General features: G+C 45.7%; 107 protein-coding genes, 4 pseudogenes and 1 riboswitch (2 of these 112 running past the window's edge). Of the genes and pseudogenes, 24 read left to right on the forward strand and 87 right to left on the reverse strand.

Going from position 1 to position 115,343, the window contains the following annotated elements; all coding sequences use genetic code 11:
* From OOK74_RS12665 to OOK74_RS12855, 28 genes and pseudogenes are all read right to left on the reverse strand, one after another.
* A protein-coding gene (locus tag OOK74_RS12665) for an HNH endonuclease (RefSeq protein WP_278183520.1) crosses the window boundary here: on the reverse strand, positions 1–628 show its 5' portion. 284 nt of this gene lie to the left of the window's left edge; 628 of the gene's 912 nt are visible here — the first part of the coding sequence; its start codon is at positions 626–628; its stop codon lies beyond the left edge, outside the window.
* A 149-nt stretch (positions 629–777) separates the two neighbouring features.
* Positions 778–1,218 carry a DUF2513 domain-containing protein gene (locus tag OOK74_RS12675; protein WP_278183521.1) on the reverse strand — a complete coding sequence of 147 codons (441 nt, stop codon included), beginning with the start codon at positions 1,216–1,218 and terminating at the stop codon, positions 778–780.
* A 144-nt stretch (positions 1,219–1,362) separates the two neighbouring features.
* Positions 1,363–1,779 carry a hypothetical protein gene (locus tag OOK74_RS12680; protein ID WP_278183522.1) on the reverse strand — a complete coding sequence of 139 codons (417 nt, stop codon included), beginning with the start codon at positions 1,777–1,779 and terminating at the stop codon, positions 1,363–1,365.
* Positions 1,766–2,653, reverse strand: coding sequence for a hypothetical protein (locus tag OOK74_RS12685; protein ID WP_278183523.1), 888 nt, complete (start codon positions 2,651–2,653; stop codon positions 1,766–1,768). The genes OOK74_RS12680 and OOK74_RS12685 overlap by 14 nt, the downstream gene beginning before the upstream one ends.
* Before the next feature lie 267 nt (positions 2,654–2,920).
* Positions 2,921–3,102, reverse strand: a pseudogene (locus tag OOK74_RS12695) (DUF645 family protein).
* Positions 3,103–3,414: 312 nt separating this feature from the next.
* Entirely contained in the window at positions 3,415–3,915 is a 501-nt protein-coding gene (locus OOK74_RS12700) for an opioid growth factor receptor-related protein (protein WP_274723668.1), read from the reverse strand.
* A 212-nt stretch (positions 3,916–4,127) separates the two neighbouring features.
* On the reverse strand, positions 4,128–4,322 hold the full coding sequence (locus OOK74_RS12710) for a DUF645 family protein (protein ID WP_278183593.1): 195 nt from the start codon (positions 4,320–4,322) through the stop codon (positions 4,128–4,130).
* Between the two features lie 275 nt (positions 4,323–4,597).
* Positions 4,598–5,023 carry a GNAT family N-acetyltransferase gene (locus OOK74_RS12715; RefSeq protein ID WP_278183525.1) on the reverse strand — a complete coding sequence of 142 codons (426 nt, stop codon included), beginning with the start codon at positions 5,021–5,023 and terminating at the stop codon, positions 4,598–4,600.
* Between the two features lie 190 nt (positions 5,024–5,213).
* Positions 5,214–5,402, reverse strand: a complete 189-nt coding sequence (locus tag OOK74_RS12725) for a DUF645 family protein (RefSeq protein ID WP_430741989.1) — start codon at positions 5,400–5,402, stop codon at positions 5,214–5,216.
* A 289-nt stretch (positions 5,403–5,691) separates the two neighbouring features.
* Positions 5,692–6,048 (reverse strand): DUF6404 family protein, encoded by a 357-nt coding sequence (locus OOK74_RS12735; RefSeq protein WP_274723709.1) that lies wholly within the window; start codon positions 6,046–6,048, stop codon positions 5,692–5,694.
* A gap of 613 nt (positions 6,049–6,661) precedes the next feature.
* Positions 6,662–6,814, reverse strand: a complete 153-nt coding sequence (locus OOK74_RS12740; RefSeq protein ID WP_278183595.1) for a DUF645 family protein — start codon at positions 6,812–6,814, stop codon at positions 6,662–6,664.
* 316 nt (positions 6,815–7,130) lie between these two features.
* Positions 7,131–7,565: an ATP-binding protein gene (locus tag OOK74_RS12750; RefSeq protein ID WP_278183527.1), complete on the reverse strand. Its 435-nt coding sequence runs from the start codon at positions 7,563–7,565 to the stop codon at positions 7,131–7,133.
* A gap of 198 nt (positions 7,566–7,763) precedes the next feature.
* Entirely contained in the window at positions 7,764–8,996 is a 1,233-nt protein-coding gene (locus tag OOK74_RS12760) for a hypothetical protein (RefSeq protein WP_278183528.1), read from the reverse strand.
* Between the two features lie 165 nt (positions 8,997–9,161).
* Positions 9,162–9,557 (reverse strand): DUF3465 domain-containing protein, encoded by a 396-nt coding sequence (locus tag OOK74_RS12770; RefSeq protein WP_278183505.1) that lies wholly within the window; start codon positions 9,555–9,557, stop codon positions 9,162–9,164.
* 162 nt (positions 9,558–9,719) lie between these two features.
* The gene (locus OOK74_RS12780) at positions 9,720–10,115 is read right to left on the reverse strand and encodes a DUF3465 domain-containing protein (RefSeq protein ID WP_278183507.1); all 396 of its coding nucleotides are present in this window, start codon (positions 10,113–10,115) and stop codon (positions 9,720–9,722) included.
* A 180-nt stretch (positions 10,116–10,295) separates the two neighbouring features.
* Entirely contained in the window at positions 10,296–10,952 is a 657-nt protein-coding gene (locus OOK74_RS12785) for a QnrVC family quinolone resistance pentapeptide repeat protein (protein ID WP_072606284.1), read from the reverse strand.
* A 335-nt stretch (positions 10,953–11,287) separates the two neighbouring features.
* Positions 11,288–12,058 (reverse strand): alpha/beta fold hydrolase, encoded by a 771-nt coding sequence (locus OOK74_RS12790; protein ID WP_043990196.1) that lies wholly within the window; start codon positions 12,056–12,058, stop codon positions 11,288–11,290.
* Between the two features lie 176 nt (positions 12,059–12,234).
* Complete coding sequence (locus OOK74_RS12795) at positions 12,235–12,750, reverse strand: ClbS/DfsB family four-helix bundle protein (protein ID WP_000100089.1); 516 nt, start codon at positions 12,748–12,750, stop codon at positions 12,235–12,237.
* A 149-nt stretch (positions 12,751–12,899) separates the two neighbouring features.
* On the reverse strand, positions 12,900–13,262 hold the full coding sequence (locus OOK74_RS12800; protein WP_000391481.1) for a DUF6232 family protein: 363 nt from the start codon (positions 13,260–13,262) through the stop codon (positions 12,900–12,902).
* A gap of 186 nt (positions 13,263–13,448) precedes the next feature.
* Positions 13,449–13,796, reverse strand: coding sequence for a DUF3024 domain-containing protein (locus tag OOK74_RS12810; RefSeq protein ID WP_278183529.1), 348 nt, complete (start codon positions 13,794–13,796; stop codon positions 13,449–13,451).
* Positions 13,797–14,050: 254 nt separating this feature from the next.
* Positions 14,051–14,239, reverse strand: a complete 189-nt coding sequence (locus OOK74_RS12815; RefSeq protein ID WP_430741990.1) for a DUF645 family protein — start codon at positions 14,237–14,239, stop codon at positions 14,051–14,053.
* Positions 14,172–14,459, reverse strand: a complete 288-nt coding sequence (locus OOK74_RS12820) for a hypothetical protein (RefSeq protein WP_278183623.1) — start codon at positions 14,457–14,459, stop codon at positions 14,172–14,174. Before OOK74_RS12820 ends, OOK74_RS12815 begins: the two co-directional genes overlap by 68 nt.
* A gap of 68 nt (positions 14,460–14,527) precedes the next feature.
* Entirely contained in the window at positions 14,528–15,958 is a 1,431-nt protein-coding gene (locus tag OOK74_RS12825) for a hypothetical protein (RefSeq protein ID WP_278183530.1), read from the reverse strand.
* 270 nt (positions 15,959–16,228) lie between these two features.
* Positions 16,229–16,440: pseudogene (locus OOK74_RS15125) on the reverse strand (DUF3709 domain-containing protein).
* Between the two features lie 182 nt (positions 16,441–16,622).
* Positions 16,623–16,775, reverse strand: a complete 153-nt coding sequence (locus tag OOK74_RS12835; protein WP_278183599.1) for a DUF645 family protein — start codon at positions 16,773–16,775, stop codon at positions 16,623–16,625.
* Positions 16,776–17,151: 376 nt separating this feature from the next.
* Positions 17,152–17,274 (reverse strand): DUF645 family protein, encoded by a 123-nt coding sequence (locus OOK74_RS12840; RefSeq protein ID WP_278183531.1) that lies wholly within the window; start codon positions 17,272–17,274, stop codon positions 17,152–17,154.
* A gap of 404 nt (positions 17,275–17,678) precedes the next feature.
* Positions 17,679–17,831, reverse strand: coding sequence for a DUF645 family protein (locus tag OOK74_RS12850; RefSeq protein ID WP_278183491.1), 153 nt, complete (start codon positions 17,829–17,831; stop codon positions 17,679–17,681).
* 295 nt (positions 17,832–18,126) lie between these two features.
* Complete coding sequence (locus tag OOK74_RS12855; protein ID WP_278183532.1) at positions 18,127–18,654, reverse strand: hypothetical protein; 528 nt, start codon at positions 18,652–18,654, stop codon at positions 18,127–18,129.
* 578 nt (positions 18,655–19,232) lie between these two features.
* Between OOK74_RS12855 and OOK74_RS12860 the strand changes: the two genes are divergently transcribed.
* Entirely contained in the window at positions 19,233–19,478 is a 246-nt protein-coding gene (locus OOK74_RS12860) for a type II toxin-antitoxin system CcdA family antitoxin (protein ID WP_278183534.1), read from the forward strand.
* Positions 19,478–19,795, forward strand: a complete 318-nt coding sequence (locus tag OOK74_RS12865) for a CcdB family protein (RefSeq protein ID WP_278183536.1) — start codon at positions 19,478–19,480, stop codon at positions 19,793–19,795. Before OOK74_RS12860 ends, OOK74_RS12865 begins: the two co-directional genes overlap by 1 nt.
* Positions 19,796–19,967: 172 nt before the next feature.
* Here the strand turns inward: OOK74_RS12865 and OOK74_RS12870 are convergent, their stop codons facing one another.
* From OOK74_RS12870 to OOK74_RS12895, 5 genes are all read right to left on the reverse strand, one after another.
* Positions 19,968–20,120: a DUF645 family protein gene (locus OOK74_RS12870; protein WP_430741992.1), complete on the reverse strand. Its 153-nt coding sequence runs from the start codon at positions 20,118–20,120 to the stop codon at positions 19,968–19,970.
* Positions 20,121–20,494: 374 nt separating this feature from the next.
* Complete coding sequence (locus OOK74_RS12875) at positions 20,495–20,647, reverse strand: DUF645 family protein (RefSeq protein ID WP_278183600.1); 153 nt, start codon at positions 20,645–20,647, stop codon at positions 20,495–20,497.
* Positions 20,648–20,971: 324 nt separating this feature from the next.
* Positions 20,972–21,217 (reverse strand): type II toxin-antitoxin system BrnA family antitoxin, encoded by a 246-nt coding sequence (brnA, locus tag OOK74_RS12880; RefSeq protein WP_274722969.1) that lies wholly within the window; start codon positions 21,215–21,217, stop codon positions 20,972–20,974.
* Entirely contained in the window at positions 21,204–21,470 is a 267-nt protein-coding gene (locus OOK74_RS12885; RefSeq protein ID WP_277208558.1) for a BrnT family toxin, read from the reverse strand. The genes brnA and OOK74_RS12885 overlap by 14 nt, the downstream gene beginning before the upstream one ends.
* A gap of 231 nt (positions 21,471–21,701) precedes the next feature.
* Positions 21,702–21,854, reverse strand: coding sequence for a DUF645 family protein (locus OOK74_RS12895; protein ID WP_278183491.1), 153 nt, complete (start codon positions 21,852–21,854; stop codon positions 21,702–21,704).
* A gap of 400 nt (positions 21,855–22,254) precedes the next feature.
* On the opposite strand from OOK74_RS12895, the gene parS reads away from it, so the two are divergent.
* Both parS and OOK74_RS12910 read left to right on the forward strand, forming a co-directional pair.
* Positions 22,255–22,707, forward strand: coding sequence for a type II RES/Xre toxin-antitoxin system antitoxin (gene parS, locus OOK74_RS12905; RefSeq protein WP_278183484.1), 453 nt, complete (start codon positions 22,255–22,257; stop codon positions 22,705–22,707).
* On the forward strand, positions 22,707–23,177 hold the full coding sequence (locus OOK74_RS12910; RefSeq protein ID WP_278183485.1) for an RES family NAD+ phosphorylase: 471 nt from the start codon (positions 22,707–22,709) through the stop codon (positions 23,175–23,177). The genes parS and OOK74_RS12910 overlap by 1 nt, the downstream gene beginning before the upstream one ends.
* 189 nt (positions 23,178–23,366) lie before the next feature.
* On the opposite strand, the gene OOK74_RS12920 is transcribed toward OOK74_RS12910, so the two are convergent.
* The 7 genes from OOK74_RS12920 to OOK74_RS12960 form a co-directional block, all read right to left on the reverse strand.
* Positions 23,367–23,504, reverse strand: a complete 138-nt coding sequence (locus OOK74_RS12920) for a DUF645 family protein (protein ID WP_278183579.1) — start codon at positions 23,502–23,504, stop codon at positions 23,367–23,369.
* 335 nt (positions 23,505–23,839) lie between these two features.
* Positions 23,840–24,268 carry a GIY-YIG nuclease family protein gene (locus tag OOK74_RS12930; protein WP_254912775.1) on the reverse strand — a complete coding sequence of 143 codons (429 nt, stop codon included), beginning with the start codon at positions 24,266–24,268 and terminating at the stop codon, positions 23,840–23,842.
* 159 nt (positions 24,269–24,427) lie between these two features.
* Positions 24,428–25,123, reverse strand: coding sequence for an aspartate/glutamate racemase family protein (locus OOK74_RS12935; protein ID WP_278183539.1), 696 nt, complete (start codon positions 25,121–25,123; stop codon positions 24,428–24,430).
* 59 nt (positions 25,124–25,182) lie between these two features.
* A complete protein-coding gene (locus OOK74_RS12940) occupies positions 25,183–26,034 on the reverse strand; it encodes an IS3 family transposase (protein ID WP_274722971.1) in 852 nt (283 codons plus the stop codon).
* A complete protein-coding gene (locus OOK74_RS12945) occupies positions 26,031–26,339 on the reverse strand; it encodes a transposase (protein ID WP_274722970.1) in 309 nt (102 codons plus the stop codon). The genes OOK74_RS12940 and OOK74_RS12945 overlap by 4 nt, the downstream gene beginning before the upstream one ends.
* Positions 26,340–26,585: 246 nt before the next feature.
* On the reverse strand, positions 26,586–26,708 hold the full coding sequence (locus OOK74_RS12955) for a DUF645 family protein (protein ID WP_278183541.1): 123 nt from the start codon (positions 26,706–26,708) through the stop codon (positions 26,586–26,588).
* On the reverse strand, positions 26,659–26,997 hold the full coding sequence (locus tag OOK74_RS12960) for a hypothetical protein (RefSeq protein ID WP_278183624.1): 339 nt from the start codon (positions 26,995–26,997) through the stop codon (positions 26,659–26,661). The genes OOK74_RS12955 and OOK74_RS12960 overlap by 50 nt, the downstream gene beginning before the upstream one ends.
* A 286-nt stretch (positions 26,998–27,283) precedes the next feature.
* Here OOK74_RS12960 and OOK74_RS12965 point away from each other — a divergent pair, with 286 nt between their 5' ends.
* Positions 27,284–27,970 carry an NYN domain-containing protein gene (locus OOK74_RS12965; RefSeq protein ID WP_278183542.1) on the forward strand — a complete coding sequence of 229 codons (687 nt, stop codon included), beginning with the start codon at positions 27,284–27,286 and terminating at the stop codon, positions 27,968–27,970.
* 170 nt (positions 27,971–28,140) lie between these two features.
* On the opposite strand, the gene OOK74_RS12975 is transcribed toward OOK74_RS12965, so the two are convergent.
* The 4 genes and pseudogenes from OOK74_RS12975 to OOK74_RS15130 form a co-directional block, all read right to left on the reverse strand.
* On the reverse strand, positions 28,141–28,584 hold the full coding sequence (locus OOK74_RS12975; protein ID WP_278183544.1) for a hypothetical protein: 444 nt from the start codon (positions 28,582–28,584) through the stop codon (positions 28,141–28,143).
* 551 nt (positions 28,585–29,135) lie between these two features.
* On the reverse strand, positions 29,136–29,522 hold the full coding sequence (locus tag OOK74_RS12985) for a VOC family protein (protein ID WP_278183493.1): 387 nt from the start codon (positions 29,520–29,522) through the stop codon (positions 29,136–29,138).
* 204 nt (positions 29,523–29,726) lie between these two features.
* Positions 29,727–29,879: a DUF645 family protein gene (locus OOK74_RS12990; protein WP_430741993.1), complete on the reverse strand. Its 153-nt coding sequence runs from the start codon at positions 29,877–29,879 to the stop codon at positions 29,727–29,729.
* Positions 29,880–30,601: 722 nt separating this feature from the next.
* A pseudogene (locus OOK74_RS15130) lies at positions 30,602–30,757 on the reverse strand (DUF6404 family protein); the annotation flags it as partial.
* A 68-nt stretch (positions 30,758–30,825) separates the two neighbouring features.
* On the opposite strand from OOK74_RS15130, the gene OOK74_RS13005 reads away from it, so the two are divergent.
* Positions 30,826–32,003, forward strand: a protein-coding gene (locus OOK74_RS13005; protein WP_100068541.1) for an IS3 family transposase whose coding sequence is annotated in 2 segments (ribosomal slippage) — positions 30,826–31,084 and positions 31,084–32,003 — 1,179 coding nt in all. Because the reading frame shifts where the segments join, the coding sequence is not laid out codon by codon here.
* Positions 32,004–32,006: 3 nt separating this feature from the next.
* Here the strand turns inward: OOK74_RS13005 and OOK74_RS13010 are convergent.
* From OOK74_RS13010 to OOK74_RS13030, 4 genes are all read right to left on the reverse strand, one after another.
* Entirely contained in the window at positions 32,007–32,375 is a 369-nt protein-coding gene (locus tag OOK74_RS13010) for a DUF6988 family protein (protein ID WP_278183546.1), read from the reverse strand.
* Between the two features lie 133 nt (positions 32,376–32,508).
* A complete protein-coding gene (locus tag OOK74_RS13015) occupies positions 32,509–33,429 on the reverse strand; it encodes a hypothetical protein (RefSeq protein ID WP_278183547.1) in 921 nt (306 codons plus the stop codon).
* A gap of 208 nt (positions 33,430–33,637) precedes the next feature.
* Positions 33,638–33,925, reverse strand: coding sequence for a TM2 domain-containing protein (locus OOK74_RS13025; protein ID WP_278183549.1), 288 nt, complete (start codon positions 33,923–33,925; stop codon positions 33,638–33,640).
* A 261-nt stretch (positions 33,926–34,186) separates the two neighbouring features.
* On the reverse strand, positions 34,187–34,843 hold the full coding sequence (locus OOK74_RS13030; RefSeq protein WP_000361704.1) for a quinolone resistance pentapeptide repeat protein QnrVC4: 657 nt from the start codon (positions 34,841–34,843) through the stop codon (positions 34,187–34,189).
* Between the two features lie 434 nt (positions 34,844–35,277).
* Between OOK74_RS13030 and OOK74_RS13035 the strand changes: the two genes are divergently transcribed.
* A complete protein-coding gene (locus OOK74_RS13035) occupies positions 35,278–36,240 on the forward strand; it encodes an integron integrase (protein WP_274723409.1) in 963 nt (320 codons plus the stop codon).
* Between the two features lie 81 nt (positions 36,241–36,321).
* Here the strand turns inward: OOK74_RS13035 and rplT are convergent, their stop codons facing one another.
* The 5 genes from rplT to gcvT all read right to left on the reverse strand — a co-directional run bounded on the left by rplT (position 36,322) and on the right by gcvT (position 40,917).
* A complete protein-coding gene (gene rplT / locus OOK74_RS13040; protein ID WP_001138366.1) occupies positions 36,322–36,675 on the reverse strand; it encodes a 50S ribosomal protein L20 in 354 nt (117 codons plus the stop codon).
* 41 nt (positions 36,676–36,716) lie between these two features.
* A complete protein-coding gene (gene rpmI / locus OOK74_RS13045) occupies positions 36,717–36,911 on the reverse strand; it encodes a 50S ribosomal protein L35 (protein WP_001925732.1) in 195 nt (64 codons plus the stop codon).
* Positions 36,912–37,014: 103 nt separating this feature from the next.
* A complete protein-coding gene (infC, locus tag OOK74_RS13050; protein ID WP_166015506.1) occupies positions 37,015–37,566 on the reverse strand; it encodes a translation initiation factor IF-3 in 552 nt (183 codons plus the stop codon).
* Positions 37,567–37,569: 3 nt separating this feature from the next.
* Positions 37,570–39,498, reverse strand: a complete 1,929-nt coding sequence (thrS, locus tag OOK74_RS13055; RefSeq protein WP_274723408.1) for a threonine--tRNA ligase — start codon at positions 39,496–39,498, stop codon at positions 37,570–37,572.
* Positions 39,499–39,789: 291 nt separating this feature from the next.
* Entirely contained in the window at positions 39,790–40,917 is a 1,128-nt protein-coding gene (gene gcvT, locus OOK74_RS13060; protein WP_430741991.1) for a glycine cleavage system aminomethyltransferase GcvT, read from the reverse strand.
* 358 nt (positions 40,918–41,275) lie between these two features.
* Between gcvT and gcvH the strand changes: the two genes are divergently transcribed.
* From gcvH to OOK74_RS13075, 3 genes are all read left to right on the forward strand, one after another.
* Positions 41,276–41,656 (forward strand): glycine cleavage system protein GcvH, encoded by a 381-nt coding sequence (gene gcvH, locus OOK74_RS13065; protein WP_277207154.1) that lies wholly within the window; start codon positions 41,276–41,278, stop codon positions 41,654–41,656.
* Positions 41,657–41,778: 122 nt separating this feature from the next.
* Positions 41,779–44,643 carry an aminomethyl-transferring glycine dehydrogenase gene (gene gcvP, locus OOK74_RS13070; protein ID WP_278183552.1) on the forward strand — a complete coding sequence of 955 codons (2,865 nt, stop codon included), beginning with the start codon at positions 41,779–41,781 and terminating at the stop codon, positions 44,641–44,643.
* Between the two features lie 72 nt (positions 44,644–44,715).
* Positions 44,716–45,150, forward strand: a complete 435-nt coding sequence (locus OOK74_RS13075) for an exoribonuclease R (RefSeq protein WP_274723405.1) — start codon at positions 44,716–44,718, stop codon at positions 45,148–45,150.
* Between the two features lie 130 nt (positions 45,151–45,280).
* Here OOK74_RS13075 and OOK74_RS13080 read toward each other — a convergent pair whose 3' ends face one another.
* The 4 genes from OOK74_RS13080 to speA form a co-directional block, all read right to left on the reverse strand.
* Positions 45,281–45,628 (reverse strand): helix-turn-helix domain-containing protein, encoded by a 348-nt coding sequence (locus OOK74_RS13080; RefSeq protein WP_274723404.1) that lies wholly within the window; start codon positions 45,626–45,628, stop codon positions 45,281–45,283.
* Positions 45,629–45,785: 157 nt separating this feature from the next.
* The gene (locus OOK74_RS13085; RefSeq protein ID WP_488153806.1) at positions 45,786–46,955 is read right to left on the reverse strand and encodes a serine hydrolase; all 1,170 of its coding nucleotides are present in this window, start codon (positions 46,953–46,955) and stop codon (positions 45,786–45,788) included.
* A gap of 211 nt (positions 46,956–47,166) precedes the next feature.
* Positions 47,167–48,093, reverse strand: coding sequence for an agmatinase (speB, locus tag OOK74_RS13090; protein ID WP_274723403.1), 927 nt, complete (start codon positions 48,091–48,093; stop codon positions 47,167–47,169).
* Entirely contained in the window at positions 48,094–50,004 is a 1,911-nt protein-coding gene (gene speA / locus OOK74_RS13095) for an arginine decarboxylase (RefSeq protein ID WP_274723402.1), read from the reverse strand. It lies immediately after the preceding gene.
* A gap of 435 nt (positions 50,005–50,439) precedes the next feature.
* Here speA and OOK74_RS13100 point away from each other — a divergent pair, with 435 nt between their 5' ends.
* Both OOK74_RS13100 and OOK74_RS13105 read left to right on the forward strand, forming a co-directional pair.
* Positions 50,440–51,000, forward strand: a complete 561-nt coding sequence (locus tag OOK74_RS13100; RefSeq protein WP_166015074.1) for a mechanosensitive ion channel domain-containing protein — start codon at positions 50,440–50,442, stop codon at positions 50,998–51,000.
* Between the two features lie 2 nt (positions 51,001–51,002).
* Complete coding sequence (locus OOK74_RS13105; protein ID WP_278183553.1) at positions 51,003–52,349, forward strand: magnesium transporter; 1,347 nt, start codon at positions 51,003–51,005, stop codon at positions 52,347–52,349.
* Between the two features lie 104 nt (positions 52,350–52,453).
* Here the strand turns inward: OOK74_RS13105 and OOK74_RS13110 are convergent, their stop codons facing one another.
* The 4 genes from OOK74_RS13110 to paeA form a co-directional block, all read right to left on the reverse strand.
* Positions 52,454–53,038: a class I SAM-dependent DNA methyltransferase gene (locus tag OOK74_RS13110; RefSeq protein WP_278183554.1), complete on the reverse strand. Its 585-nt coding sequence runs from the start codon at positions 53,036–53,038 to the stop codon at positions 52,454–52,456.
* Positions 53,039–53,189: 151 nt separating this feature from the next.
* The gene (gene yddG, locus OOK74_RS13115) at positions 53,190–54,155 is read right to left on the reverse strand and encodes an aromatic amino acid DMT transporter YddG (protein ID WP_278183555.1); all 966 of its coding nucleotides are present in this window, start codon (positions 54,153–54,155) and stop codon (positions 53,190–53,192) included.
* A 47-nt stretch (positions 54,156–54,202) separates the two neighbouring features.
* Positions 54,203–54,760, reverse strand: coding sequence for a sugar O-acetyltransferase (locus tag OOK74_RS13120; RefSeq protein WP_274723398.1), 558 nt, complete (start codon positions 54,758–54,760; stop codon positions 54,203–54,205).
* An 89-nt stretch (positions 54,761–54,849) separates the two neighbouring features.
* On the reverse strand, positions 54,850–56,163 hold the full coding sequence (paeA, locus tag OOK74_RS13125) for a polyamine export protein PaeA (RefSeq protein ID WP_274723397.1): 1,314 nt from the start codon (positions 56,161–56,163) through the stop codon (positions 54,850–54,852).
* A 933-nt stretch (positions 56,164–57,096) separates the two neighbouring features.
* On the opposite strand from paeA, the gene OOK74_RS13130 reads away from it, so the two are divergent.
* On the forward strand, positions 57,097–57,570 hold the full coding sequence (locus OOK74_RS13130; RefSeq protein WP_274723396.1) for a dCMP deaminase family protein: 474 nt from the start codon (positions 57,097–57,099) through the stop codon (positions 57,568–57,570).
* A gap of 54 nt (positions 57,571–57,624) precedes the next feature.
* On the opposite strand, the gene OOK74_RS13135 is transcribed toward OOK74_RS13130, so the two are convergent.
* The 3 genes from OOK74_RS13135 to OOK74_RS13145 all read right to left on the reverse strand — a co-directional run bounded on the left by OOK74_RS13135 (position 57,625) and on the right by OOK74_RS13145 (position 73,938).
* Positions 57,625–58,239 (reverse strand): LysE family translocator, encoded by a 615-nt coding sequence (locus tag OOK74_RS13135; RefSeq protein ID WP_274723395.1) that lies wholly within the window; start codon positions 58,237–58,239, stop codon positions 57,625–57,627.
* 190 nt (positions 58,240–58,429) lie between these two features.
* Entirely contained in the window at positions 58,430–72,457 is a 14,028-nt protein-coding gene (locus tag OOK74_RS13140; protein WP_278183556.1) for a retention module-containing protein, read from the reverse strand.
* Between the two features lie 557 nt (positions 72,458–73,014).
* Positions 73,015–73,938: an aldo/keto reductase gene (locus OOK74_RS13145; protein WP_278183557.1), complete on the reverse strand. Its 924-nt coding sequence runs from the start codon at positions 73,936–73,938 to the stop codon at positions 73,015–73,017.
* A gap of 404 nt (positions 73,939–74,342) precedes the next feature.
* Here OOK74_RS13145 and OOK74_RS13150 point away from each other — a divergent pair, with 404 nt between their 5' ends.
* On the forward strand, positions 74,343–76,415 hold the full coding sequence (locus OOK74_RS13150; protein ID WP_278183558.1) for an alpha-amylase: 2,073 nt from the start codon (positions 74,343–74,345) through the stop codon (positions 76,413–76,415).
* Positions 76,416–76,618: 203 nt separating this feature from the next.
* Positions 76,619–77,152: a cytochrome b gene (locus OOK74_RS13155; protein ID WP_274723390.1), complete on the forward strand. Its 534-nt coding sequence runs from the start codon at positions 76,619–76,621 to the stop codon at positions 77,150–77,152.
* Positions 77,153–77,272: 120 nt separating this feature from the next.
* Here the strand turns inward: OOK74_RS13155 and OOK74_RS13160 are convergent, their stop codons facing one another.
* Entirely contained in the window at positions 77,273–78,106 is an 834-nt protein-coding gene (locus OOK74_RS13160; protein ID WP_278183559.1) for a shikimate 5-dehydrogenase, read from the reverse strand.
* Between the two features lie 181 nt (positions 78,107–78,287).
* Here OOK74_RS13160 and OOK74_RS13165 point away from each other — a divergent pair, with 181 nt between their 5' ends.
* On the forward strand, positions 78,288–80,078 hold the full coding sequence (locus OOK74_RS13165) for an SgrR family transcriptional regulator (protein ID WP_278183560.1): 1,791 nt from the start codon (positions 78,288–78,290) through the stop codon (positions 80,076–80,078).
* Between the two features lie 73 nt (positions 80,079–80,151).
* Here the strand turns inward: OOK74_RS13165 and OOK74_RS13170 are convergent, their stop codons facing one another.
* The 10 genes from OOK74_RS13170 to OOK74_RS13215 form a co-directional block, all read right to left on the reverse strand.
* The gene (locus tag OOK74_RS13170) at positions 80,152–81,249 is read right to left on the reverse strand and encodes an alkene reductase (protein WP_278183561.1); all 1,098 of its coding nucleotides are present in this window, start codon (positions 81,247–81,249) and stop codon (positions 80,152–80,154) included.
* A 9-nt stretch (positions 81,250–81,258) separates the two neighbouring features.
* Positions 81,259–81,645, reverse strand: a complete 387-nt coding sequence (gloA, locus tag OOK74_RS13175; RefSeq protein ID WP_274723386.1) for a lactoylglutathione lyase — start codon at positions 81,643–81,645, stop codon at positions 81,259–81,261.
* Between the two features lie 245 nt (positions 81,646–81,890).
* Positions 81,891–83,093, reverse strand: coding sequence for an acetate/propionate family kinase (locus OOK74_RS13180; RefSeq protein WP_274723385.1), 1,203 nt, complete (start codon positions 83,091–83,093; stop codon positions 81,891–81,893).
* A 257-nt stretch (positions 83,094–83,350) separates the two neighbouring features.
* Entirely contained in the window at positions 83,351–83,659 is a 309-nt protein-coding gene (locus tag OOK74_RS13185) for a DUF2218 domain-containing protein (RefSeq protein ID WP_278183562.1), read from the reverse strand.
* A 75-nt stretch (positions 83,660–83,734) separates the two neighbouring features.
* A complete protein-coding gene (gene vctC / locus OOK74_RS13190; RefSeq protein ID WP_166015094.1) occupies positions 83,735–84,499 on the reverse strand; it encodes an iron chelate ABC transporter ATP-binding protein VctC in 765 nt (254 codons plus the stop codon).
* Positions 84,500–84,501: 2 nt separating this feature from the next.
* Positions 84,502–85,452, reverse strand: coding sequence for an iron chelate uptake ABC transporter permease subunit VctG (gene vctG, locus OOK74_RS13195; RefSeq protein WP_274723383.1), 951 nt, complete (start codon positions 85,450–85,452; stop codon positions 84,502–84,504).
* Complete coding sequence (vctD, locus tag OOK74_RS13200) at positions 85,442–86,380, reverse strand: iron chelate uptake ABC transporter permease subunit VctD (RefSeq protein ID WP_278183563.1); 939 nt, start codon at positions 86,378–86,380, stop codon at positions 85,442–85,444. The genes vctG and vctD overlap by 11 nt, the downstream gene beginning before the upstream one ends.
* Positions 86,381–86,426: 46 nt before the next feature.
* Entirely contained in the window at positions 86,427–87,338 is a 912-nt protein-coding gene (locus OOK74_RS13205; protein ID WP_274723381.1) for a siderophore ABC transporter substrate-binding protein, read from the reverse strand.
* A 248-nt stretch (positions 87,339–87,586) separates the two neighbouring features.
* Positions 87,587–89,233 carry a methyl-accepting chemotaxis protein gene (locus OOK74_RS13210; protein ID WP_278183564.1) on the reverse strand — a complete coding sequence of 549 codons (1,647 nt, stop codon included), beginning with the start codon at positions 89,231–89,233 and terminating at the stop codon, positions 87,587–87,589.
* Positions 89,234–89,469: 236 nt separating this feature from the next.
* Positions 89,470–89,718 carry a hypothetical protein gene (locus OOK74_RS13215; protein WP_347403817.1) on the reverse strand — a complete coding sequence of 83 codons (249 nt, stop codon included), beginning with the start codon at positions 89,716–89,718 and terminating at the stop codon, positions 89,470–89,472.
* Between the two features lie 262 nt (positions 89,719–89,980).
* Here OOK74_RS13215 and emrD point away from each other — a divergent pair, with 262 nt between their 5' ends.
* Both emrD and OOK74_RS13225 read left to right on the forward strand, forming a co-directional pair.
* Positions 89,981–91,186 (forward strand): multidrug efflux MFS transporter EmrD, encoded by a 1,206-nt coding sequence (gene emrD, locus OOK74_RS13220; RefSeq protein WP_274723378.1) that lies wholly within the window; start codon positions 89,981–89,983, stop codon positions 91,184–91,186.
* Positions 91,187–91,333: 147 nt separating this feature from the next.
* Positions 91,334–91,506, forward strand: a riboswitch (Lysine riboswitch).
* 78 nt (positions 91,507–91,584) lie between these two features.
* Positions 91,585–93,174, forward strand: coding sequence for a Na+/H+ antiporter NhaC family protein (locus OOK74_RS13225; RefSeq protein WP_274723377.1), 1,590 nt, complete (start codon positions 91,585–91,587; stop codon positions 93,172–93,174).
* Between the two features lie 124 nt (positions 93,175–93,298).
* On the opposite strand, the gene OOK74_RS13230 is transcribed toward OOK74_RS13225, so the two are convergent.
* Complete coding sequence (locus tag OOK74_RS13230; RefSeq protein WP_274723376.1) at positions 93,299–93,817, reverse strand: nicotinate-nicotinamide nucleotide adenylyltransferase; 519 nt, start codon at positions 93,815–93,817, stop codon at positions 93,299–93,301.
* A 73-nt stretch (positions 93,818–93,890) separates the two neighbouring features.
* Between OOK74_RS13230 and nadE the strand changes: the two genes are divergently transcribed.
* Complete coding sequence (gene nadE, locus OOK74_RS13235; RefSeq protein ID WP_278183566.1) at positions 93,891–94,721, forward strand: NAD(+) synthase; 831 nt, start codon at positions 93,891–93,893, stop codon at positions 94,719–94,721.
* Between the two features lie 249 nt (positions 94,722–94,970).
* Entirely contained in the window at positions 94,971–96,299 is a 1,329-nt protein-coding gene (locus tag OOK74_RS13240) for an anaerobic C4-dicarboxylate transporter (RefSeq protein WP_166015103.1), read from the forward strand.
* A gap of 102 nt (positions 96,300–96,401) precedes the next feature.
* Here the strand turns inward: OOK74_RS13240 and OOK74_RS13245 are convergent, their stop codons facing one another.
* The 8 genes from OOK74_RS13245 to OOK74_RS13280 form a co-directional block, all read right to left on the reverse strand.
* Positions 96,402–97,673, reverse strand: coding sequence for a sensor histidine kinase (locus tag OOK74_RS13245; RefSeq protein ID WP_278183567.1), 1,272 nt, complete (start codon positions 97,671–97,673; stop codon positions 96,402–96,404).
* Positions 97,673–98,359, reverse strand: coding sequence for a response regulator transcription factor (locus OOK74_RS13250; protein ID WP_278183568.1), 687 nt, complete (start codon positions 98,357–98,359; stop codon positions 97,673–97,675). Before OOK74_RS13250 ends, OOK74_RS13245 begins: the two co-directional genes overlap by 1 nt.
* A 53-nt stretch (positions 98,360–98,412) precedes the next feature.
* Entirely contained in the window at positions 98,413–101,598 is a 3,186-nt protein-coding gene (locus tag OOK74_RS13255; RefSeq protein WP_278183569.1) for an efflux RND transporter permease subunit, read from the reverse strand.
* A 1-nt stretch (position 101,599) separates the two neighbouring features.
* On the reverse strand, positions 101,600–102,760 hold the full coding sequence (locus OOK74_RS13260; RefSeq protein ID WP_278183570.1) for an efflux RND transporter periplasmic adaptor subunit: 1,161 nt from the start codon (positions 102,758–102,760) through the stop codon (positions 101,600–101,602).
* Positions 102,757–104,142: a TolC family protein gene (locus OOK74_RS13265; RefSeq protein WP_278183571.1), complete on the reverse strand. Its 1,386-nt coding sequence runs from the start codon at positions 104,140–104,142 to the stop codon at positions 102,757–102,759. The genes OOK74_RS13260 and OOK74_RS13265 overlap by 4 nt, the downstream gene beginning before the upstream one ends.
* A gap of 192 nt (positions 104,143–104,334) precedes the next feature.
* Positions 104,335–105,459: a M20 family metallopeptidase gene (locus OOK74_RS13270; protein WP_278183572.1), complete on the reverse strand. Its 1,125-nt coding sequence runs from the start codon at positions 105,457–105,459 to the stop codon at positions 104,335–104,337.
* Between the two features lie 340 nt (positions 105,460–105,799).
* Positions 105,800–106,102 (reverse strand): YkgJ family cysteine cluster protein, encoded by a 303-nt coding sequence (locus OOK74_RS13275; protein WP_274723368.1) that lies wholly within the window; start codon positions 106,100–106,102, stop codon positions 105,800–105,802.
* 104 nt (positions 106,103–106,206) lie between these two features.
* Positions 106,207–107,088, reverse strand: coding sequence for a LysR family transcriptional regulator (locus OOK74_RS13280; RefSeq protein ID WP_277207049.1), 882 nt, complete (start codon positions 107,086–107,088; stop codon positions 106,207–106,209).
* 134 nt (positions 107,089–107,222) lie between these two features.
* On the opposite strand from OOK74_RS13280, the gene OOK74_RS13285 reads away from it, so the two are divergent.
* From OOK74_RS13285 to OOK74_RS13295, 3 genes and pseudogenes are all read left to right on the forward strand, one after another.
* Positions 107,223–107,669, forward strand: a complete 447-nt coding sequence (locus OOK74_RS13285; RefSeq protein ID WP_277207050.1) for a PACE efflux transporter — start codon at positions 107,223–107,225, stop codon at positions 107,667–107,669.
* Between the two features lie 104 nt (positions 107,670–107,773).
* Positions 107,774–108,106 carry a PBPRA1643 family SWIM/SEC-C metal-binding motif protein gene (locus OOK74_RS13290; RefSeq protein ID WP_166015107.1) on the forward strand — a complete coding sequence of 111 codons (333 nt, stop codon included), beginning with the start codon at positions 107,774–107,776 and terminating at the stop codon, positions 108,104–108,106.
* A 150-nt stretch (positions 108,107–108,256) separates the two neighbouring features.
* A pseudogene (locus OOK74_RS13295) lies at positions 108,257–108,334 on the forward strand (integrase); the annotation flags it as partial.
* Between the two features lie 253 nt (positions 108,335–108,587).
* Here OOK74_RS13295 and ppl read toward each other — a convergent pair.
* The 3 genes from ppl to OOK74_RS13310 form a co-directional block, all read right to left on the reverse strand.
* A complete protein-coding gene (gene ppl / locus OOK74_RS13300; RefSeq protein ID WP_278183573.1) occupies positions 108,588–111,281 on the reverse strand; it encodes an anti-phage protein Ppl in 2,694 nt (897 codons plus the stop codon).
* A gap of 497 nt (positions 111,282–111,778) precedes the next feature.
* Positions 111,779–112,810 carry an L-threonine 3-dehydrogenase gene (gene tdh / locus OOK74_RS13305; RefSeq protein ID WP_166015110.1) on the reverse strand — a complete coding sequence of 344 codons (1,032 nt, stop codon included), beginning with the start codon at positions 112,808–112,810 and terminating at the stop codon, positions 111,779–111,781.
* Between the two features lie 2 nt (positions 112,811–112,812).
* Entirely contained in the window at positions 112,813–114,006 is a 1,194-nt protein-coding gene (locus tag OOK74_RS13310; protein ID WP_278183574.1) for a glycine C-acetyltransferase, read from the reverse strand.
* 283 nt (positions 114,007–114,289) lie between these two features.
* On the opposite strand from OOK74_RS13310, the gene OOK74_RS13315 reads away from it, so the two are divergent.
* Positions 114,290–115,343, forward strand: the 5' portion of a protein-coding gene (locus tag OOK74_RS13315) for an O-acetylhomoserine aminocarboxypropyltransferase/cysteine synthase family protein (protein ID WP_278183273.1). It continues 215 nt past the right edge of the window; 1,054 of the gene's 1,269 nt are visible here — the first part of the coding sequence; the start codon lies at positions 114,290–114,292; the stop codon falls past the right edge of the window.

Raw genomic sequence — 115,343 nt, forward strand, 5'->3', positions numbered from 1 at the left:
AGGTATCTCCATGTCGTTCGCAATGCTGCAAAAAAGTTTGTGCAGAAAGATTCAAAGCGATTGATAATGTTTCTGCTGCTCGATGTAATTCTTCGTATTCATCAGGCCAAATAGCACGAATAACTTTTTGTCTAAATTCATAAAGTTCATCTGGCATATCTGCTTCCCATTGAGGGCTTGGAGCAAGAGTATAACTAGTCCAGATTTCCCAATGATCCAAACGACACAACTCTACGGCGCTATCAATAATAGATGCGATAGCAACTTGTTTAGAAGCTCGAACTAGATCTGTAGTAGAACTCAAAGTTTCAGAAACCCACAACTCATGCTCTGACTTAACTTGATGTAATTTTTCTACTGGCCAGTCTTGCTCATTACTATCAATTTCAGTGTGATGATTAGGGCATAAGAGAATTAAGTTATGATATGAATTTCTTTGTTTTTCATTTAACAAACTTTGACCACGAGCAGCCTTTTCCTTTTCACCAACAATATGAGCCTGCTCGCCTAAAGTGAATGACGCTTCTGCGGCATTTTTATCCTGACTAAGTTCTATTTTGCAAACGGCACAGCGATTACCTGAACGTCCCCAAAGTAGCTTAATATCTTTTTGTTGAATTACTGCCAAAGCTAAAACTTCCTCTTATTCGCATAACGCCCTGTTAAGGTGTGAGCAATGCAATACCGAAGCCACCGCATACCACCTTAAACACCAAACTCAACGCATAATAAAAATGCCACGCGTTGCGAATCACTCTTAAACAGTTTGTTATGTGTTTAGCCTAACAAAGCATCGAGTTTTTTCTTCATAAGATGCTCTAGTAATTTTTGACTACCATCGAAAATCACCTTGAATGGAGCATCTTTTAGTTCAGCTTTTATCCGTATTAGCACTTCTTTATTAGCCAAAGCAGTAGCGAAGTCATGCCCTTGTTGCGTTAGTCTAATTGGAGTCCCAGTTAGCACAACATGACCGTTTGCTCCCATTTTAATACCTATTGAACCAAGGTCTGAAGATTTTAGATCTTGATTACTAATCAAACTATTCTCTAGTGCTAATTGAAGGTGAAATAGGAATTTTTCATCAAGATGACTAGGAAGATGTTCACTTTCAATACGGAGACCATTAGTTTCAAAATCTGAAATCGTAATATGCGCAGTTTCTGCATCTAAAAATACATTCAAGATGCTAGATAAATAAGGTAAATCAATTTTCATAAAAGCTCGTTTCCATCTCTGACACATAACGCCCGCCTAAGGGGCTGGCAACGCACAACTCAACTTAACGCATACTAAATTAACCACAAAAACCCGCCGCATAACAGAAATGCTGCGCGTTGACAGTCCCTCTTGAGGCGTTTGTTAACCCTCTTCGATCATGGTGTGTGCGGCACTACCAACCAAGAAAAATACGACTGAAGCCAGAGTAAAAAGCACTAGTTGTGTAATTACTAAGAAACTAGAAACACCACCATCTATTAAAACTAAAGCCAACACAACCAAGCTAGGCACCAGCCCTAAAACTAAAATAAACGACAATAAAACAACAACTCGTTGCCATCTTGCTTTTTTATGTATAACAGAGCCAGATACTAGTTTTACTATTACTTGCCCAAATAATATTGATGCAGCAAAACTCCAATCCGCAGCTTGAAAAAAAGTTGAAAAGTCCGACTTATATATCTTTATTATACCTATTACCAAGAAAGGCAAGAAAATGAATAAATACTCAGACAGTAGTATTAACCAAGCATTTTGTGAAGATTTATTCACTGTCATATTTAATCTCATGTTGAATATTTAAGACATCAACTTTCTGATAGACTAAAATAACTTCATACTTAGTGTCAATAAGATTATTATTTTTATCAAAGTATGCAGTAGTTACCAAGTCACACAACAAACCATCACCTGGCGCGACAGTTTCTATTCTTGAATGGAATTTATCTAACCACGCTTGGTGCGTTATTCGTGCTGAAATAGTATTTTTTTTCCGTAGAAAATCCCACATTGATTTACCAATAAAATCAGCTTTCTTTATAACCAATGTTTCTTTTGTAGTGTTCTTTTCTACTTTCTCGATAAGAATTGCATCTACATCATCTTTTGTTAAATGGAAGTTCTTATTGATAATTTTAGCTTCACCTCGAGAATTAAAATATACCTGATCAACATCATTCAATTCTGTTGTGGATTCTGATAACTCTGTATAACCTTTCAACAATCGGTATCGATTTAGAGAAAAAACATTAGGAAACTCTTCAACTTCAAACTCAGTAGCGGCAATTGCAATTTTATCTTCTAATTCAGCCAAAATATCCAGCGACTCAATAGTATTCTTATCAGAAATGAATGATATAACCAAATCGGTACAATAATTTAGAAAACTTGTTAACCGACCTTTTTGTTCATCTGTCACATCACCTTCTATTTCTGGGCATAACCATGATTTAATAGAGCCTTCATTAATATCAGAAAGTAAAAAACTAGACTTTGTTTCCGCAGACACCGAGCTTAGTAAACATGCATGAAATTCTTCTACAGAAGAGATTAAATGGCTCATTGAGTTGAAAACTCGCTGTGGATTGCGTGAATTCTTCTCAAAGTCAATTTTTATACAGAGATCGTTCTGGTTACGCTGTAAACTGGACATGTACATACTCTTTTAAAACATACTGTTATGTATTTTATCTCATTTTATTGATAAGGGATTAGTTGAGTATTTATACAGTGCAGATAGAGGGTTAACGCCCGCCTAAGGGGCTGGCAACGCACCAACCAACTTAACGCATACCAAATTAATCACAAAACCTGCCGCATAACGAAAATGCCGCGCGTTGGCAGTCCCTCTTGAGGCGTTTGTTAGTTTCGTAGCCGATTGTTTCAAAATGATTTTTCACCAAAATACTTGAACCATATTTTATGCAGAATCATCGAGCAAACAAACGTCCAACATCAAACACTGTGAAGTTGGCTGCCAAAACTCAAAGCGATCAAGGTTGAGTTGGCCAATGAGCTGAATTTCCAACAGAAAAAGCGCACATAAAGCGATGTTGCTGTTTTTGTTAAACCAAATTTGCCGTGTGGACGCTTCCACAAAATGGATGCATCAAAGTTTGATTACTTTAGCGATCTTGTGCCAGCGACATTTTCAACGTTTTCTACCCAATAAGTATCAAGCAAAACATCAAAGCCAATTAGTAAATTTTGAGCACCAAAAGCTGGATTTTCGAAACAATTAGCGCAAATATTATGAATTTTCTTGATAGAAACTAACGCCCTGTTAAGGGGTGAGCAACGCAATACAAAAGCCGCCGCATACCACCTTAATCACTTAAACCAACGCATAGTGAAAATGCCACGCGTTGCGAATCCCTCTTGAACAGTTTGTTAGTGCGCTTTTTCAGCGATCCCCTAACCTTTAAGCGCATTACGCCAATACTCGACCGTTTTATCTGAAACCATGCTAGTTTCTCTTGCTGCTGCCACTAGAAAGTCACACAAATTAGTCGCTACCTGCTTATTACCGAGTAAAGACAAACTACGAATTGCACGGGTCAGGCGAAGTTGGTTGTGGTCATGACTTTTAAGCCAGACATGGTTAGCAGGACTTAATACCAGTAATGAAGAAATTTCACACCCATCTCGCTGTAATCCCCAAAACTCAAGTAAAAGGTCGAGAGCTTTTAAGTGAGCAACACGCAATTCTTCTGAATTAGCAAAAGCATCTCGATCTGCTTGAGTTACCAAAGGAGCATGTTGATTGAACTTAGTACCCTCATCTATCGGGAAAAGAACTTGAATATACTTATGATCATGCTCTAGCCAAAAGTGGTTATATGCTAACAACTGCTCAATATTACGACCAAATTTATCTGGAATTTGGCCAGATATGAAGCGAGCAATTTCACTCATTTTAAATCCTACTGATGCTAATTTTATCTTTGCGCACTAACGCTCGCCTAAGGGGCTGGCAATGCACAACCCAACTTAACGCATACCAAATTAATCACAAAACCTGCCGCATAACAAAAATGCCGCGCGTTGACAGTCCCTCTTGAGGCGCTTGTTAGTTTCGTAGCCGATTGTTTCTCAATGATTTTTCACCAAAATATTTGAACCGCATTTTATGCAAAATCATCGAGCAAACACACGTCCAACATCAAACGCTGTGAAGTTGGCTGCCAAAACTCAAAACGCTCAAGGTTGAGTTGGCCAATAACCGAATTTCCAACAAAGAAAACGCACTCACAGCGATGCTGCAGCTTTTGCGAAACTAAACTTGCCGTGTGGACGCTTCCACAAAATGAATGCGTCGAGATTTATTGGCTTCAGCGATCTTGTGCCAACAACCTTTTCAACGCTTTCTACCCAATCAGCATAAAACAAGGCACCAAAGCTAACTCGTAAACTTTGAACACAAAAAACCGAGTTATCGGAACAATTAGCGCAAATATTATGAATTTTCTTGATAGAAACTAACGCCCGCCTAAGGGGCTGGTAACGCTACAACCCAACTTAACGCATACAAAATTCACCACAAAAATCACCGCATAACAAAAATGCCACGCGTTGACAGTCCCGCTTGAGGCGCTTGTTAGGTTTGTGCACCGAAGCTCATGTAGTAGTAACCACCCAATTCATCATCCACTTTCGACACTATTTCAAAACCTTGTGACAAATAAAAGTTGAGTGCTTTTTGATTTTGAATCATGCATTTAAGGCTTAAGTTGCCATATTTCTTTTTTGCGCCATTAAGCAGCATCGAGCCAATACCTTGACCCTGATATTCAGTGGAAACATAGAGATGATGGATAAAATTGTCAGGTTCCCAAATGGAAATGAAGCCGGCAACATTACCGAAAACCTCAGACAACCAAATTCGTTCACCTTGGCTATCGCGATCGAAGTCTTCTAGCCGAAAACTATCCGTCTTGAGCCATGGGAAACTATCTCGCCTAGAGTCCAAGTAGAGATTTCTCAACGATTCAAGATTACAGGCACTAAACTCTTTGATTTCCATGAACAACCTTAAACCTAACGCCCGCCTAAGGGGCTGGCAACGCACAACCCAACTCACCGCATAGCAAATTAATCACAAAAATCACCGCATACAAAAAATGCTGCGCGTTGACAGTCCCGCTTGAGGCGCTTGTTAGTTTCGTAGCCTATTGTTTAACAATGATTTTTCACCAAAATATTTGAACCACATTTTATGGAAAATCATCGAGCAAAAACACATCCAGCATCAAACGCTGTGAAGTTAGCGGCCAAAACTCCAAACGATCAAGGTTGAGTTGGCCAATAACCGAATTTCCAACAAAGAAAGCGCACATAAAGCGATGTTGCAGTTTTTGTGAAACCAACCTTGCTGTGTGGACGCTTCCACAAAATGGAAGCATCGAAGTTTGCTTACTTTAGCGATCTTGTGCCAACGACATTTTCAACGCTTTCTACCTAATCAGCATCAAACAAAGCACCAAAGCCAATTCGTAAACTTTGAACACCAAAAGCTGATTTTCGAAACAATTAGCGCAAATATTATGTATTTTCTTGATAAAAACTAACGCTCGCCTAAGGGGCTGGCAACGCACACCACAAAACTCAAACACAGCAACCGAAACCACCGCGGCTCAATGGGACTGGAAACGCCACGCGTTGACAGTCCCTCTTGAGGCGTTTGTTATGGCGCTATTCCAAACCATTTGCCTTAAGCCAACTATCAAAATCAGTGAGTCCATGCTTCCTACGAACTCTTACAACTTCAACAGCAAGGAATAGACCAGTCAACAGGCCAAAAAGCAAAGAACCATAAACCTGAGAAATCATAAATCCTTGAAACTGCCATACAAATAACCACATAAATCCACCCCAAAAACCTGCGCCGATTACAGATTGGAGAGCAAATAGCTTTAGTGGGTTTTCAAATATCCTCGGCTTCATATCCAAACGAGCCAACTTATGAAATAGATATGGGTATGGTTTAATTAAACGAGCACTAATGCCCTTTTCAATCAATAGTGTTCGAACAAATTCCATTTTATCCATGATCGCTCCTATATGATGCTTTGCGCCATAACGCCCGATTAAGCAGTGAGCAACGCCCAAACCAACTCAACGCATCACAATGTTCATCACTGTCGTTCACGCATCACGCCAATGCCGCGCGTTGTGAATCTGTCTTGAATCGTTTGTTAGGTCACGACCAAATGGGTAAAAAGTCTCTCGTCAATTATGGATAATCAATACGAATTGAAGAAAAAGACAAAAATCGAAGCCGAAGTATTTGGCATCGCTCTACCTTGAGGTCTTGCGGGCGTCACTCTTCAATCGCGCCCCGATTAAGGTGCGCACGAAAGCGCCTCAAGGGTATCATGGAAATGACTAATATTCGTCCTTTTTGCCTTATTTCCTCTATCCACGTTTTGCTCTTCCATACTCAATCGACACTGCTCTGCATTGCTCATGTGATCCCGTCGTGACCTAACGCCCGCCTAAGGGGCTGGCAACGCATAACACAAAACTGAAACACAATAACCGTAACCACCACGGCTCATTGAGACTGGGAACGCCACGCGTTGACAGTCCCTCTTGAGGCGCTTGTTAGTTTCGTAGCTGATTGTTTCACAATGATTTTTCACCAAAATATATGAATAACATTCTATGCAAAGTCATCGAGCAAAAAAACGTCCAACATCAAACGCTGTGAAGTTGGCAGCAAAAACTCAAAGCGATCAAGGTTGAGTTGACCAATAACCAGCTTTTCAACAAAGAAAGCACACATAAAGCGATGTTGCAGTTTTTGTGAAACCAAACTTGCCGTGTGGACGCTTCCACAAAATGGATGCATCTAGGTTTGTTTACTTTAGCGATCTTGTGCCAATGACATTTTCAACGCTTTCTACCCAATCAGTATCAATCAAAACACAAAAGCCAACTCGTGAACTTTGAGCATCAAAATCCGAATTATCGAAACCATTAACGCAAATTTTATGCATTTTCTTGATAGAAACTAACGCCCTGCTAAGGGGTGAGCAACGCAATACTGAAGCCTCCGCATACCACCTTAATCACATAATTAAACGCATAGCAAAAACGCCACGCGTTGCGAATCCCTCTTGAGCAGTTTGTTATGTGCGTAACTCAAGTAGTAATGAATTGAATAGGAATTTAGACATAAATTCATTACACAAGTCTGCTTGCTCTTTGGATTCACCATAAATATACATATTGGCAACCCAGCGTAATTCTTGTTTTTTGAACGTACTTGCCAAAAAGTCAGTAGTTTGACCTCTAGTTCTAGAAGCGCAAAATAGAATATCGTAATTACTTACATTTTCTAAAGACTCTAGACCTTTTTTAATCTCCTGCTCGTTGTCACCAGCTGAGATTATGGCAATTTTTGAACCCTTGAGCTCAAATATAGCGGTAAAATCACCTGAAGAGGGGATTGCATCTATTGTTAAAGCGATAGTTTCTAGCTTTTTCGCTAATAAACGGAGTGTTGTTGTCTTACCTGTGTTACTGGCTCCATAGAGCGCATAAACTAATTGTTTTTCTCTCATCAATTAACACCTAACGCTTTAATAAAAAGTAAATTATACATATTTGTCTTGCCATTCTTGAGTTAATATTTCCCCAAGCACATAACGCCCGCTTAAGGGGCAGCCAACGCTTTACGAACTTCCCGCATAACACCGTAAACACATAAACCAACGCATGATAAAAATGCCGCGCGTTGGCTGTCCCTCTTGAAGCGTTTGTTAGCCGTTCAGTCTACTGACATCACCACCAATTGCTTTTAATATTGGGCGCATAAAAAATGCCTGCCCTTCATTGGGATCATCAATCTCCTTTGAGGAAAGCATTGGCATTGCTTCTTCACTTTCTCTAATGACTTTCCACGAAATACTCTTTTGAACGTTAGCAGAGTCAATACCTATAACTCGAAGTTTTTCCTCTACGATTGGCATTTGGTGAATGGCTTTTGATAAACCTACTTTAGTACTTCTAACCCAAAGCTCTGATATCCAAACAAATCCGTGAGCATTGATAACTTGAGCTCGATCGGCGGCAAATCTCCAAAAAATATACTTGTCAGCTTGATCTTCAAAACTGGTACTAAGCAAGTCAATGACTTTATAGTTGCGGTCAAAGAACATAAGAATAGGTATGTGGTATCCATCAGCTTGGAATGTTAGCTCCGCCATTTGGGAATAGAAATCAACCAACTTATCCATGGAATCAATTGTCTGCGCTGTCTGAACAGATCTGGCTCGTTCCTTCATTACCTCAGGAACGCTCTTTTCATCATATGATACTGAAGTATGTGATAACTTACCTTCAGAGAAGTTCTTGAGTTTCAAGTAACTTACATGTCTCACTTCTTCCCGCATTGAGTCAAATGATGTTGGCTTGGTTATAGCTTGATCTATTGGGCTGCCTACTAGTTCCCCTAAGGACTTACAACAATCGTACATTCGTGCATATATAAGGGACAAAGCATGTAATAGTTCGTAATCCTTCAGGGTATTCGCAACCCAACGCCTTTCAGCTTTGATGACAGCAGCATCTGTAACACCAGAAGGTAATTTCTTTTGCGCTAATCGAACCAACCTTTTAATGCTAACACCAAGTAACTCATCTCTTGTCGTAATTTCAATATCTTGTTCTTCAATATAGGAAAATAGTAGTGTTGCTTTTGCACTACTATACATTTCTAGATCCCCTTGCTTTTCAATGGTATTCCTTGAGTTTTTCGCCCACGTCATTAGGTGGTCATCTTGCCACTTTTCGACAACATTGACTGGATACCAATCGTCGTACCCAACAATCTCTCTCTTATTCTTTTGTATTATGAAAGTGACAGTTCGAGAAGTCTGAAGAAATTGATTCAAGTTTAGCCGAAATAGCTCAGGATCAAAGTAAGTTGTTGCACACGCATTAAGCAAATGGGCAAGATCTTTCAATCTTCTTTCCCACGGTTTCTTATTCATTTTATTTCCTCAAAATTGCGAGTGTTGATTGAACGGCTAACGCCCGCCTAAGGGGCTGGTAACGCTACAAACAAACTTAACGCATAACAAATTAATCACAAAGCGCAAAGTATTACAAAAACGCCGAGCGTTAACAGTCCCTCTTGAGGCGTTTGTTAGGTGAATTTACTCGTACACCTGCCCATTGTGTTTCAACCAACCATGAGCATGACGATTTTGAGGATCTTTATGAGTCCAGTGAAGAACCCCACCCTTTTTGTTCCATTCGTATTCACCATAAAACTCAACACTATCGCCAACTTTCAAGTTCGGAATTCTCGGTGCTAAGTCGATGTTATGAGCAACCAGCAATGTTTGTCCGCTATTGAGCTTTAAGATGAATTTTTGATGCCTCGAACCATTATTGTCGTCGGGCAACACTTTTACTACTTGTCCAAGTCCTTGAACTTGCAAGTCACTTTGCTGCGATTGATAAGCTTGTTGTAAAACGGCGTCATTGGCATACAAGCTAACCGAAAAACAGCTTGTGAGAACGAGCCAAAAAGCTAAAAACCATTTCATAAAACTGTCCTTGTTCAATCCACTGACCATTCACCTAACGCTCGCCTAAGGGGCTGGCAACGCACAAACCAACTTAACGCATACCAAATTAATCACAAAAATTACAGCACACCAAAAATGCCGCGCGTTGACAGTCCCGCTTAAGGCGCTTGTTAGGTGAATTTATTCGTACACCTGTCTATTGTGTTTTAACCAACCATGAGCATGACGATTTTTAGGATCTTTGTGAGTCCAATGAAGAACTCCACCTTTTTTATTCCATTCGTATTCACCGTAAAACTCAACACTATCCCCGACCTTCAAATTCGGAATTCTCGGCGCTAAATCAATATTGTGAGCAACAAGTAATGTTTGTCCGCTATTGAGTTTTAAAATAAATCTTTGGTGCTTTGAACCGTCATTATCATCAGGCAGTACTTTCACAACCTGTCCAATGCCTCGAACCTGAAGGTCGCTTTGTTGCGATTTATAAGCTTTTTGTAAAATGACATCATTTGCATGCAAACTAATCGAAAAGCAGCTTGCGATTGCAATCCAAAAAATTAAAAACCATTTCATAAAACTGTCCCTGTTAAAATCCACTGACCTTCACCTAACGCCCGCCTAAGGGGCTGGCAACGCATGACACTAAACTCAAATACAACAACCGAAACCACCGCAGCCCATTGGGACTGGAAACGCCGCGCGTTGACAGTCCCTCTTGAGGCGTTTGTTATGTGTGTGTTCAAACCATCAAATTTAGTCAGGAACTACTATTAAACCTAATTGCTCTAAAAGTTGTTCTTGTTGCCACGAACAGATTTTTACACCTGTAAGGTCAACTTTCCGAGGGTCTAACCCATACAACTCCGAGTGGCTCAAATCACAACCTTGCAACCTACACTGGCTCCAACACTCTTCAGAAAATACTCCCCGGCTTAAATCAGACTCTTTAAATGACGCTCCACTAAGATTTGCACCAATCCATCTATTCTCAAACAAATCACACTTTTCGATACACTGCCTTTCAAAGTTGGCGTATGAAAGATTACAACCTGTTATATAAGCTGAACAAAAATACATTCTATTCGATACCTGATTCATGAAGCTAGCTTGAGCAAAATTGGCACCCTTTAAATCGCATTCTCTGAACTCGATACCAAAACAATTTGCACCTTTGAAATACGACATTGAAAGACTGCAGTTTTTAAAAGATGCATCTCTAAGATCCGAGTAAGAAAAATCACACCCCTCTAATTCACCTCGTTCAATGAAAGAACAGTCTACAAATTGTGTATCGCGGAGGTTTGCCCGTTTAAAGGAACAGCAGAAAAATTTGCAATTTTTAAAATACTGACCACTCAAGTCTTGATGTGAAAAGTCTGCTTGTACATATAACTGGTTTGCTTTATCCATTTTCTAGCCCTCTTTTTATTTGAGTCGAAGACTAACATTTACCAACCAGTTCTCAAGAAAAATAAACACCTTAAAAACAGCAAGTTACAACCACTTAAAATCGCAAAAATAAGGCACCAAATTGACGCTCTAAGGCACTGCTTTTTGATTCACCCATGCCGCATGGCTAGAAAAAAGTTTTGATCAATCACAACACTTACAAGAAAAGAAACACATAACGCCCGCCTAAGGGGCTGGCAACGCATTACCACTAAACTCAATCACAACAACCGTAACCACCGCGGCTCAATGGGACTGGAAACGCCACGCGTTGACAGTCCCTCTTGAGGCGTTTGTTAGTTTTTGTGCTGCGACATGAACTGTTTTAGCATTTCACCCACTAATTCTGGTGACTCTTGGTGAGATGAATGTGCTGTCAATGGGATATTGGCAAAACTACAACCTGCGATTTTCGACTTTAAAGCCACCGCCTCATCCAACGAAAACAAGAAGTCATTATCACCTCGCATTACTAACGTCGGGCAACAAATTTTTTCAACTAACTCATCTGGATAGCCAGTTTCTGTTATATCCAGCCAAACGGCTTTTACCATGTCTACAAGCTTAGGAAAATCTGGTTTAGGATTTGATGTCTCATAAAATGCAACATCATCTGCAAACCTTGATACCCAAAATTCAGCCGTCAAACCACTTAACAATTCAATTGATGGGTCATCTGCCTCCAATCGCCACTGCGAACCCAGTGTCACCAAACAAGACACTCTTTCTGGCTCTTGTGCTGCTAGCCGATAACCCACGATGCCACCGTCACTGAAACCAAAAATTGAGTATTTCTCAATACCCAAGTAACTAAGAACATTCTGGACATCTTGTTGATACTGCATGTAATTAAGTGGGAGTCCACCTAAGAGTGATTTTCCGTGACCACGAAAATCTATGCTTATCAACTGATAGTCCGCAGCTACATATTTGTGAATAGGACTTAACTCATTCAGCGAACCAAGGCCGCCATGAAGCATCAATAATGGTTCACCCTCAGGATTGCCGGAAAGTTCGTAATAAATCTCCGAGCCATTGACGCCTATATAACCATTTCTATTTTTCATTTTGTCGACCAACTGTATTTTTATTGATTTGACCGGAAAAAACTAACGCCCGCCTAAGGGGCTGACAACGCACTACCACTAAACTCAAACACAACAACAGCAACCACCGCGGCTCAATGGGACTGGAAACGCCACGCGTTGACAGTCCCTCTTGAGGCGTTTGTTATGTGAATAACCTACCGAAGCCTGTTGTTTTTGTTAAAGCGCCTAACTTTGGCTCGCATATTTTTCATTGGTGATGACGTGTTGAACTGGATCATCCTACCAAATGTCCATTTTTCATACCACGTCGTTTCATACAATTCTTCATTGCTTAAACTTGCGACTAACAAGATAAGCTTGTTTATTGTTGAGTCTAACTCCTGAAGTAAGTCCTCGTATTGCCAATCACGGTACTGATCGTGAAAACTGACCGCCAACAATCCAAGCTGATTCCATTTATAACCCGTGTCAGGAAAATCGACTGGCAAACCTTGCGACTTCAAACTGTGCCATTTCAAGACCAAGTTTCCCCAACCAATAAGATAAGCGACAGTGTCACAAACGCTAATTTGTGTTCCTTTTACGTTACCTTCAATTTCACACTTACGTGCCATTGATGCAGGAACACTCAGATAGTCGTCCATAAGTTTCGGGAATATAGAATTTATAGCTGTGAGCAACTCATCTTTTGATTCAGGAACTGAAGACATTATTTTCTCCATTCACATAACGCCCGCCTAAGGGGCTGGCAACGCATTACCACAAAACTCAAACACAACAGCCGAAACCACCGCGGCTCAATGGGACTGGAAACGCCACGCGTTGACAGTCCCTCTTGAGGCGTTTGTTAGGCAAAATTTTAACCACGATGAACAATTGCTTCATTAAGAGCATTAATAACCTGATTTAAATATTCTTGCTCGTTTGTGTGGAGGGCTCTATTTTCGCCTGACGATGTTTTAAGTATCACCGTATATAGCGGTTTTTGATTGTATAGAACAAAAATCGCCAAGCCTATAAGGCCAAAACCAATAAGGTATGACTTTATTAGTATAAAAAACACACCCATAAATAAAGCAAAAATCCAAGGCATTCGATTTGGACTTTGTTTGTGAGGTTTAACAGATGTGACATTACTCATAGCATAGGTTTGATTGCCAGTTATAAATCTTGAGTTCGTTACTTTTACATCATTTGACTCAAAAAATATTTTCTCTTCCATATTATTTCCTTCTATTGAAACCAACCAATTGAACTTAAAAATATTTTGCCTAACGCCCGCCTAAGGGGCTGGCAACGCAACAATCCAACTTAACGCATAACAAATTAATCACAAATGCCAAAGCATTAGAAAAATACCGAGCGTTGACAGTCCCTCTTGAGGCGTTTGTTATGTACGTGGTTGAGATTATCCCCAGAAACAGCCATAAGCATCGTCTTGTAATATATCAAAGAAAACCTCTAGAAATTTCACTTCAGGGATCGGTTCGTATGAATGCCATTTTAAATCTGATTTCATCCAGTAAATTTTCCATTCGTTCCGCGATTTATAGTATTTGACTCTCGCTACTGGATGTTCAAGTTTTTCTGATGGGTCATCCCATCTGGGACGAATTTCGAAAATTTCGATTGCCTGCCCATCTAGACGATAGCCAATATCAAGTTGATCTCGAATTTCTACTGGTGGTCGGCAATTTTCGAGATACTTTTCCACTGCCTTTTCGTAACGCTTTTGTTCAATTTCTGAGAATGCCATATCTATTACCCCAAGAATTCAAATCCGAAGTTTACGACCAGCTCCATCTGCTGACTAGGATATTTTCAGAAAAAGTACATAACGCTCGCCTAAGGGGCTGGCAACGCACAACCTGCTTAACGCATAGCAAATTAACCACAAAAACCTGCCGCATAACGAAAATGCCGCGCGTTGACAGTCCCGCTTGAGGCGCTTGTTAGTTTCGCAGCCGATTGTTTAACAATGATTTTTCACCAAAATATTTGAACCACATTTTATGCAAAATCATAGAGCAAACACACGTCCAACATCAAACGCTGTGAAGTGGGCGGCCAAAACTCAAAACGATCAAGGCTGAGTTGGCCAATAACCGAATTTCCAACAAAGAAAACGCACTCACAGCAATGTTGCCGCTTTTGTGAAACCAAACTTGCCGTGTGGACGCTTCCACAAAATGGATGCATCAAGATTTGTTGGCTTTAGCGATCTTGTGCCAGCGATATTTTCAACGCTTTCTACCCAATCAGCATCAAATAAAGCACTAAAGCCAATTCGTAAATTTTGAGCAGAAAAACTCAATTTTTCGGAATATTTAGCACCAATATTTATGATTTTCTTGATAGAAACTAACGCCCAATTAAGGGGTGAACAACGCCTCCACCCAACCCTAAAGCATTGTGCCATAAACACTAAAACTGAAGTAGAAGCAAAAATGCCAAGCGTTGTGAATCCCTCTTAAATTGCTTGTTAAATTACGTGCTAGCTTTTTGACGAGATAGGTATAATAAAAATTTTTGTTTTTCACTATAGATACTGGAAACTTCAACAAGAAACTTTGTACGTTCATGATATTCCATAAAAGGCTTAAGAAGCATACTCACTTTTTTATAAAGGCTGATATCAAAAGAATAGTCGGGCTGATGCTCAATATAGTCATGCGCATACATATTTCTGTAACTGTATATTTCTTTCAACCCACCATTAAATAGTGATTTTAGGTGTGAATCATCTCTTAGTTGATGACCAAAAAAGGAATTCAAATATTTATACTTCTGTTCCCACTTTAATTCATTTCGATTAAATGTTGCTTTGACCACCTTGCAATCAAACATTCCATTTACCAATGATTCTAGGAAAGACTGTGCAACTATTAAAGATTCATAATACAACCCTTGGTTGTATAAAAATCTAATTCTATTAAATGCAATATCTGTAGGGTTATAATCCCAGTTTAACTGGTCCGGGAAAACACTAATTTGTGAATCTTGTAGTTTTGATATGGGTTGGACTACTCGACTATCGTCCGAGTATTGGACTCTAATGCAAGCCATATCCCCTACTCGGTCTTTTGACATTAATGGCATATCTTTTCGATGTGCTTGCATATTAATCATCCCTATAACTCTGTTACTAAAATGAAGTACCGGTGTCCAGAGGTAGTTTTGTAAATTAACCCAATCAAAATACCAGTTTGTTCTCGGTCCTTTTGATTTAGATCTTTTATGTAAAGCTAAATCTTCTAGTAATGATTGCTCCAACGCTTCAAGTTCGTAACTCAAAAAAACTTTCGACCAACTAAATACTTTTCCTACATTTTTAGTATCAATATCAAACCTGAACACTAACCCTTTCGAATAGTCAAGTTGCTCTTGGATTAACTCACTTCCATCAAAATAATCCGACTCAATCTCTTGTAAAAATCTAGGGTTAATTTCATAACTTAGCCCAAGAGATTCACTTGCAATCTTAGATTCTCTAATCGCTTCATAGGAAGAACCAGAAAGTTGATATTTTCTTGGTAGGAAAACAGAAACTTCTATATTTTTTACCCATGGGAATTTACGAGGTTCCCTTATGTCTATAGAGCCTTCATCTATCAGCATTTTCAACTCATTTGAAACTGAGTTATTATCGGCATCTGTAAAAGCCCCTACGTTAGTTAGGTAATAGAGTACCTCACCTGTTTGATTTTTTATGATTTCAACCCACTCAAATCCACTTTCAATTTTAATAGATTTGTCGTTAACATATTTTTCAATTGCTAAAAAACTCGAACTACCTTTTGGTACAAAAGTACAATGCTCATCATTTTTCAGTACATATTGGTGAATTATACCAAAAGGATCATACCTACAAGACAAACTAGCACCTGCAATTATTAATCTGACATGACGATCTATCATTGTTACCTCTAAAGTAATTTAACGCCCGCCTAAGGGGCTGGCAACGCATGCCACTAAACTCAAACACAACAACCGTAACCACCGCGGCTCATTGGGACTGGAAACGCTACGCGTTGACAGTCCCTCTTGAGGCGTTTGTTATGCTTAAGCTTCAACACTTTACATTTGAGCCAACCCAAGAATAACCAACTGAAATCATTGACCAAACGTCGAATTATCTTGAATTAGAACTGGCTCAACTTTTACCTATGAGCTGACCAATGCAGGCTTTCATTTAGCAACTAGGTCAATGTGGAAACCTTCTCCGACAAACCAACTCACCACGCATGGGAAAAATAATTCAATGAGGCAATCACTCAGAATTTACAACGCCAGATACATTGCCGCTTCATTAGGCAGCGGAAAACAATATTGAATTGCCGACAATACCTGAACGAAATGCCAAAGAAATCGACAACGGCAACCTGCTGATTTTTATGGATTAAGCATAACGCCCGCCTAAGGGGCTGGTAACGCTACAATCAAACTTAACGCATACCAAATTAATCACAAAGCTCAAAGCATTACAAAAATGCTGCGCGTTAACAGTCCCTCTTGAGGCGCTTGTTAGTTTCGTAGCCGATTGTTTAACAATGATTTTTCACCAAAATATTTGAACTACATTTTATGCAAAATCATCGAGCAAACACACGTCCAACATCAAACGCTGTGAAGTTGGCTGCCAAAATTCAAAACGTTTAAGGTTGAGTTGGCTAATCAGCAGATTTCCAACAAAGAAAACGCACTCACAGCAATGTTGCTGCTTTTGTGAAATCAAACTTGCCGTGTGGACGCTTCCACAAAATGGATGCATCGAGGTTTATTGGCTTTAGCGATCTTGTGCCAACGACATTTTCAACACTTTCTACCTAGTCAGCATCAAGTAAAGCACCAAAGCCAATTCGTGAACATTGAGCATCAAAAGCCGAATAATCGGAACAATTATCACCAATATTTACGAATTATCTTGATAGAAACTAACGCTCGCCTAAGGGGCTGGCAACGCACCAACCAACTTAACGCATAGCAAATTAACCACAAAACCCTGCCGCATAACAAAAATGCCGCGCGTTGACAGTCCCTCTTGAGGCGCTTGTTAGTTTTGTAGCTCATTGTTTAATGATGACTTTTTATAAAAATACTCGAATCAAATTTTATGCAAAATCATCGACCAAAAACACGTCCAGCATCAAACGCTGTGACATTAGCGGCCAAAACTCAAAACGCTCAAGGTTGAGTTGGCCAATAACCGAATTTCCAACAAAGAAAACGCACATAAAGCGATGTTGCAGTTTTTATGAAACCAACCTTGCCGTGTGGACGCTTCCACAAAATGGATGCATCAAGATTTGCTTACTTTAGCGATCTTGTGCCAGCGATATTTTCAACGCTTTCTACCTAGTCAGTATCAAGTAAAGTACCAAAGCCAATTCGTAAACTTTGAGCACCAAAATCCAATTTTTCGGAACATTTAGCACTAATATTTATGACTTTTCTTGATAGAAACTAACGCCCGCCTAAGGGGCTGGCAACGCACAAACCAACTTAACGCATACCAAATTAATCACAAAACCTGCAGCATAACGAAAATGCCGCGCGTTGGCAGTCCCTCTTGAGGCGTTTGTTAGTTTCGTAGCCGATTGTTTCAAAATGATTTTTACCAAAATATTTGAACAACATTTTATGCAGAATCATCGAGCAAACAAACGTCCAACATCAAACGCTGTGAAGTTGGCTGCCAAAACTCAAAGCGATCAAGGTTGAGTTGGCCAATGACCGGCTTTCCAACAAAGAAAGCGCACTCGCAGCGATGTTGCAGTTTTTGCGAAACCAAACTTGCCGTGTGGACGCTTCCACAACATGGATGCGTCGAGGTTTGCTTACTTTAGCGATCTTGTGCCAACGACATTTTCAACGCGTTCTACCCAATCAGTATTAAACAAAGCACCAAAATCCAATTTTCGGAACATTTAACACTAATATTTATGACTTTTCTTGATAGAAACTAACGCCCGCCTAAGGGGCTGGCAACGCTCCAACCAACTTAACGCATAACAAATTAACCACAAAAATCACCGCATAACGAAAATGCTACGCGTTGACAGTCCCTCTTGAGGCGTTTGTTATGTTTAATTTCTCGGTCGCCCGCAATAGCCAGAAAACTGACCTAAAGCACCTGCCCCGGTTAGTTCTATCAGGCTTGTACAAAATGGTCGAACACATTCATATAGTTGCCTTACATACTCGACATTTACATCCGCACCCCAAAAGCTTTTCATTTGCTCACTAGCTTTTGTTGTATCACACGCTGAACCATAAACTGGCTTTCCATGTGCCATAGAGTCACGCATGGATTTCAAGCAACTAAGCGCCCGCTCGATGTTACTACCTTGTTCTAATTGAAGTTCTGCAATTGAACAAACTTCTCTCAGTTTTTTATGGTATGGCTTACGTTCGTTCCAATTGTCGATAACTCGATGGCCCACAAAATTAATGGTTGCTTCAACAGCAAAAGCCATAAATAAAACTGAGCTTTGGCAATCCAAAGTAATCCCTGTTCGCTCACCCGCTGACTCCTTTTCAATCGCTGTTGTCAGATGATGAAACGCTATATTCCAAAGGTCATTATGAGGATATATATAGTAAAAAGCTGCCATTTGACTCCTTAAACATAACGCCCGCCTAAGGGGCTGGTAACGCTACAAATAAACTTAACGCATAAACAATTAATCACAAAGACCAAAGTATGACAAAAACGCAGAGCGTTAACAGTCCCTCTTGAGGCGTTTGTTAACTGGCCAGGGCTGAGGATTTCCACCGAACATTTCACCAATGCAAATCATCACTTTACGCTTCGTGTAAAGTTTTCGGATCTCGCACCAATTTTCTGAGTGTGAAAAATCCGCAAGCTTCACGTGTTGCTATCGTTGGTTGATCCCAAGCTCCACACAAATCTTTGAGATTGTTTTTAGCTCGTTCAAAATGTCGGCATTGACCACAACGAAACATTCGTAAATTCCTTTTCTCAAATGTTAATGGATTTTCCGCTTTGCCAGTTAACGCTCTGCTAAGGGGTGAGCAACGCAAAAACCAGCTTACCGCATAACAACATAACCACTAAAGGCATCCGTATAGTAAAAATGCCGCGCGTTGTGAATCCCTCTTAAGCAGCTTGTTATATGCTTTTTTTGCACCTATAATCTACGCGCATAATAAATGCGCATGGAGTAAGTTTATGAGAGCCTCATCCAGCACACAAATACCAAAAAAAGCCACAAACCTTAGCTTAAACAGTAAGTTGCTTGCAGAAGCAAAACGACTCAATATTAATCTATCCGCCACAATGGAAAAGGCACTAGAAAAAGAGGTTTCCTTTAGATTAAAAGCTGAATGGTTAGAGCAAAATGCAAACGCCATTGAAGCTTATAACGAACTAACTGAAAAACATGGCCTTTTTTCTGATTCATTCCGAGTATTCTAATGTCTCAATTTGCTCTTTACAAAAATCTCGATAAGAGTACCACCGCCGTATATCCCTATTTTGTTGATGTACAAAGCGAAATGCTCAGTACTCTAAATACGCGATTAGTAATACCATTGACTCCACTTGATCTACTAGAAAAGAAAGCGCCAAGGCACTTGTGTCCTACAATCCATCTGGAACAAGGAGACTTTGTCATTCTTACCCAGCAAATGGCAAGTGTGCCAGCTAAAATCCTAGCTGAACCAGTTGCAGATTTAGGCACTTTTAGAGATGAAATCATCGCTGCTATCGACTTTCTGATTACTGGCATATAACGCTCGCCTAAGGGGCTGGCAACGCACAAACCAACTTAACGCATACCAAATTAATCACAAAACCTGCCGCATAACGAAAATGCCGCGCGTTGACAGTCCCTCTTGAGGCGCTTGTTAGTTTTGTAGCTCATTGTTTAATGATGACTTTTTATAAAAATACTCGAATCAAATTTTATGCAGAATCATCGAGCAAACAAACGTCCAACATCAAACGCTGTGAAGTTGGCGGCCGAAACTCAAAACGATCAAGGTTGAGTTGGCCAATGCCCGGCTTTCCAACAAAGAAAGCGCGCCTAAAGCGATGTTGTCGCTTTTGTGAAACCAACCTTGCCGTGTGGACGCTTCCACAAAATGGATGCATCGAGATTTGCTGACTTTAGCGATCTTGTGCCAGCGACATTTTTAACGCTTTCTATCAAATCAGCATCCATCAAAAAACAAAATCGAATTCGTGAACTTTGAGCATCAAAAGCCGAATAATCGGAACAATTAGCGCAAATTGTATGAATTTTCTTGATAGAAACTAACGCCCGCCTAAGGGGCTGGCAACGCACAGCCCAACTCAACGCATACCAAATTAACCACAAAAATCACCGTACACCAAAAACGCCGCGCGTTGACAGTCCCTCTTGAGGCGTTTGTTAGTTTCGTAGCCGATTGTTTAACAATGATTTTTCACCAAAATATTTGAACCACATTTTATGCAAAATCATCGAACAAACACACGTCCAGCATCAAACGCTGTGACGTTGGCTGCCAAAATTCAAAGCGATCAAGGTTGAGTTGGCCAATAACCGGCTTTCCAACAAAGAAAACGCACTCACAGCGATGTTGCAGCTTTTGTGAAACCAAATTTGCCGTGTGGACACTTCCACAAAATGGATGCATCAAAGTTTGTTGGCTTTAGCGATCTTGTGCCAACGACATTTTCAACGCTTTCTACCTAATCAGCATCAAGTAAAGCACAAAAGCCTATTCGTAAACTTTGAGCACCAAAATCCGAATTATCGAAACCATTAACGCAAATTTTATGAATTTTCTTGATAGAAACTAACGCCGCATTAAGGGGCGAACAACGCACAAAAATACTTAATGCATAACTCCTTAATCACAAAAAGAAACGCATGACAAAAATGCCACGCGTTGTGAGTCCCTCTTAAATGCTTTGTTAGCCGTTTATCTCACACTTGCATGATGAGAAACACTTTCTAGCCTTTCTGCTAGCCAAATTTTAATGATTGATTGGCGTGTTACACCTACACGATTGGCTTCTCGGTCTAAAGACTCAAGCATCCACGCTGGAAAATCGACATTGACTCGTTTTTGCTTATGCATTGGCCTTTTTACTTGCGACAAATCCAAATCCATTAAGATGTCATCGTCGTCACTTTCAAACTTAGCATCAAATTCATGCGCTTTCATAAAGGTCTATCTCCGCTTTCCGTGAACGCCGAACTGAGATGAGCCTGATATTCATGCCTCGGTAGGTAATGACACCTGACCAATGCTTACCGTTTAGTAAGCCGACAACCAAATATCTTGGTTCATCACTCGTATTAGCAGGGATCTCGATAAGATCTGAATCATTCCACAATCCTTGAGCGGTATGAAAATCGATACCATGTTTTTCGAGATTACTTCTGCTTTTGTTTTCATCAAATTCAAATTTAATCATGAGTAAAAATTACACCCTTTTTACTCGTTAGGCAAATTTTGTTGATTGATGACGGCTAACGCCCGCCTAAGGGGCTGGCAACGCACAAACCAACTTAACGCATACCAAATTAATCACAAAACCTGCCGCATAACGAAAATGCCGCGCGTTGGCAGTCCCTCTTGAGGCGTTTGTTAGTTTCGTAGCCGATTGTTTCAAAATGATTTTTCACCAAAATACTTGAACCATATTTTATGCAGAATCATCGAGCAAACAAACGTCCAACATCAAACGCTGTGAAGTTGGCTGCCAAAACTCAAAGCGATCAAGGTTGAGTTGGCCAATGACCGGCTTTCCAACAAAGAAAGCGCACTCGCAGCGATGTTGCAGTTTTTGCGAAACCAAACTTGCCGTGTGGACGCTTCCACAACATGGATGCGTCGAGGTTTGCTTACTTTAGCGATCTTGTGCCAACGACATTTTCAACGCTTTCTACCCAATCAGTATTAAACAAAGCACCAAAGCCGATTCGTAAATTTTGAGCACCAAAATCCAATTTTCGGAACATTTAACACTAATATTTATGACTTTTCTTGATAGAAACTAACGCCCGCCTAAGGGGCTGGCAACGCATAACCCGACTTAACGCATAGTAAAGTCACCACAAAAATCACCGCATAACGAAAATGCTGCGCGTTGACAGTCCCGCTTGAGGCGCTTGTTAGGGCTAAAATTTTTTAAAGTTGACCAAAAAGACCAAGTGAGCCAAAATACTTGGACCATATGAACCAAAAGGATCACTCTTATGGCTAATACTATACTCAAAAGCTTTAAACCTAAGCCATCTTACCAGCCGAATTTTTGGTATACACTTGGTATTGAAGACGAAGATACATCAAAGAATACCGCTATACACCAAGGCTTTAAACCCATTGTCTATCGCAATATTGTTGAGAAAGCCAAATTATCTCAGAATGAGTTTCATAACGTCACTCTTATTCCAATTAGTACAATAAAGCGTAGACTTAAAAACCAAGAACGATTTAGCACTCAAGAAAGTGATGTCATGTATCGGCTTGCCATGCTGATAAAACTTGCGACCGATCTTTTTGGTAATGAACAGCGTGCATTAGAATGGGTACGTGAAAGTGTTTATGGCCTCAACGGGAAACGTCCACTAGATATGATTGCAACGACTGTCGACTTTGAAACAATTAAAGATCTCATCGGTCGTGTTGAGCATGGAGTCTTCTCTTAATGAAGATGTACAGACTCACACAGAAAAAATTTGCCGATACTCCGTTTAATCCACTAGGAGCAAAGCTATTTGGTGGACGCTGGAATTCAAAAGGAACTGAAGCTCTTTATTTTGCCGAATCAGAATCGTTGTGTGTTCTGGAAGTATTTGTTCACATTAACAACGATCCAGAACTTATCAATAAATATGACCTTTATCGAATTGATGTTCCTGATGAGCTGATTGTTCAACTGGACAATGAGGATCTCCCAAACAACTGGAGATCAATACCAACGAGTGAGCAAACCCAAGAGATTGGAGATCAGTTCCTCAAGGTAGAAAATCCTGAATTTGCAGTACTACAAGTGCCATCAACGATCTCCCCCAGAGATCGAAACTATGTCGTAAATCCAAATCACTCACTTATGCCTGAGATATTTAACAAAGCAGAGAAACTTGATTTCAGCTTTGATCAACGGATCTTCAAGTAGGAGATTTTAGCCCTAACGCTCGCCTAAGGGGCTGGCAACGCACAACCCAACTCACCGCATAGCAAATTCATCACAAAAATCACCGCATACAAAAAATGCCACGCGTTGACAGTCCCACTTGAGGCTCTTGTTAGTTTCGTAGCCGATTGTTTAACAATGATTTTTTCACCAAAATATTTGAACCACATTTTATGCAAAATCATCGAGCAAACACACGTCCAGCATCAAACGCTGTGAAGTTGGTTGCCAAAACTCAAAACGTTCAAGGTTGAGTTGGCCAATAATCGGCTTTCCAACAAAGAAAACGCACTCACAGCGATGTTGCAGCTTTTATGGAATCAAACTTGCCGTGTGGACGCTTCCACAAAATGGATGCATCGAGGTTTGCTTACTTTAGCGATCTTGTGCCAACGACATTTTCAACGCTTTCTACCTAATCAGCATCAAGCAAAACACCAAAGCCAACTCGTAAATTTTGAGCACCAAAATCCAATTTTTCGAAACATTTAGCACTAATATTTATAATTTTTCTTGATAGAAACTAACGCCCGCCTAAGGGGCTGGCAACGCATTAACACTAAACTCAAACACAACAACCGAAACCACCGCGGCTCAATGGGACTGGAAACGCCACGCGTTGACAGTCCCTCTTGAGGCGTTTGTTAGCTGTTTTTTTTCGACAAATGTTCAAATATTGAGAATAATTTTTTTATGTACCATTCAGTCAAATTGATGCTATTTAAATACTTCATGGAAACTGGGTTTTTAAAGTACTCGTTAATTGCAAAAGTGGTTTCACACGCTGCATTGTATTTTAGTCCCATGACTTGTCGATTATTCAAAACTAAGCAATTTTCTTTTATGTATTGTTCAAGTTCATTTGAAAACTGAAACCACTCGCCATGAAGTCTAGAAGCTTTGAAGCGTTGATGTAATTCGGCCTCATGCTTACGCGTACCCAAAGCAATTCCCAAAAGAATCAATTTGTCTGGTGAACCCGTTTGATGCGCTTTCAAACGCTGAATCAACGCAGATTTTGTCGAATATCCAATTTTCACATGCCGAAGAACTTCACCCTGAATAAAATACACTAAATCCAAATAGAGCCTCCAAAACAGCTAACGCCCTGCTAAGGGGTGAGCAACGCAAAAATCAGCTCACCGCATAATACCGTAACCACCAAAACTAACCGCATACCAAAAATGCTGCGCGTTGCGAATCCCTCTTGAGCAGTTTGTTATATTGCCGAACTATTGACCTAACGAAAGTAAAACTGCTTCTTCAGCATGAATTGCCGTCGTGTCATACAGCGGTATATCTGTATGCTCTTGTTGTACAAGTAATGCTATTTCCGTACAACCTAAAATGATAGCTTCCGCACCCTGATGATATAATCCGTTGATTATTTCTAAATATTGATTGCGTGAATTTTGCTTAATAATACCTAAACATAGTTCGTTATAGATAATGTCATGAATAACCGTTTGTTCGTCTGCATTTGGCACAATAACCTCAACACCAAACCTGTCGATAATGCGCTGCTTGTAAAAATCCTGCTCCATAGTGAAACGCGTGCCAAGTAAGCCCACTTTTTTGATACCATCTGAAACTAATTTTTTGGCTGTTGCATCTGCGATGTGAAGAATTGGAATTGAAATTGACGATTCAATTTCAGGTGCAACCTTATGCATTGTATTTGTGCATATAAGCAGGAAATCCGCACCACCGGATTCTATACGACTTGCAGCTTTCGATAAAATCTTGGCAGTTTCAGCCCATTTTCCCTGATGTTGTAATCTTTCAATTTCATTAAAATCAACGCTATACATGCAAATTTTAGCAGAATGAAGACCACCTAATTTATGTCGAACAGATTCATTTATCGCCTTGTAATAACTAGCGGTTGATTCCCAACTCATTCCACCCAACATTCCTATCGTTTTCATTTTATTCTCCATAACTCAACTGCAATTGGTGTGCCCCACAAAAAGTAGACAGTACATAACTACATACTTTCGTACTCAACCGGGCTGACATACCCCAACGCTGAGTGTCTTCTTTTGCGATTGTAAAATACCTCGATGTATTCGAAGATGCCCATTCGGGCTTCTTCGACAGTTTGGTAGTCTTCTGCGTATATCAGTTCGACTTTCAGGCGACTGTAGAACGACTCCATCACCGCATTGTCCCAACAGTTGCCCTGTCGACTCATGCTCGGTACACCTCCATGCTTGCGCATGAAGTCTTGATATTTATAGGCTCTGTATTGTACACCACGATCCGAGTGAATAATGATGCCCTTAGGCGGCTTACGTGACTCAAACGCCATTTTTAGAGCATTGATGATGAGCTCGACGGTCATCGTTGTCCCTAACGACCAACCCACAATACGCCTTGAATGCAAGTCCATCACTGTCGCTAAGAAGAGCCAACGGCTCTTCACCCAGATATACGTGATGTCTGTGACCCATTTCTGATTGGGAATCTCAGACTCAAAGTCTCTACGCAGTAAATTGTCAGCAACATTCGTCATCGCGGCCACATCCTTGCTGTATTTAAACCCCTTGCCATTACGTGCCCTGATACCTTTTTCCTTCATGATATCAGCCACATAATTCACGCAGCAGGCATAGCCTGCTTCGTTTAGCTCTTCTGCTATTCGCACTGAACCGTAACGTGCCCGATATTGGGCAAAGGTACACATGACTAGCTGCTCAAAGCGCTCTCGCCGCTTTGAACGCTCACTCGGCGTATGATGACACCACTTGTAGTAACCGCCTCGACTCACTTCTAAAACGCGACACATTAAGCTAATCGAGTACTCACCGGTATAGCTTTCAATGAACTCGTACTTCACTCTTGCTGCTTCGCGAAGTACGCCGAGACCTTCTTTAGGAATTCCATTTCAGCTTTGAGCTGCTTGTTCTCGCGCCTTAGCGCTCGAAGCTCTTCCGACTCTTTCTTCGAATAATCGACACCGTCTAAGGTATTAAACTGTTTATCAGATAGCCGTGTGAACTGGCGCTTCCAGTTCCGGATTTGCTGGGCGCTGATGCCCAGCTCCTTGGCAACAGAGACCGCTGTTCGGCCAGGAAGACTGGCCAGACGGACGGCTTCCTTGCGGAACTCTTCGGTGTACGCTGGATTACGATGTTTAGCCATAAATCACCTCTCAATTAGACCCTAGATCTAACTTAGTAAAGTGTCTACTAAACGTGGGGTACTCGGCAATATAACGCCCGCCTAAGGGGCTGGCAACGCACAACCCAACTTAACGCATACCAAATTAATCACAAAAATCACCACATACAAAAAATGCTGCGCGTTGACAGTCCCGCTTGAGGCGCTTGTTAGTTTCGTAGCCGATTGTTTAACAATGATTTTTCACAAAAACATTTGAACCACATTTTATGCAAAGTTATCGAGCAAAAACACGTCCAGTATCAAACGCTGTGAAGTTGGCAGCCAAAACTCAAAACGATCAAGGTTGAGTTGGGCAATAACCAAATTTCCAACAAAGAAAGCGCGCATAAAGCGATGATGCCGTTTTTGTGAAACTAAACTTACCGTGTGGACGCTTCCACAAAATGGATGCGTCGATGTTTATTGGTTTTAGCGATCTTGTGCCAACGACATTTTCAACGCTTTCTACCCAATCAGCATCAAACAAAGCACCAAAGCCAATTCGTGAACTTTGAGCACCAAAAGCCGAATTATCGAAACCATTAACGCAAATTTTATGAATTTTCTTGATAGAAACTAACGCCGCATTAAGGTGTGAGCGACGCTTGGCTATACTTGAGCGAAGCGAAACTGCCAAGCGTTGCGAATCACTCTTAAATGCTTTGTTATGTTGCTTTTCTTAGGGTGCCAGATCAATGTTCACACAAAATTTTCTTGAATTTCATTTTGAAATCTATATTATTCCCGTCCGTTGAATCAATGCATACCGCTATTTTTTTGTAAACATACTTGCAACATACCTTAGGGTGGTCTAAGGTGTTTATATAGCGATGTGACAGCAACCCAAACATACAGCCTTTGGCGACTCCTCCCACAATACGGGAAGTGACGACCCAGGGGCTTTTTCATTTATGAGGTCTAGGATGTCCCGTAGAACAGTCGCTATTTTTGTTGATGCTGGTTTTTTCAACCGCATCTTTACTTCTCATGTTGACCCAGACATGAACATGGATCCAGAAAAACTTGCCAAAGAGATGTGGCACTACTGGATAAAACACGTTGATAGAAAAAACGGTGAAGAGCTGTACCGCATATACTTCTATGACTGCCCACCTTTACACCAAAAAGCGCACCACCCTATTACAAACAAGCAAATTGACTTTGCTAAAAGTGACATCACAAAATACAAAAATGCGCTACATGAAGCTTTAACACACCAACCATATGTTGCATGCAGAATGGGACACTTAAGTACCACAGACAAAGAGTGGGGGTTTATTCGTAAGGATAAAGTCCACAACTTCAATAAAATAATTCGTGGTGAAGTAGATCCCAAAGACATTGACCCAAGCAATGTTTCGTTGCGCCCACGCCAAAAAGGCGTTGATATGAAACTTGGTGTTGACATCACGAGTGTTGTATTAAAGAAACTAGCTAATAAAATTGTATTAATTTCAGGTGACAGCGACTTCGTTCCAGCGGCAAAACTGGCTCGCATTGAAGGCGCTCATTTCATACTTGATGCTATGGGAAGAAGAGTAAAAGGCGATTTAGCAGAGCATATTGATGGCTTAAAAACCTTTGTAAGCCATTTAAAAACAAAGAAATAATGATTTTTGAGGCACTACCCGTGCCTCATGATTCACCTGCAACATAACGCCCGGTTAAGGGGTGAGCAACGCAACTACCAACTCACCGCACAACACCGTAACCACAAAAATCAACGCATCACAAAAATGCCGCGCGTTGCGAATCCCTCTTTAACCGTTTGTTATGTGCGTTACTCAAAATCGACTAAGTACTTAAAATGCTCTAAGACAATTAAACCATGTGACAGCAGTAAATTACTTCTCTGAGGGTCAAACCAAGTGCCATTAAATTTAGCACCATGAAACATATTATTCCGCATTCTCGATATATGAGTAAACAATGCTTGTATGTTCCTCTCATTGTTAGGTACAGGCTCCCAAACAATGTTGTTGTTTTCATCTACAACTTGTCTTTTCGGTGGATTTTCCAAAATGTACTCAGCAGAAGCTCTATTCTTAACAAGAAGATCAAGAAAGTTAGCTCCTATCTGCTCATTAACAAATCTATCCCAGTCAACGATTATTGACCTACCATTATGTATTCCTTGAAAGTAACCGTGTTTTTTTAAAGAGAATTCATATTGGGAAAACAGCTTAAAGAACTGAAATGCCAAAACATCTAAATTTTCGTTCATAGATTTACTCATTTTCCGAAAGCACATAACGCCCGATTAAGCAGTGAGCAACGCCTAAACCAACTCAACGCATCACAATGTTCATCACTGTCGTTCTCGCATCACGCCAATGCCGCGCGTTGTGAATCTGTCTTGAATCGCTTGTTAGGTCACGACCAAATGGGTAAAAAGTCTCTCGTCAATTATGGATAATCAATACGAATTGAAGAAAAAGACAAAAATCGAAGCCGAAGTATTTGGCATCGCTCTACCTTGAGGTCTTGCGGGCGTCACTCTTCAATCGCGCCCCGATTAAGGTGCGCACGAAAGCGCCTCAAGGGTATCATGGAAATGACTAATATTCGTCCTTTTTGCCTTATTTTCTCTATCCACGTTTTGCTCTTCCATACTCAATCGACACTGCTCTGCATTGCTCATGTGATCCCGTCGTGACCTAACGCCCGCCTAAGGGGCTGGCAACGCACAACCCAACTAAACGCATAGCAAAGTCACCACAAAAATCACCGCATAACAAAAATGCCGCGCGTTGACAGTCCCTCTTGAGGCGTTTGTTATGTGTTTGAATACCTTGATACTTCTATGAGATTACCATCCGGATCTCTGAAATAGAATGATGTGATCACACCTTGCGCACCTGTACGTTTTACAGGCCCTTCCATGATAACCACACCTTGATTTTCCACATGCTTCATTGCATCAGACACATCTATGTCGGTGATAAAGCATAAATCTGCACTCCCAGATCTGACATTCTGAGCTTTAGGCTCAAATTCGTTACCAAGTTGATGAAGATTGATTTTCTGGTGGCCAAACTCTAAAGCAATCCGACCTGAGCCAAAACTAACGGCTTTCATGCCCAACACTTTTTCATAAAAGCTCACTGTTGTTGGAATATCTGCAACAGTCAAAACTAAATGATCTAGGTGACTAATTTTCATCAGAAGCTCCACTTTCGAAGAAAACACATAACGCCCGCCTAAGGGGCTGGTAACGCTACAACCAAACTTAACGCATAACAAATTAATCACAAAAATCACAGTACACCAAAAATGCTGCGCGTTAACAGTCCCTCTTGAGGCGCTTGTTAGTTTCGTAGCCTATTGTTTAACAATGATTTTTCACCAAAACATTTGAACCACATTTTATGCAAAATCATCGAACAAACACACGTCCAGCATCAAACCCTGTGAAGTTGGCTGCCAAAACTCAAAGCGATCAAGGTTGAGTTGGCCAATGAACGAACTTCCTACAAAGAAAGCGCACATAAAGCGCTGTTGCCGCTTTTGTGAAACCAAACTTGCCGTGTGGAGGCTTCCACAAAATGGATGCATCAATGTTTGCTGACTTTAGCGATCTTGTGCCAGTGACATTTTCAACGATTTCTACCTAATCAGCATCAAGTAAAACACCAAAGCCAATTCGTAAACTTTGAGCGCAAAAAGCCGAATTATCGAAACCATTAACGCAAATTTTATCAATTTTCTTGATAGAAACTAACGCCCGCCTAAGGGGCTGACAACGCACAAACCAACTTAACGCATAACAAATTAACCACAAAAATCACCGCATACAACAAATGCCGCGCGTTGACAGTCCCGCTTGAGGCGTTTGTTAACTGGCCAGGGCTGAAGATTTCTACCGAACATTTCACCAAGAAGTGATTATCAATGTAAATCATCACGTTACGCTTCGTTTGAAATTTTCGGATTTTGTACCGATTCTCTGAGTGTGAAAAATCCACAAGCTTCACGCGTTGCTATCGTTGGTTGATCCCAAGCTCCGCACAAATCTTTGAGATTGTTTTTCGCTCGTCCAAAATGTCGGCATTGACCACAACGAAATATTTGTAAATTCCGTTTCTCAAATGTTAATGGATTTTCCGCTTTGCCAGTTAACGCCCGCCTAAGGGGCTGGTAACGCACAAACCGACTTAACGCATAGCAAAGTCACCACAAAAATCACCGCATAACAAAAATGCCACGCGTTGACAGTCCCTCTTGAGGCGTTTGTTATGGCGCTATTCCAAACCATTTGCTTTAAGCCAACTATCAAAATCAGTGAATCCATGCTTCCTACGAACTCTTACAACTTCAACAGCAAGGAATAGGCCAGTAAGCAGACCAAAAAGCAAAGAACCATAAACCTGAGAAATCGTGAATCCTTGAAATTTGTAGTGGTACGGTGAATTTGGTCACTTAATTAGAGGTGATATTATCATCTCATAAGTTAATAGGTGACATTATGACAAAACGTACAAGACGGCTATTTAGTGCCGAATTCAAACTGGAAGCGGCACAATTAGTGCTCGATCAAAACTACTCAGTGACTGAAGCGGCTCAAGCCATGAATGTAGGTAAATCTACGATGGATAAGTGGGTTCGCCAATTAAAACAAGAGCGCCAAGGCAAAGCACCCAAAGCGTCACCAATGACGCCTGAGCAAATTGAAATTCGTGAATTAAAAAAGAAGCTCGCTCGTCTTGAAGAGCATAATGAAATATTAAAAAAAGCCACGGCTCTCTTGATGTCGGACTCACTGAACAATTCTTGATGATCAAGAAACTCAAGCAGAGCCACAGCATAAAAACATTATGCGAAGTCTTCAATGTTCATCGAAGCAGTTATAACTATTGGCTGAAACGGCCAACAGAAATAAAGGCGGAAACCGTAAAACTTCGCAGTTTGATTAGCGAAGCTTATGCGGCAAGCAATGGTTCTGCGGGAGCAAGAACCATTGCCGATATCGTAACAAACCAAGGCGTGAGTCTGAGTCGTTACCGAGCAGCAAAGCTGATGAAAACGCTGGGATTAGTAAGTTGCCAAGTCCCAAAACATCGTTACCGTAAAGCCTCACAAGAGCATATTGAAGTCCCGAATCACTTAGATCGTCAGTTTGCTGTCACGGCACCAAATGAAGTCTGGGTGGGTGACGTGACCTATATTTGGACGGGAAATCGTTGGATGTATTTAGCGGTAGTCATCGACCTTTTTGCTCGAAAAGTGATTGGTTGGGCAATGTCAGTATCACCTGATACACGATTAACAAGCAAAGCGCTTTCGATGGCTTATGAGTCTCGTGGAAAGCCTAAAGGTATCATGTTCCACAGTGATCAAGGCAGTCACTATACGAGTCGTCAATACCGTCAGTTACTGTGGCGTTTTCAAATAAAACAAAGTTTATCTCGCCGAGGAAATTGCTGGGATAATGCGCCTATGGAGCGCTTCTTTAGAAGCTTGAAAACGGAATGGGTTCCAACGGTAGGTTATCGTAGCTTTGCAGAGGCTCAACAAGAGATCATCCGCTACATTATTGGATATTATAGCCAGCTCAGGCCCCATCAGTATAACGGTGGTTTGACACCCAATGAATCAGAACGATTGTATTGGGAAAACTCTAAAACCGTGGCCAATTTTAGTTGACCACTACAAACCGTTGAGAGTTCTCCAGTTATTTTTCTTAGCGTTAGACAGGTCTTTCACTTTCTTTTCTTCTATTTCTTTGACTAACACACCAAATGGTTTCTCAAACTTGTCCCTTCTTAACAAAGCTATATCGTCTTCGCTGGAGCAATAATAAAACCACAAACCTTTTACATAGCTTTCAAAAAGACACCTTAATAATGCGCTTGCTGAACTATATAACCGGAGTTCAAGTAAATTCAGAATTGAACGATAGTGCTCCATACAAATGGAATAATATGAACTAGCTACCATTACTTTATCGTTACGAGGCAACTGTATACGATCGAGTGCTTTCTCAAGCAGCATTAGATTTTTTTTCGATTGTTCCATAAATCACCCGTACTTATAACGCCCGCTTAAGGGGCAGACAACACTACTACCAACTTTCCGCATAACACTGTAATCACAAAAATCAACGCATAATAAAAATGCCCCGCGTTGGCTGTCCCTCTTGAAGCGTTTGTTAAATGCGCACCATCCGAGCGTACGAAGCCATAGAGCCTACGTTTATGAAGAAAGGTTCCAGTTGCATTTGAGGTTCTTCTGGCAACCATATAGTCCTAACTTCATTTTGATAGCTATATTTAAAATGCTTAGCTAAAAATACATTTACATCATCAGGACTTACATTTAATGGATCAAGGTATTTTACTGGTGCTGCAAAGCCTTTAAAATCAGGCTTAACCTTTTTCACAGCTTTCATCATCTTTTGAAATAGTTCCCGCGGCTTATCGATGATAATACAGCAATCAGCATCAAAATCATCATACTCCCTATACGTATATTTAGACGCAAAGCAATGAACGTAATAGTTTGTGTTGCTTTCTAATTTAAATTTAACTTGACCAAAGGCAGGTATTTTAACGCCTTGTACATCCTCAAAAACTAGCCAATCAGCTCTTGTTTGAACTTCAAAGGATAGTTCATCGTCACGGATTGCATTATTTAATGATGGGTCTTTATAATATGAAGCTGGAGCAATGCGAATATGTCCCTTATTGAACATCCCATCTAAATGTTCATACTTACCAAACTTACAAATAGCCCCTTCACTAAACCCTCCAGCTTGTTCTAAAGCTGTTGCAGCTTTTGGAGGTTCGGGAAAAGATGCTTTGACGATTTCTGCATTTGACATTGACCCATCTGCAAAACCATTTGGATAAGGTCCGTACCTAATAAAAAACTCTTCCAAAACATGAGTCCACACTTGAAGCCAGTATATGCCATGTTCGTTAGTACCATGTAAGCCAATCTTTCCTTCAGCGGAAAGAATTGTCATATTGGAAATAATTTGCTTTGTCCGGTCTTCCAGCTCGCTTTTCGATAAAAACTTCATATATCTGTGAGATCTATATTCATTTCTCCACATTTCATGACGAGCCAACTTTTTACCTCCTAGCATTTAACGCCCTGCTAAGGGGTGAGCAGCGCAATACTGAAGCCTCCGCACACCACCTTAATCACATAATTCAACGCATAGTAAAAATGCCACGCGTTGCGAATCCCTCTTGAGCAGCTTGTTAACAGGGCTAAACCAGAATCCAAATTCTGGTAATTAGTAATGTTATAACAGCCATTAATTGATTAGATTATCATCTATATCTTGTTTCAAACTTTTCATCTGATTCACAAAGGTAAATAATGAACTCAATAAAAGCGATGATTGCCGGTATTAATGTCCAACAAAAAAACAAATACAAAAGACCTTGACCAATTTTGCCTAGATAAAATTTATGAGCACCAAACCCTCCAAGAAAAAAGGCTAAAAGTGCAGCAGCAACTCTGCTTTTTTCACCTTGGATCCCTTTTTGTTGAGCCCCACAACTAGGACAAGCTCTAGCTGTTTCATGAATTTCCTTTCCACAACCACTACAAAACATTTTTATCTCCATTTTAAATGCTTAAACAATGGTTGATAGGATATTCAAACTTGCGCATAAAAAAGTGACTCATATCAATTAATATCAAGTTAGGATAATTAATTGAGCAGCCCTGTTAACGCCCGCCTAAGGGGCTGACAACGCATACCACGAAACTCAAGCACAACAGCCATAACCACCGTGGCTCATTGGGACTGGAAACGCCACGCGTTGACAGTCCCTCTTGAGGCGTTTGTTATGTGTGTGTTCAAACCATCAAATTTAGTCAGGAACTACTATTAAACCTAATTGCTCTAAAAGTTGTTCTTGCTGCCACGAACAGATTTTTACACCTGTAAGGTCGACTTTCCGAGGGTCTAAACCATACAACTCCGAGTGGCTCAAATCACAACCTTGCAACCTACACTGACTCCAACACCCTTCAGAAAATACTCCCCGACTTAAATCAGACTCTTTAAATGATGCACCACTCAGATTTGCGCCAATCCATCTATTCTCAAACAAATCACACTTTTCGATACACTGCCTTTCAAAGTTGGCGTATGAAAGATTACAACCTGTTATATAAGCTGAACAAAAATACATTCTGTTCGATACCTGATTCATGAAGCTAGCTTGAGCAAAATTGGCACCCTTTAAATCGCATTCTCTGAACTCGATACCAAAACAATTTGCACCTTTGAAATACGACATTGAAAGACTGCAGTTTTTAAAAGATGCATCTCTAAGATCCGAGTAAGAAAAATCACACCCCTCTAATTCACCTCGTTCAATGAAAGAACAATCTACAAATTGTGTATCGCGGAGGTTCGCTCGTTTAAAGGAACAGCAGAAAAATTTGCAATTTTTAAAATACTGACCACTCATGTCTTGATGTGAAAAGTCTGCTTGTACATATAACTGGTCTGTTTTATCCATTTTCTAGCCCTCTTTCTATTTGAGTCGAAGACTAACATTTACCAACCAGTTCTCAAGAAAAATAAACACCTTAAAAACAGCAACTTACAACCACTTAAAATCGCAAAAATAAGGTACCAAATTGACGTTCTAAGGCACTGTTTTTTAATTCGCCCATGCCGCATGGCTAGAAAAAAGTTTTGATTAATCATGGCTCTTGCAAGAAAAACACATAACGCTTTCTAGACGACTATTCACACCGTTCATAAACATGTTATCGCCGCTTAACACATAGACCACTTGATGCATAGTAGCATAAAATTCCTTTTAATCAGACTCTTGTGTAACAACTATTCATAAACTTTAGGATCTATACAGCCATTATATTTTTATCTTCTTGACATAAAGACAAGTAATGATACTGTATAAAAAAACAGCTCCAAGTGTGAGGAAAAATGAAATCTCAGTTCTTATTGAGTATTCGTGAATTCATGCAGACTCGACATTATGCCCAGAAAACGATAGAAGCGTATTTGCATTGGATCTCCCGATACATCTATTTCCACAACAAAAAGCATCCTAGCCAAATGGGCGATAAAGACGTGGAGGAATTCTTAACTCATTTGGCAGTAAAGGGAAAAGTTGCCACTAAAACTCAATCACTAGCCTTGAACTCGTTAAGCTTTCTTTATCGTGAAATTCTCAAAACGCCACTTTCTCTTGAAATGCGCTTTCAACGCTCCCAGCTTGAGAGGAAATTACCTGTTGTACTGACACGAGACGAAATTCGCCGTTTACTTGAAATCATTGATCCCAAGTACCTACTTCCCACCAAATTACTGTATGGTTCTGGTCTGCGTCTGATGGAATGTATTCGTTTAAGGGTTCAGGATATCGATTTTGATTATGGAGCAATTCGGGTATGGCAAGGTAAAGGAGGGAAGAATCGTACAGTTACGTTAGCGAAAGAACTCTATCCACATCTCAAAGATCAAATAGCATTAGCAAAACGCTATTATGACCGAGATTTACATCAGAAAAATTATGGTGGTGTTTGGCTACCTCATGCGCTACAAGAAAAATATCCAGCGGCGCCTTATGAATTCCGTTGGCATTATCTTTTTCCATCATTTCAGCTATCGCGTGATCCAGAAGCTGATGTTATGCGCCGCCATCATATTAATGAAACAGCACTACAAAGGATGGTCCGTAGATCAGCACAAGAAGCTGGAATTGAGAAAACGGTAACCTGCCACACACTCAGGCATTCATTTGCTACTCATTTGCTAGAGATAGGGGCAGACATCCGTACCGTACAGGAACAACTGGGCCATACAGATGTAAAAACGACTCAGATTTATACCCATGTGCTTGATCGAGGTGCTAGTGGCGTATTAAGTCCGTTATCTCGCCTCTAAAGCATTAGCTCTGGGTATATATTTAAATTCTGGATAGAAAAAAAGGGAGCATAAATGCTCCCTTTTCTTAATAACACGCTATTACAGAGCGCCTTTCGCCTTTTCAACCAGAACAGCAAATGCTGCTTTGTCGAATACTGCGATATCAGCAAGGATCTTACGATCGATCTCGATAGAAGCTTTCTTCAGACCGTTGATGAAACGGCTGTAAGATAGGCCATTTTGACGAGCCGCTGCGTTGATACGTGCAATCCACAGTTGACGGAATTGACGTTTCTTAGCGCGACGGTCACGGTAAGCGTATTGACCAGCTTTAATAACGGCTTGGAACGCTACACGATAAACACGTGAACGTGCACCGTAGTAACCTTTAGCTTGTTTTAAAACTTTCTTATGACGTGCACGAGCTTGTACACCACGTTTTACGCGAGGCATTATGTCTCTCCTAAACTAAACGAATATTAAACTAAAAAGAATTAAGCGTATGGAAGCATACGTGCTACAGCAGCCAGTTCGCACTTAGGCAAAATAGCATTTGGACGCAGCTGACGCTTGTTCTTAGTAGTACGCTTAGTCAGGATGTGACGTTTAGTAGCGTGCTTAAATTTAATACCACCAGCAGTTTTCTTGAAACGCTTAGCAGCACCTTTGTTGTTTTTCATCTTAGGCATGATGAATAACTCCGCATTGTTGTAGTTAAATAACAGTGTAATTAGGGCGAATAAAACCCAGCCGCCTTTCAACGGCTGGGTTCATTACTTGCAAAGCCGTTAATTACTTCTTTTTAGGGGCTAACACCATGATCATCTGGCGTGCTTCAATTTTGGTCGGGAAAGATTCAACCACTGCAAATTCTTCAGTGTCCTCTTTCAGTCGATGCAAAACGTCCACACCGATGTCTTGGTGAGCCATCTCTCGGCCACGGAAGCGAATAGTAACTTTCACTTTGTTGCCTTCTTCAAGGAAACGGATCAGGTTGCGTAGTTTTACCTGATAGTCTCCGATATCAGTCCCAGGTCGGAATTTAAGTTCCTTAATCTGGATCTGCTTTTGCTTCTTCTTCTGCTCTTTTGTAGCCTTGCTCTTCTCAAAGAGGAACTTGCCATAGTCCATCACACGACAGACTGGTGGCTCGGCGTTAGGGCTGATCTCAACGAGATCCAAACCAGATTCTTCTGCGGTAGCTAGTGCTTCTTGGATCGAAACGATACCTACAGACTCACCGTCTGCGCCAGTTAAACGAACTTCACGAACGCCACGAATTTCACCGTTTAAACGATGCTGGTTTTGCTTGACCGGAACTTGGCCACGTCTTCCGCCTTTAATAGTTTATTCCTCCAGATTAAGCTTACGGCTCGCAATCTCAGCTTGGATATGTTCAATAAAATGATCCAATTTAAACTTGCCAAGATCTTTGCCTTTACGCGTACGTACTGCAATTTCACCGGCTTCCATCTCTTGGTCGCCACAAACTAACATGTACGGTACACGCTTCAAAGTGTGTTCGCGGATTTTAAAGCCTATCTTCTCATTTCTCAAGTCCGCTTTTGCTCGAATGCCACATTTTTGTAGCTTTTGTACTACTTCATGCGCATAGTCAGCTTGTTTGTCGGTGATATTGACCACAACAACCTGCTCTGGGGCTAACCAGGTAGGGAAAAAGCCCGCGTACTCTTCAATCAAAATACCAATAAAACGCTCCAATGAACCTAAAATCGCGCGGTGGATCATCACCGGGACTAGGCGTTCATTGCTTTCGCCTACGTATGTGGCACCTAAACGAGTTGGTAAATTGAAATCGAGCTGCACAGTACCACATTGCCATGCGCGATCCAAACAGTCATACAGTGTAAATTCAATTTTCGGGCCGTAAAACGCGCCTTCACCTTCCTGAATTTCAAATGGGATCGCCATCGCATTCAAAGAATCGATCAGGGCTTGTTCTGATTTATCCCAAATTTCATCGCTACCAACCCGCTGCTCAGGACGAGTAGAGAGCTTCACCACAATATTTTGGAAACCAAACGTGGTGTAAGTGTCATACACCATCTTGATGCAAGAAGTGACTTCTTGCTGGATTTGATCTTCGGTACAGAAAATATGCGCATCATCTTGGGTAAAGCCACGCACACGCATGATACCGTGGAGTGAACCGGATGGCTCATTACGATGGCACGAACCAAACTCGGCCATACGCAGTGGTAGGTCACGATAGGATTTCAAACCTTGGTTGAAAATCTGGATGTGGCCTGGGCAGTTCATCGGTTTGATCGCGTATTCACGGTTTTCTGATGAAGTGGTAAACATCGCATCAGCGTATTTATCCCAGTGACCAGAACGCTCCCAAAGTACACGATCCATCATTAATGGACCTTTTACTTCTTGGTAATCGTATTCGTTCAATTTGTGACGAATAAAAACTTCCAGATCACGGAAAATAGACCAGCCGTTATGGTGCCAGAACACCATCCCCGGCGCTTCTTGCTGCATATGGAACAGGTCAAGCTGCTTACCAATTTTACGGTGATCACGTTTTGCCGCTTCTTCAAGGCGGGTTAAATGCGCTTGCAGAGCTTTCTTATCATGAAATGCGGTACCGTAAATACGTTGCAGCATTTTGTTATCGCTGTTGCCGCGCCAGTACGCACCAGCCACGTTCAGCAATTTAAAGTTTTGACAAAAGCCCATGTGCGGTACGTGTGGACCACGGCACATATCAATGTATTCTTCATGATGGTAAAGACCTGGACGATCGTCGCGTGCAACGTTTTCATCCAAAATTTCCATCTTGTAGCTTTCGCCGCGCGATTCAAACGTATCACGCGCTTCCTGCCAGCTGACTTTCTTTTTGACAACCGCGTATTTGGTTTTCGCTAGCTCAACCATACGAGCTTCGATTTTCTCCAGATCTTCTTGAGAAAGCGATTGCTCGAGATCGATATCGTAGTAAAAACCGCTATCGATGGTAGGACCGATCGCCATTTTCGCGTTAGGGTAAAGTTGCTTCAGCGCATGACCAAGCAAGTGCGCGCAAGAGTGGCGCACGATTTCCAAACCATCCACTTCATCTTTGGTGGTGATGATTTCTAGGCTGGCATCGTGTTCAATCAAATCGCAAGCATCAACGCGTGCACCATTCACACGCCCGGCAATGGTCGCTTTCGCAAGACCTGGGCCGATAGATTGGGCAACTTCGAGAGTCGATACTGGGTTGTCAAAATGACGCTGACTGCCGTCAGGAAGAGTAATAATAGGCATCAAAGATCCTTACAGTGGTGTTGCACACCAAGCAACACTTGTTTGAAAAAAATACGCTTTATATTCAATTAATTATAAATATTGCGTAACGATTTTTTAGGATTAGGTACAAATTTTGGTACAAATACGGATGTGCCAGCTTAAGACCGTCGCAGCATGATAAAGCAATATGCTGAAATGACAACCGCTTTCTCGGACAGCCCAAGTCGCCAACTCAGGTAACAAAAAGTCAAAAGAAGGTTTCTCTTACTTGACTAGGCAACCCTCTTTGATAAGAGTAATACCGGTAGATTATGCTCCGCGATAATAATGCTGAGCGACAAATGGCATTTTTTCGACCGTCATTGGTAACATCTTACCGCGAACTTGTGCTAACACTTGATTGCCTAAGGCGGTGTACTCAGTGCTTATATAAGCCATTGAAACTGGTTTATCCGCCGTTGGGCCAGCCGTGCCACTGGTTACGATACCAATTTTGTTGCCTTGTACATCAAACAGCTCGGTGCCTTCGCGTACTGGCGCTTTGGTTTGTCCGACTAAACCCACTCGTTTACGGCTGACTTGCTTAGTTTCAATTTGGTTGAGAATAATCTCGGCACCGGGAAAGCCACCTTGCCGCGCGCCACCTTTTCGGCGAATCGGCTGAATCGCCCACAACAAACTGGCTTCGACTGGCGTGGTGGTTGGATCGAGATCGTGTCCATACAGACACAAACCACACTCCAAACGCAGTGAATCGCGCGCGCCCAGACCAATCCACTCTACTTCAGCAAAACTGGTCAATTTATCCGCCAGTGCAACTGCTTGATCAGCAGCGACTGAGATTTCGTAGCCATCTTCACCAGTGTAACCACTGCGACTCACGATACATTCTGCCCCATCAATCTCAAGCCATTGAATGTCCATAAAGTGCATATACGTCACCGCTGGCTGCAGCCGCGCAAGCACTTGCGCAGCTAATGGGCCTTGCAGAGCGAGCAGAGCGCGATCTTCCAACACTTCTAACTCTACGTCTATCGGTAGATGAGCTTGTAGATGAGTAATATCTTGCGCTTTACAGGCCGCATTCACTACCATAAACAGATGGTCTCCCATGTTGGCCACCATCAAATCATCCAATATCCCACCTTGCGGATTGGTAAAGAAGGCGTAGCGCTGCTTACCAACCGGCAAATCAATAATGTCAACCGGAACTAAAGTTTCTAAAGCCGCAGCCGCGTGATCACCATAAAGACGCAATTGCCCCATATGAGAAACATCAAATAAACCGACAGCGGCACGCGTGTGGAGATGCTCTTTTTTTACCCCAAGCGCATATTGCACCGGCATATCGTAGCCCGCAAAAGGCACCATTTTTGCTCCCGCCTCAAGATGTCGTTTGTGTAGCGGCGTGGTCAGCAAGGTATGTGGTTGATCCATGATGATTCTCCATAAAATAAGCTCAAACCACGCTGAAGGCGCGATGTCGAGATCAATGATTCGATTGGCAAGCAAGCCCAATGATCAATCTTTAAGCCGATCTAATCCGTTGTAGTGGATTAACCTTGCCACAACCGTGCTTATCATCACAGTTAACATTATCACTCAATGATGCTTATCATAAATCTCTCTAGATGGGCTTTTCCTCACCTTACGCAACATTTTATCGTGTATGTTAGAGGTCGCGGAGATCGCTGAGCCACGGCAAGTTCCCTAATCAGCAATTAAGCTAGCCCATCATTGCAGCGCTTCACATTCTGCTATTGTTACCAATAAGACATTTTTTGGAGAGTACAACATGGACCACACACTCAAATTTAGCGACAGTCATGAATGGGTACGCGATAACGGTGATGGCACCGTGACTATCGGCATCTCTGAGCATGCTCAACAAATGCTCGGTGATGTAGTATTCGTCGAGTTACCGGAAATTGAGAGCGAAATAGACGCGGGGGATAATTTCTCATTGGTTGAATCAGTCAAAGCCGCTTCAGACATCTATGCTCCTGTCACAGGTGTGGTGATTGAAGTCAATGAAGATCTGCAAACCAGCCCCGAGCTGATCAATCAAGAACCTTACGATGGTGGCTGGATCGTCAAAGTCAAACTATCCGATCCCGATGAATTGGACGATCTTAAAGACGCAGCGGAATACCTGGCTTCGATTGAGGAAGAGTAACGCTGGATACCTAGAACCTAAACTTCAATGTCACTCACGCAGAGGAGTGAGGTTGCACGTCAAGTAAGTGGCAATACGAGCAAGATTGTTCGCGTACAGAGCAAACCATGAGGTGGCCGACTATGACTGAATTACTGGACTATTTAAGCGGTGAAAATGCGTTCATAGCACGCCACAATGGGCCGAACCCATCGCAGCAACAAGCTATGCTTCACACCATCAAGCTTGATCATTTAGATGAACTTATCGCACAAACTATTCCGCCGCAAATCCGTCTCAAGGCACCGCTTGCGCTTGCGCCCGCACAAAGCGAAGCACAAATGCTGGCTAGCCTGCAATCCTTCGCTCAACTTAATCAAATCAAGCGCACTTTTATTGGCCAAGGTTACTACAACACCTTCACGCCGAACGTTATTCTACGTAACGTGCTGGAGAATCCGGGCTGGTATACGGCATATACCCCTTACCAACCCGAAATCTCGCAGGGTCGTCTTGAGTCGCTACTCAATTACCAGCAGATGGTGATGGATTTAACCGCGATGGAGATTGCTAACGCATCACTGCTCGATGAAGCCACTGCTGCTGCGGAAGCGATGGCACTGTGCCAACGCGCAGGAAAAAGCAAAAGCAACCTGTTCTTTGTGGCCGATGATGTACACCCACAAACCATTGAAGTGGTGAAAACCCGCGCCGCATTTCTAGGTTTTAAGGTAAAAGTAGATTCGATTGATAACATCACTCAACAACCAGCATTTGGTGCACTGCTGCAATACCCTGGCACGACCGGTGAAGTGCGTGACCTGAAAGACATCATCGCCAAAGCACAAGCCCAGCAAACCTTAGTCAGCGTCGCGACCGATTTGCTCGCCAGTGTACTGCTCAAACCTGTAGGTGAAATGGGCGCAGATGTGGTGATTGGTTCTGCCCAGCGTTTTGGTGTACCAATGGGATATGGCGGTCCACACGCTGCGTTCATGGCCACTCGTGATAGCTATAAGCGTACCATGCCGGGACGGGTGATCGGTGTTTCGATCGATGCACAAGGCAAACCAGCACTGCGCATGGCAATGCAAACTCGTGAGCAGCATATCCGCCGCGAAAAAGCCACTTCAAACATTTGTACCGCGCAAGCACTGCTGGCCAATATGGCTGCATTTTATGCGGTGTACCATGGCCCACAAGGCCTGCGCACCATTGCCCGTCGCACCCACCATTTCAGTGCGATACTTGCCGCAGGCTTAACCAAAGCCGGTTACGAACTTGCCCATGCACACTTTTTCGATACCCTCACCATCAATACTGGTGCAAAAACCGCTAGCCTATATCAAGCGGCACAACAAGCGGATATCAACCTGCGTAGGCTACCTAATCAGCTTGGGGTAAGCTTGGATGAAACCACGACCGTGGCCGATATTGCAGCACTATTTGCCATCTTCGGTATTAAACAAGAGATCGATACGCTGTCAAAGCACATCGCTGGTAATGAGCTCGCAGCGATTCCAGAGTGTTGCCGCCGCCAAAGCGCGTTTTTGACTCATCCAGTGTTTAACAGCCACCACAGTGAAACTCAGATGCTGCGTTATATGAAGCATCTGGAAAACAAAGATTTTTCTCTCACGCACGGCATGATCCCGCTGGGTAGTTGCACCATGAAGCTCAATGCCACGGCGGAAATGATCCCTGTCACTTGGCCTGAATTGAGTGCTCTGCATCCGTTTGTACCCAAAGCACAAGCTGCCGGCTATGCCGCATTGGCGGAAGATCTGAAACAAAAACTGTGTGCAATCACGGGTTATGATGCTTTTTCACTGCAACCCAACTCTGGTGCAGGTGGTGAGTATGCCGGTCTACTTGCTATTGCTCGTTATCACCAAAGCCGTGGTGAGAGTCAGCGTAATGTTTGCCTGATCCCCAGCTCCGCGCATGGCACCAACCCCGCCACCGCGGCCATGTTGTCGATGCAAGTCGTGGTGGTAAAATGTGATAAAAATGGCAATATTGATTTAGCGGACCTAGCAGACAAGATTGAACTGCATCGCGACCATCTGGCCAGCATCATGATCACCTACCCTTCAACCCACGGCGTGTATGAACAGCAAGTACGTGAAGTGTGTGACATGGTGCATGCTGCCGGTGGGCAAGTTTACCTCGACGGTGCCAATATGAATGCACAAGTCGGGCTGACCTCACCAGGCTTTATCGGTGCCGACGTATCGCACTTAAACTTACACAAAACATTCTGCATTCCCCATGGTGGTGGTGGACCGGGTATGGGGCCAATTGGTGTGAAATCCCACTTAGCACCTTTCCTGCCCGGACACATTGAAAGTGGTGTACAAGGCACTGATTTTGCAGTGTCTGCCGCCGATCTCGGCAGTGCATCGATTCTGCCTATCTCTTGGGCCTACATTACGCTGATGGGAGCTGAGGGGTTAACCCAGGCTACCAAGCTGGCAATTTTGAATGCCAACTATGTGATGGAGCGCCTGCGCCCGCACTACCCGATCCTTTACCGTGGTGCAAATGGTCGAGTGGCGCATGAGTGCATCATCGATATCCGTCCGCTCAAAGAAGAAACCAGTATTAGCGAAGAAGATATTGCTAAACGATTGATGGACTACGGCTTCCATGCGCCAACGATGTCATTTCCTGTAGCAGGAACACTGATGATTGAACCAACCGAGTCGGAAGATTTAGCCGAATTGGATCGCTTCTGTGATGCACTGATTGCGATCCGTAGTGAAATCGACAAGGTGAAACATGGTCAATGGCCGCTTAACAACAATCCACTCGTCAATGCACCACATACTCAAGCCGATCTGTGTGCCGAGGATTGGCATCACCCTTACTCGCGTGAACTGGCTTGCTTTCCATCCGCGCAAACTAAAGCCAGCAAATATTGGCCAACCGTCAACCGAGTGGATAATGTGTACGGCGACCGCAACCTTATCTGCTCTTGCCCAAGCATGGACCATTATCAAAATTGACACTTTAACTGGCAGCGAGTGAAAAACTCTTTACAATGCTCGCTCCTGTTGAAAGCCCAAAAGAGTAAGACCATGTCGCGTGACTACACCTATCAATGCCTTTGCATGATGGACAAATCAGAGTTGACCGAATTTAGTATGCGTATATTACACCGTCTGATCAGCGAAGAGACACTAGCTGAATTGTATCGTTGTGATGATGAAGAATTCGAAGGTACAGAAAAAGCACAAATGGCGCACATTGATGCGATGGTCAAAATGCACGCCATCGCCCTAGGTCAATTACCGGCCATGTTTGAAGGCTCAGATCAAGCCAGCCAGAATATTCAGCGCATGACTCGCTTGTTGATGTGGCATTTTTATGCAGTGGCCTTCAATTTAGAGCACAGTGTGAGTTTAGCCACTCATTGCGCAGCAGTAGAAAACTTGATCAGCACACAACCGGAGAATGCTCTCGCTTGGTCAAAGCAACTCACCGAGTTGCTGTATCGCTACGCAGAACAATAACGCTTGAACTAAAACACACTCACTTAACTATTTAAGCTTGGTGCTTGAAAAAAGAGTGAGTGGCGCAACAATAGTGTAGTGGTCAGAAAAGAGAGGGTTCTGAACAGAGTGGCAGCGTAATCAAGCGGCTCTATTTGGCAAGATGGGTATATTCAATAATCACTTGGTTACCCTCAACATAGACACGTTTAATCTCGCCATCGACCGTGACTCGATTTTGCAGATGCACCCATTTTTCGCCAGCACGCGCTTTACGTTTGAGGGTCGGTAGTACATTGTGGGGTTCAACGTGCAAGTGCTGACAAAATCGGCTGACAAAAGCCATCGACAGTGGTGCATCACCACGCAATAGCTCAGAAAACTCAACCTGACTCACCCCAAGCCGTTTGGTCATTTCCATCTGAGTCATGTGCATTTTGGCTTTTTTGATCATCCAGACATCGTACAATGCTTTACGATCTTCTTGATTTAACTCCATTACTCGATCCTTGTCATGCTTGTGGGTAACCAACAGCATGCCAGAGTTTTTGCAACTGAGTGTCAATCTAAGGTGAGTTTGGGATATGGGTTAAATCCCCTCACCACAAACTGAGATCAAATACACAGTTTATGGTGAGGACTTGACGATTTAATGCTTAGAACCAGTTAGAGAACAGTAACTTAAACCAATCGCTCAGCCGCTTGAAAATGCCACCTTGCGCTATGGCTTGCTGCGTCACCAATTTGGCTTCACCCACTTTATCTTGATCGATGTAATAGACAATTGAACCCACCACTTCACCTTTAGCTATTGGGGCTTCGAGCGCATTATCCAATTCAATCACTGCATTCAACCTTTTTACATCATTACGTGGCAAAGTGAGGTACACCGTCTCCGCACTACCGAGAGCGACGTGATCTTGCTCACCGTACCAAATGCGTTGATTTTGCACTACGTTATCGATTTGATGTGGGCTGACCGTTTCAAAGAAACGGAAACCATAGCTGAGTAACTGCTTACTTTCTGCTTCACGAATTTTGACACTTTTTGAACCCATCACGACCGAAATTAGTCGCATTTCTCCACTCGTCGCCGAGCTTGCCAAACTGTAACCCGCGCCACTGGTATAACCGGTTTTCATACCATCCACATTGATACTGCGGTCACGTAGCAAACCATTACGGTTATGCTGGGTAATTCCGTTGTAGGTAAATGAGCGCTCACTGTATAACGGGTAAATATCCGGTAAATCACGAATAATCGCGCGACTTAGCACTGCAATATCATAAGGTGTGCTGTATAAATTTGGATTATCCAGTCCATGCGGATTGGCAAACTGGCTATTGTGCATGCCTAACTGTTGTGCCCATGAGTTCATTAAACTCACAAAAGCGCCTTGTGATCCAGCGACATGCTCTGCAATCGCCACGCTGGCATCATTGCCAGACTGTACAATCAAGCCACGATATAGATCCATCAAGCTGACATAAGTGCCAACTTCGATAAACATCTTTGAAGAGTCAGGGAATTTTTTCGCCCATGCGTTATTGCTGATGCGAACTTGATCGCTCGCCTGAATATTGCCACGCTGCATCTCCTGCCCTGCAACATAGGCCGTCATCAGCTTGGTCAGACTGGCTGGATTGAGTTTTTGATGGGCGTTATGTTCGACCAGAACTTTTCCAGTATGAAAGTCGATCAAAATATACCCATTGGCTGCCAGCGGTGGCAATTCCGGGATCACGGTCAACGCGGAAAAACTGAACGTTGGCACCAATGCCATACAAGCCATTAAACATCGGGACAGAAACTTGCTGCAAGTCATAAGGTGTTCTCATCAAAACAAAACCCGCAGTATAACTAACTCCAGATTTCACACAGCCTCTCTTTACTAACTCTTACAGTTGCCGCTCAATAAGTTACATCATGTTACAAACATGCTTAAACACCAATCAAGTCTGGCTCGTACCGCGATAAAAAAGCCTGACATTGGTCAGGCTTAATTGGGTTATGCGAAGAATAATCACACCAAACGGCTATTCGTCTTTTTTGTTGGATGCCCAAACATACAAGAGCTCTAGTGCAATCGTTGCCCCCGCTAGCGCAGTCAAATCGCTCTGATCGTAAGGTGGTGAAACTTCAACCACATCCATACCAATCAGATTAATCCCTTTCAATGCACGGATGATTTTCAGGATCTTATCTGAGCTTAAGCCACCACACACCGGGGTACCCGTACCCGGAGCGAAAGCCGGATCGAGGCAGTCGATATCGAATGTCAAATATACTGGCTTGTCACCAACAATGTGACGGATCTGCGCCACAATCTCTTCCACTGACATATCATTGGCTTGCATCGCATTGATCACATTGAAACCGTGACCTTCTTGTTTGTATTCAGTACGAATACCCACTTGTACCGAGTGCTTAGCCGAGATCAAACCTTCTTTTGGTGCATGGTAAAACATGGTGCCGTGATCATACGCACTACCGTTAGAATAGGTATCGGTATGTGCATCGAAATGGATCAGCGCCATTTCGCCATAATGTTTGGCATAAGCACGCAAGATAGGCAGAGTAATGAAATGATCGCCACCCAAGGCCAACATGGTTTTGCCACTTTTCAAAATTTCACAAGTCGCCGCTTCTAAACGATAAGTAAAATCTTCAGCATCACCACAATCAAACACCAGATCCCCAGCATCAATCACGTTAATACGATTAAACAGATTGAAATCCCAAGGAAACTTCTTACCTTCCCACGCGAGATTCACCGAAGCACGGCGAATCGCGTCTGGCCCCATACGCGCCCCAGGACGACCAGAGGTCGCCATATCCAACGGTACGCCAAGTACGACAACATCAGCGTTAGTATCTACTGGATTACGCACATAAGGACGGCGTACAAACGTCATGGCGTTTGAGTAGAGTGAATAATCAGTTTTTGTAAACAAATCATTCATTTAAAAATCCTCTAAGTAAGTATAGCCGCTCAGGCCTAATTCAAGTTCTGCCAATACGGTCTGCTGTTCTGGTTCAGCCACTCGTTCGGAAACCAGTTGGCGATAATTGGTACGAATTTTATCCACATCAATGTGTACGTAACGCATCACATCTTCTACCGTATCGCCTTCATTGATAAAGGCAATTTCAGCATCGCCATTATCCTTAATATTCACCGCAACACTGTGAGTATCACCAAACAGATTGTGCATATCGCCCAAAATCTCTTGGTAGGCACCGACTAGGAAAAAACCCATCAAATAAGGCTTATCACTGCTCCAACTCGGTACTGGCAGAGTGCTTTCGATCCCTTGACCTTCCACATACTGCTCAATCGCACCATCAGAATCGCAAGTAATGTCGAGCATCACCGCACGGCGATCTTCCATCTCTTGCAAACCAGATAGCGGCAGCACAGGGAACACTTGATCAATCCCCCAGGCATCCGGTAGCGATTGGAACAGCGAGAAATTGACAAAAAACTTGTCAGCCAAACGCTCTTGCAGCTCATCTAAGATCGGGCGATGAAAACGGTTTTTGTTGCTCATTTTCAGCCGCAGTTCATGGTAAATACGTAGCGATAACTGCTCAGCCCATGCGCGATGCTCAAGATTCAGTACCCCAGTCGCAAACTGACTGTGCGCTTCGGAAAGATCGCTTTGGGTATCGTTATAAATTTCAATCAGTGCGCGGTCATCGGTACCGTGCTGTACTTCTTCAAAACCACGCCACATGTTTTTAATCAGCATCGGCGCTTGTGCATCGGGGGCGGGAATATTTTCTGGTGAATACGCCTCGGTACCAATAACATTGGTGATCAATACCGCGTGATGAGCGGTAATCGAACGCCCTGATTCAGAAATGATCACTGGACGAGGTTGACCGTACAGATTACACACATCGCTGACCGTGCTCACGATATTACGCGCGTATTCAAGCAAACCATAGTTCATCGAGTTAGACGACTGGCTGCGCGTACCATCGTAGTCCACCGCTAAACCACCACCCACATCGAAAAACTCAATGTGCGCGCCCAACTCTCGCAGTTCACAATAGAAGCGTACGGCTTCATTCACGCCATTACGCACATCACGAATATTCGCCATTTGCGAACCTAAGTGGAAATGTACCAGCTGCAAGGCTTCCAGTTGATTTTCCGCCTTCAGACGGTTAATCACGGTTAATACTTGCGATGCGGCTAGACCGAACTTAGATTTTTCACCACCACTCGATTGCCATTTACCGGCACCTTGTGAAGCCAAACGAATGCGCAGCCCCAAACGCGGTTTCACGCCAAGACTTTTCGCCTCTTTGAGCACTAAATCCAGCTCTGACAGTTTTTCCAGTACGATAAAAACTTTATGCCCCAGTTTTTCACCAATCAGTGCCAAACGAATGTACTCTCGGTCTTTATAACCATTACAAACGATGACGGAACTGGCTTGCTGAGCCATTGCCAACACGGCGAGAAGTTCTGGTTTACTGCCCGCTTCCAAGCCTAGTTGTTTATGTTCTAATTCGGCCTGACTGGCAAGAATTTCATCGACGACCTCGCGCTGTTGGTTAACTTTGATCGGATAAACCAGCAGATATTTATTCGGGTAGTCGTACTCTTCAATCGCCTGATTGAAAGCGTCACAAATATTGTGCACGCGTTGATGCAGGATCTGCGGAAAGCGTACAAGCACAGGCAAATTTAAATCACGCGCTTCGAGCTGTTTAACAATTGAGCTTAATTGCGTTTGATGAGCTTTGTCATTTCGCGGCGAAACATACACTTCACCTTGATCGTCAATGCCAAAAAAACCTTGGCTCCAGTAATGCACATTGTAGTCAGCGCGAACGCGGTCTAATTTGGATGGTTGTTCCACATCGTATCTCACAAAGTAGAGAAGGTTACCATGATTTCATCGGTTGAAATCACACCTGACAGCCTAAACGTCACGCGCTTTATCGGTGAAAAGCCAGTGAGTGTCTAATGATAATAATTTATCGTTAAGACAACTGTTAGTTATGGCATAAAAACCAATATTGTGCGATTCACTTGATGGCCGACTTTCAGCTTAGCGTAAATATCACCAAGCATAACCCGAGATCGCCAATCGATCCGCGAGCCGTTGACACGGGGGAAAATCAAGCAATAAGGGATAATAATGCACCGCGGATCGCGAGAAATTGACGGATGAGAGAAAATAGTGCTGGTTATTGCAGCAACTCATTCTATTGTTAGTGATTTCCGCTTGGCTATTATTGGTAATTACATACAATCCCATTCAGGTAATTTAACGACAGGAGTGAGCGACGCAATGGAATACCTCGTTTTGCTGCAAACCCACTATAAATGGATGATGACCGGGCTGATCATCCTGTTGTATCCGCATATCTCACGGATCACCTTGCGCATTTTCGAAGATATGATCACCGGTCGAGTCGATATCCATCGCTTAAAACGGGCGCGCTGGCTGATCCGTACCTTGCTGTTTCTGGTGATTTTATTTACTGGGTTAATTTTGTGGGGCATTGAGTTACGTGGCTTATTAGTGGTCGGCTCCTCACTGTTTGCCTTGCTTGGGGTTGGTTTGTTTGCCGGTTGGTCACTGCTGAGCAACGTGACCGCTTTTTTGATCCTGTTTATGCAAAACCATTGTCGGATCGGTTGCTGGGTCCGCATTGTCGACGGCGCAAATTTTGTCGAAGGCAAAATTATCGATATGGCGCTACTCACGGTTGAATTAGAAACGCTCGATGGCCATCGCGTACTCTACCCAAACAACTTATTTATTGTGCGCCCGGTGATTATCATGAGTAAGGCTCCTGAAAAAACCATCAAAAAAACTGAGAAAAAACAGTTACCGAAGAGATCGTAAATTTGAGCGAATATCAAGAGTTATCTCAACAAATTGAACAGCTTGCCACCGCCGAAGAAGCAGAGCAAACCCATTTACTCGGCAATATGCTGGAAAATGGCTTAGATCAAGGCTCATTGGCACTGATTTTAGAAGCATTTCCGGTCGAACAGCGGGTGCGCTTATGGCGTAGTTTACCACTGGAAATGCACATTGATGTGCTGACCGAAATGCGTGCCGAGGTGCGTTTTTCGGTCATTAATGCGCTCTCTGAAATTGAGCTGAAACTTACCCTCGCGAAGTTGGATAACCTTTCGCTGATCGAATGGGAAGATTCACTACCCGATGAGATCGTGAGTGAAGCGCTAAGCCTGATCAGTCGTGATGAGCTTGAACTGTACGATCAAGCCAATGAGTTTGCCGATCATGAAATCGGCCATTGGGCGGATCGTAAAGTGTATACCTTGCCTTTTAGCCTCACGGTGCAGCGCGCAAAAATGCTGCTTGATAAGTACCACTACGACTCGCCGCAATACATTTATCTGATCAATAAAAATAAAAAATTTCGCGGATTAGTCAGCTTTAGTGATGTATTACAAGCAGACAATACAACGCAGCTCAATAGCTTACGCAAGGAAGAGTTAATTACACTCAATGCGCAGCAAACATTATCCGATGCGGTTGATGCCCTAGAGCACACGATGTTACCGATTGTTCCAGTATTGAGTGATGATGATACCTTAATTGGAGAGCTCGATTGGCGCTTTGCACTTAGCGTGCAACGTGAGCAGTATGAAGCTCGCCTGATGGCCGGTACAGGTATGGATGAAGGCGATGACCTGTTCGCTCCTGTCATCAAAAGTTCTAAAAAGCGCGGAGTTTGGCTTGGGATTAATCTGCTGACAGCGATTCTTGCCTCGATCACGATTGGCTTATTTGAAGATGTGATCTCTCAAGTAGTCGCTCTTGCGGTTCTGATGCCGATTGTCGCCTCGATGGGCGGAATTGCCGGTAGCCAAACCTTAACCTTAATGGTACGAGCAATGGCACTCAATCAGATCTCGGTCGGTAACCGATTCGCTTTACTAAAAAATGAGTTGGGGATTGGCTCAATTAATGGCGTGGTATGGGCAGTGATTATCGGCGCTATCGCGGCACTTTGGTTCCAGCAACCACTGATCGGCGCGACCATTGCTCTGGCGATTGTGGTCAACATTACCACCGCCGCACTGTTTGGGGTACTGATCCCAATCATTTTGGATAAGTTCAAACTTGACCCTGCATTGGCAGGCTCGGTGATCCTAACTACCGTTACCGACGTGGTTGGCTTTTTCGCTTTCCTCGGCACCGCCAGTTTGGTCATGCTATAACCTGGCCAACTCATCATTCTCGTATCCAATAACGCTCGAGACTCAATGCGATTGGTACCATTCGATTAGTACCATGCGATTAGTACCATGCATTGGTCGCGAGCTTATTTACGAGCAATACCAACCATTACCGACCGAGTACCTTGTTCGGTTGCCACCTCAAAAGCAAAGGCCGTTTCTACGCTAGAAAAACCAGCATGGCTTAATATTGCTGACATTTCCATTTCACTTAAGCAGCCCTCAAGCGAGTCTGATAGAGCCGATGACCAATCAAAATGTACAAAATAGCCACCTTGATCGAGCAGAGTGAAGATAATATCAACAACATCGGATAGATTAGGTAAAAACGCGCACACCGACGAGGCGACCACCAAATCAAATTGCTTACGAAAGGCCGGGTGTTGTGCGACCAAACCTCGAGTCAAGGAATCAACCACTGGCTCTACATTGCGTAATTCTTTACGATCCAGCTCTTCAATCATCGCTTCTGAGGAATCAAGTGCCACGATGTCACGAGCCAAAGGAGACAGTAACTGGCTCAACAGCCCACTGCCACAACCTAAATCCAGCACATGCTTATCTTGCACGGCAAGGATTTGGGTCAATTGTTGGAATGCGCTCTGAACAAACACATGATTTACATGGTTTTGTTCCCAAGTTGCAGCGTATTCATCCCAGTTGTGTGCCATCATGGTCTCCGTATTACTTCTTGTATTCGGGCAATGCTGCCAAGAGTAAACCAAAAGCAAGGCGAGTTGATAGTATTACCCGTGATTGTTTGCCCAGAAACGCTACTTTCACCTCATTTGCCGTGAATTTGTACAGCACTCAGCAGTAACACTAATTGGATTGACTAGCCTGATCGGTTGCATCATGGTTGAGGTGTGCTGAGCCAACATCTTGCTCAGCCGAAGCAGAGTGACGCGTTGCCCACCAGCAAAGCAAAGATCCAAGCGTAACCATCACCACGCCTTGCCAAAAACTCAAACCCAGCACAACACCCAATATAAGCGATGAAAAAATCGTCGAAATCACGGGAGTAAAATAAGACAGTGTGGCTAGCAACAGCATATTGCCGCGTAAAATCGCCACATTCCATAAGGCGTAACCACTGCCCATCACCATCCCGGTTAACAGTAAAGTGGCAACGCCCGATACAGAAAAACTCAGCGCTGGCTCATCACTCACTGCATATTGAATCCACAGAGTTGCAGCCGTCGCGGTAAAAAACAGAACAATGGCATTTTGCCCCTGCGCTAAACGCTGCGTTACATTGCAATAGATCGCCCAGATAAAAGCACCACTCAAGGCCATGGCATACACCGCAGGATTAGTCGCGACCCGTGCGATGAAATCGCTAAGTGCAATCCCTTGCTCAGCCACAATCGTCCATGCGACTCCCGCAAAAGCTAAAGCGACACTAGGATAGACCCACCGATTAACCGCGCGCTGGCTGATCAATACCGCGATCAACACGGTGAGTGCCGGCCACAGGTAGTTAATCACCGACATTTCGATCGCTTGTAAGCGATCATTAGCCATACCAAGCGCCAGCGCTAAACAGATTTCGTAGCTCACAAATAGAGCGCCGCCAATGAGCACATAACGCATGGAACCCGTTTTTAAACGAGGCAAACCCATAGTGAACAGCAAAAACACGCTACTGACGGTATAAATCAGCGCCGCGCCACCAATCGGAGAAAACTCTTCGGCCACCCGACGGGTTAGAGCCATCAAGCTCCCCCAGAGTAGAATTGCGCCCACACCGTACAATGTGTGCTTATGAGTGACAAATGGTTGTTTCAAAGTAAGCCTCAAAAATGGTTAAAGCAGTACATCATCACATCTATCCGTTACACCGAATCTTTCAACGAACGTAAAATTCGAGCAGGAGTGCCACCCACTAACGAATCTGATGGAACATCCTGATTCACGACGGAATTAGCAGCCACCACTGAACGAGCACCAATCGTCACCCCTTGATTAATCACTACATTACCGCCGATCCAAACATCATCTTCAATCACAATCGATTGGCAGATGGTTTCCCACGCCCGACGACGACGATAATCCAGAGGATGCGATGCCGTATAAAATTGGACATTCGGACCAATCAATACATGGTTACCAATCGTGATCGACGCACCATCTAGCATCACCACGTTCATATTGATAAAAGTATTATCACCAATACGAATAGTTTTGCCAAACTCACAATGGAACGGTGGCTGTACACAACTTTTATCACCAAAATGAGCAAAAAGCTCACGCTGCAAAGCAGCTCGTTTCACTTGATCAACACTTTGGTTAATCTCAAGTTTTAGCTTTTCCACTTGGTTACGCAGCGCTTCAATTTCCGCCGATGAGCCGTCAAATGGTTCGCCTTTGAGCATTTTTTCTAATTCGCTCATATTCTTTCTCTCGTCATTGATGAATATCTAAGATTAATCATTCATCCACAGATAAAAAGTGCCAATTAATAGTGAATCGATTTCCTCTATTATTCTTCTTTGACGACAGGCTCTAGGGTTTCACTACGACTGACCAATAATTGGTCAACTTTATAATTATCAATATCGACTACTTCAAATTTATAACCCGCATAGACGACTGAATCGGTACGGCGCGGAATTTTGCGCAGCATATACATCATAAATCCGGCAATCGTTTCGTAGTTTTGCTGCTGCGGGAATGATTCAATTTCAAAGGCACGCATCACATCGGTAATCGGTGTTACTCCATCAACTAACCAAGAATTACTATCGCGAGCCACGATTTGCTCTTCACCTTCGGCCAAAACCCAAGTGCCCATCACCGCACTTTGCAAATCGTTAAAAGTGACAACTCCAACCACCAGCGCGTATTCGTTCATCACCACCGCAAAATCGACACGATTAATTTTGAAGTATTCCATCGCTTCGGAAAGGCTTAAAGTATCTGGGATGATCGGGCAACTGATCACCACGTTACTCTCTTTCAAGTTCATGCCTTGGCCATTAATCACCCGTAGCAGCAGCGCTTTGGAATCCACATAACCTTTGATCAGATCTAATTGCCCATCACAGACTAAAAATTTATTGTGCGGATGCCGCGAAATTTTCTGTTTGATCAACTCTTCACTGTCATTCAAGCTCAGAAAAACCAAACTCTCACGAGCGGTCATAGCTGACGTGACCGGGATGGTCTGCATTTCAAACACACTTTCCATCATCTGCTGCTCGCCTTTATCCAGCACTCCCGCTTCCGCCCCCGCATCCATCACCGCGTAAATATCATCTGAGGTGATTTCGTCATTGCGCTCAGTCGGCAATCTCAAGGCCCGAAACAGTACGTTAGCGAACCCATTAAATAACCACACAATCGGCTTTAATATGGTAATACAAATCAGCATACCGCCAACCAATTGAGCGGCAATCCGCTCAGGCATCGCCATCGCAATCCGTTTAGGCATTAAATCGGCAATCAAAATAAACAGACTGGTCACCAGCATAAATGACAAAATAAAACTCGCTTGTCCTAACCAATTACTCGGGATCACGCCTTCAAGCAGTGAGCGAATATAAGGGGTAAACGCCGATTCACCGACAATCCCGCCCATAATCGCGACCGCATTAAGGCCTATTTGGACCACAGTGAAAAAATTGCCCGGATGAGCCTGCAACGCCAACACTTGTTCGGCGCGCTCATCGCCTTCATCCGCCATTTGGCGCAAACGTATTTTACGTGCTGCGGCGAGGGAGATTTCCGACATAGAAAAAAAGCAACTGGCAGCAATCAGCACCATGATGATCGAGATGTTTTCAAAAAAACTCATAAGTGACATCCTAAATCAATACCATGAAAAGCTTCAGCCGACAGAACTTGCATTTGCATAGCCGAAACTCATCAAACCTTGTTCAACGTGGTTATGTTAACACAATGCGATCAGGAAAGGTGCTTGGTTGCAAATCCGCAGCAAAAAGAAAACCCCACTAAGCAATCACTTAGTGGGGTTTTGGTTCTTACTCGCAGCAATCCAGCTACTGATAGGTGCTCCCTGCATCTATTCCTTGATCGTCTGCTGTATCCTTCAGCGCATTCCGTTTCATCGCCTTCCTAGCGGTGTCCCTTTCTCTGTCATCCTGACAGAACTCGCTTAATCCTTTAAGTTGTCCATTCACTTTCCGTTGATAACCATCCTAGTTATGCAGCTTCCAGCCAATGTCCTTTGCTCTCCCTGCCGACCATTCATCCTGAACAATCGAAATCTTCATCCTGAAGATGACCAATCCTTGGGTCTTTCCTGTTCCGTGTCTGCTTCCTGCTGACCAATCCACTTTACGATATTGGTAAATTTCAGCAATATCCGTTTGCTATCTTTAATCCGTTGAATTTGCACAAGATCAAAGAAAACACCTATATATCAATAAATTAAACCAGGAACCATTTAATTACCACTCGACTAAAGATAATATTTCCTACAAATCTTGTAAGAAATTTCTCACAAGGCACATCCTAAATTCAGAATATCTTGCTCGATGCGGCCTCAATCTTTATGTGATTGAAATCACAGGCAACTGGCCGCCAATTCAAGTGACCACGCAGCGTATCAATCTAGCTTGCGCTTCGACCGCAGAATGCCAAGGTGAGCATTTTCAAAGAGTAAGGGTATAGACTCCGAGTATAAAAATCGTGATAGTATCGCTGCCAATGCTCTCTTTAGAAACTTATCCGATAGCCAGGTCGACAATCAATGAGGAATAACGACATGATTTCAAAATGGGCACAACGTTTTTTCCAGATGGCCGAATTAGTGGGTTCATGGAGTAAAGACCCGTCTACTCAGGTCGGCGCAGTGATCACTAAGCAAAATCGCATTGTTTCCGTGGGATTTAACGGTTATCCGCACGGTATTTCGGACAGTGCCAGCACCGATGATCGTGATATGAAATATTTAAAAACTCTGCATGCGGAAGAGAACGCTATTTTGTTTGCTAAACGCGATCTGGATGGCTGTGAAATTTACGTCACTCATTTTCCTTGCCCTAACTGCGCGGCTAAGATCATCCAAACCGGAATCGCCGCCGTACACTGCCCTGAGCAGTCCGCCGATTTCTTATCTCGTTGGGGCGATAAAATTAATGTCAGCCAAGAGATGTTTTTACAAGCGGGCGTCACGGTACATTGGCTGCCATTGGCTCAGATCAAGCATATCAATACCATTGAGCTGCCCACTGAATAAATGACCACCAATAGCCTTTGGGTTTGAGCATAACTCAAACCCATTTCCCATCCTCTAAGCCGTCCAAAGCACACGCAGTGCCAAGGCAATTAATACGATCCCGGAAAGTCTATCGATCAATACTGCGCGAGATCGCAAGCTATCGAGCAAGCGTGGCGAAGATAAAATCACGCTGATAAAGCTGTACCACAGACCATCGACCACCAGCGGGGTCAAGACAATCACGGTTTTGCTGCTCAGATCAGAGCCAACCATGACGTATTGACTAAATAACGCAATAAAAAACAGCGCGATTTTCGGGCTCAGCAAAGCGATCAGCAACCCTTCTTTGGCAGATTGCCAAACCGACACCGCGATACCCGATTCAAGTTTTGCTGCCACGCCACCTTTCGAACGTAGGGCATTCCAGCCTAAATACGCTAAATAGGCCGCGCCAACATAACTGATGGTTTTAAAAAGCAGGGGCGATTGATGCAACACCACCGCCAGACCAATTAAGGTAATAAAGGCATAGACACCAATGCCAAGCGCATGTGCCCAAGTCGCAGCCAAACCATTTTTGCGCCCTCCGGCCAAGCTGTGTTTGGCCACCATCGCCAAACTCGGGCCTGGCGACATCGCGCCCAAAATACAAATCGTAAACAAAGATAACCAAATGGTCAGTGTCATGTGTAATCCTCACACGTTCTCGACAGGTGACAAGATGTTCAAACAGTTGAGAACTATAGAACAAAGTTTGCAAAATGTATCCCCCACAACTGAGGTGATAGGTATTGATAATTTGGCTTGAATAGAAAAAATCAGCCCCATGTTACAGGGGCTGAGATCGGTTTGACGTGGTACAACTGTCGCGGGTTAACTAGTCGTGCCGCAGGACATTTTGATCCAGCAAAGTACTGATAATATCTAGCGAATTCATACCGCTAAAATCAATCTGGCTCGCTAAATTTTCAATCACAATGGTTTGATGCACGCTGTTATCTGTAGTAACGCCTAATTGAAGATCATTATTCACCACTTGTGCGGTCAGTTGGTTCGACTCGCCGAGATTAGTCAAGATTTGTTCTAGCGACAGATTACTGCCAAGATCTTGCACTATATCGGTCAAATCAATGCTATCGCCTTGATTAAGGCTGAAATCCCGGATCCGATCGACTTGATCACTGGTACTGTCTGCGGTCCACTTAAACAGATCCGCCCCCGCACCACCAATCAAGATGTCATTGCCTGAACCGCCAATCAACACATCATCACCAGCACCACCTTGTACATAGTCATTGCCACTGCCTGCGACCAGAGTTATGCCACTCTGATCTGCGATCACGAAACTATTTTGTGTAGCACTGTGATGATCAAGATCGCTGCCATCTGGCGCAATTTCAATACGGTAATCAATCGAATTGCTGGATTGAGCTTGGCTACCATCACTTTCCGTCGTCAATGCCGTCAAGCTCAGATTATGTACCCCTTCCTCTAACCCCACCACTTTGAGATTAGGCAGCGCATCAGCAGAAGCCTCCCAGGTTCCATTCCCGACCTCAGTGATCTGACCGCTAGTGCTGGTTAAACTCGCGCTAATAGGCAAGTGATCAACACGAATACTTAGTGTTTCATGCAGATCGACCAAAGCCGCTATCGCCCCTAACAGCGCAATACCTTGCGCACTCACACTCTGGTTGGTGTAAATCTGCTGTGCATAGTTCAAGCTCGAATTGAGGCTCAAACTTGGCGCATTAGCCACCGGTGTCACTTGAATCGGATAGGTTTTGCTCTCTTCTAATGCGATACCTGCCGCGTTCTCAAAATAAACCCCTCGATCTTGCACCGTGACCGTGAACGCAATTTGGGTACCAGCAATCGCCCGCGCATCCACAAACACACCATAGCGAGGATCGCTATGATTCAGTAATCCATTAATCGCCTGGGGGCTACCTTCTAGCATCACACTACCATCCAGCGCATAACTTACTACCACTGAGCTACTGACTGGCGCTTGCACACTCAATAGACCTTGGCTAACACTGAGGGTTACGCTCATCACATCATTCGCATGTGCGCCCACATAATCCACATCCGACACGACAATGCCGGTCAATTTTTGTGCCGCTAGCTCACTGATCTGGGTGGTGAGATTGCTGCTATCCAGTTCTGGTTTATCATTGATCGCCGTCACTGCCACCGTGACATCAAACTGCTGAGCAGCACCAAGATGTTGATCGCCAGCTAAGCCGGTGTCGACCGATTGCACGGTAAAGTGCAACTGTCCATCCCAGTTCTGTTGGTTATTATCACCAGAATTGAAAATGACTTTATCCAACTGCTGCGCATTAATGAACAATACCCATACTCCACCACCCAGGTTGGTTGCCTGTGTGCCATCGAGCAAACTCAATGATGCCCCCGCAGGCACGCCGGAAACCTCTACTCGCAAGGTTTCCGGATGGTTTTCACTATAGTTAGTGCCGCCCGGTAAACTCTCGCGTTGGTCGAGGACCTGCGCTTTAAGCGCAATCTCGATCGCTTGACCTTCATCACCCTGCACATTAGTAGCGGGATCAATATCAATCTCATCGCCAACAGGATTGATGTTAAGCGTGAGTTGACTGGTGTATTCAACCGGTTGACCAAGCAAGGCCTCTTGGGTAAAGACTTTGATCCCCAATTGCACTTGGCCACTAAAATCTTGGGTTGGTTTAATCGCCAATGCCGAGAGATCTAAGCTGGTTAAGCTCGGATTACGGATCTGCACGCTCCATTCTCCAGCGCCGCTATTTTTCACCGCATAATCGCTCGAGAGCGACTTGACCAGAAAATCGGTTGGCAATCCAGTCAGTACTAACGAAACAAATTGCTCTGAACCATCAACATCCGTCAGACTCACCTTCAGGCCACCGGCTTGATCCGCCAACGCAATCCAACCATCTTCAATCCCAGTCACGGCCAGTGCAGCGCCGGAATTAAAATCAATATTATCGACGACCGGTTTGACCTCAAAACTCACTTGCGAGCTAAAGCTCTTGCCTGCATCACTGCTGAGTACGCCTTGTGAGCTGGCATTCGTTTCATCAAATACTGTGCTGTCGGTAATTTTGCCACTCACGTTAATTTGCACCGTATGCTGAGCATTACCACTTGGGTAATTAGCCGCCGGTTTAAAGTAAATATTGCTCAGCGCCGCAGGTAACTCGCTCTGAGTCAGAGTCAGGCTGCTACCCAAACTTTGTCCATTCCCATCAACAAATACGCCAGCATGACTGTCGCTGAGGGTCAAAATCACTTCACTCAACACCTCTTGGCCTTGAGTGGTAAGGTTAAGGCTGTCGGCCAAGTCAATCGCGAGATTGAGCTGGACAATCCCATCTTCATAAGCAATACCATCTTGCGTTGGCGTATCATGAGCCAGATCGGTTGGCTGATGATCGACATCCAGTCCTAGAGTTCCCTTAACTTGCAGGCTCACCGCTGGTGTTAGGTTATTATCCAGTGGCTGATCACCGGCACTACTTGGCACATCCGCCTGCGGCGCAATCGCAATCGGAACTTGCGCTGTCATGCTTTTCTCGTCCCCTGATTGAGGATCCGTGGTGACGAAGGTGATCGGCAATTTAAAATCACCGGCATAATCACGTGGTGGGATCAGCACCAACCCTTGCAAGCCAGAAATGGAACCATCCGCCTGCAAGGTACCTTTAAACACGTACTGCCCATCAACAAAGTTGAAATCTTGTCCGACAATCGAGGCACCAGCCGGCAGATCACTGGCCTGAATCACGAGACTCAATTCATCAGCCACGCTATCGACCCCAACGGGGTTGAGCATCAATTTCTCTTGGATCTGTAGCCCCAAATCCACCGGTTTATCTTCCTGACCAATCACTAAATCATCCGCATTACCGACCCAATTAAGCTCAGCGGCCACACTGTGGTTGCCCGTTACCACGGTCGGGAAGCTTAATGTCAGCGAAGTGGTCGCCAATTGCGTGATTTTCGCCTCACGGCTATCTTCACCTTGGTCATACACTTTGGCGCTAATGGTAATTTTAATCTCATTAAAGCCATTACCATCGGGATCATTATTGCTGCTGTAAACCAAGCCATTGGGCGCTTTAATGCTGAAATCTGCCTCATTGGTAATGGTCCAAGTGCCGTCGCCGTTATTGATGGCCCCTGTGATGAATAACTGATCCAGCACCTGTTGTGACAGATTGCCAAAACTCACCACCAGTTGGTCAACCAACTCCATCGATTGATAACCGCCAGCCGTATTGCTGTCTAAGTTATCAAAGCGGATCACATTCGCCCCTAACTGACCGCCAATAGCATCATTGATGGTAAAGTCAATCCGGCCGTTGGCATCTGCTTGTACCACTTGGGTGACATGCCCACTATTTTCGACCAAAAGCTGCCCATCCGATTCCGCAATCGGATTGACTTTCACTACAACCGAGCCGTGGATCACTTGCTCAGTAATACCTTGCCCAGGGTTCGTGGCATTGACATATTCGTGATCTTGCTCTTTAACGGTCAACACCGTGGTTAAGCTAAAATCGGTACTCGAATTATGCGGCGGCAGCACTTGAATATAACCTGAGGCCATCACTTGGTTGGAAAAATTGACCTCCGATTGTCCTGCGGCTGGGGTAAGCACCAGTACGCCATTGACTAAAGTGACCGGCTGATTATTAACCCAAACTTGGCTGCCCACTGGGAATCCGGAAATTTCGACGCGACTGAAATACTCTTGTCCATCTGGATACTGAATATTCCCCGCGCTATTTTGTGGCACCCAGTTGACGTTGATCCGAGAGTCTTCATTACCTACCGCAGCATTGTGATAGTTCTCAACCATATCAATTTTTGGCTCGACCAAAATACGAATGGTATTTTGCACTTGGCGCACATGACCATCGTCTTCCGTCACGATCACTATCGCGGTAATATCAATATTTTTGGTAGACGATGCGGTCGGCTGAACCTGAATTCCGGTGATCACTTGCGCAACCGTCATATTCGCTTGGTAGGTGGGTTTTTGCTGACTATCGTAACCTGCAAACACCAAATCCACGCTGCGGCCATCACTGTCAAACAGTTTTACTCCATCGGGGATATTGGAGAGCAACACGGAAATCGTCTCTGAGTGATCGCTTGGGCTTTGCGCTAGCTCTCCCGAAAGAATCGTGAAATTGAGATCGACCGTGCTGTCTTCCTTAACGGTCACCATCACACCTTGATGAGTACCATCATTGAATCCTTGCCAGTGATTACCACCTATCGATTCAATCGCCGGCAAATCAGCGCCCCCTTTCACCGCCACATACACAGTTTTACTGCCCAAGGATTCAATATCCTGTACTTGACCCGTCGATAAATTGGCGGTGTCTTTAACGATGCCTTGTACAACAAACGAAAAGTCTTGGTTACTGTGCGCTGTGGGTAAAACTTCCACTTGTGCCAGTACACTCTGTGGAATTTCATAATAAGTAGTACCATTAGGATAGGTTCCAAGCGTGATCGGGCTCGCTCCCGCCCCCAGCCAAACCAGCGTTGCACCGCTGTCGGTAAAGTCCGACAAGCGTACAAACAGAGTTTCAGAACCATCAACATCAGCAGAGCCTGTCATGCGAATCACTTCACTGAGCAGCAAAGGATCGTGCTCTACCCTTGGATCGAGCGCATTTTGACTGGCCGCATTATCCTCGAAAATCGAAATGCGATTGACCGTAAAGCTACCGCGATCCGCATCTGGAGCGACATCAATCACGATCTGCTTGGTTTCCGATTGCGCGGTCTGTTTACCCGTCACAAAGTTGGTCAGTTCTTGACTTATTGCCGTCACATCCAGTTTGATTTGACCGGAGAAATTATCGCTTGGATCAACCTGCACTTGGCCAATTTTGTTGGCCGCGACCACATAGTAAGTGCCACTGGCATCGGTGGTGCTCGGGATCAATGAACCATCGCTGTATACCAATTTGGCATGCTGACCATTTTCGGTAAAGCGCAGTTGATAAGTGATCGTTTCAGGACTGCTACTGTCTTGCGTTTCTGCACTAATATTCAGCGGCACATGGCGACTATCTTCCTGGCCATCATAGTGAAATACGCTGCTGCTTTTCCAAGTGGCAATATCGGCTACGCTCTCAATTTCAATCCGCATCGTACCGCTCGTAGTATGATCGCGAACCCCATTATGTAGAATATCGACACTAACCGAAGCACTCATGCCATTGTTATCGGTCGATGTGTGGCGATCGGGTACAAAATACAGGTTATTGACGGTCGCGATGGTCCCATTGAGCGACTGCTGCACTAGCGCAGCTGGCAACACCACTCGACCACTGGCGGGATCCACCTCCAATTTGATCAATTGATTACTTGGATTGAGATAATAAAAATCGCCAGCGAGGCTGTTGGGATTCAAGATCGAAACATTGCCTAAACTTTCCGCTTGGTCGACATCGTAGAGGTTGATCTGTAAGGCTAATTTCAACGCATCGCCAGTTAGACCACCCAAATTATCTTGGGTATTACTTTGCTCACCAACCGGAACTGAGTTCAGTGATGCATCATGTCCTTGATCTTCATAACCGATAAATTTTTGTTGGGTAATAGTCGCTTTCTGATCCGAGATCGTGATATTCAGTTGCTCGGTTGAAGTATCCCGATCGTAATCAGTTCCAGTAACATTAACGGTAAATTTGATGTCATTACCTTCCGTGTGTTGCAACTGCGCCACAGGTTTAAAACTTGCGGTGCCATTCGGCTGAATCGTTAAGCTACCGAGATCGCGGCTCACGCCATTGATGATTTCCACCACCGTGACGGTTTTCGACGCACCATTGAGCTGCACATCATTCAGCAATTGATTGCCATCACGGAATTGAATATCGCGCCCTACGCTGTCAACCGCACTGAATTGGGTGATCACCCCACGATCTGCACCTTGAGTATCCGCGCTCAAATTATTATCACGTGAGAACATGTTGACCGATTGAAGCGCCGCATTTTCTTGCAAGGCAATATTTTTGTCATACAAGATCGGCACATCATCAACAATGGTCACTGGCAACAGGATTGACGAGCGATCACCATCAAAATCTTGGGCGAATAACGGAATATTCAGCGTCAGTTGAGTGGCATTGAGCGGATGATCCACGGCACCCGTTAAAGTAAAGCTATAGCTGCCATCAGGCCGCAGCACTAAGCTAAAAATAACCACGCCATTGGCGATCGCTTGATAAGTATAAATTTGACCATTAACGGTTGGTGTACCCCATACGACTGGCTGGCCTTGTGACGTCAATCCAGTATCACGGCCTGCACTGGTATCCAGTTGATAAATAACACCATCTGCGCCGGGAGTGGCAGTAAATTGTCCCGATACCGAAGTGGCTTCTTTGGTTTGATCGGTTCCCAAAGCCAAATCATCTTCATTCACCGACAAGGCTTGTGCGCTGATCACAAGTGGTTTGTCATCCAATACCGTGACCGGCAATACCATCGTTGAGCTATCACCATCATAATCGGTGGCAACTACATTGAAATTAAGCAGTAATTGATCACTGTTGACGGCGTGATCCAACGGTCCAGATAACGTGAATAAATAACTGCCATTAACATTGAGCTGCAAGGTGAAAATAACACTGCCATCTGGTTTACTCGCCGAATAGATATGGTTGCCATTGGCATCGACCCGATCGGTTAAGCTCAAGGTTTGACCGCCAGAGGTCACGCCGGCTAATGGATTTGCCGTCGGGTTCAAAGTATAAGCAACCACATGATCCGCACCTTGAGTGGTGGTGAATTGGCCAGTGGCTGTTAATGGCTCCTTGCTGCTGTCGGAACCTTTCACTAAGTCATCTTCACTCACTGATAATGACTCTGCTGCGTTAATGAGCGGTTTATCATCGGTGATCGTGACTGGCAGCGTGATACTGGTTTTATCACCATCAAAATCGATGGCTTGCACTTTAAAGTTCAATAACTTGCTATCGCTACCCACCGCGTGATCCACCACCCCAAGCAACGTAAAGGTATAACTGCCATTAGTATTAAGCAGCAAACTAAATACCGGGCTGCCTCCGGCGCTGGCAGTGTAAGTCAGATTGCCATTGCTATCGGCCACCGGAGCTGACAGCGTGACCACCACCCCATGGGAGGTTAAGCCTTGTACTGGGTTGACACTGCTATCAAGCTGATAACTGACCACCCGATCGGCACCTTGTACCACGCTAAATTGACCACTGGCACTGAGTGGCTCTTTGCTGACATCCGAGCCTTGCGCCAAATCATCTTCACTCAGCGACAACGGCTGCACCGCGCTAATGGTCGGTTTATCATCAAGGATAGTGACCGGTAAGGTGACGCTGGTTTTATCACCATCAAAATCGGTAGCCTGTACTTTAAAGTTCAGCAACTGGCTATCGCTACCCACCGCGTGATCCACCACCCCAAACAAGGTAAAGGTATAACTGCCATTAGTATTGAGCAGCAAACTAAACACCGCACTGCCACCCGCACTAGCGGTGTACGTCAGATTGCCATTGCTATCGGCCACCGGAGCCGACAGCGTGACCGCCACCCCATGGGAAGTTAAGCCTTGTACTGGATTGACGCTGCTGTCGAGCTGATAACTGACCACCCGATCCGCCCCTTGCACTACGCTGAATTGACCACTGGCACTGAGTGGCTCTTGGCTGACATCCGAGCCTTGCGCTAAATCATCTTCACTCAGCGACAACGGCTGCACCGCGCTAATAGTCGGTTTATCATCGACAATGGTCACCGGCAGCGTGACACTGGTTTTATCACCATCAAAATCGGTAGCCTGCACGGTAAAGTTCAATAACTGGCTATCGCTACCCACCGCGTGATCAATCACACCGAGCAAGGTAAAGGTATAACTGCCATTAGTATTAAGCAGTAAACTAAACACCGCACTGCCACCGGCGCTGGCGGTGTACGTCAGATTGCCATTGCTATCGGCAACCGGAGCCGACAGCGTCACCGCGACCCCGTGCGAAGTTAAGCCTTGTACTGGGTTCACACTGCTATCGAGCTGATAACTGACCACCCGATCCGCGCCTTGTACCACGCTAAATTGACCCGTAGCACTGAGTGACTCTTGGCTGACATCTGAGCCTTGCGCCAAATCATCTTCACTCAGCGACAACGGCTGCACCGCACTAATGGTCGGTTTATCATCAGCAATGGTGACGGGCAATACAATACGGCTGGTGTCGCCATCAAAATCGGTCGCGACCACGGTGAAATTGACCAACAGTTGATCCATGTTCAGCGCGTGATCCACCACCCCAAGCAAGGTAAAGGTATAACTGCCATTTGTATTAAGCACCAGACTAAACACCGCACTGCCACCGGCGCTGGCGGTGTAAGTCAGATTGCCATTGCTATCGGCCACCGGAGCCGACAGCGTGACCGCCACCCCGTGCGAAGTTAAACCTTGCACGGGGTTGACACTGCTGTCGAGCTGATAATTGACCACCCGATCCGCGCCTTGTACCACGCTAAATTGACCCGTAGCACTGAGTGACTCTTGGCTGACATCTGAGCCTTGCGCCAAATCATCTTCACTCAGCGACAACGGCTGCACCGCACTAATGGTCGGTTTATCATCAGCAATGGTGACGGGCAATACAATACGGCTGGTGTCGCCATCAAAATCGGTCGCGACCACGGTGAAATTGACCAACAGTTGATCCATGTTCAGCGCGTGATCCACCACCCCAAGCAAGGTAAAGGTATAACTGCCATTTGTATTAAGCACCAGACTAAACACCGCACTGCCACCGGCGCTGGCGGTGTAAGTCAGATTGCCATTGCTATCGGCGACCGGAGAAGAAAGTGTTACCGCCACCCCGTGCGAAGTTAAGCCTTGCACCGGATTGATACTGCTGTCGAGCTGATAACTGACCACCCGATCCGCCCCTTGCACTACGCTAAATTGACCACTGGCACTGAGTGGCTCTTGGCTGACATCCGAGCCTTGTGCTAAATCATCTTCACTCAGCGACAGCGCCTGTACCTCATTAAGGGTCGGTTTATCATCGACAATGGTCACCGGCAGCGTGACACTGGTTTTATCACCATCAAAATCGGTCGCAACCACGGTAAAGTTCAATAACTGGCTATCGCTGCCCACCGCGTGATCAAGCACTCCGAGCAAGGTAAAGGCATAACTGCCATTTGTATTGAGCACTAAGGTAAAGATCGGGGTTGAGCCTGCACTCGCGGTGTAAGTCAGATTGCCATTGCTATCGGCGACCGGGGAAGAAAGTGTTACCGACACCCCATGGGAAGTTAAGCCTTGTACCGGATTGACGCTGCTGTCGAGCTGATAGCTCGCCACTCGATCGGCGCCTTGCACTACACTAAATTGCCCAGTAGCACTGAGTAGCTCTTGGCTGACATCCGAGCCTTGCACTAAATCATCTTCACTCAGCGACAGCGCCTGTACCTCATTAATAGTCGGTTTATCATCGACAATGGTTACCGGCAGCGTGGCACTGGTTTTATCACCATCAAAATCAGTGGCCTGCACGGTAAAGTTCAATAACTGGCTATCGCTACCCACCGCGTGATCAATCACACCGAGCAAGGTAAAGGCATAACTACCATTTGTATTGAGCACCAAACTAAATACCGGGCTGCCACCCGCGCTGGCGGTGTAAGTCAGATTGCCATTGCTATCGGCCACCGGAGCCGACAGCGTCACCGCGACGCCATGGGAAGTTAAGCCTTGCACCGGATTGATGCTGCTGTCGAGCTGGTAACTGACCACCCGATCCGCCCCTTGTACCACGCTAAATTGACCTGTGGCGCTGAGTGGCTCTTGGCTGACATCTGAGCCTTGCGCTAAATCATCTTCACTCAGCGACAGCGCCTGTACCTCACTAATAGTCGGTTTATCATCAGCAATAGTGACCGGTAAAATGACGCTGGTTTTATCACCATCAAAATCAGTGGCCTGCACGGTAAAGTTCAATAACTGGCTATCGCTACCCACCGCGTGATCGACCACCCCGAGCAAGGTAAAGGTATAACTACCATTAGTATTAAGCACCAGACTAAACACCGGGCTGCCACCCGCACTGGCGGTGTAAGTCAGATTGCCATTGCTATCGGCCACCGGAGTCGACAGCGTGACCGCGACCCCGTGGGAGGTTAAGCCTTGCATGGGGTTGACACTGCTATCGAGCTGATAACTGACCACCCGATCGGCACCTTGTACCACGCTAAATTGACCTGTTACACTAAGTGGCTCTTGGCTGACATCTGAGCCTTGCACTAAATCATCTTCACTCAGCGACAGTGCCTGTACCTCATTAATGGTCGGTTTATCGTCAGCAATGGTGACGGGTAATACAATACGGCTGGTATCGCCATCAAAATCGGTCGCAACCACTGTGAAATTGACCAATAATTCGTCCAGTTCCAGCGCATGATCCAGCGTTCCTTGCAAGGTAAAGGTGTAACTGCCATCGGTATTGAGCACCAAACTAAATACCGGGCTGCCACCGGCGCTGGCGGTGTACGTCAGATTGCCATTGCTATCGGCGACCGGAGAAGAAAGTGTTACCGCCACCCCGTGCGAAGTTAAGCCTTGCACCGGATTGATGCTGCTGTCGAGCTGATAACTGACCACCCGATCCGCCCCTTGTACCACGCTAAATTGACCTGCGGCACTGAGTGGCTCTTGGCTGACATCTGAGCCTTGCGCTAAATCATCTTCACTCAGCGACAGTGCCTGTACTCCATTAATGGTCGGTTTATCATCAGCAATGGTGACGGGTAATACAATACGGCTGGTGTCGCCATCAAAATCGGTGGCCTGCACGGTAAAGTTCAATAACTGGCTATCGCTGCCCACCGCGTGATCCACCACCCCAAGCAAGGTAAAGGTATAACTACCATTAGTATTGAGCACCAAACTAAACACCGCACTGCCACCGGCGCTGGCGGTGTAAGTCAGATTGCCATTGCTATCGGAGATCGGAGCCGACAGCGTGACCGCGACCCCGTGCGAAGTTAAGCCTTGTACTGGGTTGACACTGCTATCGAGCTGATAACTGACCACCCGATCCGCCCCTTGTACCACGCTAAATTGACCCGTAGCGCTCAGTGGCTCTTGGCTGACATCCGAGCCTTGCGCTAAATCATCTTCACTCAGCGACAGCGCCTGCACTCCATTAATGGTCGGTTTATCATCAGCAATAGTGACCGGTAAAATGACGCTGGTTTTATCACCATCAAAATCAGTGGCCTGCACGGTAAAGTTCAATAACTGGCTATCGCTACCCACCGCGTGATCGATCACACCGAGCAAGGTAAAGGTATAACTACCATTAGTATTAAGCACCAGACTAAACACCGCACTGCCACCGGCGCTGGCAGTGTAAGTCAGATTGCCATTGCTATCGGCCACCGGAGCCGACAGCGTCACCGCGACGCCATGGGAAGTTAAGCCTTGCACCGGATTGATGCTGCTGTCGAGCTGGTAACTCACCACCCGATCCGCCCCTTGTACCACGCTAAATTGACCTGTGGCGCTGAGTGGCTCTTGGCTGACATCTGAGCCTTGCGCTAAATCATCTTCACTCAGCGACAGCGCCTGTACCTCACTAATAGTCGGTTTATCATCAGCAATAGTGACCGGTAAAATGACGCTGGTTTTATCACCATCAAAATCAGTGGCCTGCACGGTAAAGTTCAATAACTGGCTATCGCTACCCACCGCGTGATCGACCACCCCGAGCAAGGTAAAGGTATAACTACCATTAGTATTAAGCACCAGACTAAACACCGGGCTGCCACCCGCACTGGCGGTGTAAGTCAGATTGCCATTGCTATCGGCCACCGGAGTCGACAGCGTGACCGCGACCCCGTGGGAGGTTAAGCCTTGCATGGGGTTGACACTGCTATCGAGCTGATAACTGACCACCCGATCGGCACCTTGTACCACGCTAAATTGACCTGTTGCACTAAGTGGCTCTTGGCTGACATCTGAGCCTTGCACTAAATCATCTTCACTCAGCGACAGTGCCTGTACCTCATTAATGGTCGGTTTATCGTCAGCAATGGTGACGGGTAATACAATACGGCTGGTATCGCCATCAAAATCGGTCGCGACCACGGTGAAATTGACCAATAATTCGTCCAGTTCCAGCGCATGATCCAGCGTTCCTTGCAAGGTAAACGTGTAACTGCCATCGGTATTGAGCACCAAACTAAATACCGGGCTGCCACCGGCGCTGGCGGTGTAATGGTAATTGCCATTTGCATCCAGCGACTCACTCAACGTAACGGCCACTCCCTTAGATGTCAGGCCAGCTATCGCATCAGTCAAATTTTCAAGACGGTACGAAATCACTCGATCAGAGCCTTGAATAGTAGTGAAATGCCCCTCAGCCAACAAATCGGCGCCACTAGGAAGCGAGCCTGTCGTCAGCGATTGTTCGACCACAGTTAGCGGCTCAACTCCCGTAATGTTCGGCTGATCATCTTGAATTTGAATGGTGAGATAACCGGGTGCTGAACGGTCGTTGTCATAATCCAGCGCCACAATCGGCAAACGAATACTAAGCACATCACTGCCCGCCGCATGATCCAGCGAACCTTGTAATACAAAGCGATAACTGCCATCCGCATTCAGGGTTAATTGGAAAATATCGCGACCATCGGCAGTGGCTTGGTAAACTCGGTTACCATTAATCATGGTCGGTTCACCTAAAATCACGGCGGCACCTTGTGAGGTCAATCCAACCATTGGATTGGCGCTATTCGGATCGATTTGATAATAGGCGACGCGATCTGAACCCAGCTGAGGCTCAAACTGACCGGAGACCGTCAATGGGCCTGTTTGATCCGAGCCAGCCAACAGATCATTTTCATGCAAACTGAGAGTCGGCTCATCAACCATCACCGGCACACGACCATCATTAATCGCAATATCCATAGTGATTGGCGCTCGGATAGCATTACCATTACTGTCGGTGCCAGTTAACTGCAGCGCAATCGAAATTTGATCGCCTTTAATTGAGACTAATCCAGCGCCAACCCCTGGTAGGTGATCAATAGGCTGGCTAAGCGTAGTGGTAATCGTCAGGTTGAGATCACGTCCAACCGATTGAGCGGAGATGGTAATACTCAGAACTTCCGTGCCATTTTGCTCACCAATAATCGTGTTCGTTGCCGCATCATAATAAAACTGAACTGGCCGGCCAGAGGAAGTGATGTCGCGGTTAAGCTCTGCCAACAACTCCGTCAAAAAAGAGGGGACAGGAACAAAAGATCCGGGCAACAAAGCCAAGCTACCTGCGCTAATTAAAGCTGTCACGCTAGAGATTTGCGGATACGTTCCGAGCTGCAAAGATCCTTCGCTCACTTGTGCGTTAAGAGTTTCACCGCCTTCAGCAAAACGCAGTAAGTTGCCGCCACGCCGTGTACTCGACAAAATTTGTGAGGTTAAAGCATGGGTATCAAATACGGTACTCGCCAACACTTCTGGGCGCAGGCTATCAATGGTGATCCCACCATTATTGGCCGAACCAGCAACAGCCACCCCTGCCGCAGCCTCTTGCAAAGCAAGCGTTGGGTCAACCCTATCTAAGATGGCTTGCTGAATTGCCGCGATCGTTTGTTCATCAACATTGGTCACATCACGCTGAGCTACATCTGGGGAAATATCCTGTTGCGTGGATGCATTTTGCAACAGCAACTCGCCAAGGTTGTCGGCAATGATAATGTCCCCCGATTGCAATACATCACCTAGGCTAACCTTGCGCGCTTGTCCTTGCGCATTAACGACCAAAACTTCCCCTGATAAACCTTTTACGATGACTGGTTGAGTGACGACTTGAGACTCCATATTGCCCCCTGGCTGTTCTGATGATAGTGATCACGGTGCGTGATTTTTATCGCGCTGTAATCTTAGTAGCAATTCACACCTATCGGGTAACTTGGTGCTGCGAATCAGCATCCAATGAGCCAATCTCAATCAACATAGAACGCTCTGTGATTAGGGTAAGTGAATGCAAATCGACACTGCCGTTTCTCATAGCAAGAGTCTGCCTTTGCACCTAAACTTATAGACTAATTTATGAGGAGCTGCATGACTAAATCTCTGCAGATTATCATGATAAATATCCAGTATCTCAGTTGTGACAATCGAACAAAAAATGAACTCACAGCACAGCAAAAAAATCGACACCAAAGGTAAAAACCATCACCATGGACATTGTCATTCAAGAACAGATTAGCAAGAGGGCGAGCAAGGCCATGATTGAGAAAATGCATTACAGGCTGAAGCTCAAATACACCTAGCGAAGCTTCAATTTGAGCGCTTCCATTTGGGCTTTATTGATACAAAACAGCGCCAGTGCAGAGACTGGCGCAAGAGGATCAAACCATAAAAAACCAATCCGGTTATGGTACACCATGGCCTTTAGATGCAACCCATACGCGATACCATTGTTCACGAGTCAGTTGTAGCGATAAAGCTGCGATCGCACTTTGCACGCGCTCAATTTTACCGGAACCGATAATTGGCAGTGGTTGGCTTGGCAAACGGCGTACCCAAGCGTAAATAACCTGCTCAAGTGACTCAGCACCCAATTCGACACGGATCTCTTCCAGCACCGCACGTACACGTTGAGCTTGCTCAGTTTGACCGGAGAAAATTACCCCGCCACCCAAGCATGACCACGCCATCGGGCGCACACGCAGACGCTGCACCTGATCCAAAGTACCATCGTGCGCTACTTCGAAATTCAGCGGGTTAATTTCCACTTGATTGGTCACCAGTGGTTTACCCAAACGAGATTGCAGCAAATCAAATTGAGCCGGCGTAAAGTTCGATACCCCAAAATGTTTCACTTTGCCGACTTTGTGCAACTCGGCAAACGCTTCGGCAACCTCATCGGCATTCATTAATAGATCGGGGCGATGGATCAATAGCACATCAATTTCGCTAACGCCGAGGCGTTGTAGTGAATGATTGACCGATTGATGGATATGCGCGGCGCTAGTGTCGTAGTGATTGATTTTGCGCTCAGGAAAACGCTCGCTACACAATTGGATATCACACTTGGTAATAATTTGGATTTGCTCACGCAGTGCAGGTTGCAGCGCTAGAGCTTCACCAAATAGTGTTTCACATTGATAATTGCCATAAATATCCGCGTGATCAACACTGGTGACCCCCAGCTCAATATGTTGCTTGAGAAACGTTAAGCGCTGCTGTGGTGTCATATGCCACTCGGCCAATCGCCAATAGCCTTGTACCAGTTCGGAAAGCTCTGGTCCTTGTGGAGCGATGGTCGCTTTTTGTACCACTTTAGATTGTTGCATTGTGTCTCTCCCATTTTGACTTCGCCACATCCTAAGCACAGCGCATGTTTTGTGCAAAACCTATCAATAGCGATTGATCAGGTTGTGACTTAGCTTGGCTTTTTCAGCACAATGGCACTCAATAGCTATCTTATCAGCCACGGATTCGCCCCTCGCAGCTTAAGCCCGCTACGCCTTTAGCGCTCAAGTTGTGATGCAGTGCAAGTAAACAAGGCGTAGAGCTAAGAATGATGTTGATCAACCGCGAGCCAATTATGCTGTCCCTATCCACCGCTAGCGTCCTCATACAATTGCCGCAGCCATGGATAACACATTATCCACCCATCATAACCGGACAAATATAGCCGGAGAGAACATCGGATTGCGGTCAATATCAATGACCGAATCACCATCAAGGATCGACGATGAAACGCAATACTCTGACCTTAGCACTGCTGTCTACCCTCAGCTTGCCAGTATTGGCAGCGCCGAATTTAACCGCCAATTTAACCATTGCAACCACCACCAACAGTCGCGATTTTCCACTCGCAGCCGATGCACCGTTGGTGATCCCACTGACCAAAGGCGATTACACCTTAACCATTAGTGGTATTGAGGGTGATTGTGCCGCGACGACGGCTCAAGAGATCAAATTCAATACTCCATTTGCTTTAAACTGTCATGCACCGACCCAACTGCCGTTGAACATCCGTTTTACCGGTGATTACGCATTTCAATGGCAAGCACAAAACAATACGCTCACACTAGTACGTCAAACCACCAAAGCGGCAACCAGTGAATTTCGCCGCCCAATCCCAAATGTCAGTTGTCAAACTTACCAAGGTGGTGAAGTGGTCTTAAATTTGGCCAACAGCTTTGCTGATGGGACTCAGTTGCGAGATGCGTTTACCGGCCAAGTGGTGACGGTAAACCAAGGTCAAGTCCGCCTAACCCCATCAACCGACAGTGGTGGTTTAGTGCTACTCGAACCGGTCGCTGAGCATCATCCAATCCAAGCGCAACCTTTTACCTATCGCAACGCCAACATCTATTTCGTGATGATTGATCGCTTTTACAATGGTGATCCCAGCAATGATGGCAGTTACGGTCGGCAAAAAGATGGTCAGCAAGAAATCGGCACTTTTCACGGCGGTGATTTAAAAGGCGTGATTGCTAAGCTCGATCACATTCAAAGTCTCGGCACCGATGCGATTTGGCTGTCACCGATTGTTGAACAAGTACACGGTTTTGTGGGCGGTGGCGAGAAAGGTTCGTTCCCCTTTTATGCTTATCACGGCTACTGGACGCGAGATTTCACTAAAATTGACGCCAATTTCGGAGTGGATGAAGATTTACAAACGCTGGTGCGCGAAGCGCATCGACGCGGCATCAAAGTATTACTTGATGCGGTACTGAACCATGCTGGTTATGCCACGTTAGCGGATTTACAACAAGATGCGATTGAAATTGTTAACGCGCCGATGTTGCCTGAACGTTGGAGCCAATGGCAGCCCACAGCCAAACAAAATTGGCATAGCTTTCACCAAGCGATTGATTACCAAAGCCCAAAATGGAGCCAATGGTGGGGTGGCGATTGGGTACGCGCAGGCTTACCGGGTTACCCGAAACCGGGCAGCAGTGATATCACTATGAACCTCGCTGGCCTGCCCGATTTTCGCACCGAATCAACCCAAGCGGTTAGTCCACCACAATGGTTACTAAATAATCCCGGTACGCGTGTAGTGAACAAGCCAGGTTACAGTGTCACTGATTATTTAGTTGAATGGCAAACCGATTGGGTACGCCGCTTTGGGATCGACGGTTTTCGAATTGATACGGTCAAACATGTTGAAGGTGCAGTGTGGCAACGCTTGAAACAACAAGCCACGGCTAGCCTCAACGCATGGCGACAAGAGCATAATCAAACTGGTGAACCATTTTGGATGATGGGCGAAGTATGGGGACACGGCGCTTATCGTAGCCCTTACTTTGATGATGGTTTCGATGCACTGATTAACTTTGATATTCAAAAACGGATGGATAATGGTGCCGCCTGTTTAAGCCAAATGGCGATGGTGTATCGCGATTACGCACAAACGCTCAGCAAATACCCGGATTTCAATCCCGTCAGCTATATGTCTTCGCATGATACCGAGCTGTTTTTTGGCCGCTTTAAATCATTTGAAATGCAACGTAGCGCCGCCAATGCTCTGCTGCTGACCCCTGGTGCGGTTCAAGTTTATTACGGCGATGAAGTAGCGCGTGAAGCGGGACCTTATGCTGATGATTTCCATCAAGGCACCCGTTCCGATATGCCATGGGAGTGGAATAACGAACGCCAAGCGTTACTGAAGCACTGGCAGACTTTAGGTCAATTCCGCCAACGTCACCCAGCGATTGGCGCGGGTGAACATCGCGAAATTGCGCAAGCTAATGCCTATCTTTTCACTCGTCAACTCGGCGAGGATAAGGTGGTAGTCGCCTTTGTTGGCCGCTAAGCCAAGCAATCATCGTTCAGGAACAGACTCGTGCTGCTCCTGAACGATGCTGCGATAACGACTGAGCCCCATCACAACTGACACTCCATCCCCTAGCCAAACCATCAAACCTTACATTCACACAATTTAACCAACAAAATATTCACAATCAGAACAAATGGCTCATAATAGTCATGAACGAATAAAACTGATGGAAATCAATTATGGATACCGCAAAAACCTACTCGAAAACCTCAATCGCTCTGCATTGGATCACAGGGTTAGCCTTTATCGGTGTATTTATGGTGGGTGATTATCTCTCTGAGCTGCCACGCGGACCGGAAAAATTGCAGTTGCTGGCTCTGCATAAATCTTTTGGAGTCATGATCTTGCTGATTGCGCTCACCCGCATTGTATGGCGGATTAAAGAGGGTGCGATCCCGCCAGCCTCGGTCATGCCGGCTTGGCAATACAAAGCCGCCAAAGCGGTGCATGGTTTACTGATGCTCGCAACACTGGCGATGCCTATCTCCGGGATTGCAATGAACATCGGCGGTGGCCGCGCGCTAGAAGTGTTTGGCTATACACTGGTTGCCGCAGGCGAAAGCCTACCTTGGCTCCAAGAATTGGGTTCGGCCATTCACAAGACCGCACCACCACTGATCATCGCGATTGTACTGCTGCATATTCTGGCGGCGATTAAACACCAAGTGATCGATAAAGATGCCACCATAGCGCGCATGCTCGGTCGCGGTTAAAGCTTACGGATCAACCCATCAAACCGGTAAATTACATCACATTCCTCCTCAGCAATGAGGAGGAATGTTTTTTTGCTTACCTAAGATTAAGTCACAATGGTGAATGAGAAATGAAATCGCTTAACAAGCGGAGCACTCGCTTCGCGAATAAGCAGCGGCTTGTTCAAACAGCTCCTGACTCGGTTTAATGCCAGTGTATAACTGAAATTGCTCGACGGCTTGAATCGCAAAAACTTCGCTACCTGTGATCACCGTTTTACCGATCGATTGAGCAAACGCCACCGCAGGGGTCACCGCAGGCATGGCGACCACATCAAACAGGATCTGCGCCCGCTCAATTTCAGGTTCAGAAAAACAGAGTTTGCCAGCTTCAGGGCCACCATCCATACCAAGCGGGGTGGCATTGATCAGCAAATCGGCGGCGAGGCCCTGCATATCGGGCTGCCAAGTAAAACCACATAAATCGGCTAATGCTTGGCCACTTGAGGGGTTCATCGCCACGATCACGCCACGGGTAAAGCCTAAATCTCTTAGCGCACATGCCACCGCTTTGGCCATGCCGCCACTGCCTTTCAGTACAAAAGAGACATCCTTCGTAATCGCGTATTGCTTGAGCAGAGTCACTATCGCAATGTAATCGGTGTTATACGCCTTAAGATGACCATCAGTATTCACAATGGTGTTGATCGATTGAATCGCCGCAGCAGAGCTATCCAGCTCATCAACCAATGGGATCACCGCCTCCTTAAATGGCATCGAAATCGCACAGCCACGAAAGTTTAACGCTCTCACTCCAGCGATAACACCAACCAAATCTTGGCTGCTAAAAGCTTTATAAAGATAATTGAGATTGAGCGCAGCATAGAGGTAGTTATGAAAACGGGTACCAAAGTTGGTTGGTCTGGCCGCTAATGACATACAAATTGTAGTGTCTTTATTAATTTTGGTGTGCATTAACACTCTCCATTGATTGATATCGGTTGATTGATCACAAGATCATCAACGCATTAACCGTGAATTTGCCACAAGAAAAACGCTTCACTCACCATGAGATAGGCCTTGTTGATGGCGCTAGAATGGCCTAAATTAAGGCAATTAAAAATTGCTGAATTCAATCTTTTTAAGTTCCTCTTTTATGCAAAACCATCGACTCGAACAACACTATCTCAAGCTGCTTAACCACTTTGGTGAAACTAGCGTTTGGGTCACCTTACAACAGTTGGCTGACACACTGTTTTGTACCAAGCGACATATGCGTAATCTTTTGCTCAAAATGCAACAGTCCGGATGGATTGCATGGCAAGGGGAATTTGGACGAGGAAAACGCTCAAAGCTGACGCTGTTAAGCAATAAAAATCAGCTAGTCAGTAATAAAGCCGCCTACTTAATTGATCAAGGTCGCTTCAATGAAGCGATCGATCTGCTCGGTTCCGAGCAACATTTAATCGCGCCCTTATTGCGAGCGAAACTGGGGTTTTGCATCAATCCTGAGCAGCAAGTTCTACGCGTGCCCTATTACCGAACCATGCTCAACTTGCACCCTGCAACCCCTTTACGGCGCTCCGAGCGTCATCTCGTGCGCCAGATCTTTAGTGGCTTAACCCGGATAAAAGAGGAAAATGGTGAACTGGCGGCAGATTTGGCTCATCACTGGCGACAAATCACTCCATTACTGTGGCGTTTTTATATTCGGCCAGCGGTACAGTTTCATGATGGCCAGCGACTGACTTGTGCCGACATTACCGCCTCACTTAACCGTGCTCGTGAGCTTGCACTCTTCTCACATATTGAACAGATCAAGATTGTTGGGCCGCACTGTGTCGAGTTTGTACTCAACGCGCCAGATGTGAATTTCCCGCAACTGTTGGCAACCGCCTCAGCATTGATCTTGCCTGCGCAGCAGCATCAAATGGAGCATTTTGCACGCATTCCGATCGGCACTGGCCCCTATCAAGTGGTACAAAATGATCAACGGCGTTTGTCTCTCAGCGCATTTGATGGCTATTTTGGCTTGCGCGCTTTACTCGATCAGATTGATATTCTGATGTGGCCCAATTTGACCCAGCAAACCACCGATACGCTTGAGCCAAACCCACCAGCCGCCGCTTTACATACCAATACCACTTGGTTGAGTTCAAGCTTGAGTGATCAGCAATATATCGCAGGGGAAGCTTCGGAGTTGACCGGAGGACCGACGGAACGGCTGGAAGAGATGTTTTTAGAGCAAGGGGGCTATTTTCTACTCTGCGATAGTCACTCTCGCCACTGGCAACAACCCGAGCGGCGCGCTTGGCTACAACAACTGCTCAACCCTTATTCGATTGCACAAGAGCTCAATCCGGCCATTCGCCACTTATGGGTTCCGGCAAGCAGCTTGTTGCCCAATTGGTGCCACCGAATTGCCGCTCTGCAACCCAGTTCACCTTTTGACAGCCAGAGCCTCGATAATCCAGCATCCACGGCGCGGATCCGCCTCGCCTACCATGACCACCATCCTGAGTTTCCGACGCTGAGCAAAGCGTTGGAAAATTTACTCCAGCGGCAACGGATTGAGCTTGAACTGGTTGAGTTACCTTATGAGCAATGGGCGCAAGGGGCAGCAGACAATATTGATCTCTGGCTGGGCACCATCAATTTCCCCGTTCCAGAAAGCTGGCATGTGGGCGCATGGTTACTCGGCTCACTGCTGCTGCGCCGCTCGATCTGCGGCACTGATCATAAGCAGTTACACAGTTTGCATCATCAATGGCGCAGCGGTGCAATTAGCTCAGAACAACTGATGTGGCAAGTTATCCATTCGGGCTGGCTGCAACCTCTCTTCCATCATTGGATGCGTCTAAAAGGGCCAGCCAATGCGCAAGGGATCCATCTGAATAACTTAGGTTGGTTTGATTTTCGCTCAACGTGGTTTGAGCCTGCAGAATAGCCGTTTGATCCAGCAAAAATTAAGCGCTAACGACCATCGGTGTTAGCGCTTATGTGATCAAAAAATTCAGTGGTTATGGCTGATAGGTTGGGTAATCGGTCAGCCCTTGCTCACCGCCACCAAATAGCGTATTTGGATCGTGCTCCGCAAGTGGATAGCCGTGCTGCAGACGCGCAGGCAGATCGGGATTGGCCACAAAAGGTCGGCCAAAGCCAATCATATCGGCCAATCCTTGCTCGATGGCTTGCTCGGCTTTTTCTGCGCTGTAGCGACCAGCGTAAATCAGCACACCTTGATAAGCTTCGCGTAATGCGCGTTTGAATGACACTGGCATCTCTGGCGCATCATCCCAATCCACTTCAGCAATATGCAGATAAACAATGCCATGTTGATTGAGTAACGCTGCTGCCGCGGTGTAGGTTTCGATCGGGTTGGCATCAACAGTACCATTGAGTGTGGTTAAGGGCGCCAAACGTACTCCAACCCGACCCGCACCGATGGCATCCACCAGAGCAGCAACCACTTGATCAAGAAAACGCAGTCGATTGGCAAGGCTGCCGCCATATTGATCGCTACGTTGGTTTGATTCCGAATCAATAAATTGGTTGACCAAATAGCCATTAGCCGCATGCAATTCAATGCCATCAAAGCCTGCTTCGATCGCGTTTAACGCCGCTTGACGATACTCAGCAATCACTTGATCAATATCCGCTTGCGTCATTGCTCTAGGCTCAACCACATCAACAAAACCGGGTTGATCGGTGCCATTATCCACGAAAACTTTGACCTTCTCGGCTTTCAAGGCAGAAGAAGAGATCGGCTGCTCACCACCAATATTGTCGGGATGAGTAACCCGCCCCACATGCCAAAGCTGAGCAAAAATCACCCCACCTTGTTGATGGACCGCTTGCGTTACTGTTTTCCAACCGGCAATTTGCTGTGCCGTGTAAATCCCCGGCGTCCAAGCATAACCTTGAGCCATCGGCGAGATTTGCGTGCCTTCTGCCACAATCAATCCGGCAGAGGCGCGCTGGGCGTAATACGTCGCCATCATCTGATTGGCGAGATTGCCCGGCTGACTTGCGCGTGAGCGGGTCATCGGTGGCATCACAATCCGATTTTTTAGGGTTAATTGATCGAGTTGAATCGATTGAAACAAGACATTTTTCATAACCATATCCTACTTACTGGTTTGGATCAGTTCGATGGCATAACCATCCGGATCTTTGACAAACGCAATGTGGGTTTGCCCGCCTTTTACTGGCCCTGGCTCACGAGCAATATTACCACCCAGTTGGCGGATCTTATCGCAAGCGGCATAAATATCTTCACAACCGAGAGCAAGGTGACCAAACGCGTTGCCTAAATCGTAGTGATCCGTATCCCAGTTGTAAGTCAGCTCGATAGTGGTACTGTCGGCTTGATCTTTAAAACCGACAAAGACCAAAGTGTAACGGTATTGGGCGTTTTCTATCCGTTCTAACACACTCATACCTAATAGCTGGGTATAAAAATCAATCGATTGATCGAGATCCGTGACTCGAATCATCGTATGCAGAAATTTCATTTTTCACCTGTGCTGATAACACGCAGTTCGCGCTAAATTGCTAATAAGATACGGCAAAGAATGCCAAGCAAAAAATTATCAATCATTATCATGTTAATAATTTTTAGTTATGGTGAATCAGAGATCGCGGGAGGAATCGCGAAAGCAAACTTGAATTAATCTGATGGATAGAGAAAAAGGCGGATAGAGGCAAAAAGCAGATAGAGAAAGGGCTGGCAACACCAGCCCTTGAAAAAGTGATGGGATCACTTGCTATTTAGCAGTGCCATCGCTTGCGATACGATCACGAATTCTTCATTGGTCGGGATCACCAAAGCCACCGCATTAAGTAGCTCTGATTTAGCGATAATCCCCGCATTCCCAAAGCGGGCGGCTTGGTTGCCTAATTCATCTTCGACAAAACCGAGTAACTTCAGATTGGCTAAAATTTCGCGGCGGATCGGCAGTGAATTTTCACCAATGCCGCCAGTGAAGATGATCGCATCCAGATGATCGAGTGGGATCAGGTAAGAGCCAATGTATTTCGCAACGCGATAGGTGAAGACTTCAAATGCCAACTTCGCGCCAGCATGACCCTGCTCCATCGCTTCTAAAATACCGCGAGCATCAGAAGTGAGGCCAGAAACCCCCAAGAAGCCGGATTTTTTATTCAGCGTGTCAAATACGCGCTCTTGGCTCCAACCTTTTTTCATCAAAAATTCGATGATACCAGGATCCAAATCGCCGGAACGCGTTCCCATCATCAACCCAGCCAATGGGGTAAAACCCATCGAAGTATCCACCGATTGACCATGACTGATCGCACACACCGAAGCACCGTTGCCTAGGTGTACCGAAATAAAACTGGCTTGTTCAATCGGCTTATTGAGCATTTTCGCCGCTTCACGGCTGACATAATAGTGGCTGGTACCGTGGAAACCGTAGCGACGGATACCATACTGCTCATACAGCTCGTGAGAAATTGCGCCTGTGAAGGCTTTTTTCGGCATCGTTTGGTGGAATGCGGTATCAAACACTGCAAATTGTGGCAAGTGTGGGAAAGCCTCCATCGCGGCTTGAATACCTTTGGCACCGGCAGGGTTGTGCAGCGGAGCAAGATCGGCCAAGCTTTCAATCTCAGCCAAGACTTCTTGATCAATCCGCACCGTTGAGGTGAATTTTTCACCGCCATGCACAATACGGTGTCCGACGGCCACTAAGTCTTGTGCCAAACCGAGACTCTCCATTAAGCCCACGATCCGGTTAATCGCATGTTGGTGATGATGATCCGCGGCAGTGATCGCCTCTGCGGTTTTTTCACCCTGATATTTCCAGCTAATCACCGCTTCAGGCAAGCCAAAGCACTCACCAAGACCTGAGATCAGCGCCTCACCAGTTTGGGAATCTATCACTGCAAACTTCAATGATGAGCTACCAGAGTTTATAACCAACACATACGAATTCGACATGGGGGCGGTATCCTGTTTCAAACGTTAAAAGGAAGTGTTTTTACTTCATCATTATAGAAATTTCATTATTCAATAATTTTTGAATCTTTCAACTTTGTTTTAGTTTTTTGTGTGAGAGAAACGTTTTTTTGTTGATCTTAGACAACAATGGATTTCTTTCTAGGCGAGAAATATTTCTTTTTGTGAATTGCCATCAGCGCATAATCACTATGATCAGCGCTGAGACAGTACTGCAGAAGTGTGTAGCAGTAATGGCGTTATGCTTGCTCGATTGGTTGCCAATTCAATTCAACCGTTTCGCGGCGGGCAAACATTACCATATGCTTGCTGATCACCGCTTGCAAAGTGGTAACTTGTTGTTCCGTTTCAGCGCGACATACAAAGGTCAATAACTGCTCGGCTTCATTAACGGCTAAGGTAGCGATCCCAGCAGAAAATTCGATCCGCCCCTCGCCCTCGACTTCATCCCAAGTCGCAGTGGTTTTACGCGCGAAATGGCGACATAACGTCACTAAATATTTGGCGACGTGTTCAGAGTGTAAACAAGCTTGTGATTGATAAGACATAGGCATTTTTCCAGTATTAAAACCCACTCGGTAGGCTTGGCTCGAACAAAAACTGTGCAGCAATAGCGCTGCACATCAGGTTGGAAGGGTATAAAGGCACAAACGCTGTCCTTGCATCTCAATCACATTAAACGGCGTTTCATAAATCGCACTCAGCACTGTCGATTCGATCACCTCTGCCACCGTACCAGTCGCCACCACCTCACCTTTTTTCAAAGCGATGATTTTATCGGCATAACAAGAAGCAAAGTTGATGTCATGGATCACCACCACCACCGCTTTATTCAGCTCATGGGCTAAGCGGCGCAAGGTAGACATAATTTGCAGTGAGTGTTTGATGTCTAAATTGTTCAGTGGCTCATCCAGAAAAACGTAATCGGTATCTTGCGCCATCACCATCGCAATAAAGGCCAATTGACGCTGACCACCACTTAACTCATCGAGATACTGGTATTGAATGGTTTCCAGATCGAGATACTCAATCGCTTGATTGATGATCTGCTCATCGTGGGCGGTCAATTTGCCTTGGCTATAGGGGAAACGGCCAAACGCAGTCAGCTCACGTACCGTGAAACGCATATTCAATACGTTAGATTGGCGCAGTACGGCGAGTTTTTGCGCCAACGCTTTGGTGTTCCAATCCACCAATTCGCGCTGTTCAATCCACACCTTACCCGCATCACGGTTAACCAGGCGACTAGCCATGGACAGTAAGGTACTTTTACCAGCCCCATTCGGGCCAATGATCGCCGTCACCTGCCCTTTATCAAATTGGGCACTGGCCTCTTTCACCACACTTTTGCTGCCAAAATGTTTGGTCAATTTTTCCAGTTTGATCATTGCTACACCACTTTATTGCGCAGTAACAGCGACAAGAAATAGATGCCGCCAATAAAATTGATCACCACACTCAAGGTGGTGCCAAAATGGAAGATTTTTTCGATAATCCATTGTCCAGAGAGCAACGCACACACCGACATCGCCGAAGTCGCGATCAGTAATGTGGAATGTCGATAGGAGCGAAACCATTCGCGAGTCAGGTTAGTCACCAGCAAGCCAAAGAATAGAATCGGCCCAACTAGCGCGGTCGAAATCGAAATCAGTAGCGCGCTGATCAGCAGTACATTGCGCGTCACTTGCTGCACATCCACCCCCAAACTGATCGCATTATCTTGATCAAGCCAAAACACATCGAGTACCCGATGTTGACGATATAACAGCACACAGGCCAGCAGCAGTAATGGCGAAACCACATACACCAGTTGGGTATTCACATTATTAAAACTGGCAAACATATTGGCTTGGACGGCAGCGAAATCGTTGGGGTCCATCAGCATAATAAAAAATGAAGCCACATTGGAAAATAGCTGGCCTAAAATAACCCCCAGTAACAGCAGCACAATCAAATTGCGATGACCAGAACGGAAATAAAAGGTGAACAGCAAGGTTGAAAAGCTCAACATTGCCGCTAGCGACAGCGAAAAATTCCAATACACATTGATTGCAATGCTACTCATGCCACCAAACAGCACTACCACCAGTACTTGAGTAAACATGTATAGCGCATCAAAACCCATAATACTCGGGGTTAGAATTCGGTTATGAGTAATGGTTTGAAACGCCAAAGATGACTGCGCAATCGCAATCCCGGCAAACACAATTGCCAACACTTTTGGCACTCGGCGCGACAAAAAATATTGGTAGTTATCGGCGGTAAGCCCAATACCGATAAATAATGCCGCAAACAGCAGCGAAATCGCGATCAGCAGCAGTAATTTGCTTCTATCCTGCATGGCGCTGTCCTCGCAAAATCAAAGCAATAAAGATTGAACCACCCAAGATACTGATGATCATCGAAATTGGCACTTCGTATGGGAAAATAATCACCCGCCCAACCAGATCACACACCAGCACAAACAGTGCGCCAAAAGTCGCGGTCAGTGGAATGTTTTTACGCAAATTATCGCCGTAATACAGGCTGACCAGATTGGGCACAATCAGCCCCAAGAAAGGTAATTGACCGACGATCATCACCACGGTTGCGGACATCATTGACACTAACGCCACCCCAATAATGATCACCTGCTGGTATTTGAGACCAAGGTTAGTCGCAAAATCTTTGCCCATCCCAACTGCCGAGATCCGCGCAGCATATAAATAGCTGAAAATTGCCACCGGAATGGCGATATAGAGTAGTTCAAAGTCGCCTTTGAGCAGATTGGCGAAATTGGCCACCGCCCAACCGGAAAGGTTTTGAACTGCATCGTATTTATAGGCAATGAAGGTGGCGAGCGAGTCGACCACATTACCAAAGATAATGCCAATTAAAGGTACAAAGATGACGTTTTTGAACTGAATACGCTGAATAAAAAACACAAACATCAGTGTACCCAACATCGAGATACCGAAAATCAACCACAGGTTTTGACCATGGCCAAACAGCACCAAACTCAGCACATAACCGAGCATGGCACACTCAACCGTGCCGGAAGTGGAAGGCGAAGCAAACCGATTTTGACTCACCTGCTGCATAATCAGACCAGCGATACTTAACCCTGCGCCAGACAGGACAATCGCCAACAATCTTGGCACTCGGCTCATCATCAGTAGCTGCCAAGCCGCCGGATCCCCTTGTAGGAGATCCGCTACTGACAGTTGTCCAACACCAACCAGCAGTGAACAAGCACTCACTACCATTAAAACAAGCAATAACTTTTTCAAAGCTAACCTCAGCTTGAGAACTCAAGGAGGGTTTCCCCTCCTTGGTTTACTGCATACCAATCAATGTTTTCATATCTGCGACCATCTGTTCGGTGGCGGTCACGCCGGAGATGGCCACATACCAAGCATTCACATCAAGGTAAGCCAGATGTCCGTCTTGGTAGGCGGTGGTTGCTTTGACTAAATCATTTTCAAAAGCTCGGCGGATGCCAACTTCACTTTTATTGACCAACTTGTCACGATCGACCATCAACAAGTGCTTAGGATTGTGCTGACGAATGTACTCATAGGAGATCAGATCACCATGACCACTTTCTTTAATGACCGGCACGGTTTCGCGAAAACCGAAATCTTTGTACACCGAAGAAAAACGTGAGTTAGCACCAAATGTCGTTAAATTACCACCTGAGCTCATGACCAACATCGCATCATTATTGCGCTGTTGGTTATAATCCATGATCGCTTTAAACTGCGCATCCAGTTGAGCAATTTTAGATTCCACCAGTGACTCAATCGCAAATACTTTGCCAAGATTACGCCACTGCTGCTGGGTACTGACCCAATAACCCGGCTCCGTTTCTGCTGCAAATACGATCGTTGGGGCGATTTTGGACAATTCTTGATAGTTTTTCGCCGCACGTGGACCAATCACAATCAAATCCGGTTTATGGGTATAAATTTTTTCAAAATCAGGTTCAAACTGAGATCCCGCACTAGGATATTGATTCGTTTCGTATTTTGCTAAATAGCTAGGGGTGCCATAAAACTTAGCCACCGCAACCGGTTCAATACCGAAGCTATCCAACGCATCCAGTGCTCCCACACCAATCACCACCACCCGTTGTGGCTTTTGCTCAACAGTGGTTTTACCCAAACGATGTTCAATCGTGACCGTTTCTGCTTGCACAGCAAACGCCGCCAATAAACCTAACACTGCCCAATGAAGACGAGATTTCATCCGTTGTTTCCGATGGTAATGGAGATAAGCAAGATAATAGCTCTGATACTTATTCTCATTAATGATGACGGTATCATAATCAAAATCGACAACGCAATGCAACTGTATAAGCACATCGGCATGATAAGGGGCTGATTTGTGGTCGGCAGGAGAAAGATCATCAACCTGTTAGCAACAAAAAAGCAGCCCCAACATAGGTTGAGGCTGAAGGTAAAAATAGTCGCCCAATCAGTAGTGGGAAAACTGACTTATAGCACAAAGCCTCCAACCAATTTATCCAGTTGTGCAGAGAGCCGCTGCAAATTGGCACTGGCTCGACTCAACTCATCAGCAACCTGCGAAGTTTCAGAGGTTAGGTGATTGATGTCTTCCACATTACGGTTAATGTCTTCCACTACCGTCGATTGCTCTTCGGTCGCGGTCGCTACTTGGATATTCTGATCGTTAATTTGATCAATCTGACCATTAATTTCGGTCAGCGATTGATTGGCTTTCGCGGCAAAATCCACCACCACATCACTTTGTGAACGGCCTTTTTCCATTGCTTCTACTGCACGATTTGACTCACTTTGCAGACGGTTGATCACTTGCTGAATCTCTTCGGTCGAGGCGGCGGAACGGCTAGCCAGTGTACGAACCTCATCCGCTACCACCGCAAAACCACGTCCTTGCTCACCGGCGCGGGCCGCTTCGATTGCCGCATTTAATGCCAGCAAATTGGTTTGCTCTGAAATACTGCGAATCGTATCTAAGGTTGAACTAATGCCGTTGATCTGAGTGGCTAACGAAGTGACCACTTGAGTTGCACTGTCTAACTCGCTGGAGAGGGTTTGAATGCGTTGTTGTACTTCACCGACCACCTGTTTACCTTCACCAGAATGTAAAGTGGCTTGTTTGGCAACATCTGCCGCCATTGCGGCATTGGAAGCGATTTCGGCCACCGTGGCCCCTAATTCATGAATCGCAGTTGCTACCTGCACGGTTCTGTCACGTTGTGCCGCACAGTTGGTTTGAGTCGTATGCGCGCGCTGCGAAACACTAGCAGCCATTGATGCTAACTCTTTCGAGTTGTCCGCTACCGCTTCAATCGAAGCGTGCACTTTATCAATAAAATTATTGAAACTTGCACCAATGTCACACAGCTCATCGTTACCCTCCAGTTCAATTCGGGTGCGCAGTGAAAGATTGGCCGCGGCTGAACTCATCTGATCTTTTAAATACGCCACACGGCTGCGCAAATTGGTAATGATGATCAGTGAGGTGATAAAAGAGATGATCAGCCCCGCCGCAATCATGATCAATTGCCCGGTGCGCCCAGATTCAAAACTGACCACGCTGGCACGGTTTTGCTGCTCCGCTTGATCTAATAAAGTATCGAGGATCTGATTGGCTTGTTTACGCATATCACCATAAGTTTTCGCATACTGATCACGATAGATATTCTGCGCGGTGGTCATATCATTATTGGCCAAAGCTTGCAGCATCGGCTCTAGCTCTTCACGCACCATCTGTTCAAAACGTGTTTGCAATTGGCGTGCTTGCTCTCTGAGCGCAGGGTTAACCTGTGAATCAACCGCTAATTGCATCGCTTGACGCATTTCCGGAATATCTTCCATGCGCGTTTCTTGCACGCGATTCAAAACCCCTTTGGCATCTTGCAATGCCGTTTGTTGTAACAGCATCATATCAATCCCCACCCGCATACGCGGGATCCGTGTGCTCGCCTCAGCCATCGCACGCATTGGTGCGGCGGTGTTGGCATACAAACGGTTGGATTGGGCCTGCATCTCGGACATGGTATTGAGACTGGAAAAGGCCACACACAGCAGCGCAACCGCAGGAATGGCTACGGCGATCGCCAGCATCCATTTGAGAGAAAACTTATTGATCATCATGCTTGATACCTATTTTTAGAATAAACTGCTATGTCGACGCGACAAAAACTTCATAAGCCGTTGTCAATGCACCCTATACTATCGCAACATAAGTTTACAGCAATGTGAAAACTCGCTTCAGTCATTCATTTTGGGATAGGTGATCTCTTGGGATGATTTTCGAGGTATGACTGCTCCGATAGCGGTGCTAAAACTTCACTTATCCTGAGCGTTCAATCGGCTGACTAAACCCAGTGTTAGATCAGCATCAGTTGTGGCAGCAATATCGCCAAACAAAATAACCCGCTTCGCCAAACTTGGTTGTTTAACGCCAGCAGCAGTGGAGCGAGAAAAAACAGCAACACTAAGGCTGGCAATGGGCTGTTGTGGCTGATAACGCTCAGCAGCAAGGTCACCAAACCAAGCCCAATCCATAAGCTAGGAGCCACTCTTAACTTAAACCCCAGCAAGCCAATCAACAGCAGTAATATCATCAGTGGTAACATAAACATAACCCCATCAACAATGAGACTAATTCTCATTTAAATCGATAATAGTCTGCTCTCGCTGCGGGTTCAAGCCATCTGAATTTTATTTTATTAATTAGAAAAAATAATCCATTGGATAGATATTTATCGTGGGCAAACTGGCAATAATCGATTGCTAGATAAGGCTCTCAGCAATACCATCTCGCACCAACAATCAGACCCTGTTCTATTTTTTCATTAGATGATTTTAATCAGATATGGTTTTTAGCTGGAGATAACGATGTCTGCCCCACTTTCCGTTGCAAAATTAACCTTTTTTATCGCTATTCTGACTGCAGTCGGTCAGGCAACCCAAACGATGTACGTGCCTTCTATCGGCTACATGGCACAAGAGTTTCTGGTTTCACCCGCCGCATTACAGGCGGTCATGGCTTGTTATCTTATCCCATACGGTTTATCGCAATTTGTCTACGGTACTCTGTCCGATCGGATTGGCCGTAAACCGATCATCATCGCAGGATTACTGATCTATATTTTGGGTTCACTGATGGCGCTTTTTGCTCATCAATACTCATGGTTTCTGATCGGCAGCTTTGTACAAGGCTTAGGAATTGGTTGTGGTGGCGCGATGTCACGCACCCTTTCGCGTGATTGTTTTGAGGGCGAACGCCTGCACAAAGTCAATAGTTTAATCAGCATGTGTTTGATTTTTTCACCGCTGGTCGCGCCAGTGTTAGGCGGCGTACTGACGGAAACCTTCGGTTGGCGTTCAAGCTACTTATTTTTATCGCTGTTTGCTATCGCGGTCGTGATCACTATGCTAACCCGCATGATAGAAACGCTACCTGCCCACGCTCGCCGGAAAGAACCTGTGTTGCGCAGCTATCAGCATGTGCTTGCTACCCGCCGCTTCCAAGGCTATTTGATCTGCTTAGTGGCAACCTTCGCCGGACTCGCAGTATTTGAAGCCGCGGCTGGGGTGTTATTGGGCGGAGTATTGGCGCTGCCTGCGACAACGGTAAGTTTACTGTTTGTACTGCCGATCCCAGGTTATTTAACCGGAGCTTGGCTGTCTAACCTTATCAGCCAGCACTGGCGTGAAAAAATGGCCATGCAGGTTGGTTTAAGTGCCATCCTGATTGGTTCATTAGTGATCATGCTGCCGGGCTTGTTTGACATCACCAACGCTTGGTCTTTGATCAGCGGGGCAACCATTTACTTTCTCGGTGCCGGTATTTTATTCCCAGCCGCCACCACGGGTGCGCTCTCCCCTTTCCCTTATCATGCTGGGACTGGCGGGGCGATTTTGGGAGGAATGCAGAATTTAGGGGCCGGTTTAGCGACTTTGCTCGCGGCCATGTACCCGGCGACAAATCAGCTACCACTCGGCATGATTATGTTGCTGATGTCGATCATCGCACTGTGGGGGCTAAAACGAGTTTATAGCAAACAACCACCAGCGGATGAGATGCCGCTTGCGGTGTAACCGCAAAACGTTAGCGCTATCAATCGGCTATGCCATACGAGATCCATTTCGTGGCGGAAAAGACAAAATTAAATCTTGTCGTCGACTAAAAAGGCAGTAATATACGCGCCATATCACGTTTTGAATCAACTTCTCAACGTGATACTTCCTTTAAGTAGAGGCGCGCTGTTCATGAGTCGCCAGTCGTAGGTTGACCCCGATGAGGACTGGTTAAAGGGTACAGCGCCGAAGCGTTCGTTGCGTCATCAACGTTCGCTGGGCCAGCATTGAACAAATGCCGGACTGCCATAGTTTGTTGTCTATGGAGCGCTACCTTGAAGGATAAGAAGTGTTATTTCGCTGAAATGTGTTTTTTATCCTGCTGGTAGATCTCCACCTGAAAAGGTGATGTGAGATCCATGAATTTAGCCCTTTATTCTGACTCGATTTATTCGGTCATTCCGCCGCTGCTCGCGGTGCTACTGGCGATCACCACGCGCCGAGTTTTACTCTCGCTAGGCGCAGGGATTATCGCTGGTGCCGTCATGCTCAACCATTTTTCCCCCCTGACGACTTTGCAATATCTGTTGGCTAAAATTAGCGGGTTATTGTGGTCAGAGGGTGCGCCCAACACTGAAAACATCAATATGCTGCTGTTTATGCTGCTGCTCGGTGGCTTGATCAGTTTAATGACCGCATCCGGCGCAACCCGCGCTTTCGCCTTATGGGCAGAGCGCAAATGTAAAGATCGCCGCAGTGCCAAAGCGCTGACTGGCTTGATGGTGTTTGCCTTTTTTATTGACGATTTCTTTCATAGCCTCTCAGTGGGGGCGATTTGCCGCCCGGTGACCGATCGTTTCCAAATCTCACGCGCTAAGCTAGCGTATCTGCTCGACTCGACTGCTGCACCGGTGTGTGTGATCACTCCGATTTCTTCTTGGGGGGCTTATATTATTGCCCTGATTGGCGGCATTTTAACCGCGCATGAGATGACAGAAATCAGTGCCATTTCTGCTTTTGTACAGATGATCCCGATGAATCTGTATGCAGTATTTACCCTGCTGATGGTGCTTGTGGTGATCTTCCTGCCGATGGATATTGGCCCGATGCGCCAACATGAAGCGTGGGCGCGTGAAGGCAAATTGTGGGATGAGCACAAAGGTCGTCCGGCCGGATTAGATATGGAAGGCGGCGACAGCGCACAAGGCACAATGCTGGATATGGTGTTACCCATCGCGGTACTGACCATCACTACCCTGTTCTTTATGCTCTATACCGGTAACCACGCATTAGTCGCAGCCGAGCAGCCCTTTTCCTTGATTGGAGCGTTAGAAAACACCGATGTGGCTCAGTCTTTGGTTTATGCTGCGTTGTGTAGCCTCGCGGTTTCGGTGGCTTTGTCATTGCGCTTAAAGCTTTCCGCACAAACTTGGCTGGCGACCGCCCCCAAAGGGGTGATGGCCATGATGCCCGCTATCATCATTTTGCTGTTTGCATGGACGATTGGTGGCGTGGTGCGCGATCTGCAAACTGGGGTCTATCTCGCTTCCTTGACTCAAGGCAATCTGCCGGTTGAACTGCTGCCTGCCTTAGTGTTTGTGCTGTCTTGTTTGATGGCCTTTGCCACTGGTACCAGTTGGGGCACTTTCGGAATTATGCTGCCGTTAGCCGGCGATATAGCGGCCGCATCGGATATTAGCCTAATGTTGCCGACTCTTTCTGCGGTACTGGCTGGCGCAGTGTTTGGCGATCATGCTTCACCAATTTCTAGCACCAGTATTCTTTCCGCCACGGGTGCAGGCAGCCATCATATCGACCATGTGGTCACTCAGTTGCCCTATGCGCTCAGCGCGGCTAGCGGAGCATTATTGGGTTATTTGGCGATGGGCTTACTGCACTCGGTGTGGGCCGGTTTAGCGGCGAGTAGCGTATGGTTTGTGCTGTTTTGTGGCTTTCATTTGCGCCAAACTCGCTGGCAGCAGCAAAAACAGCAACCGGTTAACGCCTAAGTTAATACCTAACTAACTGAGAGTGAATAACCCTCCCCTGTCACGCTGACCAAATACGACTGTGCTTGGTCAGCGTTTGGCTGAGTTGAGATGTCACTCAGCCAAGTCCATATCAATCATACGCTTAATTGAGATACCACTGCTGATCGAGTAACAGTTGCGCCACACCTGGAGTGGTTAATGCATGGATCGGTTGTCCCGCTTGCAAAGCCTCACGCAGCATAGTGCTGCGTACCGTCAGTTTCTCTGGACAAGCCATCACCGTCCAGCGCTGCAAAATCTGCTCGGCTTGATAAAATTGAGCAAAATTAAGCAGATTGTCCGGCCCGATCACAAACGTCAACTCATCTTCTGGATACTGGGCTTGCAAGTGGGTGAGCACCGCATAAGTAGTGACGGTATTTTCTGGTGTGTATAAAATTTCTTCAACATCGCTTCGTTGCACTTTGCTTGAGCCAATATCCTCGATGAACTGATCAACCAGTTGATTACGCAGCTCATAATCCAACATGGTCTTCCCCCAAGCATGAGCAATGCTCGGCACCAATAAAATCAGATCGAAATGACCGAGTGCATCAATAATGCTTTTATGACCTAAGGTGGGCGGATTAAACGCGCTGCCAAACACCGCGATTTTTTTCATTGTGTCCCCTGCTTGCCAGTGAATTGCGTTATCATACACTGAAAATTTGACATTGCTTGCAGGAATGGAACCTATGGAACACAAGATCCGTCAACAAATGCGCGTATTGCCTTCAATTGATCCGTTGTTTGAAATCGAACGCCGCGTTGCTTTTATTAAACATAAGCTGACCGAAGCTGGCTGCAAATCCTTGGTATTGGGTATTAGTGGTGGTGTTGACTCGACAACCTGTGGCCGGTTAGCTCAACTTGCTATTGAAGATCTCAATCAGCAACACAATACCTCTGAATACCAATTTATTGCGGTGCGTTTGCCTTACGGCGAGCAAAAAGATGAAGCGGAAGCCCAACTCGCCCTCTCTTTTATCCGCCCTAGCCATTCAGTCTCAGTGAATATCAAAGCCGGTGTCGATGGGCTACATGCCGCTGCACAACAAGCGTTGACCGATAGGGGCTTAGTTCCTAATGATCCTGCCAAGATTGATTTTATCAAAGGCAACGTCAAAGCTCGCGCCCGCATGGTGGCCCAGTATGAAATCGCCGGCTATGTCGGTGGCCTAGTGCTAGGTACTGACCATTCAGCAGAAAACATCACCGGTTTTTACACCAAATTTGGCGATGGAGCGTGCGATCTCGCACCACTGTTTGGTCTTAATAAACGTCAAGTTCGCCTAGTGGCGAAAACCCTCGGCGCCCCAGAACAACTGGTATATAAAACCCCAACCGCCGATCTGGAAGAATTAGCCCCACAAAAAGCCGACGAAGCAGCGCTTAATCTCACTTATGAGCAGATTGATGATTTTCTGGAAGGTAAACCGGTCGCAGTGGAAGTTAGCCAACGCTTAGTGGCGATTTATCATGCCACGCAACATAAGCGTCAGCCTATCCCAACCCTGTACGATTAATTAGTGCTATCGATATCCACCAACCCAGAGTTGTACTGGGTTGGTGACATCCATGCCATGTGATGTCACGCAACAAAATCCTTACACCTCACCAACAGAAGACGTTATTTTTCAGCACCATAGTGTGATAAAACTCTGAATATCATCATCCCATTTGATCGAGCTAAGATTCTGTGAGCTCGGCTCCATCATTTTTGCAAATGACATCCGACAATGCATACCAATTCAATTAAATATAGGGAACATTGAATGTTGTATTTGGAGTTTTTGTTTCTGCTGCTAATGCTGTATATCGGCTCACGATATGGCGGGATTGGACTTGGCGTTGTATCTGGGATTGGTCTGGTTATCGAAGTGTTCGTCTTTAAGATGCCACCCACCTCGCCACCGATCACGGTGATGCTGATCATTTTAGCCGTGGTAACCTGTGCCTCGATTCTCGAAGCCGCCGGCGGCCTAAAATATATGCTGCAAGTCGCGGAACGTATGCTGCGCAGAAATCCCAAGCGCGTGACCTTGATTGCACCATTTGTCACTTACGGTATGACCTTTATGCTCGGCACCGGCCATGCCGTTTATTCGATTATGCCAATCATTGGTGATGTCGCGCTGAAAAATGGCATTCGTCCCGAACGTCCAATGGCTGCGGCTTCAGTGGCCTCGCAAATCGCGATCACCGCTTCACCCATTTCGGCCGCGGTGGTGTATTACTTGGCAGAATTGGTCAACATTAATCACAGCCTCACCTTGTTATCGATTCTGATGGTGACCATTCCTGCCACCTTGTTTGGTACTTTGTTGATGGCGCTCTACAGCCTAAGACGCGGTAAAGAACTGGAAGATGATCCAGAATACCAAGCTCGGCTGCAAGATCCGGTCTGGCGTGAAAAAATCCTCAATACTACAGCCACCTCTCTGGATGAAACCTTGCCGAACTCGGCTCGCAACTCGGTATTGCTGTTTATCTCCTCAATCTTGGTGATCGTGGTAATTGCGATGTGGCCTGAGATCCGTACCATTCAAGCGGGCAGTAAACCGATTGGCATGGATATGGTGATCCAGATGATCATGCTGTGCTTTGGCGGTATCATTCTGCTCGCCACCAAAACCGACCCACGCGCCGTGCCCAATGGCGTAGTCTTTAAATCTGGCATGGTGGCGGCAATTGCCATTTTTGGTATTGCTTGGATGTCGGATACTTACTTCCAATACGCGATGCCGCAATTTAAATCTGGCATCGTTGAAATGGTCACCAGCTACCCTTGGACGTTCGCCTTAGCGCTGTTTATTGTGTCGGTAGTGGTTAACTCCCAGGCGGCAGTTGCGCGGATGATGCTGCCAGTGGGCTTAGGACTGGGCTTAGAACCGGCACTGCTGATTGGCTTAATGCCCGCACTGTATGGTTACTTCTTTATCCCTAACTACCCATCGGATATTGCCACCGTCAACTTCGATAACACCGGTACCACCAAGATCGGTAAGTGGTATTTCAACCACTCGTTTATGGTCGTTGGCCTGATTGCGGTGATCTCGGCTTGTTGCGCCGGCTTAGTACTGAGTAAGATGATTATTGGCTAACCGGCTAACAACACTCTCGCTTAATGCTCAAGAGCCACCTTCAGTGGCTCTTTTTCTCTCCAGCTGATTGCTGTATCTGTGCCCTATCCACTCTTGGTTTGCTTAACTGACCGGAGAATCAGAGCAAAAACGTAACATGACACTGTGCCCGTGCTCAGTGGTCGTGTTTTGGTAATACCAAGCATACTGCTTAACTAATCGTTCAGTCAGCTCTAATCCCAAGCCAAATCCAAGCTCCTTGGCTTGTTCATGACGTGGATGATTGTGATTATCGATGGTGAGCTGACAGCCGACTTGCTTAATCACCACATTGCCACCATAAGTATGTTGAAAAGCGTTGCGGATCAAATTACTGATCACTATTCGACATAAACCGACAGGCAATTCCAGTGTGCTGGCATCGGTCAACACCACCACGTTTACTGACTTATCGTGCAACAAATAAACCAGATCTTGTTTGATTTGGCTAACCAGTTCACCGAGCGCCACCGTGGTGGTGGGCAAAGGTTGTTCCTGCTGCCGATTGAGCCACAACAACGTTTCGGTCACATCGGTCATGGTAAAAGCCGCCCGCTCAATTCTCTGTAATACCGCGATTTGTTTATCTTTATCGCTCTCTTTGGCAACTAACTTACTCAGTAACTCGGCATTGGTGCGCATTACCGCGATCGGAGTTCTCAATTCATGTCCGGTATAGCCGAGAAAGCGCTTTTCGCGATCTAGGCTGTCTTGTACGGTGCGAAAACTGGTTTGAATAATTGCCGCTAAGGTATTGAGCTCACTGTAATGAAAATGTGGTAATGGCTCACTGAGCTTTTGATTATTCAGCGATTTTGCCCAATCTTTAAGATTTTCAACTGGCGTTGATACACTGCGTAAGATCATCACCAATGCCGCAGAAAATAACAATAAGCCCCCTAGCGCGGTTAAAATGATGTAGTAAAAATGCGGTACTTCATCGTCCTCAAACGCTAAATGTGTACTGGGTGGCGGGAGCACAATCGCAGCATACAGTTGCTTACCGTTATCGACAATTTTCATTACAAACAAGCCCGCTTTCGGTGGCTCAAACAGCGGTATACCGTCAATATGCTTTGCCAGTTGATTGGGCGCTAAATCAGATTCGCTAAAGTGAGTTTGGATCGGCATGGGTAGCATTTGCCAATCGGTGGCGAAGATCATGTCATCTTGAATAACTGGATAATCTTCCGCGGCTAGCGTGCGCGCTTGTACGCGCATCGAACGCGCAACCGCCATGTCCATACCAGAGAAAAAATAACTGACCGCAATTCCCGACATAAACAAAATGGTCATCGCCCCGACCAATAGCATGATCGCTAGAAAATAGATCCGTAAACTGCGCCTAAGTTGCATTAATTAGCCTCACGTCTAAACACAAAACCACGCCCCACAAGGGTATGGATTAACTTATCTGCACGTGTACCATCCACCGCTTTTCTTAGGTTATGCATGTGTACCTTTAAACTGTTACTGTCTGGTGGATCTTCTCCCCATACACTGTGCATCAATTGGTCACGCGTCAGCAGAGCTGGGCTAGCACGCATCAAGCTGACCAGCAATTTAAAACCGATTGGCGTGAGGTTAAGCGTGCAGCCATCGCGAGTCGCGGTTTGGGTTTGCATATCCAGCACCACACCTTCAATCATCAACTTTGTCACTCGACCGCTTCTGCGACTCGACAATACCTGCGCTCGCATAATCAGCTCTTGCATAGCAAACGGTTTAACCAAGTAATCATCCGCTCCGTGCGCAAAACCAGCCAGTTTATCCTCCAAGGTATCGCGAGCGGTGAGCATTAAAATCGGCACATCCATGCCCTGCGCACGCAACTTAGCACAAACCTCAAGGCCACTCAGCTTAGGTAAATTCAGATCCAAAATAACCGTATCGTAATTATTTTGTTTAATTAATTGGTATCCAGACACCCCATTAGAAGCATGATCGCATTGAATATCTTCCAGTTCGAGATAATCAATCACCGCTTTGGCTAGGTCCAAATCATCCTCAATCAGCAATAATTGCAGGTTTTCAATACTCATTTTTCAATACTCATGTGTCTCTCCGCCCTGCAGAACATCTGGGCCTTAGTTGATTAAGTTGGTTGATCTGGTGAACCACTCGATTGATGGGACGCGGATGGGTTCTTGGCGAATTGACACTTGGCGTACTGTGCCAAACGAGCGATCAAGCAGCGGATATCATGGTCAATCATCAACAGGGATGGGGTTAGGATCAAGGTAATTAAGGTCGCAAACAAAATACCGTAACCCAGTGCCGCGGCGGCTGGGATCAAAAACTGCGCTTGCATTGATGTTTCCCCCAATAACGGAGCTAAACCAGCAAATGTCGTGATTGAGGTGAGCAATACCGCGCGCAATCGGCTACTACAAGCCAGCTTGATGGCGGCTGCCGGAGGCATCTTTTGCGCACGCACCAATTCATTGTAACGAGACACCAGCAATAAGCTGTCATTAACCACAACCCCACTCAGCGCCAGTATGCCATTGAGTGATAAAATACTGATGGTTAAGTCATTCCACCAGTGGCCAAGGATCGCCCCCACAATACCAAACGGGATCGCGACCATAATAATCATCGGTTGCACGTAGGATTTCAGTGGCACAGCCAACAACACAAAGATCACCACCAACGCCAGTACAAAGGTGGTTTGCATTGAACTGGTTGATTCTTGCTGCTGCTCTGCCTCACCGGTGAAATCAATCTTCAGGGCTGGGTAACTGGCGGTTAATTGCGGCACCAGTGAAGCTTTCAGTTGGTTAACCAGTTCATTTGAAGAGATCACCGACTTATCCACTGCGGCAGTTAAATAGACCGCTCGTTGATTATCGATACGGGTGATTTCTGCTGGTTGATATTCGCGATAAACCTTAGCCACGGCTACTAAAGGCACCACGCTACCGGTTGGGGTGCGCACACTCGCCCGCTGAATATCAGCTAAGGTTTGCCGATCGGTTGCAGGGTAACGAACCCGCACTTTCACCTCATCCTTGCCACGTTGGAATCGCTGGACAATATCACCACCAAAATTTTGCAGCACTTGCTGAGCAAGAGTGGCCGAATCCATACCCAGTGCCCGCCCTTGCTCGGTCAGCTCAAATCGGTACTGCGGCTCACCTAAATCTAGGTTGTCATCAATCCCGCTCACCCCCTCAATAGTTTGGAGCGCCAGCTTAAACTGATGACCCGCCGCCGTGAGTTGGGCTACGTCATCGGCTTTTAATTCAACCTTAAAGTTATCCACCATCTCTTGGGATGACATGACTTTTAACTTTTTAACCCCTTCCATGCCTTGCGACATCGCCAACCAAGCGGCAGCAAAATCATTGGTACTGAATGGCGCATCGGTCGCCAGTTCGATCTTTACCGTGCCGAGTTTATCCTCCTCGGCGATCACTTGAATGCTGGTGATATAAGAAGCCGCGCGACTCGCGGTTTGAACGCGGAACTGCCGCTCAACTTCAAGCGCATCACTTTCCAACTGCAACAAGTTGGCGTGAGTCTGACCAAAACTCACATCGTTATATAAGCTGATTTCGGCGCTGACCGTATCACCCGCAATATCGGGAAAGAAAGCCACCCGCACCGCACCAGTCATAGGCATCCCGATCACCAACAAGAAAATCGCCACAAAGCCCACAATCACCGCATAACGCAACTCGATGGCAAACTGGATCACTGGCTGATAAATGTTTTGATTAAACCACTCTAAGCCGTGCTCTGTGGCACGTTGCACACGACTCCAGATGCCCTTGCTCTCACTGCGCTGGGTATTAATGTGCGCCAAATGAGCCGGCAGGATAAACTTAGATTCGACCAATGACAGTAGCAAGCAAATCACCACTACGGTGGCAAACTGGGCGTAAATTTGCCCCATTTTGCCCTCGACCGCAGCTATAGAAAGAAATGCCACCACTGTGGTTAACACCCCAAAAATCGTTGGTGCTGCGACTCTGAGCGTACCTTTAATGGTGCTGTTGAGCGTGTCGCCTTCTGCACGCCGGGTGGTGTAAATACTCTCACCCACCACCACCGCATCATCCACCACAATCCCTAGCGCCATAATGAAACCAAATGTGGTCATTTCGTTAATGGTTAAGCCCATCCACGAATCGGTCATAAAAAATAGCGTACCGCAAAACACAAACGGCAGCGATGCGGCAACCCAAAACGCAACGCGAATATTTAAAAACAGCGCCAACACGATAAAGACCAACCCAATCCCCGTCAGGGCATTTTTCGCCAGCAACGATAAACGCTCTTTGATCATTTGGCTCTTGTCATACCATGTCGCCATTGCGACGTTATCAGGCAGCCGATCACTGGTTTGCCACTCGGCTACCACTCGCTTGGCTTGCTCAACAATATCCACCACATCGCTGTTTTCATCCATTACGATTTGAATGCTCATCGCATTATGTTGGTTATAACGCGAGACAACATAGCTATCTTCTGCAAACGCATCTTCGACACGAGCAATCTCACCTAAGGTTAATTGGCTACCATTGGATGCCGTCACCACCGGGATCGCTTTAAAAGCGTCCACCGAATAAGCTTGCTCGGAAGCTTTCAAGCGCACGGTTTTATCAGGATTACGCAAGCTGGTGGCAATCGCACTGTTCGACTCCGCATTAATCCGCTCGGCGATATCATTCAGCGTCAAACTATAGGCTTGCAGTGTTCGCTCATCGACTTCCACCGACAGCAGCGGATCAAGGTAAGCTTTAATTTCCAGATCACGGATCGCGCTTTGGCTCAGTAGATCCGATTTGAGTTGTTGAGCCAAGGTTTGCAACGTGCTGCGATCGGCATCGCCATACAGCTGTACCCAAATCGCATGATCTTGCAAACGCGCCTTATCAATCACCGGTTTTTCGGCTTCGCTTGGTAAGTTGTTGATCGCATCAACTTTATTTTTTACTTCGGTCAGTAGTTTATCAAGGTCATAGTTGGTCTGTTTTTCAATCGACACTTGACTACCTGAAGCATCAGAGGTGGAGGTAATACGCTTAATACCCGGCACCGTTTCTAATGCCTCTTCAATTTTAATCGCCAAGCCCTCTTCCGATTGCAACGGATCACCGCTGTCATAGGTCACCGAAACGGTCACTTCATCCGGCTCTAGGCTCGGAAAGGCTTCTTGGCGTAAAGCGCTAAACGATAACAAACCGACAATGATGGTGCTGAACATCAATAAATTGGCGGCTACCGGATTGTGCGCAAACCACGCAATGATGCCACGAGGCGTTGAATGACTCATATTAACGCGCCTCACTCGGTTGCACAGACATGCCGACTTGGAAATGACTCAACGGACGAATAACCACTTGCACTTGGCTAGAAGCCTGGGTTTGCGGCGGCACAACGTAGATTTTATCTCGCTGAGCAAAGCGTAGCGTGGCGGCGAATTTTTGTAAGGTGCCTTGCGCATCGAGCGTCCAAATGTCCCCCTGCTGCGACAAGGCTGAAGCCGGTAACTCCCAAAGAGGATCCATTTTTTCGCTGGTGATGATCGCCTGCACAAAAGTACCGGGATACAAGGGCGTCGCCTGCTCTAACGGACGTTCAACCACCGCGATCAATGAACGCTGACGAGTGTTGGCTGAGCTGTGCTGAGTTTGACGCTCGACCCTTGCCTGCCACTGATGTTCGGTCGTGCTATCACGCAAGGTGATCAGCCACGGTTCGTCAGCGCCGATCGGGGGTAAATTTTTCCAGTGCTGATCAGCCAGTGGGATCTCAATTTCCAACTGATCGATGCTGTACAGAGTGGCAATACTGCTATCGACATTCAGATAGCTACCAAGTTGTATTTCACGACTCACCACTAACGCATCAAACGGCGCACGGATCACCGTATTGGCAAGATTTTTTTGCGCGGTGAGCAAAGATTGCTGGGCATAAGCATAGGCGGCTTGGGCACTCTCCAGTTGTGGCTGGCGCAATACTAATGGCGAATCAGGCTCCCCAGTGAGTCCCGAATGTTGCCATTCTGATTTGGCTTGTTCACCTTGCCGCTGCTCTTCCAGCAGCGCTAAATGGGTGGATGTGACATCCGCCATCGCTTGAGATAAGGCTTGTTGATAACTTGAGTCATCCAGCTTTGCGATCACCGTACCTTGTTTGATCACTCGACCGGTGGCGAAATTTTCCGCCAAATAATGCACTCGGCCGCTAACTTCACTGCTGAAAGTTAAATCATAACGCGGCTTAGCTTCACCATAACCGATGATTTCGGCTTGATAACTGCCCGGCGAGGTGGTTTGGACCGCGACCTGTGCCAATTTAGCGGCTGGCTCTGATGGATCGGCGAGCTGTGGCTCAGTGATCGGCGTCATTTGCCGTCCATTCCATGCCAACACAGCCAGCATCGCCCCGATCGCGACCAAAGTGATGGCGAATTTCACCGTATGTTTTTTCATGACGCAACTCCCAGACCCAAAGCCAGGCCTAAATCAATTCGGTTTAATAAGCGTTGGTAAGTGGTATTGGCCAGCTGCGCGGCAATATCGTAGGTTTGCCGCTGCACAGTGAGCAGATCAAAAATATCAATCAAACCGGCACGGTATTGCTGCTCATAACTCTGTTCACTGCGCTCGGCACTGGCCAAAGCCGCGCTTAAATGCTGTTGCTGACGCGCTAACGCGTTTTCTTGTCCGACTGCGTTTTCCACTTCATTGACCGCATTCAATAATGCCTCTTGATAAGCCCAATACGCTTGCTCGGCAGTGAGCTCGGCCATTTCCGCCTGTGCTTTCAATTTGCCACCTTGAAACAGGGGGGCGGAAATTTGCCCCAATAAACTCCATAGTGGGCTAGTAAACAACGCTTGACTTGGCGTAGAGCCAAAATCCGCCACACTGGCGGATAAACTAAAAGAAGGCAGCATAGCTTTATAAGCCGCATCGCTACGGTAGGATTCTGCTTCCAGATTAAAAAAAGCTTGCTGTAAGTCTGGACGCCCAGCCATATTTTGCGGCGCTAAACGCTGGATTGGATTGATCACGGAGGGAAAGGAGAGCGGCACTTGCGGCTGGCTCAATGTCGAGTTCCACTGACCGGTTAATAGCCATAAATTGCGCTGGCTTTTGGCTAAATTTTCGCGATATTCAGCCACAGTGGCATGTGTGGTGGCGGTGCTGGTTTTTGCATTGTCTAAGGCTTGCAAATTCTCCAAACCAACGCGGTATCGGCCCAATATCAAGCTTTCGTTATTTTCGAATATCGCTAAGCGGCGCTGTTCAATCTCCAACAACTGTTGGTGAAGGCTAATCTCCAACCAATTGCGCATAATATTGGCGGCTAACAGATCTCTGGTGGCCTGCAGGCTAGCTTGGGAAGCGGCGATATCTTTCGCGGCCGCGGCACTGCTGGCGGCTAATTTTCGCCATAAATCAAGCTCCCAACTGATGCTGATCTCGCTCGTGTAACTCGCCTGACTGGCTTGCTGCTCTTGAGCCGTAAAGCTGGCTTCAATCTGTGGCCGTTGCTCACTCACGCTAACCCCTTGCTGTGCATAGGCTATCTGTAAGGCCAGCATGCTTTGCTGCAAGCTTGGGTTATGCCGTAAAGCATGTTGCAGATATTGATCAAGCTCAGGAATATCGACTAAATCGGTCAAGTATGTTGGTGCATCATTTGGGATTGATGACGCCGCCGACGGTTCTGCCATCAACTGCGCCAGCAATTGTGCCATGGTGTGATCGCTTATCTGCGTCGCTTGAGTGGTAAAGTCGGCCCCACGAGAGGCACAACCCAACACCCCGACTAACATCACCGCCATCACTGAATATCGCAATATCATCTTATTGTCTCCTACCCATCTAGCCGCAGTTTAAGCGGCCGCTGGTTAAGAGTGGGTTAAGAGCCCGCAGAGATGGATAGTCTAAACCATTGAAATACGAAGCGGCCAAATAGCGGTTCGGGTTATTGGATTCACAACAAAAAACCCGTGCCAACCAAGGTCACGGGTTTAATTGAATGATCACAGGATGACTTAAGCGCTCAATTTTTCCAGAACGCGCATCAGTAGACGAATGCGAGGTTCGATAGAAGCTAACACCAGATATTCTTTGTCGCTATGGAAGCAAGCACCGATCGGGCCTAAGCCATCTAAGGTCGGGATGCCCAAAATCGCCGTATTATTGGCATCTGAACCACCGCCAACCGCATGCCAATTCAGATCAATCGCCAGCTCTTGCGCGGCGTTTTCCACCAACTGGATCAGATCTTCAGTGTGCGAATTAGCAACCATTGCTGGCTTATAACCTTCACGCTCAATCGCTACCGTTACACCATCCACAAACGGAGTTTGTGCCATCGCGCTGAGTTGAGTATCAATCGCATCATAATCAGCATTATCCCAGAATCGAACATCAATATGCGCTTGAGCACAGTCAGGCACAATATTGACCCCAACTCCGCCAGAAACAACACCCACATTTAAAGTGGTACCGGATTCAAAATTATTCATCGCGTTAATCGCTATGATCCAGTTAGCCATTTCGGTGATCGCACTACGACCTTTTTCTGGATCATTGCCCGCGTGGGCAGCAATGCCGTTAAAACTGATTTGGTAACCAATTCGGCCTTTACGCGCCTTGACTAAACCGCCATCAGCGCGCGCCGCTTCAGCGACCAACACGGTTTTGGCAGATTTAGCCACTGATTGGATCCAGTCTACCGAATCAGCAGAGCCGGTTTCTTCATCTGGGTTCATACAGACGCAAATCGAAAGTTTATTGACTACCTCAGGATCAAGGTGGCGCAACGCATAAACGATGTTGAGCAAGCCGGATTTCATATCCGACACACCTGGACCATAAGCATTTTCACCATCTTGTGACATTGGGCGCGCCTGCGCAGTGCCGACTGGGAATACGGTATCCATATGGCCGATCATCAACACATCGATCTGCTCTGCGTTAGGTTGGTTGCGAATTTCAAGCCCAACACCCGCCTTACCACAATCGATACGTTTTACCTGCCAACCATGCATTGCCTGAAATTTTTGCTCAAATTGGCTAGCGATAAACTCGATCCCTTCTAGGGTGTATGTGCCGCAATCGACATTAATCAACGGTTCCAATTCTGCAAGATATTGCTGTAGAGAAAAATGCATGTGTACTCCTAAACCAACACGTTTATAACCAGTCTGGCGCTCAAAGCGCTCAATGCTGAGATAGCGATCATCAGCGCAATCTGACAACCTTCCGAGGTGATATCGCCCAACCAGCGACTCGCCATCAGCGCCGATCCTGAGTGCAGACTGCCGAGAAAGGAATGATCGAAGTCAAGTCCCGCGCCAAGCGATCAAATACTCACCGATTGAAATAATCTTTTATGATAACCATCACAATTGGCAGCTTATTTTAATTAATTGGATAAATCAGCAGATCCATTCATAACCCAGCACAGGTATGCAACTTGATAATCACCTTGCAGTCATGGCCTCAATCCCGCTATTTCTCATCATTGGTTAAATTTGCTCTTTCCTGTTGGCATTCATAAGAGCCCATTTCAAACTCTCGACAAATCCAAGGACGATGTTGGTAAATGGTACACATAAATGTTTCTCGATCTAACGCTGAGCACCAGCCATCCGCCAAACGTAACATGGTTTCTCCGCCCCATTTATCAAAGGCAATATGCCGCTCTGGTACTCCGGTATCGGTAATGATCATCACCTCGAGACGGCAACAGCAAGCCTGACAGTTTGAACAAGAAATTTCTGTAGTCGGTAGATTGGTGATTGGAATGGTCATAGTGTTCTTCAATCAAGGTAATGGCTGCATAGTACTCCAATTTAAACCCATTTACCGAAATTCGTGATCGACACTATCCAACAGCGATGGAGGATACTCGAAGTTCACTGAGGAGCTCGCGTATAGATCGCCTCTTTAAGCCAGTTTCCCGCTTGGCCTAATGGACGAGCGCGGTGCCATTGCAGCTCCAATCCCAATCTGGGGCTGGCGATACAATCTGGGGTTAATACCACCACCTCCCCCCGCGCCAATGGCTGATGCAGCAGAAATTCAGGAATGGCGGCCCAACCGAGCCCAAGCTTAACCAGCTCCAATACGCCGAGATCGCCTTCAATCCACCACACTTGCGCCGACAGACGAAAGCGGTGACGCTCACTGCCTGCTCGCCGCCCCGTGGCCATCAGTTGACGCGTTCCCTGTAAATCACGCTCCTGCAATGGTCTCTGCTGCGCCAGTGGATGACTAGGCGCTACCACCAGCGGCATGGCGACATCTCCCAAGGAACGGGTGGCGATCTCCCGCTGGGGATGCGCTTTTTGATAACTGATCCCCAATTGGGCACGCCCGCTGACCAACAACTCGGTAAGATCCTCCATCAATGGAAACAGTAGCTCCAACTCAACGGTCGGATAATGAATCGCGAACTGCTCCAGCACACTTCCAAGCCAAGGTAAGTGAGAGTCATCGTCGATAGCCAGTGTGAGACGTGACTCAACCCCTGCCGCTAACTCGCCAGCCACCGCTTGCAAATGCTCACTTTGCGCGAGGAGGATCTCCGCCTCCTGCACCATCCGTGCGCCCGCGTCCGTCAGTTGGGGATAACGGCCAGAACGATCAAATAAAGTCAGTGCCAGATCGATCTCTAGATTGGCAATCGCCGTACTGACCACCGATTGTGCCTTGCCCAGTTTGCGAGCGGCCGCAGAAAAGGAGCCCGTCTCAGCGGCAGCCAGTAAGATCCGGAGCGTTTCCAGTGAAGGGTTCATTTTATGCTTCCCCTAGTGTTACCGATTTAAAACTCAATCCATCTATTTTAACGATAGATACCAACGTGATTCTATCGCCAAATGACAATAGATTAGCCGCGATTTATCACTAAACCTGCTTAAGAGAACTATTTATGCGCACACGTAACGATCGCCTGCGCCATGCGATTGGTTTTGAATTGATTGGCCTGCTGATTGCCGCCCCGCTAGCAAGCTTAGCCACGGGGATCGAACTCAGTCACATGGGGCCGCTGGCCGTGCTGTTTTCAATTTTGGCAACCGTCTGGAACTATGTTTACAACATCGGTTTTGACCAGTTGCTGCTCAAATATCAGGGCCACCCGCACAAGAGTTTGTTCCAACGAGTCGTGCATGCCTGCGGTTTCGAGGGTGGATTTATGGCTCTCACGCTACCGGTCATTGCCTGGTGGCTCGATCTAGCGCTACTGGCAGCGCTCAGCCTGAACATTGGTTTCGTTACTTTCTATCTGGTCTATGCTTTCGTTTATAACTGGGGTTACGACAAGCTGTTCCCGATCCCCAACACCGTGCCGCAAGGTGGGCCACAAATGGCACAATAAATCGGGCCAAGTGAAGTGGTGTTTTGCAAGGTACCACTTTATCAATTGCCAGAGTTCCGTATAATCGCGCCCAAACCTCCCCCATATCTATCAGTGAGTGGCAAATGTCCAAACTATTTTTCAAAGGCCGAATCGATGCGAGACAAAATCATGTCATCTCTGGCTACAACGTGAATCGTGATGTCAAAGCTGGTTCAGAGGAAGCACCGATCCAGATCATCGTCGCCAGCGAAGCGCGTAAAGTTGAGATTGCCGCATTATTGGCCGAGCACGCTATCGTGGCCAATATTACTATCGACTCGACTCAGCCAGAAAATACGCTTGAGCTTGATACGCTATTAAGCAAACCAAAAACCATTACCTTTGATAAAACACCAAACCGTAATGATCCATGCCTTTGCGGCAGCGGAAAAAAATACAAAAAGTGCTGCGCTTAAGCGCGAAAGCACTACCGAAAAAACCGTCGCCTGACGGTTTTTTTTGTTAAATAAACCACCAACAGTGTCGTGCCACCTTACTTGCCAACAAAAGCCCTTTCTGAACACAAATTCAGCTTTATCAATCGTTTTAATCAATGATCTTAGTTCTACGGCAAGTTAGGTAAATCGAACAACAAAGAATCCGAACGGGTATGGCAAGAGATAGAAAAAGTGAGGAATCAATAACCGCCGATTAGGCGTTTTTTGCTCCTAAAGAACGTAATACCGATAATGCCTGCAACCAACTAGGTCGACATGACAACAAACTTTTGCCCCAAAGTTTGTTAGACAAAATACTCTACAAAATTTAAGTACGGGCTTTTGATTGAGCCGTGATTAGAATCACTGTTCCACTGCATCCCACATTCATTGCTTGTTAGATTTAAACGCTTGGAATTAAAAAGCTCAACATTTAGCTGAGCTTTATAGTTTGCTTTATCTAACCTATGATGCGCTTGAATCTAGTTCTAAAGGCTTTTTCACCACCTTCCATTTGGAAACATATAAACTCTTTGACCGTCTCCTCTTGAAGTCCTCCAGAGATATGAGGCTCTAACCTTTGAGCTTGCTGTTTCATCCCCACTACTAGCTCTGCATCACCGTTCACCACAATTGGCGCAGAATGAGTTACGACTACTAGTTGTCTGCGTTTCTTATTATTTGAAATCGCAGGAATCACAGAGCTGGCAAGCATAGCACAATCCAAGTCATCTTCAGGCTGATCTAGGATGAGCGGATCTTCGCCATATGACATCAAAAACGACAACATAGACGCAGATTTTTGGCCTGGTGACGCCCTTTCTAACTGACGAAACTGACCAATCGAATCTTGGAACTGAATTTGAAGACCGTCGTCAGGAAACCAACAATGTAAGTCATCCAACCTTTCATCCTGCAACTGCCACAATCGAGTTCTTAGTGAACCATGTATCGCGGAATAGTCAGTACTCTCTTCCTTTTTGACACAAGCGATATGAAAACGCTTTAGTTTTGCCAACTCAGCATATCGCTGCTCTGCGCTATTAGGATTGAATTTGTTAAAATTATTTAGGTCAAATAATAAGCTATTCGGAGTGCCTTCATCAAAGATGTGGCTATCGAATCTTTCGATTCCTGAGGCCGCCTGGTAACCCTTGACTAACCGGTCGCTCGAACATGCCAGAGGAAGCACCTGGATTTTTAGCTCCGTTAAACCAAGCTCCTCGATGAACTTATTACGAACTTTGGTTAGATTCTCCCTATGCGTGACGAGTTTCCCGTACACTTCAGCTTTGTTTGCTTGAACTAGAGCAAGGTCGTCTTTCAGACCTTGCTCATTATTTAGAACCCGTTGCAATTCCGCTTGCGAGTCCATAAGAACACTCAGTTCTTCGTGATCAATTTTCGCGTTGTTTAATTCAGATACTTTGGTGTTTAATTCGGCAGAATTAACAGCGATTCGGGACTTGAGTGTCTGAAGATAAGTTTGCTCAGATGACTTAATCAACTTTGCCTTTGACTCTTCAATTAACGCGAGTACTGCTGCATTCAAGGTGTCGTGAATTTCATTGACTTCCAGTTGCCACGCGCCTAAATCAGACTCTGTATCGTAAATATCTGCTACGCTGCTTTCCACGCAAGCACTTTCCAGTTTCTCGATTAGTTCGTCCACTTTCTGCTTACTGCCTTCCGCTTTGCTTAACTCATCTTTATCGTTAGTAAGCGCCTGTTGAAGTGACTCTAACCCCGCCTCTTTTAACGTTTGAAGCTTACGATCAACGTCTTGTAGTTGGCCTTTAGTGATTGTTAGGTTTTCGATAGCTCGCAGGGCTTCACGCTCTTCAGAACAGTACTGCTTATACTTAGTTTCAAGATTGAGTTTATCTTGTACCCACTTAGCATAATTTACCGTTTCACTTTCATCGATTACGCGTAGAAATGAATTCGGTTGAGTCGCCATTTCATACAACATTTTTTGTGAGTAAATCGAGACTGGAAAGCGCGATGTATTAAAGGTTTCTTCTTCCTCCCACTGCCCACTTCCCTTATTGAGGTGATGAAAATGAGTATTTGTCGGTGACCATGTCAGTTTGTATTTCTCTTGACCTTTACGGTACTCAAGTTCGATGAATGAGTCAGGTGACATCGCCCCTTCCGGCCCCACCTTTTTGAATGCATCGATATTGCTTTGTTGTATCTGAGGAAGGTTTTCATCACGACGGAGACTCAATCGCATCGCTTCTATCAACGTTGACTTCCCCGAACCACGGCTCCCTATAATTGAGGTATACCAAGGGCTCAGGTCAATGTTGATGGGGTTACCACCGACGTCTTGGCACATCTTGGTCTTTAAAGTTAATTTGGTGATTTGCTGCGATGGGATCGCAGGTGGCTGTTTAGGTCCGCGTTTTATACAGTGCTTAGGATCAGACAGTGCTACTTTTAACCCTTCAAAAGAAGGCTTTATCATCTTAACCCACGTGTAGCCCTGCCCCATCTCTTCAATAGAATGCGCGTCAGACCCTTTTACCCAAGCCAGATCCTCGATGAGTTTCTTCTGATAAGGTTCGAGAGCGTCCACCTCACCGATTAGCTCTATAGCATCTGGATTTGCATCAAAAACACAGCTTACTGACCCCTGATTGGGATTCTTGAAAACTCCTTTATGCTCGTCTACATGCGCCAGAATGGCCAAAGCAGGTGTAGAAAAGCCATGAATAGCCTCAACAATCCCGCGTGTACCATATGTCAGCTCCAATGAATGATTCTTGCCTTGGGTGGAAGGAAGGCCGCAACTACCTACCAGTTCACTAATGGTTGAGGACGTAGCGTCGTCATGCAAGATAGCAAGAACATGGACGTTGCCTGCTGCTGTGAGCTCCACTGCAGGCATAATAACAATGTCCCGATACCCATTACTCTCACCAGAATCGAACTCAGCTTTGAGTGCATTTAGTTCTGATCGAATGGTATCTAGACCTGCACCAGTATTGTGGTCACTTAATACCACACAATCAACTTCATTGGACATTTGACCAAGGAGCCATTCTCGGTTAGTACAGGTAGGAGTCTTGTCAGACCTAGGAAAGTCATCCGAGGCAGGAGAGTGACAATGAAAATCAACTTTAAACCATTTGCTACCAACAACTTGCAACTTCTGCTCCCAATGCGAATAAGCAACTCTATTACTATGTGTTCCGTATGGTATGCAGGGTCATTTTAACTTTCAATGTTCTACAACAATTTTCGCTTACATGTTATGGGAAATACCGCAGTCATATAACGAATGTGTGAATCTTTTTTCTATCTAATCCAAATAAGGGCTCTCAGTTTAGCGACTTTCCATGGTTGTGCTAATTCGTCATTTGCTAATGTTTGCATTCTCGAAACTCACTTTTGTCCAAAAACGATTTTGAGCAACAAAAAAACACCAACCATTAGCCTTTTTAAGAACAGACACCTCAAACTTTGATTCAAAATCTTTGGGGCTAAACTGACGAACGCCAGCAGTGTTTTAGAGTGTGTTTGGGGCTAAATTGGGGCTTTTTGAAAGGTTGAATACGGTCGTATTTTCCACTTTACTGTTTATAAAAACAGTGTTAGCCAAAAACAAAGCGCCCCTTGCGGAGCGCTCTGTAGAGAGATTTTCGGTTACTGCCAATCGAGGATAACTTTGCCGGAAGCCCCGCTGCGCATGATGTCGAAGCCTTTTTGGAAATCATCGACTTTGAAGTGGTGAGTGATGATTGGGCTAATATCGAGACCCGATTGGATCAGACTCGCCATTTTATACCAAGTTTCGAACATTTCGCGGCCGTAGATGCCTTTGATCACCAGACCTTTGAAGATCACTTGGTTCCAGTCAATCGCCATCGATGAAGGTGGAATGCCCAATAGCGCGATACGGCCACCGTGGTTCATGGTTTTAAGCATGGCACTGAACGCACTTGGTACGCCAGACATCTCTAAGCCGACATCAAAACCTTCGGTCATGCCAAGCTCTTGCATCACGTCTTCTAGATTTTGCTCTGCCACGTTCACCGCGCGAGTTACGCCCATTTTACGAGCTAAATCAAGACGGTATTCATTAACATCTGTGATCACCACATGTCGTGCGCCAACATGTTTAGCCACCGCTGCCGCCATAATGCCGATTGGGCCAGCACCGGTGATCAGCACATCTTCACCGACTAAGTCGAAAGAAAGCGCAGTGTGCACCGCGTTGCCAAACGGGTCGAAAATCGAGGCCAAATCATCAGAGATGCCATCTGGAATTTTGAAGGCATTAAACGCTGGGATCACCAAATATTCCGAGAAACAACCGGTGCGGTTAACACCAACACCAATCGTGTTGCGGCACAGGTGCGTACGGCCACCACGACAGTTACGGCAATGACCACAAGTGATATGCCCTTCACCAGAAACGCGATCACCGATTTGGAAACCACGCACTTCTTGGCCAATGCCAACTACTTCACCCACGTATTCGTGGCCAACCACCATAGGTACTGGAATGGTTTTTTGTGACCACTCATCCCAGTTATAAATGTGTACATCAGTACCACAAATCGCGGTTTTCTTAATTTTGATCAGCAGATCATTGTGGCCAAGCTCAGGCATGTCGACTTGGTTGATCCAGATGCCCTGCTCAGGTTTGAGTTTAGAAAGTGCTTTGATTTTCATAATTAAATGAGTCCCATATCACGACCGACTTCAATGAAAGTGTCGATGGCTTTGTCTAGTTGTTGACGGCTGTGTGCAGCAGACATTTGCGTACGAATGCGCGCCTGCCCTTTAGGCACAACCGGGAATGAGAAACCGACCACGTAAATGCCTTTGGCCAAGGCACGCTCGGCAAATTCTGCCGCCACTTTGGCATCACCGAGCATAATTGGAATGATCGCATGGTCAGCACCGCCCATAATGAAACCCGCCGCTTCCATACGTGTACGGAAGTGCGCGGCGTTTGCCCATAGGCGCTCACGCAGGTCACCACTCTCTTGTAGCAAATCCAACACGCGCAGCGATGCCGCCACAATCGCCGGAGCCACCGAGTTAGAAAACAGGTAAGGACGTGAACGTTGACGCAGCCAATCGATCACCTCTTTTTTGCCTGACGTGTAACCGCCTGATGCACCACCCATCGCTTTGCCGAGTGTGCCGGTGATGATATCAATGCGATCAATCACATCGTGGTATTCATGAGTACCGCGACCATTTGCGCCCATAAAACCTACCGCGTGTGAATCATCAACCATCACTAACGCGTTGTATTTATCTGCCAAATCACAAATGGCTGGCAAATTTGCCACCACGCCGTCCATTGAAAACACACCATCAGTCACGATCAGCTTGTGACGAGCGCCGGCAGCATCGGCGGCGATAAGTTGCTCTTCCAGCTCTTGCATGTTGTTGTTGGAGTAGCGGAAACGCATCGCTTTACATAGGCGCACCCCATCAATGATCGAAGCGTGGTTGAGCGCATCAGAAATGATCGCATCTTCTTTATCAAGCAGAGTTTCAAACAGACCGGTGTTGGCATCAAAGCATGAGGTGTAAAGAATGGTCTCTTCCTGACCTAAAAATTGCGAGAGCTTTTGTTCCAGCTGTTTATGAATATCTTGCGTACCGCAGATAAAACGCACCGATGCCATGCCAAAACCGTGGCTATTCATGCCCTGTTGTGCCGCTTCTATTAGCGCCGGGTGATTGGCCAAACCAAGGTAGTTGTTGGCGCAGAAGTTGAGTACCTCTTCACCAGAAGAAATTTCGACCGCTGCTTGTTGCTGCGAAGTGATGACACGTTCCGATTTATAAAGCCCTTCAGCTTTGACTTGCTCAAGTTGAGTGCGGATTTGCTGATAAAAAGCAGACGACATGGTGTATTCCTTATTATTTTGATTTTGCAGGGAACAGGATGCGCAAACACACCCTATTTACACTGTAAAAAGCCGATTGCTGTAAGTGTAGTCGAAGCGCTCATCAGCGATTATCTGTCACAGTGGAAAAGCATTGGTGAATTTCAAGCACAAATCTAATCTTGCAGCTGGAATAAGAAGGTGGCATTGAGGTCGTAATACGGCCAGTTCATGCAATAGCGCTTGATTTCTGCGCCGGAAACTTCAAAGATGTGGTCCCACTTCTTGAGTCAAAGGACCGACGATGAAAGACGCAACCTTAGCGATCCATTATGGTTACACCACCGATCCCACCACCAAATCGGTGGCCACGCCGATTTATCAAACCGTCGCTTATGAATTTGATAATGCGCAACATGGCGCGGATCTGTTTAACTTGGCGGTGCCGGGCAACATTTATACCCGGATCATGAACCCAACCAACGATGTGCTGGAAAAACGCATGGCCGCACTGGAAGGTGGCATTGGCGCTTTAGTGGTGAGTGCAGGCAGCGCCGCGATCAACTATGCCATTCTCACTTTGGCCCAAGCCGGGGATAATATTGTTTCCACCCCGCAACTGTATGGCGGCACCTACACTCTGTTTGCGCATATGCTGCCAAGCCAAGGGATTGAAGTGCGTTTTGCTAAAGATGATCGCCCTGAAAGTTTGATTGAGCTGATTGATGAGCGCACCAAAGCGGTGTACTGCGAAAGCATTGGTAATCCGGCTGGCAATATTATTGATGTACAACGGCTGGCTGAGCTAGCCCACGCACAAGGCGTGCCGGTGATAGTCGATAATACCGTCGCCAGTCCCGCATTGTGTAAACCGATCCAATTTGGTGCTGATATTGTTGTTCATTCGTTGACCAAGTATTGCGGCGGACACGGCACCACCTTAGGTGGTGTGATTGTCGATTCAGGCAAATTCCCGTGGGCGCAGCATCCAGAGCGCTTCCCAGTGTTTAATCAACCTGAACCGTCTTATCACGGTGTGGTGTACACTGAAGCCTTTGGTGATGCGGCGTTTATTGGCCGCGCGCGTACCGTACCACTGCGCAATACAGGCTCCGCCCTCTCGCCGATGAATGCGTTTATGATCCTGCAAGGTTTGGAAACCTTGCCACTGCGCATGGAGCGCCACACTGAAAATGCACTCAAAGTCGCCCAGTACCTAAAACAGCATCCAAAAGTCAGTTGGGTCAGCTATGCCGGCCTCCCTGACTCACCGTATTATGAATTAGCACAACAATACATGGGCGGCAAACCTTCGGCGATTCTCTCCTTTGGTTTGCAAGAGGGTTATCAAGCTGGGG

The sequence above is a fragment of the Vibrio misgurnus genome (assembly GCF_029635775.1).
Taxonomy (GTDB): domain Bacteria; phylum Pseudomonadota; class Gammaproteobacteria; order Enterobacterales; family Vibrionaceae; genus Vibrio; species Vibrio chanodichtyis.

Bases quoted from the DNA above. Each gene is read 5' to 3' on its own strand.
- OOK74_RS12675 (WP_278183521.1), bottom strand. From the start codon at position 1,218: ATGAAAATTGATTTACCTTATTTATCTAGCATCTTGAATGTATTTTTA.
- OOK74_RS12680 (WP_278183522.1), bottom strand. From the start codon at position 1,779: ATGACAGTGAATAAATCTTCACAAAATGCTTGGTTAATACTACTGTCT.
- OOK74_RS12685 (WP_278183523.1), bottom strand. From the start codon at position 2,653: ATGTCCAGTTTACAGCGTAACCAGAACGATCTCTGTATAAAAATTGAC.
- OOK74_RS12700 (WP_274723668.1), bottom strand. From the start codon at position 3,915: ATGAGTGAAATTGCTCGCTTCATATCTGGCCAAATTCCAGATAAATTT.
- OOK74_RS12715 (WP_278183525.1), bottom strand. From the start codon at position 5,023: ATGGAAATCAAAGAGTTTAGTGCCTGTAATCTTGAATCGTTGAGAAAT.
- OOK74_RS12725 (WP_430741989.1), bottom strand. From the start codon at position 5,402: ATGCTTCCATTTTGTGGAAGCGTCCACACAGCAAGGTTGGTTTCACAA.
- OOK74_RS12735 (WP_274723709.1), bottom strand. From the start codon at position 6,048: ATGGATAAAATGGAATTTGTTCGAACACTATTGATTGAAAAGGGCATT.
- OOK74_RS12750 (WP_278183527.1), bottom strand. From the start codon at position 7,565: ATGAGAGAAAAACAATTAGTTTATGCGCTCTATGGAGCCAGTAACACA.
- OOK74_RS12760 (WP_278183528.1), bottom strand. From the start codon at position 8,996: ATGAATAAGAAACCGTGGGAAAGAAGATTGAAAGATCTTGCCCATTTG.
- OOK74_RS12770 (WP_278183505.1), bottom strand. From the start codon at position 9,557: ATGAAATGGTTTTTAGCTTTTTGGCTCGTTCTCACAAGCTGTTTTTCG.
- OOK74_RS12780 (WP_278183507.1), bottom strand. From the start codon at position 10,115: ATGAAATGGTTTTTAATTTTTTGGATTGCAATCGCAAGCTGCTTTTCG.
- OOK74_RS12785 (WP_072606284.1), bottom strand. From the start codon at position 10,952: ATGGATAAAGCAAACCAGTTATATGTACAAGCAGACTTTTCACATCAA.
- OOK74_RS12790 (WP_043990196.1), bottom strand. From the start codon at position 12,058: ATGAAAAATAGAAATGGTTATATAGGCGTCAATGGCTCGGAGATTTAT.
- OOK74_RS12795 (WP_000100089.1), bottom strand. From the start codon at position 12,750: ATGTCTTCAGTTCCTGAATCAAAAGATGAGTTGCTCACAGCTATAAAT.
- OOK74_RS12800 (WP_000391481.1), bottom strand. From the start codon at position 13,262: ATGGAAGAGAAAATATTTTTTGAGTCAAATGATGTAAAAGTAACGAAC.
- OOK74_RS12810 (WP_278183529.1), bottom strand. From the start codon at position 13,796: ATGGCATTCTCAGAAATTGAACAAAAGCGTTACGAAAAGGCAGTGGAA.
- OOK74_RS12815 (WP_430741990.1), bottom strand. From the start codon at position 14,239: ATGCATCCATTTTGTGGAAGCGTCCACACGGCAAGTTTGGTTTCACAA.
- OOK74_RS12820 (WP_278183623.1), bottom strand. From the start codon at position 14,459: ATGGCACAATGCTTTAGGGTTGGGTGGAGGCGTTGTTCACCCCTTAAT.
- OOK74_RS12825 (WP_278183530.1), bottom strand. From the start codon at position 15,958: ATGATAGATCGTCATGTCAGATTAATAATTGCAGGTGCTAGTTTGTCT.
- OOK74_RS12840 (WP_278183531.1), bottom strand. From the start codon at position 17,274: ATGTGCGTTTTCTTTGTTGGAAATTCGGTTATTGGCCAACTCAACCTT.
- OOK74_RS12855 (WP_278183532.1), bottom strand. From the start codon at position 18,654: ATGGCAGCTTTTTACTATATATATCCTCATAATGACCTTTGGAATATA.
- OOK74_RS12860 (WP_278183534.1), top strand. From the start codon at position 19,233: ATGAGAGCCTCATCCAGCACACAAATACCAAAAAAAGCCACAAACCTT.
- OOK74_RS12865 (WP_278183536.1), top strand. From the start codon at position 19,478: ATGTCTCAATTTGCTCTTTACAAAAATCTCGATAAGAGTACCACCGCC.
- brnA (WP_274722969.1), bottom strand. From the start codon at position 21,217: ATGAAAGCGCATGAATTTGATGCTAAGTTTGAAAGTGACGACGATGAC.
- OOK74_RS12885 (WP_277208558.1), bottom strand. From the start codon at position 21,470: ATGATTAAATTTGAATTTGATGAAAACAAAAGCAGAAGTAATCTCGAA.
- parS (WP_278183484.1), top strand. From the start codon at position 22,255: ATGGCTAATACTATACTCAAAAGCTTTAAACCTAAGCCATCTTACCAG.
- OOK74_RS12910 (WP_278183485.1), top strand. From the start codon at position 22,707: ATGAAGATGTACAGACTCACACAGAAAAAATTTGCCGATACTCCGTTT.
- OOK74_RS12935 (WP_278183539.1), bottom strand. From the start codon at position 25,123: ATGAAAACGATAGGAATGTTGGGTGGAATGAGTTGGGAATCAACCGCT.
- OOK74_RS12945 (WP_274722970.1), bottom strand. From the start codon at position 26,339: ATGGCTAAACATCGTAATCCAGCGTACACCGAAGAGTTCCGCAAGGAA.
- OOK74_RS12955 (WP_278183541.1), bottom strand. From the start codon at position 26,708: ATGCGCGCTTTCTTTGTTGGAAATTTGGTTATTGCCCAACTCAACCTT.
- OOK74_RS12965 (WP_278183542.1), top strand. From the start codon at position 27,284: ATGTCCCGTAGAACAGTCGCTATTTTTGTTGATGCTGGTTTTTTCAAC.
- OOK74_RS12975 (WP_278183544.1), bottom strand. From the start codon at position 28,584: ATGAACGAAAATTTAGATGTTTTGGCATTTCAGTTCTTTAAGCTGTTT.
- OOK74_RS12985 (WP_278183493.1), bottom strand. From the start codon at position 29,522: ATGAAAATTAGTCACCTAGATCATTTAGTTTTGACTGTTGCAGATATT.
- OOK74_RS13010 (WP_278183546.1), bottom strand. From the start codon at position 32,375: ATGGAACAATCGAAAAAAAATCTAATGCTGCTTGAGAAAGCACTCGAT.
- OOK74_RS13025 (WP_278183549.1), bottom strand. From the start codon at position 33,925: ATGTTTTGTAGTGGTTGTGGAAAGGAAATTCATGAAACAGCTAGAGCT.
- OOK74_RS13030 (WP_000361704.1), bottom strand. From the start codon at position 34,843: ATGGATAAAACAGACCAGTTATATGTACAAGCAGACTTTTCACATCAA.
- OOK74_RS13035 (WP_274723409.1), top strand. From the start codon at position 35,278: ATGAAATCTCAGTTCTTATTGAGTATTCGTGAATTCATGCAGACTCGA.
- rplT (WP_001138366.1), bottom strand. From the start codon at position 36,675: ATGCCTCGCGTAAAACGTGGTGTACAAGCTCGTGCACGTCATAAGAAA.
- rpmI (WP_001925732.1), bottom strand. From the start codon at position 36,911: ATGCCTAAGATGAAAAACAACAAAGGTGCTGCTAAGCGTTTCAAGAAA.
- thrS (WP_274723408.1), bottom strand. From the start codon at position 39,498: ATGCCTATTATTACTCTTCCTGACGGCAGTCAGCGTCATTTTGACAAC.
- gcvT (WP_430741991.1), bottom strand. From the start codon at position 40,917: ATGGATCAACCACATACCTTGCTGACCACGCCGCTACACAAACGACAT.
- gcvH (WP_277207154.1), top strand. From the start codon at position 41,276: ATGGACCACACACTCAAATTTAGCGACAGTCATGAATGGGTACGCGAT.
- gcvP (WP_278183552.1), top strand. From the start codon at position 41,779: ATGACTGAATTACTGGACTATTTAAGCGGTGAAAATGCGTTCATAGCA.
- OOK74_RS13075 (WP_274723405.1), top strand. From the start codon at position 44,716: ATGTCGCGTGACTACACCTATCAATGCCTTTGCATGATGGACAAATCA.
- OOK74_RS13080 (WP_274723404.1), bottom strand. From the start codon at position 45,628: ATGGAGTTAAATCAAGAAGATCGTAAAGCATTGTACGATGTCTGGATG.
- OOK74_RS13085 (WP_488153806.1), bottom strand. From the start codon at position 46,955: ATGACTTGCAGCAAGTTTCTGTCCCGATGTTTAATGGCTTGTATGGCA.
- speB (WP_274723403.1), bottom strand. From the start codon at position 48,093: ATGAATGATTTGTTTACAAAAACTGATTATTCACTCTACTCAAACGCC.
- OOK74_RS13100 (WP_166015074.1), top strand. From the start codon at position 50,440: ATGGAATACCTCGTTTTGCTGCAAACCCACTATAAATGGATGATGACC.
- OOK74_RS13110 (WP_278183554.1), bottom strand. From the start codon at position 53,038: ATGGCACACAACTGGGATGAATACGCTGCAACTTGGGAACAAAACCAT.
- OOK74_RS13120 (WP_274723398.1), bottom strand. From the start codon at position 54,760: ATGAGCGAATTAGAAAAAATGCTCAAAGGCGAACCATTTGACGGCTCA.
- paeA (WP_274723397.1), bottom strand. From the start codon at position 56,163: ATGAGTTTTTTTGAAAACATCTCGATCATCATGGTGCTGATTGCTGCC.
- OOK74_RS13130 (WP_274723396.1), top strand. From the start codon at position 57,097: ATGATTTCAAAATGGGCACAACGTTTTTTCCAGATGGCCGAATTAGTG.
- OOK74_RS13135 (WP_274723395.1), bottom strand. From the start codon at position 58,239: ATGACACTGACCATTTGGTTATCTTTGTTTACGATTTGTATTTTGGGC.
- OOK74_RS13140 (WP_278183556.1), bottom strand. From the start codon at position 72,457: ATGGAGTCTCAAGTCGTCACTCAACCAGTCATCGTAAAAGGTTTATCA.
- OOK74_RS13145 (WP_278183557.1), bottom strand. From the start codon at position 73,938: ATGCAACAATCTAAAGTGGTACAAAAAGCGACCATCGCTCCACAAGGA.
- OOK74_RS13150 (WP_278183558.1), top strand. From the start codon at position 74,343: ATGAAACGCAATACTCTGACCTTAGCACTGCTGTCTACCCTCAGCTTG.
- OOK74_RS13155 (WP_274723390.1), top strand. From the start codon at position 76,619: ATGGATACCGCAAAAACCTACTCGAAAACCTCAATCGCTCTGCATTGG.
- OOK74_RS13160 (WP_278183559.1), bottom strand. From the start codon at position 78,106: ATGCACACCAAAATTAATAAAGACACTACAATTTGTATGTCATTAGCG.
- OOK74_RS13165 (WP_278183560.1), top strand. From the start codon at position 78,288: ATGCAAAACCATCGACTCGAACAACACTATCTCAAGCTGCTTAACCAC.
- OOK74_RS13170 (WP_278183561.1), bottom strand. From the start codon at position 81,249: ATGAAAAATGTCTTGTTTCAATCGATTCAACTCGATCAATTAACCCTA.
- gloA (WP_274723386.1), bottom strand. From the start codon at position 81,645: ATGAAATTTCTGCATACGATGATTCGAGTCACGGATCTCGATCAATCG.
- OOK74_RS13180 (WP_274723385.1), bottom strand. From the start codon at position 83,093: ATGTCGAATTCGTATGTGTTGGTTATAAACTCTGGTAGCTCATCATTG.
- OOK74_RS13185 (WP_278183562.1), bottom strand. From the start codon at position 83,659: ATGTCTTATCAATCACAAGCTTGTTTACACTCTGAACACGTCGCCAAA.
- vctC (WP_166015094.1), bottom strand. From the start codon at position 84,499: ATGATCAAACTGGAAAAATTGACCAAACATTTTGGCAGCAAAAGTGTG.
- vctG (WP_274723383.1), bottom strand. From the start codon at position 85,452: ATGCAGGATAGAAGCAAATTACTGCTGCTGATCGCGATTTCGCTGCTG.
- OOK74_RS13205 (WP_274723381.1), bottom strand. From the start codon at position 87,338: ATGAAATCTCGTCTTCATTGGGCAGTGTTAGGTTTATTGGCGGCGTTT.
- OOK74_RS13210 (WP_278183564.1), bottom strand. From the start codon at position 89,233: ATGATGATCAATAAGTTTTCTCTCAAATGGATGCTGGCGATCGCCGTA.
- OOK74_RS13215 (WP_347403817.1), bottom strand. From the start codon at position 89,718: ATGTTACCACTGATGATATTACTGCTGTTGATTGGCTTGCTGGGGTTT.
- emrD (WP_274723378.1), top strand. From the start codon at position 89,981: ATGTCTGCCCCACTTTCCGTTGCAAAATTAACCTTTTTTATCGCTATT.
- OOK74_RS13225 (WP_274723377.1), top strand. From the start codon at position 91,585: ATGAATTTAGCCCTTTATTCTGACTCGATTTATTCGGTCATTCCGCCG.
- OOK74_RS13230 (WP_274723376.1), bottom strand. From the start codon at position 93,817: ATGAAAAAAATCGCGGTGTTTGGCAGCGCGTTTAATCCGCCCACCTTA.
- nadE (WP_278183566.1), top strand. From the start codon at position 93,891: ATGGAACACAAGATCCGTCAACAAATGCGCGTATTGCCTTCAATTGAT.
- OOK74_RS13240 (WP_166015103.1), top strand. From the start codon at position 94,971: ATGTTGTATTTGGAGTTTTTGTTTCTGCTGCTAATGCTGTATATCGGC.
- OOK74_RS13245 (WP_278183567.1), bottom strand. From the start codon at position 97,673: ATGCAACTTAGGCGCAGTTTACGGATCTATTTTCTAGCGATCATGCTA.
- OOK74_RS13250 (WP_278183568.1), bottom strand. From the start codon at position 98,359: ATGAGTATTGAAAACCTGCAATTATTGCTGATTGAGGATGATTTGGAC.
- OOK74_RS13255 (WP_278183569.1), bottom strand. From the start codon at position 101,598: ATGAGTCATTCAACGCCTCGTGGCATCATTGCGTGGTTTGCGCACAAT.
- OOK74_RS13260 (WP_278183570.1), bottom strand. From the start codon at position 102,760: ATGAAAAAACATACGGTGAAATTCGCCATCACTTTGGTCGCGATCGGG.
- OOK74_RS13265 (WP_278183571.1), bottom strand. From the start codon at position 104,142: ATGATATTGCGATATTCAGTGATGGCGGTGATGTTAGTCGGGGTGTTG.
- OOK74_RS13270 (WP_278183572.1), bottom strand. From the start codon at position 105,459: ATGCATTTTTCTCTACAGCAATATCTTGCAGAATTGGAACCGTTGATT.
- OOK74_RS13275 (WP_274723368.1), bottom strand. From the start codon at position 106,102: ATGACCATTCCAATCACCAATCTACCGACTACAGAAATTTCTTGTTCA.
- OOK74_RS13280 (WP_277207049.1), bottom strand. From the start codon at position 107,088: ATGAACCCTTCACTGGAAACGCTCCGGATCTTACTGGCTGCCGCTGAG.
- OOK74_RS13285 (WP_277207050.1), top strand. From the start codon at position 107,223: ATGCGCACACGTAACGATCGCCTGCGCCATGCGATTGGTTTTGAATTG.
- OOK74_RS13290 (WP_166015107.1), top strand. From the start codon at position 107,774: ATGTCCAAACTATTTTTCAAAGGCCGAATCGATGCGAGACAAAATCAT.
- tdh (WP_166015110.1), bottom strand. From the start codon at position 112,810: ATGAAAATCAAAGCACTTTCTAAACTCAAACCTGAGCAGGGCATCTGG.
- OOK74_RS13310 (WP_278183574.1), bottom strand. From the start codon at position 114,006: ATGTCGTCTGCTTTTTATCAGCAAATCCGCACTCAACTTGAGCAAGTC.